Consider the following 115,343-nt stretch of genomic DNA (forward strand, 5'->3'; position numbering starts at 1 on the left):
CGCACAAACGACTGAACGTACATCCGCTTCAACACAAATCCTTGCTGATCGACGACACCATTAATGCGAACCCACAATCCATGCGGGCCGCTATTGATGTGTTGTCTGAGCTGGGCAAGGGCCGGCAGCGCATTGCAGTGCTGGGAACCATGCTGGAGCTTGGCAATTATACCGCCCAAGGACACCGGGAGGTGGGTCGGTACGCAGCGCAACAACAACTTGATTTCCTGTACACGTACGGCGAGGAGGCCCGCTGGATTGGCGAAGGCGCGATCGAAGCCGGGTATCCCGCATCACGGATCAAGCACTTCACTGACCGCAGCAAGCTGCACTTCGCCCTCAGGGATTGCTTTTCCACAAGCAAAGTCGTTCTCGTCAAAGGCTCCTCTCATACAAAGATGGACGATACAGCAGCCTTCCTCCTAAAAAAACAATCGTTGCGAAGCATGAATCGGATCCTCATCAGCCAGTCCACGCTGGCCCGTCATCGTCTAACTTCCGGGAAAATTACGCTTCATTACGGAGCGTTCACCAAGGCTTATCCGGTTGAAATCAACAATGATTTGCCACCGGGTCGGGTGATCTATCCACGTCAGGTGAGCAATCGGCTGACAATCCCTGATGTCCCCTTGCAGCATTACTGGGAGGGTCAACATCTGCACATCGGACCCGTAATCGGGATGCATATCAAGCAAACCTATGCGTTGTCACCCAGCAAGCAGCTGCCGCGATTTACCCGGTACGATGCTTTGAAAGGCGTTATCTATCTGTTCAAGCGCAGTGACATTGATGTATCTAATCGTACAATCAAAGGCTTGTATTACGACCCGGCAACGAAAAGCTTCAAGCAAGGCGTCTTCCCATATCCCTCGTCCATTTTTAATCGGGCATTGATGCAGCCAGAGATATACCGTGAACTTCGGAGTGTGATTGGCGACCGGATCTTCAATTACCCGTATGGAAATGTAAACAAGTGGGATCAATGGCACTTGCTATCCACCCATCCTTCTCTCGAACGCCATATGCCGCATACCAGAAAGTATACAGCCGCTGACCTCCATGACATGCTGAGGGAGTACAAATCCCTGTATATTAAACCGACATCGCTTGCAGGCGGAAAAGGTATGATGTATGTAACAGCCAAGGACGAGGGCATTGAGTTGACCGACTACGAAGGAAATCGTTACATCCGTAGTCCCGAGAAAATCACCAAGCTCATCTTGCGCAAGCAAGTCGCCGGTCAGCTCTATCTGCTTCAGCAAGCCATCCCCTTCACTAACCGGCATCGTAACAAGGTAGACTTCCGAGTCTATTTCCAACGGAACAAGCATCGTGCGTGGATGTGCACAGGGATGGAGGCGAAAATTGCCAAAGAGGGCAGCATTATCTCCAATAGCAAAAATCGCAAGCGCATCATGAGCGGCGATCACGCGCTTCGCAAAATATATCACCTTAATGACGAGCAGATTCAGGCCAGATTGTCCAAAATTAACAAGGTGTGCATGATGATGCTTGACCGTCTTCAAGATAAGTGGCAGCACTTGGGCGACGCTGCCGTAGACCTCGTTATCGATGGTGGCGGTAAAGTATGGATACTGGAAATTCAAATCGATTATGCAGCAGAAATCAAGTGCGGACGGACAGAAGACGAGCAGCGGGTGTTGCCGTCCATCCTGCCTACTCCATTCGAATATGCCAAAGCATTGACTGGGTTTCCGATGCCGTAATGCATCCGATCACCTAAAGAAATGGCTGTCTCGGGGTCGCAAGACCGCTCGGGACAGCCATTTATCGTCCTTCCATAGTTATGACTCTTCAATCAATCGCTGGGCCATCCTGGCCGCACGCTCCAGCCGCTGCTGAATCTGCGGCCAATTGTGGCGGCTTGCCCGGTGGATCACCATGTCATAGGCCTGCCCCCGGATCGTCAGCCCGCCCTGGTCTATTCTGAGACGCTCCAATCCACACCGCTCATGGAAGGATACGACGCGTCCGTTATCCTGTACCGTATTCGAGTAGATATTGGTCAGCCCCAATCGCTCGAACGCGATTTGAAACGCCAGCCAGACACTGGCAGGCGCAGCCGGGACAGTCGGGAGAATGATCCAGCGGCCCCAGTGGCCCTCTCCCTTGGCGATATCATAAATGGCAATCGTACCCACCGGCTTGCCATCCAGCCGTTCAATGACAAAGTAATAATCGTCTTCCCGATTCAGATGATCAGCCATCCAGGCCTGATGAGCATCATAGTCGCTCCCGATGTCACCGATGTAGCGAGCGAGCTCCGGCATCCGGCGAATGTGGTAAATAAATGCCGCATCCGCCAGGGCAACCGGCCGCAGCCGGATGCCGAAGCGTTCGACGGTGATGGCTTGCTTCATAGCTTCACCTCGATGATCCGCACGAGATCTTCCAGCGACTCCACGCTGGCCACTTCATCGCTGGTAAATCGGATACCGAAGGTTTCCTCCAGCGACAGAATCAGCTCCATATGCTTCAGCGAGTCCCAGCTGTCCAAGCTGTGCCGCTGCGGATTGCTGTCTTGCGATAGCGGCACCTCCAGCACCTCAGCCAGCAGCTCCAGCAGCTGTTGCCGCAATTCCCGGCTCATTACACCACCTCCACCTTCGCAGGATGATTCCCCAGTTGCTTCTTAAGCGTGCCTATCAGCCTGCGGACGGAGTACCTTCCGCCTGTCTCTGGCCCCAGCCGCTCCGCCCATTCCCGTGCAGGCGCGTTGCGCGAACCTTCCGCCCTGTCCATACGGAGCCACTTCACGCCACGCTGAGTTAGAAGCTCCAGCAGCGAAGCCAGAATAAGTGATTCAATCCCCCTACCAAAAGCGCGACAGCTGAGGAGAGCCTCTATCAGCCTAGCTTCCTTGCCCTCAACCCGGCAGACAAACGCACCAATAATGCCGCTATCGGACAGCTGATCCGAGAGCGCAGCCGTTACAGTCACATACTGCCCGGGGTCCATCATGAGCTGCGCCTCCTGCAGGGACATCCGCCGCAGCGCAAGGTTAAACTGATTCGTCTTGTGGCTCATATCATGAAGCCGCTGGACATGGTCTGCCTCGTTCAGATGCAGACGCAGGACCATCTGCAAGCTCGCCAGATACGACAACGGATCGGAAGCCTCGCTCCGCAGCCGCTCTCGTTGCCGGTTCGCCTGAACATCCCTTGTCCGGGAGCTCGCCTCCGCATCGGGACGCAGTTGGTACAAGCCAGGAAAGTGCGCGAGCTTCTCCACTGTTCGCGACGCGTCGGCTTCCGCTCTCAGAATATGCACCGAAGGCTGTTCAGCTGCCATACGGAGCAGTTCCGCAGGATTATCATCCAGGAACAGCATGGCTGAGGGGTCAATATTAAGCTCGGCGGCCAATCGGACCAGATTATCCGGCTTGCTCTGCCAATTCGCAGCCACCGCGGCGAAGTCCAGCCAGCGCAGCGGGAAATCTTCCCGCTTCTCGAAGAGCTCCCTAACATCCTGCTCCTCGTTGCGGCTGCAGATCGTCAGCAACATGCCGGACGCCTTCAGCCGCGCCAGGAGTCGTTGCAAATCCGCATGCCCGTCGGTCAGAGCCACTCCGTCAATGCCGTCCTCGCCCAATACACCGCGATAGAGCGTATCGTCCAAATCGAGAGCCAGTGCCTTCAGACGAGGCCCCATGGCTGCCGGCAGCAGATGCACACCCATGTGCCGAGCAATGGCAAGCGTTGCCTCTCCCGAGAACGGATAATGGCTGGCCGCATCATTGCGCGGATCCCAGAGGTCCTCACCTGTCCGCGCAAGTGCATTCAGATCGATACACTCACAGGCCGTCTGCTCCGCCAGTGTTTCGCTGAGCCAGTAGTTCAGCTGACGGGAACGCTCGGAGTCACGGGTCCGAAAACTGAACAGCCGTTCATCCACAAGGGAAGCCTCCGGCCAGTTGTTAACCCAGATGGTACGGTCGGTAGACTGCCGTAACTGCTGCAGGCGCTCGGCGAGCCAGCCCACGGCTTCCCGGGCCGACATGGATGATGCATAGATTCGCCAATCCAGCCAAACGACATAACCGTCATAGGCTGACGAACCGCCAATTCCATGCAAAGCGGCATCGTAGTCGGAGTAGTCGCAGGTTACCTTGGCCCCCCACAATCCGCAAAAGGCAGGCAGCCACCGGGCAACAAACTCGAATGGCATCGTGCGGTCGATTCGCAGCGTAAAATCCCGGCTCGTCTGAAGCTTTGGGGCCCGGAGCAGTGCCGATCTGGACAGCTCCGGCCCCAGCAGGATATCCGCCGCATCCAGTGGATCATGACCCGTACTCACAAGCACCCCCCTCTCCCGTCGTAAGTGTTCAATTACGAATACAGCCCCAGTTCCTTGCCCCATTCCTTAATTTTGACCAGATACGTATCCAGCAGAAACGCCGGTTTCTGGCCCTCGACAGCCCAATGCAGCTGCAAATAAAGACTCCGTTCCAGCACTCGCTGCAAATAGGCCATCTTGTACAGACGCGCCGGCTCTTCCGCAAACGTAATGCCGTGACGCTGCATCTCCTCAGCATACAAGCGGGAGCAGCGCTCAATGACCGCATCCTCATCCTTGCGCCAATCCTTGCGGTACGCAAAGAATACCCCTGCCAGATTAAACAGGTCGAACCAGCATGGCGCAAAACGCGCCCCTTCCCAATCAATAAACTTAATGGTCCATTGCTCTTCGGCTACATTCGCGCATCCCATATTAGGCGTCTGGAGGTCATTATGAATAATGCTCTGACCCGCCTGCAGCAGCTGCGGAAAGTAATCGGGCCCCTTGACGAGAACCTTTTGGAGCATCGCATAACTATCCTTCAGCCGCTCCTTGAGCTCCGGACGCTCCATAGCTTTATCCAGATATGTCAGGGTGTCCGTGTTTGTTTTTTGACGCTCCATCGCAACTTTGGCGGATTGGTAAATCGGCAGCCATTCCGAGAAGACATCCCACTGCTCATAAAACCGATCGTTATAGGTTTTGGCATGTAGACGGGCCAACGACGGGATAATCTTGTCGAAGTGATCGGGTGTAAATACGACCTGCCCCTTTAACTGCGGCACATATTCCATGAAGACCCAGACATCGCCTGTCACCGGGTGGGGCAGAATCAGGTAGATATCCGGCATGACTTCTGATAGCAGACTGGCAGCGTGCCGATACAGATTGAGTTCATTCAGGTCCTGACCGGCTACAGGCGCCTTGAAGATTTTCAGAATCAGCGGCTGTGGCTCGCCAGCCCGCTTCATCTCCAGCTTCCAGATGGCGCTTTTCACCGTTTCCTTCAGACATTCCATTACCGCATCATTGAGGACGACCTGGACTCCAAGATGGGCGCCGATCCGCTCGGCACAGCCGGCTTCGCGCCACCGGATACTAATCTCGCCCAGCGGCTGCGGCGCCTCGGCAGCTTGTTTGGCCGCCTCAAACCCTTGCCGGTAACCGTCCTCCTTGCCTTTCTGAAATCCGGCTGCGCGGCCATGCTCATAGCCGACCGGATCATATGCATTCGTCATAGGCTTGCATCCCTCACTCTACTGTACTTCTCCCATCTTATGTGGTGAGGCAGCGGAGTGCTACAAGGCTTACAACCGATGGTGCAACCGTATGTTATAATGGGTAAAAAGATGTCGAAGGAGGTGCTTGCCTTGAGCAAACGGAGATTCATGATTGGAGGATGGCTATTGGTGCTGCTATGCGTGGCTGCCTGCAGCGGCAACAGCAATGAACCCATGAAGCTGCCACCGGAGCCGACGCCGGAAGAAGTACTGCACGATCTTCAAACCGATACCAGCAGTTTGCTTGGACTTCCCGTAGGCGCCCAGAGAGGCGAACAATTCCCGTTGTTGGAGCTGGTCGTCGAGGATGAGGAAATGAACTTCACTACATCCGAGAATAGCGTGACCGCTGAAGTGACCGCTTACGTCGGGGATCGGGAATGGAAAAGCGTCGACAAGAAAACAATTAGCGTCGTTTACGCATTGAACGATCTCGGGACGTGGCAGTATAGCGGGTTGAACATCGGCGACAGTATCGTCGCTGTCGCCGCTCGCCAGGCTTTATTCTCATCCGAGCTGCCTACGCCCTGATATAGCATGACTACAGCTTTAAGAGCTTGCTGAGCACCCAGATCTTCTCCAGATAAACCCGCAGCAGCTTGGCTTCTTTCTTCCCGGTTACCGCCCAGTTCAGCTGCAGGTACAACCCGCGCTCCAGTACGCGCTGGAGATAGGCCTTCCGGTAGAGCACGAGCGGCGCTTCCTCAAAGACGACGCCGTGCTTTTGCATTTCCCGCGCGTAGAGGTCCACTGCCGCCCGGGTAATTTGATCTTCTTCGTTTTTCCACTCCCGTCGATAAGCAAGGAAAACACCGATCAGGTTGACAATATCGTACCAGCAAGGCGCGATCTTCGCTCCTTCCCAGTCAATCAGCCTGACCTGCCAATCCTCCTCCTTCACACGATGACTCGCCATATTGGCCGTATGCAAGTCGCCATGAACCACACACAAACCCGATTTGGTCACTTCCGGGCAGTACTCCGGTCCCTTCTCCAACAGACGGCGAAGCACACGCTCGTACGGGCTCACGATAATTTTCAATGCCGGCCTTTTCATCGCTTCTCCCAAATAGTGCAGCGTATCGCGTCTTGTCTGCTCACGCTGTTCTTGCATCGCCTTGCTGTCGTACCTCGGCATCCAGTCCCCGAACATCGCCTTATAGGCCACAAGCCGTTTTCCATAGGTCGCGGCATGCATACGGGCCAGCGACGGAATAATCCGGGCAAAATGGTCCGGAGTGTAGACGATCTGGCCTTTGACCGGCTCAACATATTCCATAAAGGTCCACAAATCCCCGCGGTCATGAACATTACGCTTACTCATATAAATATGCGGCATGAAGGGCTGCAGGACTTTTCGCGCCCGACGGTAGATATTCTTCTCTACCGTGCTCTCCGGTCTGGACTTGCGCAGCGGCTTATGAACCTTCAGAATAACGGCTTTCTTTTTTCCACCTGTCTGAAGCGTCAGCTTCCAGATACTGCTCTTATAGGAGTCCTTCAAGCATGTCATATCTTTGTCTTGCAGAACTGCTGCTTCCCCATGCTGTGTCTTCCAGGCATCCTCCATCCCCAGGCTTCGCCAGTATCGCCGAATCCTTCGTTCCGTCACTTCATACTTTTTCTTTTTGCGCCTGTCTCCCACCTACATCCCTCCCTCGTGCTCTGCCCTACATTGTATGTCTCAGCCAAGGCTCGGGTAAGTCTTCTCGCCCTGCACGGGCAAAGATGGGTATTTGCGGTCACCATCCGTCTATACCTGCAAGCCATGGCGATCATAAGGTATGGCAGAGACATCTAAGACCGGAGAGGAAGAGGCGAATGCAGCTGCCCTATGTAGGCATTCTACTGGACCCGAAACTGTACTGGGGCATCCCCACCGCAAGAACCGGCAAGGAGCAGATCCGCTTCTACGAGGATGCGGCACGGCTTTATGAAGTTGCTCTATGCTTTTTTCGACTGGGAGATCTGCGTTCAGACGGGTCAGTGCTTGCCTTTATCAAGCATGAAGGGAACTACAAGCGCGTGCGGATACCCCTGCCGGAGGTTATCCACAACCGGACAATCCAACAGACGACGGCAGCCAGACGCCAAATGGCAGAGCTGCAGAGTTACGGCAGCTACATCTTCAACAGCTGGAATCGATATAGCAAACTCTATCTTCATCAACTGCTGATGAAGGATACGCAGCTGCGCCCCCACTTGCCTGGGACAATGACCGCCACAGCCAAGACGGTGCGCGAGATGAAGATCTATTATGATTCACTCATTGTCAAACCAGATAACAGCAGTATCGGGCGCGGGGTTATGAAGCTAGACCGGATCGATAGTGGCTGGCAGCTCACCTATCCCCATCGTGGCGGTGGCTGGCGGACCCGGTCCTTCACCAAGGGGCTACCCCTTCAGCTGCGAAGGCAACTAAGAGCCAGACGTTACATGGTTCAGCAACGCTTGCCGTTAGCCACGTATCAAGGCTCTCCGTTCGATCTGAGAGTATCGGTGCAACGCTGCGGCAGTGGCGAGTGGGCGGTCACAGGCATTGCAGCCAAGGTGGCGGCACCCGGCAGCCCCGTGACCAATGTTGCGCGGGGTGGCAGCGTCTACCGGCTTGAGACCGTGCTTTCCCATTTGCCGGAGGTTGAAATCACCCGAATCCGGAGCGGCATTGCCGACTTCTGTCTGCATGCCGCCGGCACATTGAGCGCGCATTTGCCGAACCTCGCGGATCTCGGCTTTGATATTGGTCTGACCGGTGCGGGTTTTCCCATGTTTATCGAATGCAATGGCCGTGATTTGCGTTACAGCTTCCAGAAGGCCGGTATGCTGGAGGAGTGGCGGCGAACCTATGCCAGTCCCATTGGCTATGCACGTCATTTGCTGGATCAGCGGCGGACCAAGGAGCGATAACCCGCTCCAGGCGGCGTGACAGCCGCCCGTCCACTCTCCATTCTGGATACCAGGCTTGTCCCCCGCAGCCGAAGACGCCGCTCCGGTCAAGCATGCTTGTTCCCTTGGACAAGCACACCGAACACCGGCTCGGCCTCAAGAGCCAGCTTGCCATCCCTTAGCCATAGCCGCCCGGGCTTGCCCCTCTGAACCTTGCTTATCCGCAGCGGCACGATGCTCGATGCAATCGCCTGCTGCAGGCGGGTCATGGTGCGAAGCTCTTGTTGGAGCGCCCGCGCCGAGTCGGACGAGCAGGCCGTCACATCGGCCACGCTCTCCAAAATGCGGGCCATCGCCCGTTGGCTGCGGGCGAGGGAGGACAGCAGCTCCAGCTTGACCTCCCGCTCTCGGCTCAACAGATCCATCCTACTTGTCACCTGCCTCCATATCGAACCCGTCACCGAACAGTCCACCCATGCCATCCATGCCGTCGCCGCTCTCTACATCATGACGCAGCACAACCTTCAGCATGCTGCACATGCCCTGGCCCAGCTTCGAGAGCCCTTCGATGACCTCGATCATCTGGTCATGAATATCCATCGTTTCCTTGACCAGCAGCTGCTGGCTTGTGAAGGCGTCGCTGCGGACATGGTTGCAGATCCAGTTGCGGACTTTCTCTGCCTCGACCGCTTTGGCTTCCAGTATCAGAGCCATATTGGACTGGAGATTGGCAGACGAATCCAGTACGCGCAAAAACGCTTGCTCACGACTCATCGCATTCGCTCTCCTTTACCTGCTTATTCATCACTCGCGCCGTCCAGCTCTTTCATGACATGAGACAACTGGTCAGCAAGTGTTTCTTCCAACTCGGCCAGACTGTTCAGATAACCCACCACACTTTTGGTGATCAGCTGCGCGTTCTCGATAAGCCCAGGTACGCCTTCGAATGCCGGATCGTGATCGGGCAGGGCCGAGACCACCTCGCCCATCCGGACAGCGACATGGCGCTCCGCGTCCAGAATACGCGCCAGGTGCCGATGCGTGGTGGACAGATGCTCGATGACGTTGTCGACGATATGCTCCATCTTCTTACAGCTCCTCCCTGCATCATGGCTCTTACATAGCATATGCGCCGTTGTGTCGGGTGCCACTGATGTCATGCGATTCCTTTGAGGCTCCAGTACATGTAGGCGATTAGCAGAGGAGGGTTTTGGATTAAAATATGGTATAATGGAAGATACAGCATGCCTTACGGAGAACGGGGATGACACAAATGACGAACCAGTCCAATCACGATACCGAAACGTCAGTTCAAGAATCGTTGCACAAGCTTTGTGTCTCCTGCGGGCAGAGCAAGCCTGTCGGGGAATTCTTGCGCCGCACGGGCAAGCGCTCCCGCCAAGGTGCGAGGCGGGGAACCTGCCGGGAGTGCCGCAAAACCCAGGGCGACCTGCAAGTCTCAGGGGACGAACCGATTTGGGAACCGGCAGGTCCCACCGACACAGATCCTTCCGAATCTGTGGATACCGGCATCGAGCAGTCGCCTCGCAAGCCCCGCAAGCGGAAGCGAAAGCGCCGTTCGAAAGCCTCTCCGCCTGCTCCTGCCGTTGTCGAAGTCGCCCGCGTCAAACCGGTGACCAGCAAGAAAAAACTGCCACAGCACGCTTCCTTGATGCAGGTAGAAACCCCTGACGTCTCCGGCTTGCGGACAACAAGGCGTGGTATTGTCTGGATGCGGGGGCGGACTGAGAAGGGGCGGCGCTGGCACCAGGAGACGGATCTGGAAACAGCACAGACGCTGGTCAGGGAGCATGCCGCCGTCATTCTGAATCCCTATACCGTTCAACGCCTATATAGCAATAAGACCTTTCGCAGCTATATTTTGAACAGAGACCATTACACCTGCTATTTCTGCGGGGAATACGGCGATACGATTGACCATCTGCTGCCGCGTGCCAAGGGCGGTCATACCACACCGCTTAACTGCGTCTGTGCCTGCAATCTGTGCAATCAGAGCAAAGCCGACCGCGACATGGACGAGTTCATCCAGAACTACGTGCCGCCAGTCAGTGAGTCGGAATGACCTTTATTCCACATTGAAGAAGCCGACCTTTGTGTGCCGTTATGGGCAACAAGGGTCGGCTTTTTTCATGTCGCTTCTGATGAAGGAGTTGCTAGAAGGTCGTACCTACCGCAATCCAGTTAAGCACGCCCTGCGGCTGTGGACTGATGCGGGTACGGATGATGGTAACTACCGCGCCGGCTACGGACTTGGATTTGATAATCGCATAACAAGCCGGGTGATCCGTCATGGCAGTAAGTGCATACGCATGGCTGTTAAACGGGGTTCGGAAGGTCAGATAGATATCCACCTGCTCTTCCTGCTCGGAGAAGCGATACTCCGTCAGCCCGTAATGCTGGACCACACTACCCTGAGGCGAGCTGCTGATGACCGGCGAGAATGCGAGCTTCGGCAGCGTGATCGTCCCGTTCTGTACGTGTCGATCCTGGATAGCTTCCGGTTCCAGGTGCTCCGAACCGACGGCTCCCTCCACTAGTTGAGCACTCCCCACCGCACCTGCAGCCAGTTTCTCGGCGGTCACTGAACCATCTGCCAGCTTGTCGCCAGCCACGCATTGATCTGTGAGATGCTCTGTCCGAATGCTGCCCGGGGCAGCTTGGGACGACTTCAACAAGCCGGGAGCCAGCTTGTCGGCCGTTACCGCTCCGTCCTCCAGCTTCTCCGTCGTGACGGCGTTGGCTGCGAGCTTGTCGCCGAATATTGCCCCGTCAGCAAGCTTGCTGTTATCGACAGCACCGGCTGCCAGCTTGCTGCTGATAATTACGCCTTCGCTGAGCTTTGCCGTTGTGACGGCACCATCTGCCAGTTTGGCTGTAACCACGGAATGGTCACACAACTTGCTGCTGTTGACTGCGCGCTGTGCCAGTTTGTCGGCTGTCACTGCCTCATTCGCCAGCACACTCGTGTCTACGGCTCCCTCCGCCAGCTCAGGCGTTGTGATCGGATGCCGCTCCATCCCTGCTAACGTATCAAACTCACGCAACGTCACATACCGCTCGGCGAGATGCTCGTCGCTGATCGATCCTGGTGCAACATGCAGCCCTGTGACAGAGCCAGCGGCCAGCTTGCTGCTGTCGACTGTGCCATCGCTGAGCTTGCTGCCATCCACGGAACTCGGGGTCAGCTTGCTGCCATCTACCGAGCCCTCCGCCAGCTTGGCGCCAGTAACCGATCCATCGCTCAGCTTATCAGTCGTTACTGCTTCATCCGCCAGCTTCTCGCTTGTGACAGCGCTATTCGCCAGCTTGGAGTTGATGACCGACGCATCGCTGAGTCGGCTGCTGTCTACTCCGCCGGGTACCAGCTTAGTACTATCCACCGATTCTGGAGCCAGCTTGCTGCTGGTGACCGATTCATTCGCCAGCACAGTTGTGCCTACTGCCCCTTCGGCAATATCCAGCGTGGTGATTGGATCGCGCTCCATGCTGGAGAACGCATCGAATTCCTGCAGGGTGACGTATCGCTCCAACAGATGCTCGCTGCTGATTGCTCCTGCTGCAATCTGCTGCCCCGTAATCGACTCCGCGGCCAGCTTGGCGCCAGTGACTGCCCCATCGCACAGCTTTTCTGTCGTCACCGACTCATCGGCCAGCTTCTCGCTGGTGACAGCGCTGTTCGCCAGCTTGGAGGCGACGACCGATGCCTCACCTAACCGAGTACTATCCACCGATTCCAAGGCTAGCTTGCTGCGGGTGACTGCCCCCTCTGCCAGCACACTCGTGTCCACTGCCCCTTCAGCGATATCCAGCGTTGTGATTGGATCGCGCTCCGTATTGGAGAATGCGTCAAACTCCAGAAGGGTGACATAGCGCTCCAACAGATGCTCGCTGCGGATCGCTCCAGGCGCTATCTGTTGCCCCGTGACCGACTCCGCGGCCAGCTTGCTGCCATCTACCGAACCTTCCGCCAGCTTGGCGCCAGTGACCGCCCCATCGCTCAGCTTCTCCGTCGTCACCGATTCATCCGCCAGCTTCTCGCTGGTGACAGCGCTATTCGCCAGTTTGGAGGCGACGACCGACGCATCACCTAACCGCGTGCTGTCCACCGATTCCAGAGCTAGCTTGCTGCGGGTGACTGCCTCCTCTGCCAGAACACTCGTGTCGATGGCGCCCGCGGCGATGTCCAGTGTAGTAATAGGCTCGCGCTCTTGGTTGGCCAGCGCATCAAATTCCAGCAATGTAACGTACTGCTCCGCCAAATGCTCCCTGCGAATTGCTCCCGCAGCAATATGAGTTTCCGTGACCGACTCTGCAGCCAGCTTGGTGCTGTCCACTGAGCCATCGCACAGCTTGCTGCCCTCTACAGAGCCGTCTGCGAGCTTGGCGGCAGTGACTGCCCCATCGCTCAGTTTCTCTGTACTCACCGCTTCGTCTGCCAGAATCGTCGCATCGACTGCACCTTTAGCCAGATCACGGGATGTTACCGGCTCTCGTTCCATACTCGCCAGGGCATCGAACTCCCGCAGCGTCACATACCGTTCCGCCAGATGCTCGTCGTTGATCGCTGCAGGAGCAATCTGCCATCCTGTAACTGCTCCTGCTGCCAGCTTGGTGCTCGTTACCGCACCGTCGCTCAGCTTCTCCGTCGATACCGCTTCATCTGCCAGCTTCTCGCTTGTGATGCAGCCGTCCGCCAGACCTTCTGCCGTAATAACCCGCGGCTCCAGCTCAGGACGCAGGGCATATTCCTGCTGAGTGACGTACCGTTCTGCCAGATGCTCTTCCCCAATAACTGCCGGGGCAATATGTCGGGCCTCGATCGCGCCTGCTGCCAGTTTGTCGGATGTGACTGCACCCGTCATCAGATGCACAGCCTCAACCGCCCCCACGGCAAGCTCTTCCTCGCCTACACTTGCAGGAGCCAGCTGCTGCCTGCCTACGCTTCCTGGAGCCAGCTTGCTGCCCCGAATGACCCCATCCTTAACCTTCTCCAGCGTGAAAATCTCATCAGAGAGATGCTGGGCCTGCACGGTGCCTTTCTTCAAGTGAAAGCCTTGAATCGTTTCGGCGCGGACATGCTTGCCCGTCACAGATTCCAGGGCCAGCTGCTCGCTCTGTACGGCATGGACCGCCAGCTTCTCCGAAGTCACTGCTCCAGCGGCCAGCCCCCCCGAATCAACAGCGCCAGCCGACAAATGCTCAGCACCGATAGATCCTGCCTGGATATGTGCGCTGTTGACTGAACCGGCTGACAGATGCCTGCTCTCCACTGCGCCGGCAGCTAGAGCCTCTCGGGTGACGGCATCCGACCGAAGCGCTTCGGAGCCAATCGCGCCTTCCGCCAGATGACGCCCCGTCACGCTGCCAGGACCAAGCTTGCTGCTGCTGACTGCTTCATCGGTCAGATGGGTTTCACGGATACTTGCGTCAGCCAGATGAATGCCCAATATGGCGCCTGATGCCAGGTGGCGGCCCGACACAGCTTCCTCTGCCAGCTCCTCTGGTCCTACACTTGCAGCTGTCAGATGCGTGGAATCAATACTGTCTGGCTGCAAGTGTCTGGCGTGTACCGCCCCATTCAATAGTTGCTCTGCTCCAACGGCTCCTGCTTGCAATTGTCTGGTGCCGACTGCTTCTGCAGCGATGTGTTCTTTTTGTACAGCTTCGTCTCCCAAATGGCTGCGGTCCACAGCTTGCGGAGCCAGCTTGCTGCCTGTCACACTGCCTTCGCCCAGCTTGGCTGTCGTCACTGCCGCATCCGCGAGCTTGTCGGTTGCGACGCTCTCAGGCGACAGCTTCAACGCGTTGACCACGTGGTCCGCCAAATGATGCGAGAACACCGTGCCCCGGCCGATATGGCGTTCGGTTACACTGGACTCCGCCAGCTTCGCCGCTGTAACGGCGCCGTCCTGAATGGTGACTGTACCCACAGATTCAATCGTCAAATGCGTGTTCTCGACGCTGTCTGGCTGCAGATGTCTGGCGGAGACGCTGCCTCCTGCCAATGCTTCGCCCTCTACCGCTCCCTTGGCTAGATGGTAGGATCGAATAGCAGCAGGAGCCACCTTGTCAAACGTCACAGCATCATCAGACAAATGATGCGACTGCACAGCATGGCGCGCCAGAGCCTCTGCACGAACGCTCTCATCGGCCAGCTGGTCGCTGCCAACAGAGCCTTCCGCCAGCTGGGTCATACCTACTGCACCAATGCCAATATGCTCTTCCCTGACCGCCTGTGGGGCAATCGTATCGGCGTGCACGCTGCCATCCTCCAGATGATGGTAGCCGACCGTACGAGGCAATATATGCTCGCCATCAATAATGCCTGTTGTCAGGTGATGACTGCCGACCGATCCTGCAGCCAGCTTATCGGCCGTCACACTTGACCGACCAAGATGCCTTCCCTGCACCGCTTCGTCACTGATTTTTTGGGGACCGACACTGTGATCTGCAATTTTAGAAGTCGTTATGGCTTGATCGGCGACTTTGATTGTTGTGACGGCCTGATCAGCCAGTTTGCTGGAGGTCAGACTCTGATCTGTAATATGCGTTGTGCCGATCTCACCGGGAGCGAGATGTTCGCTTCGTACGGCGTTTGGCCGCAGATGTTCCTCTGCTATGAGTCTGGGCACGATTTTGTCCGGCGTTACGCTCCCTGCTTGCAGCTCCCGACTTCCGACGGCGCCCTCCTCGAGATGGCTTGCCGCTACGGCGCCCGGAGCCAGATGCTTTCCCCCGACAGCCCCCGTCGCGATATGGTCTGAGAGCAGCACACCTTTTTTGATGTGTGCCGCATCAATCGCTTCTTTCTCAATTTTGTCGCTCGTGACAGCGCTATTCCTCAGTTTGGATGACGTAACCGCATCCTCCGCCAGCTTGGAGGTATCGATGGCTTCGTTGACCAGATGCCTGGCCTCCACCGAGCCCGTTTGCAATTTGGAGGCATGAATGGAGCTATCCTCCAGTTGCTCACCACTAAGACTGCCCACAGCCAGATGCTTGGCTTCAATGGATCGTTCAGCCAATTTGTCCCCGTGGATTGCCCGGTCAGCGAGCTTCTCGCTCGTGATACTGCCGTCTTTCAGCTTCTCGCTCGTCACCGAACGATCGCGAATTTTACTGCCTGAGATCGCGTTGCGGGCCAGATGCTCGCTGGTGATGCTCTCGGGAGCCAGCTTGGAGGCTGTGACCGCACGATCGGCAATTTTAATGCTTTCGACCGCAAAATCAGCGATGGTCTGGGTGAGGATACTGCTCTTGCGCAGCTTGGAGCTGTCGATGCTCTGGGCCCCCAGCTTCTCTCCTGTCACAGCACCGTCTGCAAGATCGTCGGTATAGATAATAGGTCCTTGGCGGCGGGGGGTGCGCCGTTCCTCCACTCTGGCTGTCCGCTCCTCTGCACTTGCCGCGTTCGGCTCAGACAGTCGTTCCTCCTCCGGTTCCTCCTTTGGCGCTGCCGCCTCTTGGGTAATCTGGCGTGAAGACTCTTCTTGCAACAGCAGTTCATCAGCTTCCGGGGCCTCATCAGATACCGCTTCATACTTTGCTTCAGGTTTTTCTTCTGTAACCGTATGATTGATGGTCACCGGTTTTCGTTTACTTGCGTTTGATTTGACCGACGGACTGCCGCTTGCAGCCGGCGCGGCTTGCTGCTTCTTGGCAAGGTCATCAAGCCATTTCAGCTCGGAGCTGTTGGGATTATCCACATAGAACAGCGGCTTGCGACCCTTCGTGCTTTTCCCTCTCCTGTTTTTAGCCATAGTCCACTCCTTCTTCCCACCTTAGTTACCCCCAGCATATGCATTCACCTATGGGCAGGTCACACAAATTCATGCAGGAAATGGCAATTAATCAAGTGGAAAGATGGTGCGGTTGGTATCAGCTATAGATTCCACCACCCGAGCGGAAAGCCTCCGAGCGCTCCTGCATCCCTTTCTCAATGGCTGCCTCCTCTGTTGGCAGTCCCTGGGCAGCAGCATAGGCACGGATGTCCTGAGTGATCCGCATACTGCAAAATTTAGGACCACACATGGAACAGAAATGCGCTGTCTTGGCCGCCTCCGCAGGCAGAGACTCATCGTGAAAAGCAAGGGCCCGCTCCGGATCAAGCGATAAATGGAACTGGTCCCGCCAGCGGAACTCGAATCTCGCCTTGGACAATGCATCATCACGCAGCTTGGCGCGGGGATGACCCTTGGCGAGGTCCGCGGCGTGCGCAGCTATTTTATACGTGATGACGCCTTCCTTCACATCCTCTTTGTTCGGCAGTCCCAGATGCTCTTTTGGCGTGACGTAACATAGCATGGCCGTGCCGAACCAGCCAATCATCGCAGCGCCGATCGCGGAGGTAATATGATCATAGCCTGGTGCAATATCAGTGGTCAGTGGACCCAGTGTATAGAAGGGTGCCTCTTGGCATACCTCCAGCTGACGGTCCATGTTCTCACGGATCTGATGCATCGGTACATGCCCTGGTCCTTCGATCATCACCTGCACGTCATGCTTCCAGGCGATCTTGGTCAGCTCGCCCAGCGTCTCCAGCTCAGCAAACTGTGCGGCATCATTGGCATCGGCGATCGAGCCAGGGCGCAAGCCGTCCCCCAGAGAGAACGAGACGTCATATGCCTTCATAATCTCGCAGATTTCTTCGAAGTGGGTATAGAGAAAATTTTCCTGATGATGCGCCAGGCACCAGGATGCCATAATGGAACCGCCGCGAGAGACAATGCCGGTCAATCGCTCCGCCGTGAGGGGAATATACCGCAGCAGTACCCCGGCATGAATGGTAAAATAGTCCACGCCCTGCTCCGCCTGCTCAATCAGCGTATCCCGGTAGATCTCCCAAGTCAGGTCAGCCTCCACGCCATTCACTTTTTCCAACGCCTGATAGATCGGCACTGTACCTACTGGTACCGGAGCGTTTCGGATAATCCACTCTCGTGTTGTATGAATGTTCTTGCCTGTGGACAAATCCATGATCGTATCCGCCCCCCAGCGGGTAGCCCATGTCATCTTCTCCACCTCGTCCGCGGCTGAGGAGCGCACGGCTGAATTGCCGATGTTGGCATTGATCTTGACGTGAAAGGCACGGCCAATCACCATGGGCTCCAGCTCCGTGTGATTAATATTGGCTGGGAGTATAGCGCGGCCAGCCGCGATCTCCGCACGGACAAAGTCAGGCTTCATCCCTTCCCGGATCGCCGCATACTCCATCTCCGGCGTCACAATACCTGCCCTTGCGTAATGAAGCTGTGTCACATTGCGGCCAGCGGTGGCCCGGCGCGGCTGTCGGCTGGCTGCACCAGGGAACACTTCCGCCCCCCGCTCTCGAACACCCGACTCCGAAGCGTAACCGTTATCCTGCGGCAATACAGAGCGTCCCACGTACATTTCGGTATCCTCCCGCTCGCCAACCCAGCCACTACGCACATCCGGCAGCCCGACTCTAACATCCACTTCATGCTCCGGATCGGTGTAGGGTCCGCTGGCGTCATAGACGAGCAGTGGCGCATTCGGAATCTCCTCATCATCGCGCTGGGTCGGCGACAGTTCAATCTCCCGGACCGGAACCCGCAGATCGTCCCTGGAGCCCTGAACATACCTTTTGCGGCTTCCCGGCAATGGCTGGCTTGCAATCGTGTAGGCTGTTGTATTCAATTCATATTCCTCCCATAACAGTTGTTGGAATCCCCTGAAGAGCCCAAACCAACCTGCACCGGACAGCAAAAAGCCGCCCCGGCGAAGGAGCGGCAGAATAAGAACCCGGATGCACGAAAAGCAGGACAAGCAAGCCCGACTTCGGCCCATGTCTGTTTTCATTTATGTACAGTGCCAACGGGCACAATTCGAGTACGTATTCCCACTTTCCTACGCTGGTATAACCCAGATCAGGTTCAAAGGGATCAAGGCTCGATTGCCTTATCTCAGCCCGTTTCGGGCACCCCTAGTGGATTCTGCTATGACTATACAAGGAAGATAATGGAACTGTCAACCATTTTTCTTCCTGTCCTACTAATAATCTCAGACATAACCGCCCTCTTGAAGCAGCTCCAGCCACCGGGCTGCCGACTGTTCCCAGGTGAACAGCTGCTCCACCCTCTCCCGTGCCCGCTGGCCGAGAAATGCTCTTAAATCATCATTATGCATCAGCCAGATCAGCCGTTCTTTTAACTCTGCCTGAGGATGATCGGGATCGACGAGAAATCCGGTTACACCCTCCTCAATCACTTCCTTCATTCCCCCTGCCCGGGTACCGACCACCGGGAGACCACAAGCCATCGCTTCCACATTGACCAGGCCAAAAGCCTCCCTTCGATCCGAAGGAACAACTGCCAGATCAGCCGCTACAAACCAGCTGGGCACTTCCGAATACGGGACATACGGGACAAACTTGACGTGAGCCGGGAACTTGTTGCCAAGCCGATGCAACTGGCGTGTGTAGGGGGTCATGCGATGAGATCCATAAAAGGCACTCCCTACCACAACCAGTAGGATATCCGGGTGCGCCTCCACCAGATCCGGCAAAATCCGCAGCAGGTGATGTACACCCTTGCGTGGAATCAATCGTCCCATGAACAGCAGGACCTTGCGTCCATGCCAGCCCCGTACCGTACGGAGCTGCTCCCGCATCTGGGAGCCAGCCAGAGAATATTGGGAAGGGAAGCGGTCGCTCTCCACACCCAGATGCACCACTCTCAGCTTGCTGCCAGCTTCCGGCACCAGGCGGGCCGCCACATCCCGGAGATACTCGCTATTGACGATGATGCGTTCAGCCTGCCGAAAGCTCTCTCTCAGCGAAGATGGACTGATGCGAGAGGGCGAAAGAAACGTCGAGGAATGGAGATTGAGCCAAATCCGCGCATGAGGACGCCGCTTGCGCAAACGCAGGACATAGAGCGGCCGGTTCTCCACCACGACCAGCTGTGGTCCGTAGGCTCTCAGAGCCGTACCCACCTCGCGGATATAAGCTTGCTTACTGACAGCGGGGTATCGGTGGCAGGCGACGCCGCGATAGACGCCGCGCCGTGGCAGATGCTTTGCCGTCCTGCCATAAATACGCGGCTCGATATGCGGTGTCAGCAGCGGTACGATATTCTCTACCACACGTTCAACAGAACTGCTGCCGGGCGATGGCAGCGGATAGGAGCCCGGTGTAACGAATGCGACTCGATTCGGTGACATCAGTTCAAGACCGCCCCTTTCATGACTCGTAACGTCTGCAGGATTCGCATGTTACTAATGTACACAACGGATGTCCCACATGGCACGGCATCCTCCCATACGCTTGGCCTAAGTTGCGTCGGCGCTCCGCCTGCATTTAGAGTGCGCGCACTTGGGCTCTGCTATTGATTTGTCCTATCCGATATGGCACACTAGGTCGATAGAGAGCAAGATTACAGGAGGAAAGGACGTGGCTCCTACTTCATGAACAGATGGCTGATGCGATCCATGACCGAGCTCACCTCTCGCAAATGGATATCCCGCATAACAGGCAGACTCGCGCAGTCTGCAGTCAGTCGGCGATTTATTCCGTCGTTCGCCCGCATGTATGGCATTCAGGTCCACGAGGCGGAGAAGCCGATCGGCGAATATGGCACCTTAAACGAGTTTTTCACGCGCCGGCTCAAGGACGGGGCACGTGTCATTGACGCAGATCCCGCTACCCTCGTCAGCCCTGTGGATGCCTTGATTACGGGAGCCGGGCCAGTGAAATCGGGTACAATTTTTAACATTAAAGGTCAAGACTATACGATTGAAGAGCTGTTGAACCGCTCTCCCCGAACCGCCAGCTATGTTGGTGGCTTCTGCCTCGTCTTGTACTTGAGTCCTACGGACTACCACCGCATTCATACGCCTGTCAGCGGCACGGTCGTTGAGCGTGAGCATATCCCGGGGAAGGTGTACCCGGTCAATGATTTTGGCCTCCGTCACATGAAGCGGGTGCTCAGCCGCAACGAACGATTGACGACCTATATCCGCCACGGGGGCGGGGAGGTCGCAGTCGTCAAGGTTGGCGCCATGAACGTAAGCAGCATCAAATACGTCGAACCGCTGACTCAACAGGTGGAGAAGGGCCAGGAGCTGGCTTATTTCGAATTCGGCTCCACCGTCGTGCTGCTGACCGAGGATCATACGTTTACGCTCCGCAATGATCTGATGCCAGGGAAGAAGGTCCGGATGGGCGAGTCTCTGGGGACGCTCCGTCTGCCCAAAGCCTGAGACAAGCCGATGAACGGCAATACAAGGTGAACGGCTGTGCCTCACGTGGAACAAACACTGGAGGCTGGGGCACGGGTGATCGGGTGGGGTGCTCTGGGCTTGGGCGATCAGGTGGGCTGTTGGCGGGCTATGGCGGGCCCCGTCCGTCCTCCCGTCCCCTCGGTAGTTCCTCCCGCCGCTCTAACGGCCACCAGCGCAGTTATTCCAGCCTTTTTGCCTGGTTTGCAACTCTAACGGCCACCCACGCACTTATTCCAGGGAAATCAGGCTGCAACAGGCCTCCGCAAGGCAAATAGGTGCTTATATGTCCGTTAGAATTTCAAACGATCGATTTCGAGTACAATAGCGGTCATGGTGGCCGTTAGAGTTCAATCTTCATAGTGTCCAAACCACTCTATACCGCCAGGCGTCTTCGTCTTCTGGCGACGATGTACGGTTCCGGCGATGTTCGGTTCATTTGGTTGATTTAAAATAAAAAAGCGATGCACTCGGGCAATTGTGCCCGGCATCGCTTTTTTTGGTTCATGCTTGACCTGCGCAACTCCAATTACCGGATCTCCGAAGGGCTCTTGCCGGTGTATTGCTTGAACTGACGGCTGAAGAAGAAAATATCCCGGTAGCCCAGTGCGTCCGCTACCTCGGTGACATTCATGCCGGCGTGCATCAGCAGATGCTGGGCCCGGTCGATCCGGGTCTGAATCAGATACGATTGCACCGACATGCCAATCAGCTGCTTGAACCGGGTCGAGAAATAACGCGGCGACAGCTGGGCACGCATCGCCAGATCTTCGATGCGGTGCGGGACCCCCGGGTTCTGCCGGATGTAATTGGCGATTTCGTGAATGGCCTCGGTCAGCTGATTGCTCACATTTTTCTCTACCGGTCCCTCGACATCCTGACGCAACAGAATAATCAGCAATTGCTTAAGGATAAGCTTCGCTTCTTCTTCTGCCGCAAAGGTCTTCACGAGAAACAAACGGACATATCGGGAGAGCAAATGCTCGACATCGACCGTTTCCTGGAGCACCCGATAAGGCTGCGGCACTTCGTTCACTGGCGAGTCCACATCGAAATGTATGTAAGTCAGGACCAGCGGCTTTTGCGGCTCATGCGTCGCGCTCGTATGGTCCCCTGGGCGAAACAGAAAACAGCTGCCTTTGCTCACCTGATAAGGACGGTCGTTCAGAATGACCTCGCCCTCGCCGCTCCATACGTAGAACAGATCATAGTTGGCCAGCGGCTTTTCCCGCTTCTGCCATCTCCACCCCGGTTCGCACACGATTTTGGCAAAAGCGGGCTTTAAAATTAACGTCGAAGGCTCTGCATGCAACATTCCCCACTTCCGCTCCCTCCACTTTTTACTTCGCACCTTGGGACCCTCGGACGGGTCCCGCTTCTGTTGTCATCATACAATACTTCAAAAAGTGCGCGCAACTCGCAAAAATGTGATGGATGTTGTGTCGTTTGCAATTAATTAATGTTATAATAGCACCCGGAAGGTACTGAATGAGCTGGAAGGATGGAAGATAATTCATGAACTTACTTGCCAAGCAGTTGAATGAGACGCTTCAATCGGAAAATTCGCATATTTTTGACATGCTGTCGGGAATAGGCAAAGCCATCTATTTTCCTAAGGTAGGTATCTTGAGTCAATCGGCCGAGGCCAGCGCCAAAGCCAAGAAGTACAATGCAACGATCGGCATCGCCACCGAGGGCGGGCAACCGATGCACTTAAAGGCCATCCAAGAAACATTGTCCGCTTACGAGCCCAAGGACATTTATCCATATGCACCACCCGCAGGCAAGCCGGAACTGCGGAAGATTTGGCGCGAGAAGATGCTGCAGGAAAACCCGTCGCTGACGGGCAAATCCTTCGGCCAGCCCATCGTCACCAACGCGCTGACGCATGGTCTTAGCATTGTCGCTGATCTGTTCGCCGACAGCGGTGACGCCGTCATCATCCCGGACAAGAATTGGGAAAACTACGAGCTCACGTTCAGTATTCGCCGCGGCGCGGAGATGATCGAGTACCCGCTGTACAATGAGGACAACCGGTTTAATAGCGCTGGTCTGCGCGAGAAGCTGTTGGCTCAAGGCGACAAGGGCAAAGCCATCGTCATTCTTAATTTCCCTAACAACCCGACCGGCTACACGCCGACCCGTCAAGAAGGTGCCGAGATCGTGTCGGCGATTCAAGAAGCCGCCGAGGCTGGCATCAATGTCGTTGTCGTCACTGATGATGCTTATTTTGGTCTGTTCTTCGAAGACTCTCTGCACGAATCGCTCTACGGCCAACTCGCCGACCTGCATCCGCGTGTCCTGGCTATCAAAGTCGACGGTGCCACCAAAGAAGAATATGTATGGGGCTTCCGTGTCGGCTTTATTACGTACGCTTCGCCATCCGAGGAAGTGCTCAAAGCACTGGAGGCGAAAACCATGGGTATCATCCGTGCGACGATCTCCAGCGGACCTCATCCGTCCCAGACCTTCATCCTCCGTGCCCTGCAAGCGCCTGACTTCGAGGAGCAGCGCCGGGCCAAGTTCGATGTGATGAAGCGCCGGGCCAATCGTGTCAAGGATCTGCTCGATAGCGGACGCTTCGGTGATGTCTGGGAGTATTACCCCTTCAACTCCGGTTACTTCATGTGCCTGAAGCTGAAGAACGTAACGGCCGAAGCGGTGCGCACACGGCTTCTGGACGAGTACGGTGTAGGTACGATTGCACTGGGAGAAACAGATCTGCGCGTCGCCTTCTCCTGCATCGAGGAGCTGCATCTGGAAGAGCTGTTTGATACGATCTACCAAGCGGTGAAGGATGTTTCACAAGCGTAATTGTGGCATTATGCTGCTCTTAAATTCATCATAATGTACGAACAGTAGGGCCTCCCGCGATGGGAGGCCCTTGTTGTATTGCTTGGTGTTTGCTTGGGTCTACTTGGGTCTACTCCACTCTAACTCTCGCTCTAACGGCCACCACAGCCGCTATTTCACCCTAAATTTATGTTTTGGAAATGTAACGGCCATATAAGCAGCTATTGAGCGTGATGAGGGGCCTTTCTATCGGTTTTCATCAAAATAGCCGCTCCTATGGCCGTTAGGATGAGAACCTCCCAAAAAAGCTAAAATAACTGCTCCTGTGGCCGTTAGAGCGTTCTCCAGACTTCAGACTCCGACCTCCAGACCCTCGACTCCCCGACTCCCGACTGGCGCCATGCTTTCGGTCCATGTGCACTGGGAGCGCGGCGGCAAGAAAAGGGGGAGTGTTGCATAAGAAAGAGCCACCAGGCCTCGAAGCAAACAGCGTCAACCATCCCGCTCAATGTTCCCCAGTGTCCGCTAATGGCGCAAGTTATGGCGCGGAAGCAAGACGAGTACGTACACCACCCACTCAATCTTCCTCAGCGTCTGCCAACCGGCGCTTGGTGCGGCGCGGCAAGCAAGACGAGTACGTACACCACCGCTCAATCTTCCTCAGCATCTGCCAACCGACGCATGGTGCGGCGCGGAAGCTAGACGAGTACATACAACGCCTCTTAATCTTCCTCAGCGTCTGCCAACCGGCGCTTGGTGCGGCGCGGCAGCAAGACGAGTACATATAACGCCGCCAGGAGAGCGACTACCGCCGCGACGAGGTAGTAGCCGTCCAGAATCAAGGCTGCGGCAAGCGGCAGCCACATAAGAACCCCACAGAGCGCCGTGGTCGCCTGCACGACGGACACGACGGACGCTTGATGGCGTTTCTCCGGCAGGGGATAAATGTGCCGCCATACCGAATAGCGATGGACCATCGTGACCGACCGTGCCTGTACACTGATGATGAACAGGAACAGCAGATACACTGCTGCCGCCCCCCAGCCCTCCAGTAAAGCTCCCTCACCGGTCAAATAACCGACCAGTCCACCCAAAAGGGTCAATCTCACCAAAATGCCACCTATCTCGGCCCTGACCATCGTATGGCTGAACAGGTAACGGTAGGTATTACTCTCCCTGTAAGGGACGCGAGCAGCGAGCCAAGCCAGATAGCCGCGGCGATGGGCGCGTTGGGGAAGGACCGGCACGTCAATAAATGCCCCCAAGAAACGGTAATAGCGACGCCGGGTTGCTTGCTCCTCTTCAATCAGCCGTTCCCATGGCAGCGCATGCTGCTTGGGTATCCTTAGCAAGAGCAGATAGGCTAGGCAAATCACAGTGATAATCAGCAGCGCTATTCCCATCGACACGTCACTATCGAGCAATATCGCAATCATCACCGCATGCAGCAGCCATCGTACGAAGCGAGACACCCACCGGGCACCCGGCCAGGCCATCCGCCGCTCACGCCAAGCATGGTGCATGTTGAACAGCTTCAAGATGATCAGAACGAGCGCGATGACCGGAAGTGCATAATCATGATCCACCGTGCGGTTGTAGAGCGGCCAGAACAGCAGCAGGCCTCCCAGCATCAACAGGACGGTAAAACTGCCATTATATAGCCATGACCGTCTCAAGTAACCAGGCATCTCTTGTTCTCTTGGCATAAGAAAAACAACATCTGCAGGATGGAGCCAAGTCCGCATTGGGCTCCAGCTCACTAACGGGGTCAACAGCAGCACGCCTACCAGTAAGGTGGGAAAACCGGCTGGCGGCTCGCGCAGCACCGTCCCATAACCAATCATAAAGAGTATGATCATCAGCACGACGAACCCGGGGAAACCGCTCTGAACCATAAATCGCAAATAAGGGAAAATCTCTAGCCGAAACGCACGAGCACGCTGCTGCCATAACGCATCAAGAGACTGGCGCATCGCCGTCACCTGCCATTACAAAGCGGTAGAACGCTTCTTCCAGCGAGATCCCTGGCGCCCCAGCCTGCTCTCGGATCTCGTCAAGTGTCCCTTGCGCGGCCATTTTACCTTGATGAACGACAAGGAACCGGTCGCAATACGCTTCAACCGTGGCTAGAATGTGAGAACTCATCAGGATCGCTGCGCCGCTCTCCTTGACCCGCACCAGGCGCTCCAACAACGAGCGGATACCGAGCGGATCGAGACCAAGAAACGGTTCATCGATAATGTAGAGCGCGGGCTCCGGGAGCAGCGCGTTCATAATCATGACCTTTTGCTTCATGCCTTTGGAGAGATGATTGGAGAAGGCGTCTTTTTTGGCATTCATATGGAATTCGTCCAGCAGATGCTTGCTCCGTTCTTTGTATCGGGCTTCCTCCACGCCGTAAGCCATGCCTGTCAGTCTCATATGCTCCTGAACCGTCAGCTCATCGAACAACACCGGGTTTTCAGGAACATAGGCAAATGCGGAGCGATACTGCTCCGGCGAAGTTTCAAGCGTCGTACCCTTGATCAAAACCTCACCTTTGTGAGGCTTCATGAGCCCCAGAATATGCTTGATGGTTGTACTCTTGCCCGCTCCGTTCAGACCAATCATGCCGACCATTTCTCCCGGCTTGATCTCGAAGTTCAGATCATGCAGCACCGGCCTGCGCGGACTGTATCCGCCTGTGAGCCCTTTTACTTGTAGAATGCTATCCATCGTCCATCCCTCCGTCCGACTTAAGACTCCTGCCGAGGCTCCTGGCCGGCTTCATCACGCTTGGCCTTCAGCCAGCGGGGAGCTCCTTTATCCTTGGAATTCTCCTTTTTGCGAGGCTTCTTCTTGCTGACTTCAGCTGCTACTGGTCCGCCGCTGCGGGCTTCGTTACGACCAGCCGAAGCAGGCCGCACACTGCTAGTGGAGGCTTGCGGTTGCTGCGGCTTCCGGTTAACGGCTCGCTTGCTGCTGTCACCACCAGCTCCGTCAGATTTGCGGGCGGCCATGCCAGAAGATCCACCCTTACTGGTCTGATCGGCATCCTGCAGCGTCCCTTTGTACATCTCCTTGCGCGCAATTCGGATGCGCAGCTGTTTTTCGAACTTGTTCATAATGAACACTTCATGTGGTGCCACAATCGAAACTACCGTACCCGAACGCCCCATCCGGCCCGTCCGACCGGCACGGTGCACATAATGATCGCTGTCCGGCGGCGGGTCCAGGTTGATGACAAGCGGGAGCTCGGCGATGTCCAGCCCCCGGGCTGCAATATCTGTCGCCAGCAAGAGCTGACACCGACCATCGCGGAAACGGGCCAGCGTGCCTGCCCGTTGCAGCTTGTCCGCGTCTCCGTACAAGGCTTCTACCGTAAAGCCCGCATAGCTTAATTTGGACTGCAGATTAGCAATTTGATCGGTATCATTCAGGAACAACAACGCCGAAGTGGGCTCAAGGAGCCGGATCAACCGGCGTGCCGTATCCACTTTGTCGCGAGACTCGCACACCAGATACAAATTTTCAACCGTCGAGACGACCCGTTGATCGGGACGGACGGCAACCTCCACATGCTCCTTCATCCAGCGCTGGGTCAGTCGCAGCATCAGTTCTGGATAGGTCGCTGAGAAGAAACCGATCTGCCGCTCAGGATGGGTATTGAAAAGTATGGTCTCGACTTCGGTAGTGGAACTGAGGCCAAATACTTGATCCACCTCATCGACAATAATCATTCGCACCTCATGCAGCTTTAACTTGCGGTTCTTATAGAGTTCATGGATCCGTCCAGGCGTACCTACGACCAGTTGGGGGTGCAGCTTCAGCTTCTCGACCTGCCGTTTCATGGCGGCACCGCCAATCAGCGCTTGCGTCCGCAGTCCCAGAAGCTCTCCATAATGCTGCGCAACATTGAAAATCTGCATAGCAAGCTCCTGCGTTGGTGCCAGCACCATAGCTTGCAGATCCTTGCGATTCGTATCGATACGCTGCAGCAGCGGCAGCAGATAGGCTAACGTTTTGCCGGATCCCGTCTGCGAGCGCGCCGATACGTGCTGCCCCGAGAGCAGAGCCGGTATCGTCTCACTCTGCACCTGTGTCGGCGTGTGGAGCCCCTTCTCTTCGAGTGCAGCGCCCAAGGCTGCTCCAACACCTAATTTTCCCCATGCTTCGTTCATTGCAAAATTGCCTCCAAAACCATTATTTTTTATTCAGCCACGGTCCCGCAATCCGATCCGCCAGTCCCGGGAATAGCTGATACAGCAGCATCCCGCCGGCAGCCATGAAAGGAAGATTCGCTTCGCGTTTGCGGTGCTCGATGACTTTGATAATCGCCCGCACTACGCGTTCAGGCTTCATCATCATCCAGCGTACATTGTTCACATAGTGACCCTCGGGGTCAGCCGTATCAAAAAAAGGCGTTTCTACCGGTCCAGGGTTAACAGCCGAAACCGTAATCCCCTTGCCGGCCAGCTCCAGCCGCAGCGCATTGGTAAAGCCCAAAACCGCATGCTTGGTAGCCGAATAAGCTGTCGATTTGGGCGTGCCCAGCTTGCCGGCGAGGGAAGCAATATTGACAATCTGGCCACTGCCTTGCTGGATCATGGATGGCAGCACCGCTTTGGTACAGCGTACCGTTCCCATATAGTTGGTCTCCATCATATCGGAGAAGCTCTCAATCTCTGCATCCGCCAGCGTCTCAAACCGGGCATATCCGGCGTTGTTGATCAATACATCAATTCTGTCATAGTCCGTCAGAATCCGAGGAATGACTTCATTTACCTGCTCATCGTTGGTCACATCCATCAGATAACTGCCGTGCTCACCCTGGAGCAGATTATAGGCATCCGTCAGCTTGCTCTCGCTGCGTCCGGTAATAATCGGCAGCGCGCCGCGGTCGATCAGCATTTGTGCTGTCAGAAGACCGATTCCGCTGGTCGCTCCTGTGATGAGGATCTTTTTTCCCTGTATCATGTTAGCATCACCTGTTTCAATATTACTGTACATTCACCCCAAGAAGCAAAATTAACCCGCTTATAATAGCAAAAAAAGCTCCCGCGGGAGCCTTGAACATGATACTATGCAATCAGGACCTGAATGTCCAATTCGCCAATTCCGTCCATAATCAGCGGAATGGTCAGGGCTTTCTTTGTCTCGAACCCGTCGGTATGTGTTGAACGTACGACCTTTGGCGGGGTGATATCGACCTTGACCCCTTGGTTATAGAGCAAGGTGCTCGCATTACCACTAATCATGTTGCCCAGCTCGGAAATTGCGCTGCTGCCGATTTCATCAATCTCGTGTACGGTGAATCCGCCCATCATCGCAGAAATGATCTTAAGCGCAACATCTTCCGTCAGGCCGAAAACAATGTCACCGCTCATCTGCCCGGTCATCCCGATCTGGATCCAGATGTAGTCCTCCACGAACGCGACATCCTTGACCCCAAGCTGTCCGGTCGCCGGCCGAATCATGACCACCTGCTCAATGACGATTCTCGCCGATTCAAGAAACGGATTAATATATTCTGCCTTCATAGTAAGGTTACGCTCCTTTTCGACATACTTGGACAATCTACTTCCTCTATTATACTCAATTTACTAGGACAAGTATACTATCTTTTGCCAAAGTCAAGCAAAAACCGCCCCGAAGGGCGGTGCGAAAGAACCAAACCATCTATAACTTTAGGAGGGGTGCCAGTTGCCTAACACCTGGACGCATCTGATTTTCGGGCAGCATGCACTCGGCGAAACAGGCCAGAAAGAGCGGATCTCCGATCCTGCGTTGACCAAGCTGTTCAACTTTGGCTGCCAGGGTCCGGATTTCCTTTTCTATCACAACTATCTGCCCTGGAAAAAAGATAAAACCATGAATCAGCTGGGCAGTTCCATGCATAATCTGCATTGCGGCCCCGTTCTTATGGACATGCTCGACCGGGTGGCTGCGCTCCCGGAGGTCGGCTCTGAACGCGAGCAAGCCTTGGTCTATACGCTCGGATTTGTCCTCCATCATATTCTGGATCGCAATATGCACCCGTATGTCTTTAGTCGCTCTGGTTTCCGTAAATGGGACCATCAACGCTTCGAGGTGATGATGGACACGCTGATCGTCCAGCAGCTCATGGGTCTGGAGACATGGAGAACCCAGGTCTGGCGCGAGCTAGATTACGGAAGCCAGCTGCCTGCCAGCATTGTCGATACCTTCGAGGACGTCGCTGCCTGCCATTATCCTGAGCTGGCCGCCACCATCGAGGCGGAGGATTGGCAGAACGCAGCTCGTGATATGGTGCAAGCACAAAGGCTGTTCTACGATCCTACTGGCATTCGCAGACTATTGACCTTTGGACAGTTCGAGGCCCTGGTCTATAAGAAGTCCGTCCCGCCGCTCGATATCCTCAACGAACAGCGACTGCCCTGGATTGATCCAACCAATGCCGCAATCCGGCATGACGAGAGCGTATGGATGCTCTGGGATCAAGCCATGGCCGAAGCCAAAGTCATCATCCCCGCCATTATGGACTGGCTAGCGGCTTACCAGGACCCGTCGGATTCCCTTGGTGCGGAGACCCGCCGCAGCCATGTAGCGGCACTGATTGCCAATCGATCCTATGAGACGGGGCTCGATTGCGAGAGTGGACCTCCGATTCGTTTTGCCCAATCCATCTGGCCGGACGGCGGGGTTAACCTCAATGACCAGGCCCCTCTGCCTAGCGCTAAATCGCTTGCTGGGAGGCATCCTTCCCGCGCCGATAACGCAGACGGATCAATCGCAGACGGTCGTAGAGCTGGTCCACCTGCCTGCTCTTCAGCTCATCCTCGTCATATGCATGACTGAGCACCGGCTTGAGATAGCGGTCCCCTACAGCAGCCAGCGCTGCCCAGATCCGCTCCTGCTCCGCCTCAGGCACAGAGGAGAGCTCCTGGCCGATCAGCGGTTCCATATCATAGCCCTCCTTCTCCAACTGCTCTACCCGCTCCAGCAGCTCCCTTCTAGGCAGCTCCAGCAGCTTCTGCAGCTCTTCCAACGTTTGCCCTTCCTGAACGCCGCTCAAGATCAGGCGTTTTTCCTGTTGGCGGTCAAGCTCCAGCTTGAACTTGTTTTCTTTTTGCTTGTACAACCATTGCGTATACACTTGATCATCGAGGGCATCCATGACCCAGTGGAGCGGAAACGGCTTGGATTGCTCATGCAGCCTGGTGATCGCCAGAACTTCCTCTGCGTAGGCAATGTTCTTGGTCTCGCCCCACCCAGGAATCTGTATCAGCTCCGCCGCCTGGTGCGGAACAAAGGCACTAATCATCCAGAGCATGCGGTTGGTGGCGACGACATAGGCCGCCTTTTTGAGCTCGATCGCTTTCCCGCGTCGCCATTCACGAAGTGCTTCGAATAGATCTTGCTGGGCATGCATTTCCCCATAGCATTGAATAAACGAGATAAGGCCGCCAGCCCCTCTGGCTGTCCGATCGTCAAGCATACCATCGAGCACCGGACTATAGCCTTCTCCCATCTTAATGGCGATACCGTGGCGGAAGGTCGTAATCATCTCCTCCCAGGAAGCACCTTCAAACCAGCAATCTGCCCCCCTGTCCGCACTTTCCTCCTGCCACATGACGTGCCAGATCCCCTGTTTTTCACTAATAGACACTTGGCCGCTCGATACCCGCCCGTCATTCATTTCCTTCTCTAGCGTATTCATGAACACTACCTGCATTTCGTATGGCCTCCCTAACGTGGATTGATCGAAAAACTGCCGCCCAAAAAGCAAGCGACACTACCCCGGCTATCACTGAGAAGCACAAAAAAAGCACCCCCTCAGCGTAATGCCGAAGAGGTGCTTCCTCTTTCCGAACAAATTTTCGATTGATTGCATCGTACCATATTCGGGAAAGACTGACAAGTGTTTTCTAGTTTAATGGTGTATAATAGGGGCCATGTCAGCTCGTTGAAAAAGTGCCGAATAGGTACGGATCGATTCTGGAGAAGCGAAGCGCTCGCCTTTGTCCCCGGATTTCACCCATCAAAGGGTCAAATTATATGAAATCTGGGGACAACAGCGATCGGAAGAACGATCCGGTTCCTTATGGCCTTATTTTCAACAGTTTACATCTAACTTTGGAGGCTATATGATGCTGAATGAATATGATTTTTTATCGGATATGACCGAAGAAACCTCTACCCGCTTCGTTACCTTTATTACGCCTGGCCTGCAACGTTATGACCTGGCGATTACATCTACCGCCCGCTTCTATGGCAAAAAGCTGATTACCGATCTGCAAGCCGGCCGGACCGCCATTGTGGGCCCTGACGACCTGGAGGAGCCGGGTTATGTCGAAGCAACCTTTCGGGTGAGCGAAGAAGATGCAGAAGAATTGAAGCAATTTTTGACCCTTGTGGTCGGCGTGGTGAATTTTACCGATTGATCTGTGGCACTACTAAGAACGGCATTGATCCAGACCACAGGAGGTTCTACCATGAGCGAGCCGTTCATTCCCGAAGACAAGCGCAAATACACCGACCTGTCGACCGTCGAGTCGCAACGCAATGATCTGACAGCCGAGGAGTTCCCCGAGGGGCCTTACGGGGCCGACCTGCTCACGGAATCGCTGGGCAAAAGCTCGCCTTGGCGGGCAGACCAGCGTCCGACCAACCGGTTCGACTATGAAAACCGTCAGCTGCATAAAGGCCTCTCTCGCCATTATGAGGGGGATAGCGGCGAAGGCAATGCCGATCTCGATCTCGTTGAAGACTAATGCAAGCTGCCGTCCGGTTACGTCAAACAACCCTTGGGTCATCATCTGAGTGACCCAAGGGTTATTCTCGTTATGAGCGGCCGCGGCCGTAGCGTTCTACGCGACTGAGTGTCGGCTCGGTCCTTGTTGGCGGCGGAGCCGGTGGCCGTGGGGCGGGCTTGCTGGGAGGCGCCGGGCGCTGCCCCGGTTGCTGGGTCTGCGGACTTACGGACTGCAAGCGCAGCTCCCTAACTTGTCCCTCCAGCAGCTCTACTCGCGCATGCAGCGCGTGCACGGCCTGAAGCAAACGTTGCACCACTGGCGAATCCTCATCTACGTCGCCGAATGAATCCACTTCATGCCGATTTGCTGCCTGTTCCTCATGTTCATCTTCGTTCACACGTAATTCAGCTGCGGAAGCCTCTTCTGCTCTATTGTTCGTATTCATAGGTGTTATCACTTCCCCGCCCAGCAACGCATCCAACTCTTCCTTGGACAAACGTACGTTATCCGCCATGACAGGCTCCTTACCCTAGAGAATGGTCTCTCTATTGTTGAGCTTTTGGACATTCTTGTCAATGCCCAATGGGCCGAGCTATCCCGTCACCGAATATGCACCGTGATGCGTCGGACCAATCCCGCCGCCGATCGCCAGTGCCTGGCCGATTGCTGCATCGATGAAAGCCTTGGCTGTAGCAAAAGCTTGCTGGACCGAGCGCCCCTTGGCCAGTTCGGCTGTCAGCGCCGCAGACAGCGTGCAACCCGTGCCGTGGGTATGCCGGGTAGCGATACGCGGCGATGCGAGTCTCAGCATCTCATGTCCGTCATACAGCAAATCAACCGCATCGCCGCCACCCAGATGCCCCCCCTTCAACAGGACATAACGGGGACCGAGCGCATGGAGCGCGCGGGCTACATCTTCCATGTCTTCGGCCCGGTCTGTCAGCGGCAGCCCCGCAAGTCTGCAAGCCTCCGGCAGATTAGGCATAATGACAGTTGCGAGCGGCAGCAGCAAGCTGCGCAGCGCATCCACCGCTTCCTCCTGAAGAAGGGGTGTACCGCCTTTGGCGATCATCACAGGATCGATGACCAGCTGGCGGACTCCGGTTTCCCGGAGATAATTCGCAACGCAGGAGATAATCTCGGCCGAATACAGCATGCCCGTCTTGACCGCATCCGCGCCGATGTCCGACAGCACCGAACGCAGCTGCTGCTCAATACACTCCTTCGTCTGCGGATATACTCCTTGGACGCCCAGTGTATTCTGCGCGGTCAATACCGTGATGACGCTCATGCCATATACCTGCAGCTGATGAAAGGTTTTGAGATCCGCCTGGATGCCCGCGCCCCCTCCCGAGTCAGAGCCCGCGATCGTCAACGCTCTTGGTATCATTTTGTTTGTTCCCCTCCCTTGATCTAACCACTGAAGTGCGCTCATCGGCGATGAGGGCACCCGGGTGTACTCGATTTTTCGCATATATTCCGGCTATTGGTGCGTCATTGCACCCAATAAGCTCGAAATTTCGCGTTCATCTACCTCCAAGCTGCAATTCGCACCGATTGTATTCGGTTTTTCGCATACATTCGGGCCGTTCCTCATCATGTGAGCCAATAAGCTCGATTTTTCGCATATATTCCGGCTATTGGTGTCTCATTACACCCAATAAGCTCGAAAATTCGAACATATCCGTATCTAGCATCCAAGCTGCCATTCGCACCCATTGTATTCGTTTTTTCGCATACATTCGTTACGCTTAATAAGTTCCATTTCGAGTTGATTGAGCTTACCAGTGCTGGGCTACGACTCCCCGTCAGGACGCTGGCCAGCCCCCGGATAGGCTAACGAACCGGCTGCCTCGTAAAGCGTTCCAGCGCGAAGCGTGCCAGCGACACCTGGGGCGTCCGGTCATCGATCAGGTCAGCAACGGCTTGCCCGGTAACCGGGCTGAGCAGAATGCCGTTGCGGTAGTGACCGGCTGCCATAAGAATCGCAGGCTGCTGGCTGAGCCGGCCCAGCAATGGGTAGCCGTCCTGGGTGGCGGGTCTCAGCCCGGCCCAACGATGGTACGGCTCCAGCTCCTCCAGGAACGGATAGAGCCGGTGGTTCCAGTTGAGCAGGCGCTGAATCCCCCGCTCGGTCACAGCTGTATCGAAGCCCGCCACATCCTCGGATGCCCCGCACACTAGTGTCCCATTCGCCTTCGGTACGACATAGCCCTGGCTGCCGAAGACCATGTGCCGCACAGATCCAGGCGCAGGCAGCTCATAGGCGCAGATTTGTCCACGGATCGGGTACACCGGTATTTGCAGGCCAAGCGCTTCCTGCAACTCGCCAGCCCAGGCGCCGTTGCACACGACAAGACAGTCGCCCTCATAGGTGACGCCTTTCTTGTCTACTGCACAAGCTCTGTGGTCCGGACTTGCGATGACACGCACGCTGCCGAGATGATCGACAATCTGAACGCCGCTCTTCCGGCAGGCCTCCTCCAGGGCCAGCACATAATCCGGCGCATAGATATGGCTCTCATCCGGGTGATAGAGCGCAGCATGAACGGCAGGTGAGAGGGCTGGCTCCAGCCTGTGCAAATCTGCCCCCTCAACAATCTGAGGCTGTGCTCCGAACCGTTCTTGCCAAGCTGCTCTGCCCGCCAGTGCCAGCCGGTCGGACTCATGGTAGACCACATTCAGTGAGCCGGTGTGGCTATATTCAAAGGTCCGGCCGGATACCTCCTTGACCGTTTGCTGCCACGCCGGATAGAGCTGGAGACTGGCCAGACATAGACGAAAAAAGTCATCCGGCCCCTCGCCATTTTCCGAAAATGGCGCCAGCATGCCTGCCGCCGCCCCCGAAGCCTGACCCCCGCAGCGGCCTTGCTCCAGCACGGTCACACGATGGCCGCGCTGCGCGCAAGCAAAGGCAGTGGATAGTCCGATCACGCCGCCGCCCAGTATCAGAATATGCTTGCCCATTACTTCACCTTCAATGCTTCGTATTCGCTGCTGGCCGTCGCATACCGCTTCTTCGGGATGCGCCCGGACAGATAAGACAGCCTCCCGGCCTCAATAGCCAGCTTCATGGCTTGGGCCATCCGAACGGGATCGACGGCTTTGGCAACCGGCGTATTCATCAGCACGCCATCTACACCCAGCTCCATCGCCTGAACCACATCGGCTGCGCTTCCGAGCCCTGCATCAATGATAATAGGCACGCCTGCCTCCTCGACGATCAGGCCAATGTTATACGGGTTAAGAATCCCCAGCCCCGTGCCGATTGGCGCACCGCCCGGCATGACAGCCGCTGCGCCCGCTTCCTCCAGTCGTTTGCAAAGTATCGGATCATCCGAGGTGTACGGGAGAACGGTAAAGCCCTCTGCCGCCAGCACTTCAGTTGCCTTCAACGTTTCCAGCGGGTCGGGCAGCAGCGTACGCTCATTGGCACTGATTTCAACCTTGATCCAGTCGCTAAGTCCCGATGCTCTGGCCATCCGGGCAATGCGAATGGCTTCATCCGCATTTGAAGCACCTGACGTGTTAGGCAGATAAGTGAAGGGCTTGAAGGACAGATGATGGAGAATCGCATCATCTTCAGGCTCCTCCAGATTAATCCGCCGAATGGCAAAGGTTAGCACCTCTGCCTCTGACACCCGAATCGCTTCATTCTGAACATACGGATTGGGGTAACGCCCGGTACCGAGAAAAAAGCGCGAGCTTAACGTCTTGCCGCCAATGATTAGCGGATCGCCCGCTTGCTGTTGTGATGTTGTCACCCTCAGCCACCTCCTACAAAATGCACCAGCTCGATACGCATACCCTCAGTCAGTCCGATCTGCTCCCAAGCAGATTTGTCAATAATGTTGCCGTCAATCTCTGCGACAACCATCTTTCCTTCCAGCTCATAGTGGCGCAGCACATCGCCCAGGACGGCCGCCTCTACCTCTGCCGATTTGCCGTTCACTGTCAGTTTCATAACCGTCCCGCCTCTCGGCCGCCAGCCTTGGCGATGGCCAGACGGAAGGCTTCACAGGTCCCGCGCACATCGTCGCTGCCGACAATTTCGCTGATCGCACAGATACGTCTCGCACCGGCTTGCAGCACCTCGCCCACATTATGCAGCTTGATGCCACCGATCGCCACCCAAGGAATGGTAATCTCAGCAGCTACCTGTCGCACGTATTCTGTCGTTACAGGGTCGACCACGTCCACTTTGCTCTTGGTGGCAAATACGGGACCCACACCGATATAATCCGCTCCGCCGCGCTGCGCCTCACGTGCTTCCTCGATCGCATGGGTCGAGATCCCGATGATTTTGCCCCCCATAATACTTCTGGCTGCTTCCAGCGGCAGGTCATCCTGGCCCAGATGGATGCCATCGGCATCGACAGCCAAAGCGACATCAATATGGTCATTCACAATAAAGGTGACGCCATATCGGCGCGTTAGCTCGCGCAGAGCCTCTGCTTTGCGCAGCACTTCGCGCTTGGGACTCGTCTTGTCCCGCAGCTGGATGATATCGCTGCCGCCCTGAATGGCCTGCTCGATGACCTCCACTAATGATCTTCCGGAATGAAACTGCTCGCCTGTAATCGTATATAACGTAAAGTCTTTCATCGTTTTGTCTCCTCCTTGATGCGGACTTGTGTGCATAACTACTTTAGCGTTCCTTACATTCCGATATACCTGGCATAGAGTGTCTTGGCTCTAATCGGATCCTCCGTCCCCTGCACGAGCACTCGGCCGTCCGGGAACAAGACAAGCCGTTCGCCCTCAATCAGCTGCACACGGAGCAGATACGGATTGGCGCTTACCTCGCCTGCGTCCTGCAGCTTCAGCTTCCACAGCTCCAAATCCAGTGGACGTTTGCCTTGAATCTGCACGGTATCCCTACCGCACATCATAGCTACATCGGAGCCGCCCTCCTGCAATGCGGGGAACTCCCGGCGGCCGCAGGAAGGACATTCCGGCCGTGGAGCAGGCAGCTTCATCTCATACGTGTGATAATCCCAGATTTCCCAGGACAGCAGGCTGCGTCGGACGCGCTCCAGATCACCGACCAGGATTTTGAGTCCCTCTACCACTTGAAAAGAAGCCACGATATCAATGATGGGTGAGATAACTCCGATCATATCGCAGGTCTGACCATCTCCATCGCCAGCCGACTCCGGCAGCAGGCAGCGCAGGCAGCAGGTGTCGCCCGGGAGAAAAGGCGCGCTCATCCCCCGTGAGCTGACCGCGCCCCCGTATACAAAAGGGATCCCTTTCTGAAAGCAGGCATCATTTAGCAGATAACGGGTCTGAAAATTGTCCGTGCCATCCAGCACAAGCGTTACGCCGTCCATCAGCTCGCCGATATTCCCCGGCGTGACATCGCTGACATGTGCATCAATACGGCAGCCTGAATAAATACGCTCCAGCTTGTGCTTGGCGGCAATCGCTTTGGGCAGCGAATGGCGGGCATCCTCTTCGTCATAGAGCATTTGACGCTGTAGATTGCTCCATTCAACAAAATCGCGGTCCACGATACGAAGATTTCCTACACCTGCCCGCACCATGTGGTTAGCCAGCACGGTACCCAGTGCACCCATGCCAACAATTAGTACGCTCGCTTCCGACAGCTTGATCTGGCCACCCTCGCCAATCGGCGCAAACAGCTGCTGCCGGGAGAACCGATGATGTTCATCTCTCATTACAAGTGACTCCCTTCTCTCATGGTCAGGCCGCCGTCGACGACCAGAGTTTGCCCCGTCATGAACCGTCCGCCCTCTGTGGCCAGAAAAACGACGGGACCGGCAACATCCTCCGGAACTGCCAGCCGCCGCAGCGGTGTCTGTGCCCGAATCTGCGCTCTGACATCTTCCCGGGTGGTTTGACTCGCATCCGTCGGATAGACCAAGCCGGGGGCGACACAGTTGACGGTAATGCCATACGGCCCCAGATCAGCCGCTAGATTACGACTGAACGCGGCCAACGCCGCTTTGGCGGTTGTATAATCGTGGTAAGGAACAACCGGCGTGTAGAGCAGGTTGCTGATCATATTAATAATCCGCCCTTGCCCGCGCTGTCTCATGACGGGAATGACAGAACGGCACATTTCAAAGCTCGCTCGCAGCGAACCGTCCAGTTGGGTCTGATAGTCCTCCCATTGCAGCTCCCATGCCATCTTGCGCTGCTCCGGATCAAATGAGTACGCCGGAAAGGCATTATTAACCAGCACATCAATGCCGCCCGTTTCTTCGCTAACGGTCGCGATCATTTGGCTAACCTGCTCCGGGCGGGTGATATCGGCCTTTATCGCCCAGCCGCTGCCGCCCGCCGCCCCGCATTCGGACTCAACCGCCAGAGCGGCTGCTTCATTGCGCACATAATTTACGATCACAAGGGCGCCTTCCGCTGCAAAAGCACGCGCAATCGCGGCACCGATGCCCCGGCTCCCTCCTGTAACAAGCACGGTTTTGCCTTCACATCGTTTCATGGGATCCTCCCTTTACTATCGCTTTGGCAGCAGATCCTCGCGTACGACTGTAGACAGGTCCAGCGGGTTCGAAATCAATCCAAGCTCCAGATACATATCGGCTGCCTCCTGAAGCACCTCCACCTCCAAGGCGCCCAGTCCTTCCTGGTCTGTTAACGGAGCTACGGAGGAGGCATTTCTGGCTTCGATAATTGCCCGGTTCCGGGCTTTGTCCTGCCCATCGATCGCATACGTGACCGCGAGTTCGGCTGCTTCCTCGGGATGCTCCAGCATCCAGGCTGCGCTTGCCTGATAGGCCTGCAAAAAGCTGCGCAGCATCGGTTGCTTGTCCCGGTACACCTCTTCGGTAACGACGAAGATATCGCTTGGCATATTCAGATAGTCCTTGACCTCCATCACGTTCACCTGGCCCAGTCCTTTCTCCAACCCAACCAGCAATCCGGTATCGGTGGCCGCCGTCGCATCAACCTGGCCTTGGAGCAGGGGGAGGAAGTTCGAAATGCCCGTCTCAATGATGGTCACTTCATCCTCGCCAATCCCTGCCGCGCTGAGCAGCATCAACAGGTTGTGTCTCGTACCGCTTGCCAGGCTGTATACGCCAATCGTTTTACCGCGCAGGTCCTCGGCTTCTTGAATTCCGCTCTCTTGCAGCGAGACCACGTTAAACACATTTTGGGGATAGATGTTATAAATAACGACCAGCTTCTCTCCCTTGTCCAGTGCAAAGAAGAGCGAACCGGGATCAGTAAAAGCAATATCAGCCTGGCCGCTCAGCAGATGCTTGATGGCATCGCCGCCCCCGGCACCCGGTATAAATTCCAGATCAATACCCGCCTCGGCAAACCAGCCATGCTCCGGTTCGGCCAAGAGATGCGTCTGCTCGGAAATCGGCTGACTCCAGCTTGCCATCCGGACCTTCTCTGTCCCGGTGCCTGCGGTTGTGGAAGAACCGCAACCGGCAATCACGAGACAACCGGCCAGTGCGAGCATAACCAGCCTCATGCTGCCGCGGTGCAACAGGCCCCGACTTACGTTGCTTCTCATCGTTCTGTTTAACTCCTTTTTTTCAACTTGTAGCGATGCCGCAGCAAATACCGTTCGGCCAGAATGACGGCATAATACAGCGTCAGTCCAATCAGCGTCAGCAGCACCAGCACAGCAAACATCAGCGCGGTATCCATCATTCCCTGGGACGCAATAATGAGAGCCCCTAATCCTTGGGAAGCGCCAATAAATTCCCCCACAACCGCTCCAACAACCGCCAGCACAACGGCCACTCTGACACCGCTCATCAGCTCCGGCAGACCGCCGGGAAGCTTGCATCGCAGCAGGATCGTCCATCTTCTCGCCCCCAGGGAACGAAACAGCTCTAACTTAGCCTTGTCGGCATAAGTAACAAAGGTAAGTGTGCTCTCCATAATGGGAAAGAAACAGATCAGTGCCGTTATGACCACCTTGGACGTCATCCCGAAGCCGAACCAAATCGCAAATAGCGGAGCCAGCGCCAGCTTGGGAATTGCCTGGCTTGCAATGACATAGGGCGAGAGCAGCTGGCGCACGAGCGCAGACTCCCCCATAACTACGCCTGCCGCGAAGCCGCACAGGCCGCCTAATGCAAATCCCAGACCAATTTCGCTCAACGTCACGCCCAGATGAGGCAGCAAATACCCGCTTCGCAGCCCCTGCCACAACGAGCTCCAAATGCTGGATGGCGCAGGCAGGATCAGCTCAGAGAGCTCACGAGCGTTGACCAGCCATTCCCATAGTACGAGAAGACCAACCAACATCAGCAGCGGGAGCAGCCGAATGACCAGCTTGTTCATTCTCACCGTTCCCCTTCCAACGCGGCTCTGGCTCTGGCCATCATCTCTAGCTGTTGTTCCCCGTAACGCGCACGCGTTGAACGGTCTCCCGCATCGCTCCGTTTGAGTTCCTGTGCCACAGCGCCGTCCTGCAAAATTAGAATTCGGTCGGCCAAGAAGACCGCTTCGCTAATATCGTGGGTGACGAACAGCGCGGTCATGCCCCGCTGGGCAACCAGTTCAGCAAGCTGCACCTGCAGATCCTCCCGCGTCAGCGCATCCAGCGCCGCAAACGGCTCATCAAGCAGCAACAGACGGGGAGAACGGATGAGGGCTCTCACCAGCGATACGCGGCTCTGTTGACCTCCTGAGAGCTGTTGGGGATAGCTGTCGGCATACGCCTCCAGTCCCACCTGTGCCAACAGCTCGCGGGCGTATGCATGCTGCGTCGCGTTAGGCTTATGCCGCACACTTACGGGCAGCAGGACATTATCGAGGACATTCAGCCACTCCAGAAGTACAGGCGACTGGAATACCATCCCGATATCAGCTCCCGCACGTACGGGCGTGCCCGACAGCAAAACCTCCCCTTGCACCGGGGCGAGCAAGCCGGCGGCTAGTTTCAGCAACGTCGATTTGCCGCAGCCGCTGCGCCCGAGAAGCGTACAGAATTCACCTTGCTCCAGATCGAGGGTGACGCCACTGACGATTGAACGCTCCTTGTCATAGCCAAAGCTTACATCCTTGAATGTTAAAAAACGCATGCCTAATCTCCTAATCGCGGTAATCGGCCGCCTGCTCCGCTGCCAGCTCGGCTGAACGGTCGAGATCGACCATCCGCAACAGGTCCAACAGGTGGAAGCGTCCGTCATGATGCCAGCCAGGCTCCGGAGCCGTCATTTCTCCCAGCGCGCAGATTCTAGTAATCCCTGCCGCGCCTAGCAGAGAACCAAGTGCGAAGAGCCGTTCTGGAGCAGCAGACAGCCCACAGCTCTGCAGCCAGGGCCGAAGCGGCTTCAGCAGACGCGGGACCTCTTCCAGCCTGTCCACCGCCGTAATCGTCACATTTCGGTTCAACCCGCCGGGACGCAGCTCGGCTGACTCACTGTAGACGACCGACCATCCACCAGCCGGGCCGCGCCACACCGTATTTTCCACCTCTCCGGACCACTCTGCCGCAGTCCGGTAATTTGCTGCCGCACCCGCCTCAGCAAGCGACAGCTCATGCGGAGGATGCGTCAATTGCAGATTGGTTAACTCATGGGCCACCGCCTCTGCGAACGAGAACGGATCCATGCGGCCACCTCGCTCTACAAATATCTGCTGGGGCGAATAACAGCCCTGTTGATCATAGCTGGCCATATCTCTTGCTGCCGCTGCCGCGATCAGAGCGGTCTGCCGCACTTGCAGCGTCTCTGCGCCGACGAGCCCAATGCTGATGCGATGGCCAAAACCGAGGCAAGTTGCACCTGCTGGGATCCGCCCGCGCACGCTGTTAATCACTTCGTCGGAGCCGTAGACAACAACCGCATCAGATGCACCAAACGCCTTTTCTTCTGCTCTCTCATCACCGCCCTGCCACCAGACGACCGCCATGCATTCCGCAAGCTCCTTGGAGCCCTCTCCCACGCCGGACGCCAGCCAGCCCGCACTATAGGGTTCACTGCTGGCGCACTTGCCCAGGACGGCTGACTTGACGAGCAAAGCGCCTGTCAGACTCCATGCAGACAAGCCCGGCACATTGCCGGACCAGATATGCGTCGATAGCTCCGGACCGTAAGCCCTTGTCCAGCCGCCGGAAGGCTGCGGCACAAAGCCGTCCAGAATGGCCGGATTGTGCAGATCCTGCGCCAGGAAACGCTGCAGCTGCGGCGGCCGGAACGACTGCAGCGTGCGGATCAGGCCAAGGCGCACCGTCTCCCGGGCATAACCGGTAATGGCACTAAGGCACCGGGCGGCTTCCTCCCGCTCCTCACGTTGCTCCAGCATCCTGACGACAGCTTGACCGATTCGCTCCACCACCGTCTGAACCGGCATGTGCGCTAGCAGCTCCTGCTGACGCTCTCTCAGATAAGCTGCGAGTTGGGACAATTGGACCGCATTCGGAGCAGGCACCGTAACCTCGATCCGCTCTCCCCGTTGTTCAAACGTCAAGGTATGCAACGGAATGTCAGCGGCCTGAGGGAAGCCTGGCGGCAGGTAACCGCCGCGGATCTTCATCTTGCCGTTCCCGCAGCAGCCCGAAAGGACTCTGCAGCCAGCGAACAGCCTCTCGCTTCGCTTCCCTCTGCGCGGCCCAGCAATTGAAAATGCCGTCCGTCCTCTGCCAGAATGGCCACATCCTCGGTAAGAATGGTCGTTACAGCATTCCAATTAGCCAAATCACAATGAACAAGAATACCTCTCTGACCTGGAGGGACATCTGCTCCAGTTAACGGATCGATTGTTCTGGGGCGAATCCAGTGAGGACCTGACTTCCAGGCTGGCGTCTGGGCATTGCCCGCATCGTAGTACTGGGTACTGAGCTCGGTCATGCCATACATATTGAGGCAGCGGCTGCGATCAACGGCAAATCGCTCTTGAAGCGACGTATAGAACACATCCGGGTCCAGATCGCGCGACCGTCCCTTGATGCCTCCGGTATCCAGCAATAGACTGCCTGCCGGCAGCCGCCAATCCGAGTCGCCCGCTGCATCCAGCGCATGAATGAAGCTGAACGTCGCTCCGAGCAGCATAACCGGCTCCCCTGCCCCCCGAGCCTCGGAGATCCACTCCTGCAGCGCACTAAGATCAATGACGCCGTCCCGGATCAAATACTGGCTGCTCTCGCTGCCAAAATCTCGGGCTGCAAGCGACAGATAATGCGCCAACGAAGAATTCGGAAGCTCGTCCGGACGCGGGAACAGAATCCCCATCCGGATCCGGGAACGTTCTTGCATGACATACTGGCGAAAGGCGGTACTCATGGACAGGTCGTACACGGCAAGCGAGGGATGATAGTGCTTCCCTCTGGCCTGCGGATCCGTGGTGCCGCTGGTCATGAAAATGGCCTCTGCCTGATCCGGGTTATTGGTGCTGAGTGTACTGTGCTTGAAAGCCTGGATTGGGACTGCCGGGATATCCCGCCAGGACCCAGCCATTCTTGGCGACTTGCCCTGCCGGCGGCAATAGGCACGAAACGGTGCATTGCCCTCATATTGATACCGGTACAGCTCCAGCGCCAAGCGATTGAATTCCTCTTCCCCCGCCTGTTCAGGCGAAGCTGTCATATAGGAGACAAGCTCCTGCTGCAGGCGCTTGTGTACTTCAATGGTCATACGCATGTTCCTTCCCTGCACCTGGAACCTGCCTCTGCATGCCTGCCGGCGGCGAAGCATCGCCGGCGAAACAAGAAAAGGACACCCTGCGCACGCAAAGTGTCCTGACGGTGATCCACCGACTTTGTCCCTACGCTGGCATTACCCAAACAGGTTCCTATGGTCCCGCACCGGATAAGGTGCGATCTCAGCCTGCTTCCGCAAGCACCCACTGCATATAGTATTCTCTTAATTATAGAAGAAGCCGTTGTTTTATACAAGACTTCGACCCTTTCATGATGTACAATAGCAATCGAGGGGGCTTGTGCATGCACATTTACAAGAGCTTTTTTATCAACCTGAGCATACTCGTAACTTGCTCTTATTTATTCAATCTTGCCTACAAGCAATTGTTTGCTCATGCAAGCTGGCGCCTCCGTCAAATTGCTATGGTCGTCATCTTCATCCTTGCCGGCTGGCTGTCCATGATCTTCGGAGTACGGGCTGCCGAATTTGCCGTATTCGATCTGCGTGCCGTGCCGATTATATTCGGCGTGCTGGTGTTTCGCGATCCGCGATTGCTCATTGTAATCGGGATTGGCATTGCCGCCTCGCGATATACCATCACCGGAATGACCTCAACTGCCATTACAGGCTCTATTAATATACTAATATTGGGCATCACGGGCGCGCTGCTCGTCTCGCTCTTTAATCGCAAAGACTGGAACTACCGCTGTAAAGCAGGGCTAGCCATTGTCATTATTAATACGATGCAGGTGGCTTGTATCGCCCTATTTGGTGCTGTTCCGACAGATCTGTATTTAAGAGAAATTGCTCCGTTCACCTACCCAACGGGCTTACTGGTCAATGCGTTTTTTGTTTTTATTATGAGGGACTTTTATAAGGAACAGATGCGGGGAGAGGAAATCTTTCGCAAACATACGATTCTTCAAAAACAAGCGGAAGAACTTCAACAGGCAAAAGAAGATCTGGAACAAAAAGCGGTTCAGCTCCAGCAATCGTCCCGTTACAAGTCAGAGTTTATTGCCAACATGTCGCATGAGCTGAAGACTCCACTTAACAGTATCCTCTTGATGTCCGAATTGATCAAGGATGCCGAGGAAGAGGAATGTGCCGTCAATGCCAAGGCTGCTACCCAAATTCACGATGCAGGGACAGAGCTGCTGCGAATTATTGAGGATATTCTTGATTTGTCCAGGCTTGAAGCCGGGAAAATGGAGCTCTCCATGGAGCCTGCTTCGCTGCGGGAGCTGGGTCAGCTCTCCTATTATCAGCATCAAGAGCTTCTGGAGGAAAAAGGGCTAGATTTTCATATGCAAATCCATCCAGATGTGCCTGACACCCTTACAACCGATATCTTCCGCTTAAACCAGCTGATTCGGATTCTGTTGTTACATGCGTGCAAGCATATGTCAGAGGGCTCCATTACCTTCAACATCCAGCCTGATTCCCGGACAGGCTGGATTGTTCTCCGCTTGGAGGATACGGGGGTCGGCTTGCCGCCAGAGCAGCAGGTGCTGCTGCAGCAAGCCCTGCGGGACAATGATCCGGCCCTGCTCCAAGCTATCGGCAGCGGCGGCTTGAGCTTGTCTGTCTCTCAGCAGTTGACCAGGCTGCTCGGAGGTGTGCTCAGCTATTCCAGCCAAGAGGGAGCTGGCAGTACATTTGCCATTCACCTCCCCATTGAGCCCACCGCCCCTGAACCTTTGATAACCTGAGCTGACAGACAATTAGCCGATCATTTTTAACAGGCTCTTGAACTCCAGCTCCTCGAACTTGGCAGCCACCCGGTGCCGGTCGATCGCCCAGCAGCAGCCATCCAGCTGCAGCTCGATCGGCACTTCACAATTGATACGGGCCAGTTGCCTGGACAAGTGCAGCATCTCCAGGTCGCTTTCAATTTTCGTACGAATCGATGCAGGCAGCTCATCCATCCGTTCCAGGATGCCATCGATGCTGCCATACTCCAGTACGAGCTTGAGCGCCGTCTTCTCGCCAATGCCTTTTACACCTGGATAATTGTCGCTCGTATCGCCCATTAAGCCCTTCAGATCAATGATCTGCTGTGGGGTGAGACTTCGTTCTTCCATCAAATAATCTGGCGTATATAGCATATAATTGCCGTAACCTTTTTTCATAATGACCACTGTAACCGACTCATTCACGAGTTGGAGCAAATCATGGTCTCCCGTTAATACATAGACCTCTGTATCATTGCTGTGGAGCCTGGCCAGTGTACCAATGCAATCATCTGCCTCGTAGCCGGCCAAGCCGACATTGGGCACGCCAAAGCTCTCGACGACCTCCTTGACCAGATCAAATTGCGGGATAAGATCAAGCGGGGCCTCCGGGCGGTTGGCCTTGTAGGCTCCGAACTGCTCGCTGCGAAACGTCTTACTCCCCATATCCCAGCAACAGATAATATGAGAGGGCTCAAACCGCTGCACGGCATCCCAGAAATAACGAACAAAACCATGAACGGCATTGACCGGCAGACCTGAGCTGGTGCGCCGTATGGCTCCGGTGAACGATGTGGCGAAATAAGCCCGGAATAAAATAGCCATGCCATCGATTAACAAAAGACGTTGTGGACTCCCGTCCTTCTTCGCTTCATTCAAAGCTCCGTCAAAATTCATTTCAATTTGCATGTGGTGCCTCCTCTTGCCCTACTTGAGACGTCAGCCCGTGCGTCCGCAAAAACCGACCGATCCGCCTAGCAGCCTCAACCAGTCGTTCTTCTTGCTCTACGATTGCGATACGAACATAGCCTTCGCCTTCCTTGCCAAAAGCATCACCTGGTATTACTGCAACCCCAGCCTGCATAATCATTTCCCGGGAAATTTGTCGGGAGGTCCACCTGGTTCCGCCGTCCAAGACTGGAATCTTCACCCACAAGAACATGGTGGCGCGAGGCAAAGTTATTTCCCATCCTTCCTCACGTAGCGCTGCTGCAAAGCGATCCCGCCGGGCTTGATAGAGCGCGCCTACTGGCGGTTGACTCCCGCGCTCCATATCCGCCTTGAGCGCAGCAATGGCTGTATGCTGCACCGCTTCGAACACGCCATAATCAATATTGGCCTTCAGATCGGCCAGGGCGCCTACTGCCTCCCGGTTACCTGCCAGGAAGCCGATGCGGCAGCCTGCCAGATTGAAGCTCTTGGATAATGAATGAAACTCAACTGCGATATCGGAAGCGCCTGTGATCTGCAGAATACTTGGCGGCTGCCATCCGTCAAAGGCCATCTCCGAATAGGCCAGATCGTGTACAATCAGAACATTGTACTTGCGGGCTGTGGCTAGCAGACGCTCAAAGAAAGGTAAATCCGCGACAGCAGAAACCGGATTTCCCGGAATATTCACAATCATATAGGCTGCTTCGCGCCACTGCTCTTCGGTAATGCCGTCAAGATCCGGCAGGAAATCCGTTTGTTCGCGCAAGGGATAATAGATCGGCTCTACTCCGGCCAGGGCGGCCCCGGCCGCGTAGATCGGGTATCCCGGATCAGGCAGTAGGACTTTGTCACCGGGATTGGTAATAGCGAGCGCCAGATGCGCCAAGCCATCCTGTGATCCCATTAGTGCAAGCAACTCATGCTCCGGATCCATTGCAATGCCGAACCGGTGAGCAAGCCAATCGGAAGCCTGCTGGAGAAACGCCGTATTTCCTCTGGAGGTAGGGTAACCATATCGATCCACTCGCAGCGCCTGCCTGCTGAGCTCCTCCCGCAGCAGCTCTGCTGGCGGCAGGTCCGGGCTGCCAATGCCCAGATCGATCACATCGATTCCGGCAGCGCGTGCTTCTGCTTTCCAGCGTCCGACCTCTGCGAATATCGCAGAGCCCAGATGCTTAAGACGCTCCGAACGCCATCTAGTTGTACTCACTGTCTATCTGCTCCTTTAATAGGGCCTTGGAAGACCCATATTATGAATGCTCCAGATCATCCCGATCAAGAACACTGCCAGTCCTGCGTAGGTTGCGCCATAGCGCCATCTTGTTGCCTTGGGCACATCATAATAACGGTCATCCACGAGCTCTGCGTAATCGACGCGAATCGTCACCCGCAGCATTTCCCGATCGTCCTTCATGACCCGCTCGTTACCCGTCAATTCTACAGTATGGACGATGCTTCCGGCCGGGACTTCCAGCTCGCCTTGAAAGTTCAGCATCCCCCAATGAAAACGCACCATCTGCTCTCCCGTCAAGCGGCAAAATGTGGTGAAGGCAAGCGGTCCCCGATGCTGATCGCTGAAGGCATACCAGGACGGGAGCTCCGATTGCAAACGCTGCAGATCGACTTCATACACCCCTTGCAGCTTTTGAGGCTTGCCTTTACCCCGGTATTTCACATACTTCTGATATAGATCCCAAGCGAATAACGCCCAGATGATGAACAGCAGCCAGCTCTTCAAATAAATGATGACGGCAGCCCCTCCAATCAGACCCACCACCCAAAGCCAGCGGCTGACAGCCGTTGAAATTCTGCCGCCGTCCAGTGGGTGAATCGGAATCAGATTGAACAAATTGATCAGAAAGCCGACATTGGCCAAGACGAGCAGAAACGGATTGTTTAAGGCATATCCGACACCATACACGACCAGGGCACCAGCGGTGCCAACCACAGGCCCACCCATGGCGATGTAGGCCTCTGTGACAGCATCCTTGGGATGCTTTTTCATCATGATCAGCGCCCCAATAAACGGGATGAATAGCGGCAGGCTGACTGGCAGCCCTTTGCGCTTGGCGGCCAGAACATGCCCAATCTCATGGACGAGAATTAGCAGTACTAGCCCCAAGGCAAACCAAATCGGACTGATCAGGGCGTATGCCCCAACCGTAACTGCCATACTGATTATAGGACCGCTGAATTTGCTAAGCGCCAGCAGCAAGCTCTTGCCCTTCGACAGCAGGAACAAGGCGACAGCTCCCAACAGCAGCCAGGGATTGCGGCTATCCTGCTTCCTCTCAGCTTTCACGTGTCATCACACCTTGGCTCCGGGCCATACCCGGCTGAATTCTTCTTCTTTGAAACCAACGGTAGCAGTCTTGCCATCCGTTACAACCGGTCGCTTGACCAGTCTGCCGTTGGAGGCAAGCAGCTCGATTTGCTCTTCATCCGACAAGGTCGGCAGCTTGTCCTTAAGCTTCAACTCCTTGTAGACTTCCCCTGAGGTGTTGAAGAACTTCTTGACGGGCAGGCCGCTCAGGCTAACCCACTCTGCCACCGTATCCTTATCCGGAGACTGCTCGAACAGGTCATGCAGGTCCAGCTCATACCCGTTTTCCTGCAGCCATTTCAATGCCTTGCGGCATGTTCCGCATTTGGGATAATAATACACGGTCAATTTAGGCTTACTCATATCTCTAACAACTCCTTAAATTAACTACTGTTGCAAGTGAGACCGCTGCGAGGAGAGGGGGCTTCCAACCGCTGTTGTTCCCAGATTTCTTTAATCTAACCGTTATGCGGTTGAAATCCGGGAACTAAACGCTTTCTGGAAGAAAGCGACTTCGGAAGCATTAGTTTCACTTCTCCAGCCTCCCTCTCCTCTCCGCTATTGCGATGTTTCCTGCCAGCAACGCTTGCTCCAGCTGCTGGAGGTCTTCGGGGAGGGGAGCGACGAAGGTCATGGGTTCGCCGGTCCATGGGTGGCGGAACGCCAGCCGCTCGGCATGAAGGGCCTGTCTGCCCACTTCCTGTCCTGCAGGATGAACACCGACGCTTGCTTCTGCCGAAGCATCCCCATACATGGGATCACCAATCAACGAGCAGCCGATATGCTGCATATGCACACGAATCTGATGCGTTCTGCCGGTCTCCAAGCGCAGGCTGATTCGTGCCGCTCCGCTATTGTAGGTGCAGACGGTTTCGTAATGAGTAACGGACGGATAGCCGGTATCCATTACGATGCGAACATGGGGCTGCTCAGGATCACGGTCAATGGGTGCATCTACGGTGCCTTGATCCGGCTGAGGCGCCTTCACGACAAAGGCACAATACTGCTTCTCAACCTCTCCTCGCTGCATTTGCTCGGACAACTGCTGATGCACGTAAGGATTCTTGGCGATGGCGACAACGCCCGATGTATCCTGATCCAGCCGGTGGACGGGACGAAAGCGTACCCGTTCTCCCCGTTCCAGCCAATGATGAACCACACCATTGGCCAGCGTCCCCGTATAATGGCCGTGGGTCGGATGAACAATCATGCCGGCCCGTTTGTTAATGAGGAGGAGATGCTCATCCTCATACAGAATATCCAGCGGCATGGCTTGCGGCAAAATATCGTCCGATGTCTCCTGCTCCATTGCACAGGAAATGACATCGCCTGGTTTGACTTTTATGGACGTGTAGACCCGCTCGCCATTCAGTTGGATACCCTGCTCAGTAAGCTTCAGACGCGACATCAGCTTGCGCGAGATTCCCAGACGCCGTTCCAGAACCGTACCGACCTTCATGCCCTCATCTTCCGAGGCCACGGTATAGGATAACGGCGGATAATACTGCTCGGTCATCGGGTCTTCCGGAACACATCAGCGCTGCGTTCATAGGCTACATCCTCAACCTGCAGCATAGCGTTGGCTGCCCGGGCTGCCGCAAAAAAGTAATCCGACAACCGGTTCACATAGGCGATCACATCACTGTTGACTGGATGACCAGCCCCGGCCAGGGTTACGATGCGCCGTTCAGCCCGGCGGCAGACGGTCCGACAGACATGGAGCAACGCGGCGACTTCGCTCCCGCCTGGCAGAATAAACCGTGTAATCTCGGGGGCCAGCTGATCCAACTCGTCAATCCAGCCCTCCAATCGCAGCGTCGGTTGGCCCGTCATCTTGTAAACCGGCTGCTTCTCATCGGCAAAGGCAAGATCAGATCCACAATCGAACAGCTCCTGCATAATTTCTTGCAGCTGCAACTCTAGACTTGCGAGCTCTTCAGACTTCCTCGCTACTGCAGCCGCATGACCGACGAACGCATTCAACTCATCAAGCGTACCGTAGGCTTCAACTCTTGCATCATCCTTGCTCACACGTCCGCCAATTAGCGAGGTCTGACCTTTATCGCCTGAACGGGTATAGATTTTCATCGGAATCCAATTCCTTTCTTATCGGCTCTTATTCTTCTATCATATCAAAAAAGGATCCCTCTCGCGAGGAACCCTGCTCGGATGAACCCATCCATTCAGCTAGTCAGCTGACGGCGGCGTTTCATATATTCGTTAATCTTCTGATCCAGCCTGCGGCTTATTTCGATGACAATCTCAGCATTGAAGGACGCTTCCTGAAGATAGGTCTGTTCCATCTTGTCGCGCAGCTGCTGAATCTCGTCCTCCAGCTTCTGTATGGGAGATGGACAGGCACAGCTATTCGTGGCATGCCTCTTGCTGTCGCATTGCAATACTTCTTGTTCTGCGTAAGCCATGTCCATCCCTCCGACCTAATTAATTAATATATTGTTAAATTATATCAAATAAAGTCGGTCCTATACAACTCCTTATCCTTTTTTCAAACGATGGACAAAATCCCCAATTCGATCGAGCGCCTCGGTGATCTGCTGGACGGAAGTCGCATACGAACAACGGATAAAGCCTTCACCGCCCTTGCCGAATACATTGCCGGGAACTGCCGCAACCCTACCCTCGGTCAACAGCCGTTCCGCAAACGTCTCGGAGTCGAGACCTGTCGAGGCAATCGAAGGGAAAGCGTAGAATGCGCCCTTAGGCTCATGACAGTCTAGGCCGATTTCCCGGAAGCCATGAACGACCAGCCGTCGCCGCTGATTGTAAGACTCCACCATCCGATCCTTCTCTTCCATGCCGTTGGTCAACGCCTCCAGGGCGGCTACCTGGCCCATTACCGGCGCACACATGACCGTGTATTGATGAATCTTCAGCATCGCCGAAATCAAGTCGGAATGCCCGCATGCATACCCCATCCGCCAGCCCGTCATGGCAAAAGCCTTGGAGAAGCCGCTCACGAGGATTGTGCGGTCCTTCATGCCCGGCAGTGAGGCAAAGCTCACATGATTGCCATTATAGGAAAGCTCGGCATAAATCTCGTCAGAGATGACAATCAGATCATGCTCCTCGACGACCTTGGCAATAGGCAGCCAGTCCTCGTAGCTCATAATCGCGCCGGTTGGATTGCTAGGGTAACATAGAATGAGCAGCTTGGACTGGGGCGTAATGGATGCCCGCAGCGCCTCTGCCGTCAGTTTGAAATCATCCTTCGCAAATGTCTCGATCCCTACTGCTACGCCGCCGCTCAGCGCCGTAATCGGAGAATACGAGATATAGCAGGGCTCCGGGATGAGGATCTCATCTCCGGGCGTTATGAGTGCCCGCAGCGCCAAGTCAATCGCTTCACTGCCGCCTACCGTAACCAGAATTTCATTCTCCGGCTGGTATGTGGTGTCGAACCGATCATCCAGATAATGCGCGATTGCCTCGCGCAGCTCCGGGATCCCGGCATTGGAGGTGTATTGCGTGCGTCCAGTCTCAAGTGAATACACGCAAGCCTCCCGAACATGCCAAGGCGTTACAAAATCCGGTTCGCCGACCCCGAGTGTAATGACGTCGCGGTTGGCACTGACCAGATCGAAGAAACGACGGATGCCCGAGGGCTTGATCGCCTGCGCTTGCGGTGAGAGGTACTCCCGCATCGACGCCCTGCGGGGCTGGAGCTTCGTTTCATTGACTTCTTCATCTTTGATCATAATCAGCCAACCTGCCTTTACGGTGAGATCAACAGACGGTGATCATCCTCATGTTCTTCAAAGATGATTCCGTCCTGTTTATATTTTTTAAGAATGAAAAACGTCTTGGTCGACAATACGGCATCAATCGGCGATAGCTTGTTGGACACAAAAGAGGCCACTTCTTTCAGTGTTGGTCCTTCGATTTCTACCAGCAAATCATAGGCGCCCGACATCAAATAAACCGACTTGACCTCCGGGTAGAGATAGATGCGTTCCGCAATGCCTTCGAAACCCCGTCCACGCTCCGGTGTAATTTGCACCTCAATCAATGCTGTTACTTTCTCATCACTGACTTTACTCCAGTTGACCACAGTCGCGTACTTGACGATGACGTGATCCTTCTCCAGCTCTTCTATGGCCTGCTTGACGTCGGCTTCCGCCGCGTCCAGCATGGTTGCAATAATCGCTGGCGTGTGCCGCGCATCCTGCTTCAGTAGTTCCAATACGTTGAGCTTTAACTCTTCCATGACTGAATCCCTCCTGCACACCGTCTGAAATTCATAATGTATATATTACAACTATTCATTGCGCCAAACAAGGACGTGGAGCAGCTTTATTCCTCATAAATGAAATAACCGCCCGCATGGCGGACGGTTTGGGACTTACAAGTCTGTAAGCAGAAGCGCCTCAAGCGGCGGTTCGCCCTCGGTCAAGCCGAGGGCTACAACTGTCGTGACTGAATCCGCAGCCAACTCCCGCTCTGGCAAAGCCAGTATGATCTGTTCGGTACCGGAGACGAGCGACTGCAGATCTACCGTCCCTGGAGGAATTGTGGCATAGGCGGTAGATTGCCCGAATGCGACATTGCCGAACAAAATCGTTCCCGCCCCTGTGCGGACATCCACGGCCTCTGCAGCTGGCGATAAGTGGAACACACGCAGCCGGGCTTGCCCGGCAGTTGGAGCAGGATCGTCCAAGTAGGCATACAACTGCAGCTCGCTCGGAATGTTGCCCGCTGCCAGAGTGTAGGATTGGCCGGACTGAACGTTCAATGTGCGGGATAGAAGCGGCTCCCCCGTCTTCCCCGCAGGATAAACCTCAATCAGATAATTGCCGGCCTGTACGTTCAAATAAGGTACCACATCTTTATAAGACACGTCTGCCGCTGCCAGCTTCTGATTGAGGAAGACATCTACAGGAGGACCCGCAGGTGAAGCATGAACGATCCGCAATCTGCTGCTCATTGGCTCCATCCGGATGGGCAGCGAGCCGGATGGCCATTGAAGAGTGGAGTTACCCTGCAGACCAAATGGAGCAGGTTGACCATAAAAGCCTGCTGGACGTCCCCCATGAGCTGACGAAGCCTGCTGTCCGAAGCCGGGATAGGCTTGCGCGTTATATCCGCTGTCCGCTGCAGGTGCTCCGGGAGAGCCATAACCTGGAGAGGACAGTCCTGGATAGAGCGATCCTTGATAAGGCTGGCGGATACCCGGTGGTGGCGGTACAGAATTACTGGCAAGAGGCTGATTATAAATGGGGGCCTGAGCTCCATAAGACACCTGCTCACGATGCTGGTCACGCTCGTCCCATGCGGTACCTTGCAACTCGACTTGTTCTGCCAGCCGATCCATCCATTCTCGATGCAAACGGCCATAGTAGGCCGATTTTTCCAAAGACGAATACCTGTACCCGTCGCTTAACATGCCATATAGACTGGCTTTTTCCCAACATTGCCTGATCCTTTCCTGTGAGCTCATGTCTTTCCATTCCTCCCTTGGCAATCCTGCATTGTCACATAAATATGCCAGGGGAGTCCTACTTTAGAAGTTAAGCATCAAAGAAAAGCGGACTCTTCGGGAGTCCGCTCTCATACTTACATATAATATGGATTTTGCTGTGGCTGGGTCGGTGCCTGATGTGTCTGCTGAGGCATCACGTGCTGGACGAATTGACCACCGGTTTGTGTCGTTTGCTGCAGGAATTGCTCCGTTTTTTGCTTGGTTTGCTGATTTTGCTTCAACTGCTTGTCGATCTCCTGACGAAGCGCAGGGGAAGCGGTACTATACATATTGGCCTGCTGCATCGTCTGGTACAAATCGCCTTGCATCTTGAGCGTGCTGTTCAACAGATTGGTGAACAGGCTGCGGATGCTTGGGCATGATGATTCGGTAGCCGCCGTTGCGTACTCTCTGGTTACGCGCTTCAGATCGGAAAGTACGGTATACGCCATATCTTCTTGTGGCATCATTGTCTGATTGTGCTGGTACAAAGGAAGTCCCTCCTTATTTATGGTTGCCTCGCCAGGCTTCTGATTTATTGCTGCGGCTGCGTAGGTGCCATCTGCTGATGCTGCTGAAGCGCATGAAGCAGCGCATCATAATGTTGCTGATGCATATGCTGTAACTGCAAACATTGCTGACGGAGCGCCTCATTGCTTGCAGTAGCCGCTGTAACGGCACATTGCTTCATCAGAAGATCCTCGTTGGACATGGAGTCTACCAGATACTCCAGCTCCTTGGCTGTGATTGGTTGCATCATCGCTAATTTCCTCCTCTGTTCAGTCCATGGTAATGCTGGAAAGCCAACTATATTATGAACATTACACTTCAAAAATATGTAGGGGACCGCCTTGCGGAAGAAAAAACCGCAAGACGGTCCCAGACGCTTCTTATCTTTTGGCTGAACGACGCTTCAGGGGCCGTACGGCACGGCTGACCCCAGCCTTGCGGCTATAAGTCGTTACCGGACCGACTCCTGGTGTCCGGCCGATACCACCCGTCATTTGTCCGCCTACTCCCGTCGTTCTGTTTCTGCACGGGGCAGCGAATTCACCGCCGACCCGGCTGCCGCCGCTGCGGTGACCGCATGAACGGTGGCCGCCTGTCCGATGACCACCAGTGTGATGACCACCAGTCCGATGGCCGCCGGAGCGGTGTCCACGGCTTTGGCAGACAGGGCTGATTGCGCGAATCTGATGAATCGGGATTTGTGTCAATTGATTGTCGTCCACAATCAGCACTTGGTTAGGGCCCACTTCGCTGATGAAGCCTTTGACTTTATCCGCCCGTCCCAGATCAATCTTCACAAATTGCAGGCGCAATTCGCGAATGACGCCGTGGAAATTATGAGCACGGATGAATTTGACATGTCCAACACTCCGATGGCTGCAACGGAGCTCGGTTATGCTTCTCACTTGCCGTGCATTGACATACACAATATGATGGTGGCGTGTTTTGAGTACCAGATAATCGCCACAAATGGCTACCAGCCTGCCCACGAGACAATCGCCGCCTCCAAATCTGATCTCTACCTCGCTCCCAACAAATTGACCAGGATGCCGTCTCTCCTGCCCGCCGACGTGTGAGCCACAGCACTTGATTTTCATACTCGATCCCTCCAGATCCAGATTGTTGGCAGCTTGTATCCCCTGGATGCCTGTCCTCGCCTGGCCAAACGTACGTATCCACTCTACGCAAGCTGCCATAACCGTCTTAGGAACGTACGAGCCATACTCTATGTATATGAAACAGGATGGATAGAGGGAACGGGGTGTCCATCCAATTCTATTAAAAACAAACTTCGCTTCAGCCATTTACTAGAGTGACAACTATTGACCAAAGCGGAGGTGACCATAGTCAGTCGCCCGGAATAAGGTATAGCATTACGCTACGCCAGGGAGATGGTAAGCATGTCGACAGGAGGATTACCCGCCAGACGTCTGATGATTGCCACAGAAGAGCTGAAAAAACTCCAGGCCATGGATCCCTGGAGCACTGAATTTATTGAGGTATCGCTGGAGCTCGACAACCGGTGGATGCGGGGCAAGCTGCGACATCGCGGTGGGCATACAAGGACGTACCCCAAAAAATCGTATGAAATTCATCTGGAGGATGGATCCATTCGGCATTGGAATGCAGAATATGATGATCCTTCGATGATTCGAAATGCGCTTTCCTTTGAATTTTTTAACCGCATCGGGGTACTCGCGCCTAAGACCAAGCATTGCTGGATTGAATGGAACGGCCAGCCCATCGGCGTTTATTTAGAAATTGAATCGGTCGATCGCCATTTTTTCCGTAAACGCCGGGTCGCCTGCCGCTCCATCTTTTATGCGGTCAATGACAATGCCAATTTTGGTCTATCTGATCCCGAGACAGGCAAAAAAAAATCATCGTTGTGGGAAGGCTACGAGTTAATGCTGGGGACCCGTGCTTCGCAGCAGCGGCTTGTCGGCTTCATCCGTGGCCTGCATCGGCTGTCAGGCGGCGCATTGCGCAAGCATCTGACCGAACGGCTGGATATCCCGATCTATCTGCGCTGGCTGGCTGGCGCTGTACTGACAGGAAATTATGATGGATTTGAGCAAAACTACACCTTGTATGAGGGAAGCTCGCGAAGTATTTACCGAATGATGCCGTGGGATTATGAAGGCACTTGGGGACGGAATTGTTATGGGAGGCCATGTGAAACCGATCTGGTACGCATCCAGGGGTACAATCATCTCACCCGCAAGCTGCTGGCTATCCCGACTTACCGGAAGCAGTATCGTCAAATCTTGAAAAAATTGCTGGAGAGTGATTTCACTGAACAAGCGCTGATGCCAGTGGTAGAGGCGATGCATCATAGCATCGCCACGGCCATCACAATGGACGCCACTCGCAAATGGGACTACGGTGTATTCTCCGCTGAACCGGAGTTTATCCGCGCATACATTCGCGAGCGTCGTCTGATTGTGCAAGAGGAGCTGGAACGCTGGAGCGTAAGCGGAGTTAAAAAAACTCAAAAAATCCCCATACTCAAGTAACGCTCCCCCGTGTCGGGAGCAATACACAGTACGCGCTTGCCGGAACCCAGGCGGCTGGCTAGCTGAATCGCAGTCCAGACGGCAGCACCAGACGAGGGGCCGAGCAGCAGCCCTTCCTTGCGTGCCAGGTCCCGCATCGTGGTAAGAGCATCCTCGTCGGATACTTGTACGATTTCATCATAGACTGAGGTGTTCAGAATGGCCGGAACAAAGCCGGGACTCGTGCCTACCAGCTTGTGGGGACCCGGCTTGCCACCCGAGAGCACCGGTGATCCCTGCGGCTCTACAACAGCAATATGCAGATCGGGAATAGAAGCCTTCAACACCTCGCCGGTTCCTGTTACCGTGCCTCCCGTCCCCGCAGTCGCTACAAAGGCATCAAGACGGCCTTCGGTCTGACGGAGAATCTCCGGTGCAGTTGTCACCCGGTGAATATCCGGGTTTGCCTGGTTTTCAAATTGATTGGGAATAAAACTGCCGGGATGCTCGTGCTGCAGCTCCAGCGCCTTGCGAATCGCGCCCGGCATCCGTTCTGCAGCAGGCGACAGCTCAACGGTCGCGCCATACGCCTGAAGCAGACGGATCCGTTCCTGTGTCATATTATCAGGCATGACCAGGATCAGTTTGTAGCCCTTGGCTGCAGCATTCATCGCCAAGCCGATTCCTGTATTGCCGCTGGTAGGCTCGATGATAACAGAGCCCGGCTGCAATAGTCCTCGCTTCTCCGCTTCCGCAATCAGTGCATAGGCCGCACGGTCTTTGACACTGCCACTGGGATTGAACCGCTCCAGCTTAACCAATACCTCTGCATAATCCTCCGGCACCAAGCGGCTCAGCCGAATGACCGGCGTCTCGCCGATGAGTTCCGTAATATTTTGAACGATTCGCATGATGTCCCGTTCCTCTCTCTCCATGTTAAACCTTAAGCAAGCTGCCGCCGCAAATAACTGCGAATGCAGAACCATCCTACGACCGGCATCACGCCGACGCCGAGCAGCAGCCAGATGAAGGCCTGCGGCTGACTGGTTCGCGATACCAGGATCAGATAGGCAGCCAAGCCAAGTAATCTCCCCAAAACCAATCCCAGCTCCCGCAGTACGATATATTCCTCACGATGACTTGCTGCCTCCGCCGTAGCGCCAATCCGGTCGAATACAGAGGATGTCATCGGGATGGAATACAACGGCAAGAACAGGGCCGTACCGATGCCGAACACCAGCAGCGTGGTATAATCCAGACGCCACAGCAGCGGCACAATGACCAGCGTTAACATAATGACACCTATCAGCATCGCGGTACTGCGTCTTCTCATTGTCAGTAGACGACCCACCAGCAAGAAGGCAACCAGTCCAACAAGCGATGTCCAAAGTGAAAAGCTGCCAAGCATCCGTTCATCCCTGCTGACCAGATAGACAAGCAGGCCAATCAAGAACATAAAGACCCCTTCTCTTACTCCCTGAGCCATCAGCGATAGAAACACGGCGCGCCACCCCGGATCAGAACCACCAATCTGACGGAAGCCGTAGAGCCAGCTGTATTTGCCTTCCGTTTTGCGTTTTTTCAACCAGAAGCTAAGGATTGCGGCAACACCAAAAATGGTCAGTGAAATCGTGAAAATGATCCGGTAGCCCGCTCCACCCGCATAAGCTACAATCAGCATCCCTGAAATCCATGGCGCGAAGATGCCTGCTCCCGAACCGAGCAAGCCGGCCCAGCCGTTGAACTTATCCCGATTATCCGGTTCGGTGATCTCGAAATACACAATGTTGTAGGCAAGCCAAAAAAAGCCGGATGCCAAGCCGCTCAAAGCCCCGAGCAAGGCAATATAGCGTACCGCTGCAGCACCCAGCAGCAAAATGGAACAATAAAAGATGCCCGAAAGGACAATGCCCAGACGCAAGCTGTTCATCTTGTTCCGTTCTTTGACCCACTTGCCTGCAAGCCAAAACGTCAGTCCCGATACAGCATATTGAAACAAAGTGAACCAGCCGATTAGCATAAAGGACTGGCTCGTCTTCCAGAGATAGACGGGCACGAACGTGCCGGAAAGCGCCGTGGCTGCAGCATACATTCCCTGTACGGTTAATAGCAGGATGGCCTGCCCGTCCAAGGCGCCTTGATGTCTTCCGGACGTTCTCGCAGCATCGTCTGACTGACTCGCTGACTTGGTGCTTCGAATCCAGTCATACAATCTGGAAGCAATGGTGGTCTTCCCTTGCTCCATCAAGCATTCCCTCCTCTTTCTCGGTACCTTAGCTAAGGTACCCAAAAGCAGGAGGGGTCATGCTGCTAATCTCGGTCTGCGGCTTCGCTCAGCTGCCGGATCAGCAGCTCACGATTAGCAATCGCTACGCGATGCTGCACCTGAAAACAAGTCGGACAGACATATTCCACAGCTACATATGGCCTTGGCAGCAGAGCCAGATCAGAACCGGGAACAGTTGCAGGCTCATAGCCCTCGCTCGCTTGCACCGTCTGTCTGCCGGTCTCCAGCATGTATTCACGGCAAGACGAACATTCCGGTACTTCCTCCTGCTTCTCCAGCAACCGCTCCACAGTAGCCTGGTATGCTAGCAGCGTGCGGTTTGTCCGGCGGAATCCTGTATCCTCTGATGAAGATGAACCATCTTCCTCTTGCAGCATTTCTTCATCATGGAGCTCATCCGATACCAGACCGTCATCCAGCGACAGCTCGTCGTCCGCCTCTTCCTCGCCACCTAGTTGAATCGTACGATAGCCTTTCAGTTCATTCTCACAGTGCGGACAGTATTCCTCGGGTCCCAATTCCTCGTCCCACGTAATTTCCGTGTGACACCACGGACACACAACGGCTTCTTCCATATTCAAAATAGCCTCCTCGCTACGCTAAATAGATCACACCAAGCGCGATAAATACCATGGCCGCGCACAGCAATATTCCCCATAGATATTTCATGATGCCACTCCTTTTTACTGCATCCCTGAAGCCAGTACAGACGCTCCGATAATATAGGAGAGGGAGACCGAAATTAACATCGCAATCAGGCCTACGGCCCGGTTGTCTTTCTTGATCTCCTCATCAATTCGGAACACCGGTGTCAGGAACTCAAACAAAAAATATCCTGCAAGCAGAATAGCAAACCCGAAGCCTGCCCAGATCATGCTCTGGTACACTGTCTCATTGGCTTCAATCGAAAATCGAAATACGTTGCATATCCCGAAAATCTTGCCTCCGGTTGCCATCGCTACAGCGAGATTGCCTTCCTTGATTTCCTTCCAGCAGTTGTAGCGGGCTACAATTTCAAAAAGGAACAGGCACACAATCAACGCTACTACAGCGACCGACACATCGGCCAGCGATGCAATGTAGGGATTGTTCAACAGCCAATCAACCTCCTCCAGCATGCCCTTCCCTCCCTATTTGAGTTCTGCAACGGTGACCCCGTTCCCGCCTTCACCATAGTTCCCGAGTCGGTAGCTCTTCACATGACGGTGTTTGCGTAAATAATCGGAAATGCCGGTTCGCAGCACACCGGTTCCCTTGCCGTGGATAATATAGATTTGACCTATATTGGCCAAGAAAGCTTCATCCATGAATCGATCTACCTCAATCAGCGCTTCATCCAAATTAGCCCCCCGCAGGTCCAGCTCGGAACGAACCTGGTCATCACGTGTACGTTTCAGAGTTGCTGCTTGCTGCGGTTGCTGGGTTTTGGACTGTTTGCGGTGAACAAGCTCCAAATCGTCCAGGCTGACCTTCATCTTCATAATGCCGAGTTGAACCAATGCTTCCTTACCGCTCATCTCGACCACATGGCCTTTTTGATTGAAGCTGTGAACAACCACTTCATCCCCGGCCTCGATCTTCTGTGGTGCAGGAATACTGGCCGGACGTTTGCGGGCTTGCTGCTTCGGCGCAGCTTCGTCCAGCTTGCGTTTTGCCTCAATCAGTTTGTGCTCCTTGACCGAAGCTCCTTCGGCCATCGCCAGCTTGCGAAGATCAGCAATGATCTCCTCGGCTTCGCGAGTCGCTTTGGCTACGGCTTGACGGCCTTCCTCGCCTGCTTTCTCCAACAGCTTCTCCCGCTGCTCGTCAAAGCGCCGCTGCTGCTCCTCCAGCTTGGAACGCTGGGCTTCGATTTCCCTGCGCAGCTGCTCGGCGGCCTTGCGGTCGCGCTCTGCCTGGATACGATCAGCTTCCAGCGAAGCGATCATGTGCTCGACTCTCATGTCTTCGTCACTGACCTCGCCGCGCGCGTGATCGATAATGTCCTTGGACAGGCCAAGCCGCTCAGCGATGGCAAAGGCGTTGCTTCGACCTGGTACCCCAACAAGCAGCCTGTAGGTCGGACTAAGCGTCTGAACATCAAACTCCATGCTGGCATTAATAACGCCTGCCCGATTATAGGCATACGCTTTGAGCTCGCTATAATGCGTCGTAGCAACCATCCGGCAGCCGGTGCGGTGAATATGCTCCAGCATAGCGACAGCCAGCGCAGAGCCCTCGGCAGGGTCTGTACCGGCGCCCAGCTCATCGAGCAGAACAAGACTCTTGGGCGTCATGGAGGTCAGAATACGGATAATGTTGGTCAGATGGCTAGAGAAGGTACTGAGGCTCTGCTCAATGCTCTGCTCATCTCCAATATCGGCATAAATGGCATCAAACACACAGAGCTGGCTGCCATCTTCGGCCGGAACAAACAAGCCGGACATCGCCATCAGACTCAGCAGGCCAATCGTCTTAAGCGATACCGTCTTACCGCCGGTGTTGGGACCCGTCACGATGATCGTTGTGTAATTATTGCCCAATTCCACGTCCAGCGGCACAACGGCTTCCGGGGCGATTAGCGGATGTCTGCCGCGCTTGATCTTCAGGAAGCCCCGGTCATTCATCCGTGGCAGGGTGCCTTTGAGCTCATGCCCCAGTCTGGCCTTGGCAAAAGCAAAATCCAGTTGACCCAACAAATCAAGATCGACAAGCAGCTCGTCCTCATACTCTGCTACCTTGCTAGTCAGGATCTGGAGGATCTTCTCGATCTCCCGCTGCTCTCCGGCCCGCAGCTCACGAAGCTTGTTGTTCATCGTCACCATCGCTTCCGGCTCAATGAACAGCGTCGCACCAGAACCTGACTGATCATGGACAATGCCGCCGAAGTGAGAGCGGTACTCCTGCTTCACAGGTATGACATAACGGTCGTTGCGCTGAGTAATAATCGCATCCTGCAGCATTTTCTGGACCGAGCTCGAACGAATCATTTGCTCCAGCTTCTCGCGGATCCGTCCTTCGCCTTGACGTAGCTCACGGCGGATCGCAGCCAATGCCGCGCTTGCGCTGTCCATTACTTCGGCATGCTCATTGATACAGTCCATAATCTCGTCCTCCAGCGACTTGGATTCGGAGATTTGGCCAGCAAGAGCAGCCAGGAGCGGAATTGCGTCATCCTCATGCAGCTGAATGACATGACGTTTGACGCGGCGCGCGCCGCGCACGGTTGTGGCGATATCCAGCAGCTCCGCGCTGTTGAGCATCCCTCCAATGCGGGCCCGGTGCAGCGAGGCCGCAATATTGACCACGCCGCCGAACGGGGCGCTGCCCTTCAGCCGGTCAGCCTTATAGGCTTCATCCGTTGCCTGGAGCCGCTGTTTCACTTCTTCCAGCTCTGTTGCTGGACGCAGCGCTTCCACTCTTTCTTGTCCGAGAGAAGTAGCTGCGTGCTGCAGCAATCTATTTATAATTTTGGGATATTCTAATGTAGCCAAAATTTTATTGTCCAACCCCGATACAACCCCTTTCCGTCTTCTATTATAGCCGATGATACCAGCCGATGCCATGACCCAATGATTCCGATAGCATGGAGCGCATGGTTCTTCCGCGAATGGGGAAAACTGAGGGAGCAACCGCTATACACCACGAATAAGGAGGACTGTCACCTATGCGTTTTCTCGGACATGTGATCCGTTTCATCGTAGCCGCTCTCGTCCTGATGGTCGTCGGCTGGATCGTACCGGGCTTCAGCATCGGCGGGTTCTGGAGCGCCTTGCTGCTTGCGCTCGTTATCGCCGCGCTCGGTTGGATCATAGAAGGCATTTTCGGCAAGCGTGTCAATCCTTTTGGCCGGGGAATCGTCGGATTCCTCGTCAGCGCGCTTGTCATCTGGCTCGCTCAGTTTATCGTCGGCAACTTTGAAGTCACGATCCTCGGCGCCATCCTGGCTGCCTTGCTGATCGGCATCATCGACCTGTTCATTCCGGTTTCCACACCGTATGATGCAGGCCGCAGCCGTCGCAGCTGACGCTCGCCCCCCACACGCCTCTGCTCCCGAAGGAGCAGGGGTTGTTTTTTGGCCAAGAAGTGACATCGTGTGTAAAGTTCATGATTTGTTCATATTACCTTCATCAGTTTGACACCGACATTGACGAATTTGTAAACTATAATAGAACTGTTAGTACAACCTATATGGAGGGGAATCCACGTATGAAAAAACAATTATCGGTAGCTGTAACTGCGTTTGCACTGGCCATCATGCTGGCTGCTTGTGGCGGAGGCAACGGTGCAGACACCAACAATACACCAGCCAACACACCGGCTAATTCTGAAACAGGTGCCAGCAACGACGCTGCTGCTCAAGAAGTGGTCATTGAAGCCACCAACTGGGAATTCGACCAGTCGGAATACCGCGTGAAACAAGGCGAGCCTGTCAACATTACGCTGAAAAGTACGCAAGGCAACCATGGCATCTCGATCAACAATACTGATGTCAAACTGAAAAAAGACGAGTCCATGAACTACACGTTCGACGCTCCGGGCGAGTATCAAATCGTCTGCAACATCCCTTGCGGCACCGGCCATACCAAAATGGTCAGCACACTGATCGTAGAATAGTATAGATTCAGGCTACCAGCCGTAGAGTAAGAACCCTCCATTGCGAGGGTTCTTTTTTGATGGCTTGGCAGCTATAGGCAGTCGGCTGGGAGTCGAGTGCCCATCCACCCTATGCCAGCTTAGCCAGAACCTTTGCGGGGGCCCCGATAATAAAAAAGGGTGTCCAGAAGTCAGCATTCTCTGACCTTCCGGACAATCCCTTGTTAAACGGCTTGCGCTAGCTTAGCTCTGCTCAATAAGTTCGATCCATTCATTGTACTCCGTCTGCAACTTATTGTATTCGGTCCGCAGCTTCATATGCTGCTCACGCAGATCCTGGAAATCATCCTCTATGGAGGTAGCGGTCATCTCCGCCGTCTTCATCCCTTCCAGCGTTTCGTTCAATCGGGTCAGCTCATCACGAGCCTGCTCTACCTGCTGATACAGCTCACGTTTCTCTTCCTGAAGCTCCAACTCTGCTTCACGCCAATGCATCTCGGCTTCGATGTAACGCTCAGCCGTTTGCTCGGCTAGTTCGGCACGTGAACGCAGCATCGCAATTTCTTCCGTCAGGGCCGCCATTTGAGCTGTGCTCTCTCCACTTGAAGCGCGGGTCAGCTCCAGCTCCTGCCGCAGCTCATCAACCGTGAGCTCCTGTGCCTGCAGTCGCTCATTGACTTGTTCCAACTGCTGGCGCTCCTGCTCTAGGCTGTCATACGTTTCGGATAGCTGCTGTTCAGCCGACTCCAGCTTCGCTTGCAACAGAGCCTCCCGCTGTTCGCGAGCTGCAGCTGACGCTTGGTCGGCTGCCCGCTCCTCCTGTACTTCGGAGAGTCTGCGCTGCAAGCGCTCCAGCTCGGCAGCCAGCTCGCGATCCCGAACAGTGCGCTCTTGGTCTTGCTGCTCATATACCTCCAGCAGCTCCTTCAGCTCTTGAAGCTCCCCATCCCGCTGCGATAATCTCGAGGCGAGCTGTTGATGCTCTTCTCCAGCCGCCTGAGCCAGCCGCTGGGCTTCCAGCACAGCCAGTTGTCCCACCGTACGTTGCTCGCGCAGCTCGGACAGTTCCAACTCTACGGCTGCCGCCGCTGCCACCTGCTCCTCGGCCTTTTCCAGCTGAGCTTGCAGGGTCGCAGCCGCTTCGCTCTGTGCCGTCAGCAATTCCTCCGCTGCCAAGCTGCGACGCTCGGACTCCTCCAGTTGTCCCAGCTGTTTCTCCAATTTCAGAGCCAACTCGGCCTCCCGGGCTGCTTGTTCCTGTTCCGACTGCTCATAAGCGGCGAGCAATTCGTTGAGCTCTGCCGCCTCCTGCTCACGGTCCGCAGTCCGTTCTCTCAGAGCTGCCGTTTCCTGACGACTGCTGCTCAACTCGTCTTGCAGCTCTGCAGCAGCCCGCTCACTGGCATCAAGTCTCGCCACCGTCTGATCGAGGAGCGCTTGTTTGTTTTCGATCTCACTCTGGAGGGCATGCTGCTTCTCTTGTTCCTCCAAATAACGAGCACGGAGCTCATCTGTAACACCTCTGGCCTCCGCCAGTTCCGTTTGCAGCGAGCCAGTGCTGTGATCGCGTTCGGACAGTTCTCGTTGCAGTTGCTCCACAGCTTGACTGCGCTCCGACAGCTCCGCTCGCAACTGCTCCGTCGCCTGACTGCGTTCCGATAGCTCGGCTTGTAGTTGCTCAGTTGCTACGCTGCGTTCTGATAGTTCCGCTTGCAACTGCTCGACAGCTTGCCCACGCTCCGACAACTCAGCCTGCAACTGCTCCGTGGCTTGACTGCGTTCTGAGAGTTCTGCCTGCAGCGCCTCGACAGCTTGACTACGCTCAGCCAATTCCGACCGCAGAGCTTCCTCGGCCTGCTGACTGTCGGCCAAGCGAGATTGCAGGGCAGTTGCCGCCTGCTCACTAACCTCTAGCTGGGTCTGCAGATTTGCCGAAGCACTCCGTGCCTCTTCTAGCTCCGTCCGCAGAAGCTCTTCCTTACCCCGCAGCTCATCCAGCTCAGCCTGCACCACTTCCGTAAGACGCCGGCTCTCAGACAGCTCGGTTTCCAGCTGCTGGAGGTGATGCTGGCTGCTTGTCTGCTGTTCCTGCAAGGACTCAATTTCGATCAGATATTCCATCGCCTGTTCTTCGGCTGCCTGGATCTGCTCCTGCTGCTTGGTCTGCTCGGCACGAGCTTGTCCTAGCTCCTCAGCCAGCTGTTGTCCTCTCGTGGTCAACTTGCCGGCTTGCTGTTCCAGCTCTTCGATACGCGTATGCAATCGACCCGAGGCTTGCTGATGCTCTGCGGATTCCCGCTCTGCTGCTGCTTCTTGCTCGGTCAGCCGCTCGCGCAAGGCCGAGATTTCCTGTTCCATCGAGGAGCGATCTGTTTCCAACTGACGGACCAGCACTTCTGAAGCCTCTGCCCGTTGCTCGGTAGCGAGCCGTTCGGATTCCATACCCTCCAGCGTGGACCGGAGCACTTCCTCCTGCTCCATCGCCTGCATCATGCCAGCTTCCGCTGCATCAATTCGCTCTTGCAGGGCAGCCGCAGCCTGCTCATGTTCCCGTTTGGCAGCTGCCAACTGCTCTTGCCATTTCGTTTCCATCTGCTGACGCCGTTGCTCGGCCTGCTTCCCGGCCTGCTCCAGCTCGCCAAGCTTCTGCTGATGTCCTTGCTCCATCCGCTTGCGTTCCTGCTGATGGGTCTGATGCAGCTCCTCCAGACGCTGTCGATGCCGGATCTCCAGTTCCTTGCGGGCCTGACGTTCAGCTTCCAGCTCCTGCGCATACCGTGCTTCCAACTGCTGCGCCTCCTGGCGCTGCTGCTCCAGCTGCTGTTGCACTTCCTCGAGCTGTCTGGCCTGTTCGGCGGCCGCTTCACGGTGGGTCTGCGAGACATGACGATGCGTTTCTTTGAGCCGCTCCACTTCACCTGCGTGCTGTACCTGCAGCTGTTCAATTTCCTGCAGCCGCTCTTGCTCCGCCTGCGCATTAGCCGCTTTCAGCCGCTCGTTCCAACGGGCTTCCAGCTCATCAGCCGCTGCTTGTTGCGCCTGCTCCAGTTCGGAACGCTCCTGCAGCCATTTTTGCTCTTTGTCTCGAAGCAGGTTGCTCCAATAGGATTCCCGGCTCTCGTATTTATCTCGCCATTCGGAGCTGCGGTTCTCCTCTTCCTCAATCAGTCTCTGTAACTCGGTACGTTCCCGCTTCCAGACGGAGGATGACTCGTCGAACAGATTCTGCCAAATGCCTTCTCGACGCGCCAGTTCCTCCTCTTGCTCACTTTTCAATTGCTCCAGCAGCGCCTCACGCTCCGTAGCCGCCTCTTCCTGCAACCGTTCCAGAGCCGCAGCCTTGGCCGCTTCGGCTTCCATCAGCTCCTGTGCCTGCTTTTGCTTCAACGCCTCCAGGTGCTGCGCCTGCTCGGTTTTAAGCTTCTCGACCTGCTGCCGCTGCTGCTCCTCCAACTTCTTGCGCGTCTCTTCCGCTGCAGAAGATTGCGCTTGCAGTTGCTTCTTGAATGAGGATTCCTGCTCTGCCAATTCCCGTGTCAATTGGGCACGCGTCTGCTCCAGCTGCTGTTTGTGTGCCGACTGCTCACGGCGCAAGGTTTCCTCCGCCTGCGATACAGCCGCAGCGAGCTCCTCGCGTGTCGACTGAAACTGGGCCTGCTCACGTTCCAGTTGCTCGGCAAGTGCCTGGTTATCCGCTTCACGCTGGCTCAGTTGCTCACTGTCCAGCCGCAGACGAAACACTTCGTCGGCCATATGTACTGCTGCCAGTACAGCGATCCTCGGCAAGTCGAGACGGGGATAGCCTTTGGCCACTTTATTCATATTATCGTCAACCATCGCAGCGACACGCTTCATCTCATCGATGCTCGAATCCCCTGCCAGCTTGTATTGATGCCCATATATATCAACCGTAACACGCGTACGCTGATTACTCATTTTGGCTGTTACCTCCTATTCGCCAGCGTGGAAAAAGTCACATCGCTGTTCACTTGGAACTACTTCGATGTGACTTTGTGTTTTCCTGCCTATTTTCTCAATTCGGCACCAAAAGATTCTTCCAATTGGGCCACGACCTTGCCATGTAGTTCCGTTACTTCTTCATCCGTCAGCGTGCGCTCGGAATGACGATAGATCAAGGAGAGTGCAACGCTCTTCTTCTCAGCGCCAAGCTTCTCACCGGTATAGATATCAAACACCTCTACCGATTCCAGCAGCTCGCCGGCGGTCTCGGCAATGGCAGCCGTGAGCGCCCCGGCTTGTACCGTGCGATCAACAACGACTGCAATATCTCTACCGCTCGCCGGGAAGCGCGGCAACGCCTTATAGACGATTGCTGCATCCGCTGCATCATACAGCTGTCCCAGCTCCAGCTCAAAGAGGTACGTATCCTGCAAATCCAAGTCGCGTTGCTGCTCCGGATGAAGCTGACCTACAAAGCCGATCCGCTCATAGCCGCGTCCTGTCTCGAGCAGTACCGCAGCCGTCCGGCCCGGGTGATAATGGGTAGGCGCTGCTGCTTCGTAGCGGATGCTGTTCTGCACGCCGAGCAGTCGGAAGATCTCCTCCAGCAAGCCCTTGGCATCGTAGAAGTCAACTGCCTCAGCCTTAACATTCCACTGGCTCTGGCGTCTGCTGCCGGTCAGAAGTCCAGCCAGACGATGCTTCTCATGAGGCAGGCGGGTGAGTGTCTCTTCATCCGTGTGGAACACACTGCCAATCTCGAATACCGTCACATTGTCATTCTTGCGATTGCGGTTATAAGCTGCGATCTCCAATAGCTGTGGCAGCAAGCTGGTCCGCAACACACTGCGGTCCTCGCTCATGGGCATTGCCAGCCGTACTGGCCGCACTTGCTCCGCCAGATCCGGGAACAGATCGGTCTGTGCAGGCGATGTGAACGAATAGCTGATCGCCTCATGCAGGCCGGCATTCGTCAGCCGCTTGCGGAGCTCACGGCGAATGGCTTGGGGAACGGTCAGCGAGCCTGGTGTTGATGCACCTTCAATTGGAGTCGTTGGAATATTATCGTATCCGTACAGACGGGCAACCTCTTCTATTAAATCCACATCGCGAGTAATGTCTCCCCGTCTTGTAGGTACACTCACTTCAAAAACATCGTCTGCCGCGACCTCAAAAGCGAACCCAAGGCGACCGAAGATCGTCTTCACTTCCAGCCCGGAGAGTGTGGTGCCCAGGTAACGGTTGATTTTGGCTAACGCAACCGATACGACAGCCGGCTCTGCGCCCACTTCACCTGCCTGTACAACCCCCTCCGCCACAAGACCGCCAGCCAACTGGGCCATCAGTCCGGCAGCGCGATCCAGCGCCAAGAGCACGCGCTCGGGGTCCACGCCTTTCTCAAATCGTGCGCTTGACTCGGACCGCAGACCCAACTGACGGGACGTCTTGCGAACGGTACCGCCGTCGAAGCGAGCAGATTCGAGCAAAATATTGACGGTATCCGCCGACACTTCACTGCTTGCACCGCCCATGACGCCTGCCAGCGCGATCGGCTGTTCACCGTCCGTAATAACCAGCATGGAAGAGTCCAGCTTGCGCTCCTGATCATCCAGGGTCTGCAGGATCTCGCCGTCATGCGCCATCCGCACAACGATTCGTCCACCTGACACCAGATCCGCGTCAAACGCATGCAGTGGCTGTCCATACTCCAGCATCACATAGTTCGTGATGTCCACAATATTGTTGATCGGACGCACGCCAGCAGCGACTAGCCTGTTCTGCAGCCACAGCGGCGATGGAGCAATCTTCACGCCTTTGATGTACCTGGCCGAATAATGGTGGCACTGCTCTTCTGCCTCGATAGCTACAGACACATAATCCGATGCCTGCTCTGCCGTATCGATAATCCGGCTCTCTGGCAGCTTGACGTCCAACCCAGTCAGTGCCGCTACTTCATAGGCCGCACCCAGCATACTCAGACAGTCCGAACGATTCGGCGTCAGATCGAGCTCCAGAATCGCATCTTCCAGTCCAAGAACCTCAGTGATGGGGGTTCCCAGCTTCAGGTCGGCAGGCAATACCAATATGCCCTCTTGCTGCTCACGCGGCAGCAGCTTGTCAGGCAGCCCCAGCTCCTTGGCCGAGCAGATCATACCTTGCGATTCTACCCCGCGCAGCTTGGCGCGCTTAATGTTCATTCCACCCGGCAGCTTGGCACCTACCACGGCGACGGGCACATGCTGGCCACTGTCTACATTGGCTGCACCGCAGACGATCTGCAGCTCCTCGTCAGTCCCGACGTCGACTTTACACACATTCAGCTTGTCAGCGTCTGGATGCTTTTCCTTACTCTTGACATAACCGACGACCACGCCGGTTACCCCTTGATTACGCGACTCGACGCGGTCAATTTCGATACCGCCGCGCGTCATCCGCTCCGCAATCTCCTCGGGACTCAGCCCGCTGAGATCAACATATTCGTTTAGCCATTTATAGGATACGTTCATTATCTGTTCATCCTTCCCCTTCTAGAGGTTGCAAATATATTCAGGCTTCACATTCTGGCGAATTGGTTCAGGAACCGGAGGTCGTTGGCGTAGAAATGACGGATGTCATCAATGCCGTATTTCAGAAGGGCGATTCGTTCCACACCCATGCCGAAGGCAAAGCCGCTGACTTCCTCGGGATCATATCCGCCCATCTCAAGCACGCGCGGATGCACCATCCCGCAGCCGAGAATCTCCAGCCAGCCCGTCTGCTTACACATCCGGCAGCCATGGCCTTGGCATTGGACGCAGGTCACGTCTACTTCCGCACTTGGTTCGGTGAACGGGAAGAAGCTTGGACGAAGACGGATCTGGGCCTGCTGGCCGAACATCTGCTGCACGAATTGGAGCAGTGTCCCCTTCAAATCACTCATCCGAATATTTTTATCAATGACCAGACCTTCAATCTGGTTGAATTGGAACGAATGTGTCGCATCATCATCATCGCGGCGGTATACTTTGCCCGGGCAGATGACCTTGACGGGCTTGCCGTTCATTTGTTTCATCGTCCGCACTTGAACCGGAGACGTATGTGTGCGCATCAGAATCTCATCCGTAATATAGAACGAGTCCTGCATATCGCGTGCCGGGTGGTTCTTGGGCAGGTTAAGCGCTTCGAAATTGTAGTAATCCTCTTCCACTTCCGGCCCTTCAGCGATGGTGTAGCCCATGCCGATAAAGACGTCCTCCAGCTCCTGTGCCACTTTGTTCAAGGGATGAACCGCACCGCTCAGCGGGGCTTTGCCCGGCAGCGTCACGTCGATGGTTTCCGCGCGCAGTCTGGACTCGGTTTCCTCACGTTGGAAACGTTCTTGCAGCTCGTCAATCGCTGCTTCAATCGCACCTCGAACCTCGTTACCCACTTGACCGATGACCGGCCGTTCCTCTGCGCTTAGTCCACCCATGCCGCGCAAGATTTCGGTCAGTCCGCCTTTTTTGCCCAAATACTTGATCCGCAGCTCGTTCAGAGCACCCGGATCGGTTACCTGCTGCAGCGCCTCTAGCGCTTCTGTGCGCAGGGCTTCCAGTCTTTCTTTCATAGCTGATTCGCCTCCTGATTCCAAATAAAATATCCCCACAAACTGGAGCCTTCTCTTCGAAGCTTAGTCAGATACTTTGCGGGGCCCCGAAAACTTACAGATTCTAAAACAAATAAAAAAGGCCCTTTCTCCCCGCAAGGGACGAAAGAACCGTGGTACCACCCTAATTCGGACTGCCAGGCATACGAAAACGCCCTTGCAATCCCTTAGCCAAATAACGGTCTGGTGCCGGCACCTCCTACAGGTGCATGACGCGGGGCGCCAGCCGTTCAGAGGGCTGCTCCGGAGTGAACTTCGGCAGCCTGATTCTGTGAAGACACTCTCAATCGCGGCGTCCTCTCCCTGTTCAGTAGCACTGCGTACTCTTCTCCATCACTGCATTTATTATCCTCATATTATAGCGTAAGAGAGTGGAGTGACGCAAGCTCGGCGTGACGGATATACGGGAATAACCTGCTCCTTATTTACCGCTGATCCACTCACGCAGATCCGATTCCAGGAAAATCCCCGAATCCAGTGCAACCAGCGGCCCTGTAGCCTGAGAAGGTTCCGGCGCAGGCGACCCTGAGAACCAGAACACGAGGCCGATTGCGAGACAGGCCGTTACCAGAGCACCAGGAACATGAATGCGAATTTCACGCTGCCACCAGGGGATCGGCCGATCCAGTCTATTTATCACCTGATCCGCCATCTCTGTTGTAAATGCTATATCCATCGTTTCGGTCTGCAGTTGCTCCTGCACTTGCGTCTTGCGCTTCTTCGGCATATTCATTCCTCCTCCTGCAGCTTGTTTCTCAGCATGGCTCGAGCTCTGGCCAGCTTGCTCTTGACCGTGCCTGTCTTCTCCCGCAGTTGCTCACTAATCGACTCTACGGTGAGATCGTGATAATAGTACAGGACAACAACCTCTCGATATTTGTAAGGTAAGGTCTGGATGTCCGCTGCCAGCGACATAGCCTCTGCCGACTCCTCCGGCCCAGGGGTTACCCCCAATTGATCATCCCATCCCTTGTCGCGAAAAATCAGCCGTTTCCAGGCCGCCCGCCGCATCCGCTGTCTGCATTCATTCATGGCAATTCGCACCAGCCAGGGCTTAAGTGAGCCGCTATCTTGCAGTTGACTGATCCCGCGGTACGCCGTGATGAATACCTCTTGACTGACATCTTCAGCCCAGTGCCGATCACGCAACAGCAGAAAAGCGGTACGGACGATCATGCCGCCATAACGCTCCATAACCAGACGCAGTGCCTCCTGATCACCGGCTTTCATCCGTTCGGCCAGCACACGGTCGGGGTGCGCTGGTGCCAAATGGTCTTGTGTTTCCCCGCTCACCTTGGCTGCCCCTCCCGCTCCAAGCTGGCCAGAATCTGCTGGTCGAACGGGGTCGGATCTGTCAGCTGGTTTAGATAGCTCTTGGCCAGTTCAACATCCTTGCCTTTCTCTCGCATATCTGTACCGAAGGCATAGATCAGTCCAAGTGCACGGATCGCCTCCTGGCGATGCTCTTCTTGCTTGTATGCGGCAATGGCCGCTTCATAGTCGCGAGCCAATACATATCGGTCCCCTGCTAGCTGGCCTTCCACTGACAGGGAAAATAACGGCAACTGGTTCGTATAGGCCGCATAATACGAACTACTGCTGCTCAGCTTGCGTCCTTGCGCATCATAAGCATCCACTGACCAGCTGAAATGCCCACCTGGGTAAACGATCCCAAGGATAGACTGGGGAGCCGGCCCTTCAGTGTCATAGTGAACGCCCCCCTCGTATCCTCTCAGCTCAGCAATCTCATAGACTGCTTCTGTGTCCGTCCAGCTCTCCTGCAAGCCGATGGCGCCTCTCCCCTTCAACTGTCCGTTCTCGTCTGGTACGAGCGATTGAATGTTGATTCTGTACGAGACAGCCTCGGGATAAGGCTCCCATTCAAATCTAATTTGGTCCGTTTCGATCTCAGTCCCGTTTGTGGGAGCAATCGTCTCCAGTTTGGGAACGAACCGGACATCGAAGGTCTTGGAAGATCCGGCCTCCAAGACAAGTGGCTCCTCCGTCGCATTCGTTCGTACCAGACCTTCCAACTGCTCTGGCAGGATGGCGACGCCCACTTCATAGCTACCGGGAAGTGCGTCATAAAACCGATAGATTCCATCCTGGTCGGTCATGACGGTTGGATAGCTCAGATACCCTGGGCTATACCAGCTATTAGCATCCGTCGGCCGCAGATAGACGAGCGCATCCGCTTGCGGCTCGCCATCCATCAGCACTCTGCCGCTTAGCGACAGCTGAGCGGTATCGGGATCTGGCCGCTCAAGGATTGAGATCCATCTGCCGGCCTCCTCGTTCCAGTGCGAATCGGCTTTCTTGAACCAGCTCAGCGCCTCGTCGCGATGGCCGGTTTTCAGATACAGTTGACCCAATGTATAAGCCGAGTTCGCTTGTGTCCACATGTGGTCGGGATACTCCTCGACCATCTCCAGAGCATAAGCAAGCGCCTGCTCATATGAAACCTTCTGCTCGGTCGGGTGGGTGTACGCATAGCCGTTGGAGGTAATGTCGATGCGATCCTCGCTCATCGGGTTCGCTTCCAATATCTGCTGGACCAGCCGGTCCGCTTTCCCTTGATTCCATAACGTATAAGCGATTCCCGCGCACAAGGCCACCACGAGGAGGCAGGCGACGAGCGTACCGGCTTTGATTCTTATGTACATGAATTTCTCTCCCTCTTGTCATCTCTATACTACTAAGATGCATCGAGACAGGCAATCGGTTGCAATGCAGAAAAAAAACTGGACGGCATAGCGCCGTCCAGTTGTGTAATCCATTATTCGCGTCCAAGCAAAATTCGCGTATACGGCGAATCCACCGGCAGCATGATGATTGTCTCGTCCTGGATGGTGGTCACATAGCTCTCCAGGGTACGGTACAGCTGATAGAAATTCGCGTCCTTGCCGTACGCTTCATTATAAATACGTGCCGCTTCTTCCTCACCCTCGGCGATAATCATCTTGGCGTCAGATTCCGCCTTCGCGATTAGCTCGCGAGCCTGACGGTCGGCGGCAGCCGTAATCTTGCGGGACTCCTCGTCACCTTCCGAGAGGTAACCGGCAGCAATCGACTGACGGTCAGAGATCATCCGCTCGTACACACTGTCCTTGTTCTCCTCTGGCAGATCCGTACGCTTAATACGGACATCGACGATTTGAATACCATAATTCTGACGATCGGCGGTCTCAGCCACCTCGCGGGTAATCTCCGCATTCAAGTCGCCACGGGCGGTATTCTCGCTAATAATATCCCCGTACTCAATTTCCGACAGCTTTCGGCGAACGGTACTGTACACATTGTCCCCAATCCGGCTCTCCGCAGAGCTGATCGTTCTCAAAGTGCGCAAGAATTGCTGTGGGCTTGTAATCTTCCATACCGTATAGTTATCCACGATAATCGGTTTTTTGTCCTTGGTCAGAATCTCGGTCGGCTTGTTGTCATCGTACACCATCTGGTACCGCGGAAGTGAAGTGGTGGTCTCAATAAATGGAACCTTAAACTTCATGCCGGGTTCTGAGTGAATTTTGACAGCTTCACTGAAGCGCAGCACGACCCTGTATTCGCCTTCTTTAACAACAAATACGGATGAAAGCAGCAGGATAAGAGCTACAACAACGACAACGAGTGCTCCGATACGTTTTACCATTATTGTGTCCCTCCTTGTGCTGCTGGCTCATCGGCGGTTTCCGGCTCTGCAGGTGGCGGCGGTGGGGTAGGTGCAGGAGCCGGTGTAGGCGTCGTTGTGCCTGTTGATGTGTTGGAGCTGCTCGATTTCAGCAGTTCATTCAGCGGCAGATACTTGACCGTGTCGCCTCCACCATCCGAAATAATGACCTTCGCGCCTGGCAGCACCTTCTCAAACGTTTCGAGAATCAGTCGGTTGCTGGTGACATTCGGATTTTTAACAAACTCGTTGTACACCGCATTAAACTTGGCCACGTCACCTTGCGCATTGACGATCCGCGAGTGCTTCTCCGATTCTGCTTGCTCCAGCAAGGCCTGCGCTTCACCGCGAGCTTTCGGGAGAATATCATTCACATATCTTTGCGCCTGGTTGATCTTGGTGCTGCGCTGCTCTCTGGCATTCGTAACGTCCTTGAACGCTTCCTGCACTTTACCAATCGGCGGCTCGATATCCTGGAACTTCACATCGATGATTTGAATTCCTGTCTCATATTGCTCTTGCAGCTCAATTAATTTGGCTCTCACATCAGACTGGATTGCCGTCTTACCGTCGGTGATGGCAAAATCCAGCTTGTTGGAGCCGATGACGGAGCGAATTGCCGAGATGGCGGAGTTGCGCAGGAACGTCTCTGAATCCGAGATATTGTACAAATACTGCTTCAGATCAGCGACCTTCCACTCGACGACTGCATCGGCCGAAACAATATTCTCATCCCCCGTAATCATAAGCGCTTCAGAGTCGACCGAGACGATTTCGCCTCCACGCTCAGTATAGCCGATGTGAATCCGCTGCTCCAGATTAGCCGGCACGATGACCGCTTCCTGAATAGGATAAGGCCATTTAAAGTGAAGACCCGGACTTGAAGTCGTCGAGCCATATGACCCAAATGTAAGGATCGCCGCCTGCTCCTGTTCCTCTACTGTGTAGAATGAGGTTGAGCCGATAATAATGACAATCAATACGATGACACCGATAATGATGTTGCGAAACAGACCCTTGGGCACATTCGGCATACGGGCCGGTTCGGTGCCTTTTCCCCCTGTGTGTACTTCCATGCTTGTTCTCCTCTCGTTGGTAAATGCTCATAGCTATGCAAACCTGACACCATGTAGTACGCAGCTAGCAAGCTGTACGTTTCATTTTCATGAGAAAAGGTTAATAGTTTAGTTTCACAAGGTGAAACGGCTGAGCCGTCCTTTGGCGGCGAGACAAGTTTTATTCCGGAGAATTATAAGCTGATCTATATGTGAAACATATAAATTCTTATAATTACAAAAAACCCACGATCAAAATCGTGGGCTTGTAGGGCTCGATGCTTATTGCGATGCCTTACGCTTTGCGGCCGCGCGTCAATACAATGAACAGCGCCAGGGCCGAGAGTACAACAGCTACAATGGCAATCCACAGCGTTGCTGTGCTCACACCGGAAGCTGCCGGTGCGGCGGCTTCATCGGTGGATGGGGCCTGAGCAGTGGGATCCTCTGAAGCTGGCTGACCAGCGTCCGTCGTTGCATCGCTGCCGCCATGACTGTGCCCATGACCATCGTCCTGTGCTTCACCCTCAATGACTGTAGTCAGAGAGGCTGGCATCGGAGAATCGGTGTTGGGGGCGCCAATCCACTCGGCAACACTGTCGTCAGCATAGGTCTGATAAGCACGCCAGACGAGCTCTGTCGCATCTTCTGCCACTCGGCCCTGCATCCGGAATTCCGTAAATTCGGTGTCGGCGAGGCCTTCGCCTTCAGCCCGCCAAGTCACACTGACGATCCGGTTATCTGTGCGCTCCAGCTCGGTAATCCAACCGGCCTTGGGCTCGGTACGGGTAATGTTGACGCCTTCGGGAACAGCTACCCGGACCTCAATCGTATGGGTATCTTTGGTCTCGCTCGGCACACGAACGGTGAATACCTCGAACGAGCCTTTGGCCACCTCGGCCGGACTTACAGTGACATGAGCACTGGCTACACTGGCCACGAGCATCACCAATAGTCCCAGCAGCACACTTAATCGCAATGTTTTACTTACCATATCTCTCCAACCACCCATTCTATAGTTATCATCTATTAAGAGTATAGTTTGTACAGCTAACCTGCACATGACTCGTTCGGGCTATACGAGGTGACAGCTTTGTGACCTCATGTACAGCTCATCGTGGACGGTTCATGAGCCCCTGTTCATAGGCATAACGGGTTAACTGCACGCGGTTGGCAAGATGGAGCTTCTGGAGAATATGCTTCAGATGATTCTTGACCGTATGCTCCGAGATCCCGAACGCCTCTGCCACCTCGCGGTTGGATTCGCCCTGGGCAACCCGCTCCAGCACCTCCTGCTCGCGTGGCGTAAGCGGTGTCGTCCCTTGATCTGCATGCGGTGGCGGATTTGTCGGTTGCGCCACAGGTGCCCCATCGCTCGAAGCAAACTCCTGCAGCAGACGAAAAGCCAATTCCTTGGACATGGGGGCCTCATCCACAGCGATGGCTCGGAGGTACTCCAGCCAGGAGGAAGGCATCAGATTTTTCAGCAAATAGCCTTGTGCCCCCCGCTTCAGCGCTTCGAAGAGGTGGGTAATATCGTCGGATACGGTGACCATGACAATTTTGACCTCCGGACTGTGGGACTTGATACGTCTTGTCGCCTCCAGTCCGCCCATCCCCGGCATACTGATATCCATCAGGATCATGTTCGGGACGAGCTGCTCATTCATCTCGATCGCCTCTTCGCCGCTGACGGCTTCTCCCACAATCCGGAAGAGGGGGTCGCCTTCGAGAATGCTCCGCATCCCTTCGCGACCATGGGGATGATCATCGACGAGCAAGACATCAACCTGACGCTCCCGTGCTTCTGTCACATCATCGGTCATTTGGACACGCTCCCTTTCCGTTCGATCTCCACCACTGTTCCCCCGTCAGCGTGAATATGCAGCTGCCATCCCATCGCCTCCGCCCGACTCTCCATCATCCGCAAGCCGTAACATCCGCTTGCCCTCCGCCTGGACTCAGGGAGTCCGATACCATTGTCACGAATCTGGCAGCTGAAGCCTTCGGCAGCCGTACTACCGAGACTTCGGCAGCGCACAGACGCGTGAGTTGCCCCTGCATGCTTCTGGACATTGAGCAACGCCTCCCGGATGATCGACAGCAGCTCCACCTTTTCCTTGGGCGAGAGAATGGCGTCGGAGAGCCGCCAGTCCAGCTCGATCTGGACGCCGCTGCCGCTCTGGATCTCGGCCGCCAGCGTCTTCACGGACTGGGTCCACGGCTGATCTGTAATGACTGGTGCCTCCTTAAGTGCAGCAAGCGATTGGCGCACATCCTCGTACACATGTCTGACCGTGCTGCGAATCTGACGCGTCTGCTCCTGGGTTTCTTCCTTGCTGTCCGAATGCTCCAGCTTATCCAGCTTAACAGACAACAGAAACAACGACTGCGAGATGCCGTCATGCAGCTCGCGGGCCAATTGCTCCCGTTCCTCCAGTGCCGCCTTCAGCGACTGTTCCCGCCGCAAGGTTTCTTGCGTAGCCTCCATCTTGGTGAATAGCGTCCGCAGCAGTGTCACTGTGATGGCAAACACAATAAACGGCGAGAGCAGATTGCCCAGCTCCATCGACAGATAAGGAAGCAGCACCGTGTGCCGGAGATACTCCCAGACCCCGATCGTCAGTGTCGGGATCCAGAGAATCAGCCATTTAATCTGTTTATAGGACATGCGGCACGCCTCCTTTGTTGCTGCATCAAGCTTAGACACACGTACTTAATAGTTGCGGAACCGCTCCTCATGCACCCGTTCGATATCATTCACATCACGGATACGAAGCTGGGCCAACCAGTTGCCGGCGAACGGAATATACCGTCCGGTGGCCTGGAAGGTAGCCTTGGTGAAGCCGGTAAAGGTGTCGACCTCCTCGTCATCATAAGGCTGAATCGGAATTTCGATCGCTCCCAGCTCCGGTTGATCCTCCGAGCGCAGGGTCAACGTGACGGATTTGGGTTCCCCCACCTCATCAGGCAGCCATACTTTGGTGATAATGTGATTGTCCGCACCCGGTACATTAGGTGTAATCCGAAGCGTAATATGCATTTCTTGTCCCATTAAATGCTCGGATACCGGCTCATTGGCAGGCAGCGGGCTAATGTAGGTGAAAATCCCGACGATCGCAATAATCAATGCCATGAGCACCGCATCCGCCTTGAGCAGCTGCCCTGCTGGCAGATTGCCGCGTTTGATCCGCAGCCGCAGCAGGAAGCCGACGATGACAACCAACAACACCAGACCCGTCTTGATTAGAAGCAGCGTACCCCAGGCTGTATAGAAGAGATATTCCATGCTCGGAATGAACAACAGGGTCGATAACACGCCGGTTACTGTAAGCACCAGGATTGAAATCCAGGCGGCCGTCGTAAAGGTCGCTGCAAAGCGACCCGCATCCTTGCGTTCCTCAAACCATAACGCCAGCAGCAAGAATAGCCCCCCTGCCCAGACTGCAGAAGCTGCGATATGAATGATATTCAGACCCAGTGAGTACACGAGCGGCTCATAGGCGGAGGCATGACCGCTCCAGCCCTCCAGACCCAGCGCCGCCAGCGCCCATATCGCCCGTGGCAGCCGGCCTGCCTTCAAGACCAGGAAGCCCAGTAGCGCAACCACGACAATTGCGGCCCATGTCAGGCCGATCTCTGTTCGTGTGAACAGCACCAACCAGTCCTCTGTGGGCTGCCCTTGCATGAGCTCCCGCGAATGAACGAATACATAGAGTAACGAACCGACCAGATAGGCCCGCATCAGCCACAATCCCCATGAGCGGAAGGCCCCAAGCACAACCTCGCTCTTATTACGCAGCATTGCGTGCCACAGCATCAAGCCCGCCGCGATCAACAAGGAGAGATAATACAATATTCTCGCGCCGTAGAGCGCCAGCTCCGCCGTTGTGAGCTGCGTCGCGACAGCATGTCCGGTATGCCCCAACTGCTCATGCAGATTAAACGAAGAGGCATCGCGCCCACCCGGGGGATCCCCGACGACGAAGATATACGAACCATTCACCGGATGACCATCAGCAGAGATTATATTAAAGGAGACGGTGTAGACCCCTTCGGAGAGTTCCGGCAGACCCAGCCGGATTGTGGTTCGGTCATCCGATACGCCCGCTCGTTCATCGGTTACCGGATTAGACTGCGAATCCAACACCCGTAGCGAGCCGACCTGGGCTTCGATTTGTTCATTGAACTGTATGGCCACCTCTGGCGGGCTCTCCTCCATTTGGGCCCCCGGCTCTGGCGTGAACGACTCTGCAGTTGCATGCGCGGCAGCCGTCTGCGGCTGGATCAGCCAGCCCGCCGACAGAACGGCGATGAGCACCAGAGCCAATATATATCGTTGCGCGCGGTAACGCGGCAGCCTTGCAGATGAATACAAGGGAACACTTCCTCTCTTTACCTTATCCAATGCTAGTTTACTAAATCTAGCATCAATATACCAACGTCAAAACATTGAACAAATCCACCGTATCAGGTACAATGAGAGCTTGTCGGGACTTCGCGTCCTTTCCTTGACAGCACTATATGTAGGGTGTAAATTTATCTAAGCAACAAGATCTTGTATATTCAGTTCTTTTTATTAGAACTTACATAAGGAGTGACACTAGCAATTGGATATTATTAAACGCAATGGCCAGAAGGAAGAGCTCATTTTCTCCAAGTTGAAAAAGGTCATCGATTTTGCATGCGTCGATTTTGAGGGCTGTGACCCGCTGGAGCTGGAGACTGCCTTGCTCCCTTACTTCCGCAACAACATCACGACCAAGGAAGTTCAACGCACCCTGATTCAGGTTGCTGTAGAAAAGACCAGCATTGAGCAGCCTAATTGGCAGTATGTCGCCGCCAAGCTGCTTGTATACGATCTGTACAAAGAATCGCAAATTAACCGCAAGTACGGCTACTTCGGCTATGGCGATTTCTATTCACTGTTGACGTACTTGACCGACAAGAAGCTCTATGGCACTTATATTCTTGAGCATTATACCCGCGAGGAAATTCAGGAGCTGGGCAACTACATTGAGCCAGAACGCGATTATCTCTTCAACTATATTGGTCTGAAGACGCTGGCTGACCGCTATCTGATCAAAGGCTACAACGGCGACATCCTGGAGCTGCCGCAGGAAATGTTCATGGGCGTTGCCATGCATCTGGCGATGAAAGAGCAGGACAAGCTCCACTGGGCCAAGAAATTCTATGACGTGCTGAGCCGCCTGCAAATGACTGTAGCCACGCCGACACTGGCAAATGCGCGCAAGCCGTTCCATCAGCTCTCCAGCTGCTTCATCGATACCGTGCCTGATAACCTGTGGGGCATTTACAATGTCGATTCCAGCTTTGCACAAGTCTCCAAATTTGGCGGCGGCATGGGTATCTACATCGGTAAAGTCCGCAGCCGCGGCTCCAACATCCGGGGCTACAAAGGCGTGGCCGGCGGCGTCGTGCCGTGGATTAAAAACTACAATAATACAGCTATCGCCGTCGATCAGCTCGGCGTCCGTTCCGGCGCTGTAGCGATTTACCTGGACGTGTGGCACAAGGATATCTTTGACTTCCTGAACCTCAAGACCAACAACGGTGACGACCGCATGAAGGCACATGATATCTTCCCTGGCGTCTGTATTCCGGACCTGTTCATGCGCAAAGTAGAGAACCGCGAGTCGTGGTACCTGTTTGATCCGCTTGAGGTGCGTGAGTACATGGGCTGGTCGCTCGAGGACTCCTATGGCGAAGAGTGGGAAGCGCGCTACGAGGCTTGTGTGAACCATGAGTCGCTGAGCCGTGAGGAAGTACCGGCAATTGAAATTATGAAGAAAATTTTGACGAGCTCCTTCGAGACAGGTACGCCGTTTGTCTTCTACCGTGATACCGTCAACCGGGCCAACCCGAACAAGCACAAAGGGATCGTCTACTGCTCCAATCTGTGCACCGAGATCTGCCAGAACATGAGCCCGACCGAGTTCATCCAGACCACACACGAGGACGGAATCATTACGACCAAAATCAAGAGCGGCGATTATGTCGTATGCAACCTCTCCTCCCTCAACCTGGGGCGCACGCGCACCAAGCAAGAGATCGAGGAAGTCGTCACCTGCCAGATGCGGATGATGGACAATGTCATCGATTTGAACCACTATCCGATCCCGCAAGCGGAAATCACTAACAAGAAGTACCGCGCGGTCGGCCTTGGTACAAGCGGCTATCACCAGTGGCTGGCATTGAACAGTATCGCTTGGGAAAGTGACGAGCATCTGGAACGGGCAGACGAGCTGTACGAATGGATTAACTATTATGCCATCAAGGCTTCGATGAATATTGCCAAGGAAAAAGGGGCGTATCCCGTATTCGAGGGCAGCGAATGGCACACCGGCGTTTACTTCGAGCAGCGCGGCTATGAGAGTGCGGAGTGGCAGGAGCTGAAGGCTCAGGTTGCCGAGCATGGCGTCCGGAACGCCTGGATGTTCGCCATCGCGCCTACGGCTTCGACCTCGCTAATCGCGGGTTCAACGGCAGGCATCGACCCGATCTTCAACAAATTCTTTGTCGAAGAGAAGAAAAATGCAGTCATCCCGCAAACCGCGCCGAATCTGAACGAGGATACCTTCTGGTTCTACAAGGAAGCGCACCATATCGATCAGCACTGGAGCATCAAAGCCGCCGGCAAGCGCCAGCGCCATATCGACCAAGCGCAATCCTTCAACTTGTATATAACGCCGAACTACTCGGCCAAGGAATTCCTGGATCTCTACATGGCGGCCTGGAAAAACGGACTCAAAACCGTCTACTACGTCCGTAACAAGAGTCTGGAAGTTGAAGACTGCGAAAGCTGCAGCTCCTAAGCCTTTGCAAGCTGAGTAACGCGTCATGGTGGCCGCTGCAGCTTATCTCTAACGGCCACCATGGCGCTTATCTTGCGAAATATACGTAGGCCACTTGTCTAACGGCCACCAGCGCAGCTATTTCCTCGTAAACGCGTCATAACCAACCCTAATTACGAGAATAACTGCGCTCACGTCCGTTAGAATCTCAAAAGCACGATTCGAGGCACAATAGCTGCCGTGGTGGCCGTTACAAATTGAAAACAAAGCACACGCTTCCGAAGTGAGTTTTCCTTCGGAAAACTAAGCACATGCTTCCGAAGTGAGTTTTCCTTCGGAAAACTAAAAACAGGATTAACATGGAACTGCAGCCCAAGAAGCTGTTCAATGAGGACGGCGATCGCGACTGGGGCAAGCGCCGGATCATTGGAGGCAACACCACCAACCTGATTGAGCTTAATAACGTAAAATACGACTGGGCCACCAAGATGTACCGGACGATGATGAACAACTTCTGGATTCCTGAGGAGATTCCTCTGGCCCAGGACGCCAAAGACTATAAGAATTTGTCGCTCTCCGAGCGCAACAGCTACGATAAAATCATCAGCTTCCTGATCTTTCTGGATTCCCTGCAGACTGCTAACCTGCCCAACATTAACGAGTATATTACTGCCCCTGAGGTCAATCTGACCCTGACGGTTCAAACGTTCCAGGAAGCGGTGCACAGCCAGAGCTACTCGTACATTCTGGACAGTGTCTGCTCGGCTGAGGTGAGGGACCAAATCTACAACCTGTGGCGGGAAGATAAAAACCTGCTCAAACGCAACCGGTTCATCACGGATCTGTATGAGAATTTCATCGCCAACCCGTCTTCGCAAAATCTCGTCAAGACGATCATGGCCAACTATATTCTCGAAGGCATCTACTTCTACAGTGGCTTCAGCTTCTTCTATGCGCTTGGACGCCAGGGCAAAATGCTCGGCACTGTCTCCGAGATCAAGTACATCCAGCGGGATGAGCTGACGCATCTGGCTTTGTTCCAGGGCATCTTCCGTGAGGTCCGCAAGGAAAACCCAGAGCTATTCACGCCAGTTTTCGTTGAAGAACTGCGCCACATGATGAAGACTGCCGTCGAGCATGAAATTGAATGGGGTCAATACATCACCAACAACCAGATTGCCGGTCTTACGAACGATATCATTGACCAATATATCAAGTTCCTCTCCAACGAACGTCTGCGCAAGCTGGGCCTGGAGATTCTGTATCCTGAAGTGGTCGAGCATCCGATGCGCTGGGTTGAGAGCTTCAGTAACATGAACGGCATGAAAACCGACTTCTTCGAGCAGAAGGTCACGAACTACAGCAAGTCCTCCAATCTCAACTGGGGCGATCTGTAGAACCGTAGAACCGTCCTTAGCGATACACAATATAATGAGAATCAACAAAAAAAGCCTATGCGGACCCGCATAGGCTTTTTTCTTTTCCAGATGTTTGTGGATATGGCCCCACTCAATAGACATGCACGTTCATAATTCAGGCGGCTCCCAGGACTGCCTCCTGATCTGGGTAGGCTGCAGGCCAGTCTGTTGCTTGACAAGCCTTGCAAAGTGAAACGAGGTCTTGAAGCCGCAACGGTACGCAATTTCTGTTATCGTCAGTCCCGTGAAACGCAGCATTTCCACAGCCCGCAGCACGCGGTACTGCCAGACATATTTGATCGGTGTCGTGCCTTCGAATTTCTTGAACAGCCGGACGAGATGCTCCGTCGACACGCCGGCCCGGTCCGCTAGCGATTCAAGGGTAATCTCTTCATCGAAATGCCCATGAATCCAATCCTTGGCGCTGCGCATGGACGGGTGCAGCGCTACGTCCTCTGTACTTCCGTGCATATCCGCATACAGCTGAATTGCGGCATGCCCCATGCTGCGCATGATCGCACTGCTCTCCGCATGCTTGGTCCGAAGGGCAAGGACAAGGTCCGTAAGCCGGTTCAGTTCCTCCGTCAAGGGCACACAGAACGGCAATCCGCCAAGCAGATCCAGCAGCTCTGGCTCAGGAGCGTCCAGATGGATGGCCACCCAACGATGCCACGTCTCCTGCTTGTCTGCGAAGTGGAACTGCTCCTGATGCCCCGGCAGCAGAATGACCGCGTGACCGGGCTGTACGGTGTGGCTAGTCTGATCAATCGTCACGGTCATGGCTCCGGTGTGCAGTAGCACGAGCTGCACATCCTGCTGAATTCTCGGTCCGAACGCCCCGCCAGGCGGATAGACGATCGAGCCTGCCGTGGTCGTGGCAACCCTATCATAGGGTAGAACGGTTTCAGTTCCCGTCTTCATGGCCCGTTCCCTTGTCAGCTTCCGTTACTGCTTGTCCCCACTCCTGCTCTGCTAGCTGCTTGAACAGCAGCGCCTGCTGCCAGCGGTCGGAGATTTCTACGGCTTCACCGCCCGGAGTCATCGTGGTTATGGCATAATAGCCGGGCGGTCCCAGCTCGGTTACGAAGGGCAGGATCTGCCCCGCCGCTGCACCTGCCAGCCAGCGAGACATCCCCTTGCGCCACCATCTGGTGAAATGCGGAACCATAGGATGATCGCCCTCCGGGCCAATATCTACCTGAACCTGCTCACCATTGGAGATGCGAGCATGAATACCTGCCGTTCGATCCAATAGGGCCTCGAAGTGCTGTTCAGCGGCAGCAGATGTACCATTCATCTCTCCTGCCACGACATAGTGAGACAAGTCGATGATGAGTTTTAACTGGGGCACCTGTCTTACATAATTCACAGTCCGAATCAAGTCTTGCGTCACCGTGCCACGATGCGTTTCGACGAAGGTCGGCATCCGCTCCCCTTCTGCGGTACGCAGCAGGGCGTCCAACAGCCGCTCTGCCTCATGATCGACAACGAAGGCATCCATGACCTGGAGGTTCATGTACTGCACCCTTCCAAACGAACTCGCCGCCTGCAGTGCCTCCTTCAGACTGCGAGGCGATGTAGGAAAGGCAATTCCGCTGAAGGACAGGCCATAACGATCCAGCAGCGTGTGCCAGAGGTCTTGCTCTGCGGGGGCAGGGATCACAGCAGATATGCCCTGATAGCCCGCTTCGGCCACCTTTTCGAACTTCTGCTCCATCGTCCATTCCTTGCCGCCTTCGCCCAGCCCTCCCATCGCCCACCATGACTGTTCGATGGAGAGCCGCGGCGGTCCGGGCTTGCCGGATTGAATGCTGTTCCAGTCGCTCATAGCTCCTCCTCTTTGTATGCTTTAGTCCAGCGGATACTTCTCACGCAGATCCTCGCGGAAGGTGACGTTGGCATCTTCCCGGATGTAATGACATACATAGGAGCGGCGCCAACGGTCTTTGCTGCGGTTGCGGTTGGACGAGTGGATGAGCAGCTCATGAAAGAACAGGATATCGCCTTTCTCCATGATGACCGGGATCTGCTTGGTCGTATCGACACCTTCTGTCTCTTCCGTCCATGGCTCATGCTCATCATGATTTCTTACTGCACCATGCGACAACAGCCCAAGCTTGTGCGTACCGGGCATGACCCACAGACAGCCGTTCTCCTCGTCAACTTTTTCTTCCAGCGCGATCCACGCGGCAATCATCGTCATGGGATCGTTTTTGATGTAGTAATAATCCTGATGAGATGCCTGCCCCGGCGAACCGGGCTCTTTGTAGAAGTACATGCTTTGCACGCATACCGCCTTCTGTCCCATCAGCTGCGCCAGTCCGTCACGCACCAGCGGCAGCTTCATCATCTGCCTTGAGAAGCTGTCATGCTTGTGCGGATTAAACAAGCGGAGTGTATACTTTTTGGTCGCGTCACATGCTGCCCATTGCGGCATCGGGTCCTGGTTGCGAACATCGTAAATATGTCCATTAAATGCATTAATCAGATCGTCACTGCAGCCCTTCTTGATTAGAACATACCCGTTTTCTTGAAAAAATATCCGTTGCTCCTCGGTTAGCGGACTGGCTTTTGCCGTTTTTGCCTGTACCATAGGTGAGGCTCCCCCTTCATTGGTAAGCGTTATTTCTTAGCTTAAGCATACGCTATCCAAATTGCCTCGACCATGGCTGAACCTTGCACATTTGTGTCTGTGAATGTCATTTTCAAGCCCCAACCTCTTCAGGCAACCGCAGCCAATCCTCCACCTCCCCCGGCAGGATCGGTTTGGCAAAGTAGTAGCCTTGCGCCTCCTGGCACTGCTGCTCCTTGAGAAAGTTCAACTGATCGCTGTTCTCCACTCCCTCAGCCGTTACTCTCAGATTCAAATGCCGGGCCATCAAGGCAATCGTAGTTACAATCGCCGCATCACTGCTATCCACTGTAAGATCGGTAACGAAGGAGCGGTCGATCTTGAGCTTGTCGATGGGGAATTTTTTGAGATAGAGCAGCGAGCTGTACCCGGTGCCGAAGTCATCAATGCTGATCTTGACGCCAAGCGCCTTCAGCTCGGTTAATGTCCCGATTGCATAATCGACATCGGAGGTCATACTCTCGGTAATTTCCAGCTCCAGATATTGCGGCTCCAGGCCCGTTTCCGCCAGGATGCTCTGAACGCGCGCTACGAGATCGGTCTGGGCGAACTGCCTCATGGATAAATTCACGGATACGGTGATCGGCGAAAAGCCTTGTTCCTGCCACCGCTTGTTCTGCCTGCATGCCTCATGCAGCACCCATTCCCCGATCTGGAGAATGAGGCCGTTCTCCTCGGCAATCGGGATGAATGCTACGGGAGAGAGCAGCCCACGGTGTGGATGCTGCCAGCGAATCAGCGCCTCCACGCCTACGGTACGTGAGCTCATCAGGTCCAATTGGGGCTGGTACAACAGGAAGAACTGTCCTTGCTCCAGAGCCCGGCGCATATCATTCTCCAGCGACAGCCGTTCGTCGGCTGTGCTATTCATCCCTGGGGTAAACAGCCGATATTCATTGCGCAGCGTTTTGGCGCTGTACATGGCAATATCTGCGTTTTTGATCAAGTCATCAACGTTGTCTGCCTCGTCCGGATAGAAGGATACGCCTACACTGACGGTGATATGATATTCGCTATGCTCCATCGGAATCGGTGCGGTAAACGACTGAATGATCCGCTTTGCTGTCGCTTCCGCCTCTTCTCTTGCAGCCAGATCGGTGAGCAGAATGGTGAATTCGTCACCGCCCATGCGAAACACATGCTCCCGATTATCCACGACCGCAAGCAGCCGTTCGGTCACTGAGCGGAGGATGCGGTCGCCTACCGTATGGCCCAGGGAATCATTGATCGTCTTGAAGCGATCGACATCCAGCAGCAGAACCGCCATAATGGAACCATTCTCATGTGCACGGGTCAGCTCCCGGCTCAGTCGCTCCGACAGCAGGCGACGATTAGGCAGTCCAGTCAGTTCATCATGGTACGCCAAATAATTGATACGCTCCTCCGAGAACTTGCGCTGGCGATAAGGCTCCTCAATCGATACCTGATAAATTCCCTTGATTAAATAACAGTATCCAATCAACTTGTACACATGCCCTGCCACCATATAATAGTCTGTCGCCGTAGATGCAAAAGCGAACGCCGTCGTGGCTGCCGCCAGCCACGTCAATGCTTGAACAATCGTCAGGAGCGGTTGGGGACGCTCGGCTCGATTACGGTACATAATGGTAAAGGCGGTCATGCACAGCCCTGAAAAAACAATCGTCACCGCCACCGTGCGCATGCCCAGCAACCAGGCCCCGCTTAGCAGATGCTCTCCCCATTGCACGATCCCCCCGTGCAGGAAGGCGATAATCAGTAAACCCAGCACCGCTGAAAACACAAGCACCGGCAGCCGCCGCTTGGCAGGCATCACGCGGTCGGGCATCCGAAATATCGCAAACATGCCGACCACGCTGATAACCTGTACGGCTGCTGAATACACAAGACTGGAGGACGTATCCCCGATGCCCATGTAATAAGGCATGGCTTCATGCGTCCAGATGTGCATGAACTCCAACATGCCGACAACCAGGTACAGCGCCGCCAGATACAAACGATGCGCGGTGAGCGTATGCAGAAAAAAAAGACTGCCCAGCATCAGCATGGCAAAGCAGATGCCGTAATTAATAAACTCAATGCCGGTATGTATGAGAAGGTACGTCTGTACCTCGAAGTCCGTATAGATCCAGCCTCGCAGCGCCAACACCAGCGCAAAGCTGAGAACCGCCGCAATTGCCGTCCATATGGTCTTCTTCTCCGCCCTGTTGATGGACATGATTTCCTCCTATAAATGCGAAACCTATCATGCTTTTGAATCAAGGTGAAACGGCTGCGCCAGGCGTACAGGCTGTTGCACGGTTCATTCTAAGGTAGCCGACCCTGCAATCCGACCGCAGCATGCCGGATGGACAGCTCCGCAAGCCGGTCCAGCTCCTGCGCTTCAGCCAGCGTAACGGGCTGAAAGCGGATATAGTCACCCGGCTTAGCCTGCGCCAGCAGCGGCAGATCGCTTGATGCAACATGCGCGATGCACGGATAGCCTCCGGTCGTCTGACAGTCTGCCGTCAGCACGATCGGCTGGCCGCCCGGCGGCACCTGCACGACGCCGGGCGCAACCCCGTGCGAGCGCAGCTCCGCACGGGTCTCGCGTTCCAGCATGGGGCCGCTTAGCCGGCACCCCATGCGGTCCGAAGCGGGAGCCACCCGGTACGGCTCCCGGTACAACACTGAGCGGGCAGCTTCGCTGAACTGCCCGCTCTCCCGCCCCGGCATCGCGCGCAGCACGATGCCGCCGGGCGCATCGCCGCCGCCGTAGGCTGCCGGCGGCACCCACCAGGGCGGGGCGGCCCAGCTGCGCCCCGCCGTGCGGGCTTGCGCGGCAAGCGCAGCCGCCCACGCGCTCGCCCAGGGCGAGCCCGCGACACCGCCGCAGGGCAAGGTGTCGCCGGAGGCAAGGGCGCGGCCGGCGATGCCGCCGATGGCCGCGCGCACATCGGTACCGCGGCCGCCCAGCGCCGGCGGTACGGTAATGCCGCCGGCTACCGCCAGGTAGCCGCGGCAGCCAATGGTCGCGCGGCCGAGGCGCAGCCGGGCTCCGCGGGCCAGCCAGAGCGGCCGCCAGGTCGGCACCTCTTCGCCGTCCACCTGCGGCGACATATAGGCGCCGCAGACAGCGACCAGCACCGCTTCCTCGGCTATGAACTCAGCTCCGGTAAGCGTCATCTCCAGTCCGGCCGCTCCCTCGCTATTACCAGTGAGCAGATTGGCGATCCGCAGCGCATACGCGTCCATCGCCCCGCCAGCTGACAGACCCGTGTGACGCAGGCCCGGCCGTCCAAGATCCTGCACGGTCGTGAATAATCCCGGTGCAACGATTCGCAAGGTCATGCCTTATCGCCTCCTTCTGCCGGAGGAAGCGGAGGCGCAGTCGCAACGAAGCGAACACGGTCGCCCGCTCGCAGCAGCACTGGCTCCGCACGTCCCGGCTCAAATAGCTGCAGCGGTGTGCGCCCGATAATCTGCCAGCCTCCGGGTACTGCTAGCGGATAAATGCCGGTGTGCTCGCCGGCAATGCCTACCGACCCGGCAGGGACGCTGGCTCTCGGCATGCTCTTACGAGGCTGGGCGAGCTCACCCGGAAGCCCCGTCAGGTAAGGAAAACCTGGCATAAAGCCGATCATTGCCACCACATGCTCCGCTTCCTGGTGCATGCGGACGAAGCGTTCCGGGTCCATGCCCGCTCTTTCGCTGGCTTCCTCCAGATCCGGTCCATACCTGCCGCCATACCAGACCGGGACTTCGATCACCCGGGCCGCCTCCTGGCTCTGCTCCCTCCCGGTCCTCGTAAACAGCGCTTGCAAAGCTTCACACACCAATTCGAAGGGCGTACCCTTGCGCCCCTTCTGCATCGCCTCGCGCCGCACCTGCACCGCATCGTAGAATACCGTCACCCGGTCATACGCGGGGACGGTATCGATGAGCCAGGCCGGCCGGAGTTCATGGAGCCTGGCGGCCATCGCCGCGCCTTGGCTTGTTATGGTATCGTTGGAAGCACTTACGGTTACAGCTCGGTCACCCAGCGGTTCAATCCTTAACTTATATGTATAGGGGGATTCCTGACTTGTATTCACATGTTTCATGCTGTTCCTCTCCTCTGAACCAAAAGCATTCATTCTTATATTGAAGCAAAGCAGTATCGCTTGTCCAGCATTTCTTCCCTCTGCTAGCAATTCCAACCTATTCAAATTTGACAAATCGACGCGTCCTCTATATTGTTTGGTGAAGGTAACGAACACAGGAAGGAAAGGAGAGCTGTGAGTGGAGCAGTTTGAATTAGCGGAGATTCAGATGACATCGCAGTCGGACAAGCATCAGCTGATGTTTGCTTCTGCGCAGCTCGTCGTTGTGACCGAGATGGGCTCAAGGCTATGGTATGTAGATGTTAACGGCATTGCGGACGAGGCCTTGCTGCAGTATTACTATACCGCCGAGGACATCCAAATTGAGCTGGAGCTGATTACGGCAGGTGGGAAACGTGTGAACGGCAGCGGCTTTTTCCATGCGAATCCCAAGCACCAGGCAGCCGCGATTCGTGGCGATGGGGAATTAAGCGGTCTATAAGTGATCATCCATAGGCGTAACAAAGCCTCCATCCCAACGCCACAAGCGGGGTGGAGGCTTCTTCATGGATTCAGGTATGGAGACAATACTGAAGAAGTGCTCTCATTTCCAAAAACTGCAGCTGCTCCAATGCTTCACGGGCACGCTCATCCTCCTGCCGCTCGTACTGCAGTCGCTCGACAGCATCAACGAACGGGTAGGGGTTCCAGGCGTCGGCGTCCCGCAGCTGCTGCAGTGCACTTCTTACCTCCCCTTGCGGCAGATCCTCCACTTGCACTTGCTCCCGCAGCCAACGGCTTGCTTCCTGGTGCAGCTCTGTCATTGCCGGATGGCCAGCTGCCTGTCTCATCCAGTACTTGGCATTGCTGAAATCGCCCTCCATCCGGTGCATGATGCCATGCCAATAGCTGCCCGTCGGATGATGCATATCCTGTGATAACGTATGCGAGCGGTCCAGGCTGTCATTCCATAGATGCAGGCCAGATTGGATGGCGAGCACCTTATCGGCATTGCCTGTCTGCGCATTTGTATCATGAATCCGAAGCTCGGCAATCTGCTTGTCGAGCTCCTCATCCCAGATCCGTCTTGGCTGCAGGGACTGTAGCGGCCTTCTCTCCTCAAGCAGCACCATAATCGATTCGATTTTTGTAGGTTGTTCTGTCATATGTATCTCCCTCCCGAATATTATCCCGATAATCATTCCGTGCCTATTGTACCATTACCCTACACGGTCTGTCGTGTCACAGGTTACCCTTTTCTTCTATAAAAAAAGGCCATCTCCTCGGTCATTTCACCGAGAAAACAGCCTTCAGCATCGTATTATTTTATAATCACCGCATGCACCTTGCCAGGGCCGTGAATACCAATCGTCAGGTCATTCTCGATATCGGCACTCCGACTCGGACCTGTGATCAGATTCAGCGATGCTGGCATGTCAGCAGCATCAGGATACTGCCGCTTGAAGTGCTCGAAGGCCTCGCCAATTCGCATGACCAGCTGATCCGCATGGAATACCGCCAGCAGCGCATCCGTCAGCAGACTCACGGAGCGTCCCTTGCCGCCGCTGCTGAAGAGCGCCAGCGAGCTGGTCGAGGAGACGGCGTAATCCGGCCATACGATGCCAAGGCGGCAGGTCTCTGCAGCCCGTAGCAGCCGTTCACGCTGCTGCCATAATCCCGTCTCGCCGCTAGGCGACAGACCCGGATCGATGGCGTCCGCCCCATCTTCGCGCCATGGAACAATCTCAATTCCCGCCGCCCGTACTGGCTCGTCGAAGCCAAGCGCAATTAACTGCTCATGCTCCCAACGCGTAATGCGGGTGATGCCATGCTCCTCGCAAATCTGCCGGATATAAGCAGCCACCGCCGCAGGTGCCTCTGCTTCTTCAACAATCAGCACTTTGCCGCTGAGCGCCGTCCAGTTGGCCATGAATTGCTCGATATGCTCTTCACGCGTCATGGTACGCTCCCGATAGAAGTCCGGCACCCCCTTGAAGGGGCGCTCAGGCGGGGTCTGACTTGGCGTACGGCGGCCCAGCCGCGAGGCAATATTGTTCATAAAGGCATCCCGTCCGGTCATAGTACCGTGCGCCCGTTTGTCTGATGAACCGCTCATGCCTTGCCCCCCTCCTTTCGCTTGCGTGCCAGTTCCTGCTGCAGCGCGCCCCATTTGTCGCGGAACGACTGCTTGGGCAGCATCGGCATGAATCGGGACTGGGTCCAGCCGGAGAGTGGCGGCGGTCCCGACTTGATCATGCCTTCCCGAACCAGCGGCTTCTGCATATAGTAGGCCGACTTGGTAGCCAGCTTGTAGAGCGTAATATTGCCAAATATCGTCTGATACGATTTGAAGGCCACCCGCTCCGGCAGCGCAGTCAGCTTCATCTTGACCTTGCGGTGCCGCAGATGAACGAGCATATCATGCAGCGGAATCTTCACGGGACAAGCCTCGTAGCAGGCACCACACAGACTGGAGGCGTATGCCAGAGTACCCGCTTCCTTCATATCCTGCTGCAGGAGAGGCGTCAATACGGCCCCGATCGGTCCGCTGTAGACTGAACCGTACGTATGACCGCCGACATGGCGATATACCGGACAGACATTCAGACAAGCCGCGCAGCGAATGCAATTGAGAACCTCCTGGAAGATCGGGTCGCCGAGCTGCTCCGATCGGCCATTGTCGAGAATAATGACATGCAATTCTTCCGGGCCGTCCAGATCGCCGCTTGCCTTGGGACCGGTCAGAATGGAGGTATAGGTAGTCAGCTTTTGGCCTGTGGCGCTACGTGCCAGCAGGTTCAGCACCACCTCCAGATCTTCGAATGTCGGCACCAGCCGCTCCATCCCCATCACAACGACATGTACCTTGGGTAGTGTGGATACCATACGGCCATTGCCTTCATTGGAGACAAGGGTAATCGACCCCGACTCCGCAACGCCGAAGTTGCAGCCCGTAAGTCCGATGTCCGCCTCCAGGAAATAGTTGCGCAGCTTCTTACGTGCGTATTCTGCCAGCACCTTGGTCTCCGGCTCGAAGTGCTCGCCCGAGGCATCGGTGAACAGCTTGGCAATCTGCTGCTTGTTCTTGTGGATCGCCGGAATGATCAGATGCGAGGGCGTCTCACGAGCCAATTGCAGAATGTACTCTCCCAAATCGGTCTCAATGGCATCGATCCCCTTTTTCTCCAGCTCCTGATTGAGATGGATCTCCTCTGACACCATGGATTTTCCCTTGGCAACCAGCTTCGCCTTATTCCGCTCGGCAATATCCATGAATGTCCGTACCGCATCCTTGCCCTCCTTGGCAAAATAGACATGACCTCCGCCCTTCACCACATTGTCGGCAAACTGGCCCAGGTAGTAGTCCAGGTTGTCGATGGTATGCGAACGAATGGCTTTGCCGCGCTCCCGCCAGGCCTCCCAATCGCCGAAGGTGTCCATCGCCTGCAGGCGACCACTTTTCAACTTGTCCGTCGTAAATGCAACGGCCTTGCGCAGAAATTCATCGGAGAGCGCATGTCGGGTCCGCGACTTGAGTCCCGTGCCAATCCGCTCGTCTACCGCTGTATTGCCGTGTCCGCTCATCGCTTCGTTCTCCCTTCCTCCAGCAGCTGGGCCAGATGCATCACACGCACTGGCTTGCCTTCTTTATTAAGCCTGCCTCCGATATTCATCAGACAGCCCATGTCTGTTCCAACCAGCACCTCTGCCCCGGTCTGGCACACATTGCCCGCTTTCTCGCACACCATGGCCTCCGACATATCCGCCATCTTGATGGCGAAGGTTCCGCCAAAGCCGCAGCAATCTTCGCGCTTGGGCAGCTCGACATAAGACATATCCGCCACGGAGGACAGCAGCTTCATCGGCTCCTCCTTGACGCCCAGCAGACGCATGGCGTGGCAAGAAGGATGATACGTCACCTTATGCGGGAAGGAAGCCCCCAGATCGCTCACGCCGAGCACGCCAACCAGGAATTGCGAGAATTCGTACATCTTGCCGACCAGCGCCTCCGCCTTGGCTGCCCATTCCGGCTCATCACGGAACAGGTACGGGTAGAAATGATGAACCATGCCCGTGCAGGAACCGGACGGCGAAACCACATAATCGCTATGCTCAAATGCCCGAATCAGCTGTCGCGAGACCTCCCTGGCTTCATCCTGATAACCACTGTTGAAGGCCGGCTGCCCGCAGCAGGTCTGCGCCTCCGGGAAATCTACCTCACAGCCGTAGTCGGTTAGAATCCGGGCAACGCTTTCAACAACCTCCGGATACAGATTATCGGCCAGACATGTGATGAATAACGATACTTTCATGAGTTTGCACCTCTGCGCTCAGATTGAAAACGATATGTTATCAGGTTATCAGACATCTGACAAAAAGAAAAGGGGGAAGCCACAATTTTCTTGTGTCTTCACCCTTTAATGTAGGCGCGCAGCACTTGCTCGACATGGTCGAGATGGGTGCGCATCGCTTGCTCCGCTCCCTGTGCGTCCCGCTTGGCGACTGCATTGTAGATCGCCTGATGCTCGTCCCATAGTCGATGCGATACCTCGGCGTTGCTGTAGAGCTGCAACCGCCGCGTCTCGCGGATCGCGGTCTCCATCTGTGAAGAGATGGAGTCCAGCAGCCGCACCATGATGCTGTTATGTGTCGCTTCCGCGAGCAGCTTGTGGAATCGGATATCTGCAGCTTCGCCCTCGGCTTCATCGCCCAGATGAGCCTTCATGCTGGATAGCAGCTCCTCGAACGCTCGCAGATCCGCTTCCGTATGCTTGACGGCCGCAATGGCACTGTTAGCAATCTCCAGCGCCTTGCGCGCCTCCAGCAGCTCCAGGACAGACTCTCGACCCGGGAGCAGCAAGCCCGGGAGCTCCAGCTCCTGTGGCGTCAGCTCCCGGACGAAGCAGCCTTCGCCCTGACGGATCTCGATGAGTCCCTTGGCCTTGAGTGCGCTCAAGGCCTCGCGCATCGTCGAGCGGCCGACCTGGAACTGCTCGGAGAGCTCTTTGGTTGAGGGCAGCTTGTCACCGCTGCGCCAGCCGCCCTGCTCGATACGCTCCTGCAGCCGGTCAGCGATTTGCTCGTAGATTTTTTGCGTTTTGATTCTGGCGAATTCTTGCATGGCTCGTTCCTCCGTGAGGATGGATCCGCCGATTACGCCTGTCCTGGCGATACCTCCGGCGTTGTCAGCTTATCGTAGAAGTCAACGACCTTGTCCTTGTCTTCTGAGCCGCGCAGCGCCATCGCCGAACGCGGATGCTCGTCGAACATACCGGTAATCATGTAAGGGATAATGTAGCCCCATTCTTCTTTTTCGCGCAATGGCAGCATGTATTGCTCGATCATGTCCAGTACCGGACGGACATTATATCTCGGGTTCTTCAGATGGGCGACTAGCAGCTCCGTTGGGCAGTTGCCGGCAGCGCGACCCATGCCATAGACGGAAGCATCCAGCAGTTCTACGCCCTTATCGACGGATACGAGCGTGTTGGCAAATGCCAGCTGCATGTTGTTGTGCGTGTGCACACCCAAGCGTTTTTTCGGCAGATATTTCTTGAACTTCTCCACCAGCAGGTTGAAGTCGCTTGGCGCCAGACTGCCATACGAATCGACAATGTAGACCACGTCTACGACGCTGTCATTGATCTGCTCGAACGCTTCGAGCAGCTGATGCTCCATGACATTGGACAGTGCCATAATGTTCAGCGTCGTCTCATAACCACGGTCGTGGAACAATTGAACAAGCTCGAGCGCCTTGTCCACGTCTTGAATGTAGGTGGCGACACGGATCAAGTCCAGCAGACTTTCTTCGCGCGGCAAAATGTCACTCTCGTCTACACGGCCGATATCAACCAGCGCGGACAGCTTGGTATCCAGCTTCTGCGGGATGACTTTGCGCAGGAAATCGTCGTCCAGGAAACGCCATGGACCCGCTGCGTCAGCACCCTTCAATAGCTTTGGTGAGTTTTTGTAGCCAATCTCCATATATTCCACACCAGCCTCGTTCAGGCTGTTGTACAGATGCTGAACAAATTCGATGCTGAAGTCCCAGTTGTTGACAAGCCCGCCGTCACGGATCGTGCAGTCGACGATTTTGTAGTTAGTTGCTGCTTTTGCATTCATCGCTTCGTTGCCCCTTTACCTATAAAAATTTCATCATTCTTTTCATCATACTGTAAAGTGGGCGCGAACGCAAAGAGAAGTTGCCCGCCAGACCCCTACAAAATCTCCCCACAAAGTGAAGTCTTTTCTTCGAAGCTTAGCCAGATACTTTGCGGGGGCCCCGAAAACTTATAAATTCTTTCTAAGAACAAAATCATCCTGCGGATGATTCTAAGAGACTCATCCCCTTGCTCTAACGACCGACAAGCGGGTTGCCGAGCAAATAGAGGAACAAAGGTGCGTTACAGCGACCGACCAGCGGGTTGCCAGTCAAATAGAGGAACAAAGATGCGTTACAGCGACCGATCAGCGGGTTGCCAGATCAAATAGAGGAACAAAGGTGCGTTACAGCGGCCGACCAGTGGGTTGCCAGTCAAATAGAGGAACAAAGGTGCGTTACAGCGACCGACCAGCAGGTTGCCAGTCAAATAGAGGAACAAAGGTGCGTTACAGCGACCGACCAGCGGGTTGCCAGTCAAATAGAGGAACAAAGGTGCGTTACAGCGACCGACCAGCGGGTTGCCAGACAAATAGAGGAACAAAGGTGCGTTACAGCGGCCGACCAGCGGGTTGCCGAGCAAATAGAGGAACAAAGGTGCGTTACAGCGGCCGATCAATTGGTTGGCGGACACATCTTATCCACAACATACAAAAATCATAGTTTCCTATCTAACAAAAAATCCGCGCCGCAGCCCGGTAGAGGCTGTGGCGCGGATCGGCAACCGTGGATCGCTTATTATGAATTGTCCTTGGCCAGCATCTCGCGCACCCGCGGTGCCACCTCGGTACCTAGCAGCTCGATCGCACGCAGGACTTGCTCATGCGGCATCGTACCTAGCGGCATATGGATCAGGAAGCGCGTTACGCCGACATTGCGGTGCAGGTCGACGATCTTGGACGCCACTGTCTCAGGATTCCCAACATACAGCGCGCCTTCTCTGCTGCGGGCCGCATCGTACGCTTCACGTGTATACGGAGGCCATCCCCGCTCCCGGCCAATCTGGTTCATGACCGCCTGCGTCGACGGGAAGAACCGCTCAACCGCCTCCTCGTTCGTATCTGCGAGGAAGCCGTGGGAGTGGGAAGCAACTGACAGCGACGCCGGATCATGTCCCGCACGCTCGGCTGCCCGCTTGTACAGCTTCACGAGCGGTGCAAATTGGGCCGGTTGGCCGCCGATAATTGCCAATGCCAGTGGCAGACCCAGCTGTCCAGCGCGCACGACGGACTCTGGCGTGCCGCCTGAGGCGATCCAGACCGGCAGCGGGCTTTGGACCGGACGCGGATAGACGCCAAGGTTATGGATGGCTGGCCGGTGCTTGCTGCCGGGCCAGGTCACCTTCTCCGATTCGCGAAGCCGCAGCAGCAGCTCCAGCTTTTCCTCGAACAGTTCATGATAGTCATTCAGATCATAACCGAACAACGGAAACGACTCGATGAACGAACCGCGGCCCGCCATAATCTCCGCCCGTCCCTCCGACAGACCGTCGACAGTCGCAAACGCCTGGAACACGCGCACCGGATCGTCCGAGGAGAGCACCGTTACCGCGCTGCTGAGCCGGATCCGCTTCGTCCGAGTAGCGGCAGCCGCTAATACAAGCGCAGGGTTGGAGGCTGCATAATCCTCCCGGTGATGCTCACCTACCGCATACACATCCAGTCCCACTTGATCTGCCAGGACAATCTCCTCAACAACCTCCCTCAGCCGCTGGGCGTGACTCATGACCTCGCCCGTCTGCGGATCAGGTGACGTTTCTACAAAAGTGCTAATACCGATCTCCACTGAAGTTCCCCCTTACACTTACTTTGATTAAGTAGCTATACTCTGTGTATCATTATACAGATTATGAGGAAGGTTTGCCAAGTCTGTGTCGATCAACTGTGAGTTAAAGTATCAACCACATAAACCACGCTACCGGAACTTACGAGAGCGTCGATTAATTAGCTGGCTCCAAGGGAGAATGTGCTAACGGCCACCAGAGCGCTTAATCGTAAAGAAAATGGACGGTTGCAAAGCTAACGGCCACAGACGCACTTATTTGCTCTAAAACTAGACATTTCGGCTGAAAACGCGTCAATAACTGCGCTCCTGTCCGTTAGAATTGCAAATGGCATGTTTAAGGCCTAATAGGTGCTGTGGTGTCCGTTACAGCAAAAAATGAATCCTGAGTGATGCGCGATAACCGATACAGTATATTAATCGACCCTCTCGTGGCAATCGTTAGGAAGAGGCGGAACACCTCACAGATGCAGCTTCATCCCTTACATAACCAGCATGTCCCGCCAACGCAACCGTGATGCGCCCCGACACAGTAAAAAGGACGGTCTACTGACCACCCATCCTTCTACTATACCTACTAACCTATCCCACCGACCGAGACTAGCTTACAAACGTTACAGCCACCAGTTGGCGGGATGGGCAGCCCAGCTCACATACGCAAAAACTTAACGTAAAACAGCGTCGCCGTCAAAAGACGGCGACGCTAGGTTCACTCTGTTACATTGCAGCTGTCACTACATTAAGAAATCTCAGCCTGCTGAGCCATCAGGTTGTCGAACTCCTTCTCCAGGTTGTCCCGGTACGACTTCACCTCGGGTACCTCGGTCGGTTCCTCGAAGGTGCCTGTGAAGATCTGGCCTTCCGTTTCCACCAGCACATCCAGAAAGCCCTGTACGAGCTGCCCGGTTACGCTGTCGGGATGTTCAGACGCGGTCGCTTCATAGCTGGCTTTGGCTTCAGCGGTGACCTGCATCGTCTCAAAATCATAGTTTGGCGTGTTGTTAAGACCATACATATATTTGGGCAAGTAATCGTTCAAATAGATGTCCCGCACTTCATCGGCCTCAGGGCTGCCAGCGTAGAGCTTCAGATAGTCCTCAGCCGTCAATAAGCGGCGGGCCAGCTCATCCCAGCCGACAATCAGTCCGCCGTCGCTTGCGGAGATTTCGTCCGATTCCATGGCCTTCAGGTTGATGTACGCCACCAGGTCATAGCTGAGTGTATCTTCATATGCCTGAAACGCGCCATAGTCCACAATCGGGAAAAATGACCCCTCGGTGGTAATGAATGTATAGTTGCCTTTCAGCTTGCTGAGAATGAGTTCGCGCACGGTCTCATCAGGCACCTCTGACACATTGTCCTCGGTAACCGGCAGCTGAACATTAATCAGCACGGGCTGGAGATCCTGACTGAAAAACTGTTCCTGGGAGTAACTTAAATCCTGTTCATAGAAAGCAAACACATCCCGAACCATGGCATCTGCCTGCTCTTGCTCGGCCTCAGACAGACGCGCGTCGAGGAAGGCGATTAGTTCGGCAGCCTCCGTGGCCTCCTCTTTCAGCGCTTCCCACTCCTGGGCGAGCTTCTCCTCCGGCGTCTCCTCATCAACCGGATCTTCCGGCGGCTGCTCGACAACGCCTGGATCTTCGCCGCCTACCGGATCCGTCGTTTCTCCGGCGTCATTGCAGCCCGCAATCGCCACCGAAGCGGCTAGCAGACCGGTCAACATCAGCTTGGACCATCGCCATGGCATCATCCGTTCTCAGCTCCTCTCCCGCAAAGGCTTCTCTGCATTATTTACCCTTTAGACGGTTTGAATAACGCCAAAGTTGCAAATGGGGAGGCCAGGCGTAGTGAGCAACACAAAATCAGTGCGAGTTATTAAGCCGCCTTGCGGGACCCGAACCGGCTGTCCAAAGCAGCCATCCGGCTGCCGGCTACAAGCAAGTGAGCCGCCATAATCCCCAGCGCCAGGTGCAGTTCATTGCCGGAGAATCCGCCACCCCAGGACACGGTGAACGTCGCGACGATCAAAATAATAATAAAGGCAATGCTCAGCACGCGCGTGCCCAATCCCAGAATCATGCTAATACCGCCCAGCAGCTCGACCAGAGCAACCACATAGGCCATAAAGCCCGGGATACCCAGGCTCTCAAAAAAGCCGACTGTACCATCAATACCACCTTGGAACTTTTGCAATCCATGCATAAAAAAGATAAATCCCAAACCAATTCGTACAATTAAACTACCCATTTCTACATTGGAAGCTTTCATTCTTCATATCCTCCGTTCACACTACAAAACGTAGTGCATTTAATTAATCGGAGCCTGACCGGCTGTAACTCACCGGTCGGTCCGTTGATCGTTACACAACCGCCCAGAAAAGCATCCCCATCAGCAGCAACAGCATCCCCGACGATCCTGCCAGAGTGGTCCACGGCAGCTCGGGCGACACATCCTGAACCGGGTTTAGAATCTTGCGAATCCGGTAGTTCACCGCATGTTCAGCAAATGACACGTGCGCAAACGGTTGAGCCCCTGATTGTCCAGATCTCAGCAGCTTGAGCAGTGCGCTGCCAATAAAAGCCTCGCTGCCTTGCTCACGAGAAGCATAGCCATCCGCCAGAATTTCTCGAGCCAGATGATAATTGTCGGCCAGCCAACGGAGAACAGGAATATACCAGAATACAGAAGCGAACAGCGTTGTCATAAAGGTTTTCAGCGGGTCATGATGCCGCAAATGATGCATCTCATGCAGAATGACCGCCCGTTCTTCTTCCTTATCCAGCAGCTCCAGCAATCCTGTTGACAGAATGATCCGACGGTTGATAAACCCCATTGTAAATGCCAGGGGAGCAGCGGATGAAATGACCAGCAGCCTCTCTCCCGTAATCTGGCCGTACTTCATGGCCATCAAGGCCGTCGCGCGGCTGTCGCGGCTTCGCTCCAGCTTGTGCTCCGCGCGTCTGATGAGCCACAACTGGCGTAAGATGTTGACAACCAAAGAAGCAAGAGTCGTAAGCACGATAGCATCAAGCACATAAGCAAATGAAAAAATGCCCATGGAGCGCATCCACATATTACAGAGATGAAACAAATTCGTCTTCAAATTCCATCCAAAAAACAAATGGCAGGCGTAGAGCAGCATTTGAGCCACGACAATGCCCGAGATGAGCATGGAGGTAACAAACGCAGAACGCGAACGATTATTCCACATCAGGATCGGTCCTTTTTAAGTTGTTGGATCCGCTTCTCCAGTTGATCCAGCAGATCGGGGTCGGCTTCATCGAGCGCATCCACCATATGGTTGACAATCAGCGGCCCGAATTCGTCCAGCAGCTCGCCCGTGAGCTCCTTGGACTGCGCCTCCAAGAATGCCTCCCGCGAACGGGTCGGCCGGTATAGCGACGCCTTGCGGCCTGGTAGCTTGTCCAGAAATCCCTTCTCCGTCAAACGGTTCATGACGGTCATCACTGTATTGAAGCTGAGGGGCTTCTCCTGATGCAGCTGCAGCTGATGCTGCACATCCTTGATGGTCAGCTCCGTATTATCCCACAGAATCGTCATCACCCGTGCCTCCAAGGGGCCAAAAAACCGATTCATCCCCCTTTCATGGTATTTGAAGTTCTCTATCTTCATAACTTCCCCACCTCACACTACGTATTGTAGTGCAACTGTTCATCGGTTGTCAACGTTCCCCCGGTAAGGGGGAGCAACCACCCCCACAGAACGGAAGTTTCTACTCCGAGAGAATGATAGCTAATGGAAATCCAACAATTAAATACAATAACACGGTCGCTCCTATCCCGCTGCGAATGATGGTGCGCCGATCATACCGGCCAACAATCAGTGCAATCCAGGCGATCAGGATGATGCCCAGTGTAATGAACTGCCAAGGCGATACCAACGTCTCCGCACGAATCATTGTGGCACCTCCCTTCGCTCAAATGTCTGAATCTGCTGCAGAAGATAAGCATGGTTGTGCTGAAGTGCTTCGTCATAACTGTAAGGCATGACATCCTCTGATTCAGTCAGCACCATGGCTCTGCCTGCTTCGTCCGTCGTGTTGAACATACGCATGTAGACATCGAGCGGCACATTCTGCTCCTGCAGATGCAGTAGCCAAGGCTGCATATCCTGATACTCATAAAATGGAATTTCGACCGCCCGTAGACCTGACGACGTGTTGTGTACGAAACACAGGCTGGGCAGGACATGCGCGAGCGGCTGCCGCTCCCGCCATTTCGATTCTTTGTACGCATAATGATTGATTGCTACATGATGGGCGATACTGGCTTTTACGATCTCCGAGAGCTGAACCGTTTGTTCGGTCCGGCTGCGGTTCGTTTTGTCGTAGCGTATCAGCTCCAAACGATCTCTGAATAAGTGATAGCTGCTCAGATGCGTATTCTCCCAGACGAACTTATCCAGCAGCTTGTAGCCCTTCCATGCAAGCCAGAGACCCGCAGCAACAAGAGGCAACAGCAAGAGAGCCCAGCCGCCAAGAGCCCTTGCGCCATATCCAGACCACCCGGCCATCGCCAGGCCGAAGATAATCAGCAGTGTAAAGCATTCAAAGGAGAGGATCCAGTAAAAGGGCTGCATCTTCCGGTCGCAGCGGGCATGAATAAGGTTCGGCTTTGTTTCCATCATATGCACGTCCTTCCGGCCAATATATTCCTATCTACTACGCGCCACAAGGTGAAACGATTCAAAAAAGAAAGAAGAACCCGGCAGGCGGGTCACGCCTGACAGGCTCTGTTGTTCGGGCTTTCACTATTTTGAAGCAATCTGCACGTGCACGTTCAGCTCACGCAGGCTTTTATAAAACGCCTCATCAATCTGGTCATCTGTAATGATCGTATGGACCTTGGACAGATCGGCTACATGCGCGAACGTCTTGAGTCCAAACTTGCTGTGGTCGGCCAAAAGAAATACCTGCTCGGCCATACCGATCATCCGGCTCTTGATAATCGCTTGCTGTTCATTCGTCTCGCTGATCCCGCGCTCCAGATGGATGCCCTTGCAGGAGATGAATGCCTTATCGACATGGTAAGATTCCAGGGAACGCTCCGCGAGCGGACCGACATAGGAGAGCGATCGGGGTGCCAGGGTACCGCCAGTGGAAATCACCTCCACGCGCTCCTTGGTACTCAGCGCAATCGCTACCTGAATCGAGTTGGTCAGCACCGTGAGAGGTATGTCCGGCAGAATGGAAGCCATATACCAAGCCGTCGTACTGGCATCCAGAATGATTCGTTCCCTCGGTCCGATATGCTGCACCGCTTCTGCAGCGATGCGCTTCTTTTCCTCGATGTAGGCAATCTCCCGCTCCGTATGAGGGACTTCCGTCTGCTGTTCTTTCACGCTGACAGCCCCGCCGTGACTCCGCTTCAGCCGTCCCGCTTGCTCCAGCCGGTCGAGATCGCGGCGGATTGTCTCTTCCGTGACGCTGCATAGCTCGCTCAGCTCCGACACCCGGATGCTGCCCCGTTCATTGACCAGCTGCACGATTTTCTCATACCGCTCCATTACGAGCATCCCATTCACTTCCCGACGTCTTATTGTAAACCCGTCACTTGCACAAATTCAGCGTATGCCTTATCCCAGACTTCCGGCTCCTGCGGCTCATAAAGAGCAGCAGGGAACGAATCACGGACAATGCTGCGTGCATCACGAATCGATTGAATTTCACCCAATGCCATGTATTGTACCAGAATATTGCCGATTGCGCTCGCTTCTACAGGACCCGCCCATACCGGCTTGCCGATGGCCTCCGCTGTCAATTGGCATAACAACTCATTCTGAATCCCGCCGCCCACCATATGCAGGCCTGCGAACTCAACTCCCGAGAGCTCCGCAGTCAGTCCCAGAATGTAGCGATACTTGAGTGCCAGACTGTCCATGATGCAGCGGGTGATCTGCCCGGGCGTTTCAGGGACGGTCTGATTCGTGGTGCGGCAGTAAGCCTGAATTGCCGATGGCATATGCGACGGATTGAAGAAGGACTCGTGATCCGGATCAATGAAGCTGATGCAGGCTGACTCCTGACGGGCCAATTGGGCGAGTCCGGCGAAGGATACGTCCTGGCCTTCCTGCTCCCAGATCCGCTTGCATTCCTGAATGATCCAGAGGCCCATAATATTCTTGAGCAGACGGAAGGTCCCGCCTACACCACCTTCATTAGTGAAGTTCAACTCACGTGCGCGCTCGGTCAGCACGGGAGCATCCACCTCTGTTCCCATCAGCGACCATGTACCACAGCTCAAGTATGCAAACGGCCCTTCCCCTGCGGGTACCGCAGCAACAGCGGAACCGGTGTCATGCTCAGCTACGGCTATGACCGGACAAGCCGGCACATCCAGCTCTGCCGCGAGCTCTGGCCGCAGCTGCCCAACAACCGTGCCTGGCAAGACAACAGGGGCAAACAAATGGGCTGGCAAACCAAGCCGCTCGATCAGTTCCCGGTCCCAATCCTGTTCCAGCGGATGATATAGCTGGGTGGTTGAAGCATTGGAGAACTCACTCTTGCGCTCCCCCGTCAGGAAGTAACGAAGCAGATCAGGGATCATCAGCAGCTGATCCGCTTGCTGAAGCGCCACGGCCTGCCGTTCCTTCAGCGCATATAGCTGAAAGATTGTATTAAACTGCAGAAACTGAATGCCGTTGCGCCCGAACAGCTCACGCTCGGGAATCTGCTCGAATACCTGGGCCATCACCCCATCGGTCTGATGGTCGCGATAGTGATAAGGATTACCCAGCAGCTCGCCGTTTTTATCCAGCAGGCCATAATCAACGGCCCACGAGTCAATGGCGATACTGCGGAACGCCAGCCCTTGCTGCCTGGCCTTGATGATGCCTTGCTTCATCTCATGGTACAGCCGCAAAATATCCCAGTGCAAATGCTTGCCCGTGTGTACCGGATCATTGGCAAAACGGTGGACTTCCCGAACCGTCAGCTTGCCATTCTCCAGGGTGCCGAGAAGCGCTCTGCCGCTGCTTGCGCCAAGGTCGAAGGCGAGGACACTCACCAGCTGGCACCACCCTTGCCGCGCGGCGCGATACTCTCCTCATAGCCGCTCGCCAGATAAGCTGCCATCGGATCAACCGGCACGCCTTGCTCTTCGCGGACCGCTTGAAGAAGCGGCGTCACGTCGAACTCCGAGGCTTTGCGCACCGCATCCTCTGCCGCCAGCACATCGCCGGCTTCCTGAGCCGCGAGAACCTCCTCATGGTTAATCAGTAGCGCCTTGGCATACTGGGTCTGTACATTCAGCACAGAGCGAATCATGGCCGGGATCTTGCGCTCAATATTATGAGACTGGTCGATCATATAAGCAATGTTATTCACCGTATCACGGACTGCGCCGTTCTCGTCCAGCGACGCTTCAAGAATCTGATAGAAAATCAGGAACAATTCATAGGGATTCATGGTGCCTACAATTAGATCATCGTCCGCATACTTACGGCTATTGAAGTGGAAACCGCCGAGCTTCTGCTCGTCAATGAGGTACGCAACGATATGCTCCACATTAATGCCTTGGGCATGATGCCCCGTGTCCACCAGTACCTGTGCTTGCGGGCCCAGCTTATTAGCCATATTGAAGGACATGCCCCAGTCCGCGAGATCGGTATGATAGAAGGCCGGTTCAAAGGTCTTGTATTCAATCAGCATGCGCATCTCCGGCGTCAGCGCGCCGTACATTTCGGAGAGTGCTTCATGCATCCAGGCTTTGCGCTTGCGGATATTGCCCTGCCCCGGATAGTTGGTACCATCGGCAAACCACAGGCTGATGTCGCGCGAGCCTGTCGCCTTGGCAATATCGACGCATTCCAGCAGATGATCGGTCGCCTTGCGGCGCACAGCGGCATCCGCATGGCAGACGCTGCCCAGCATGTAGTCTTCTTCCTGAAACAGGTTAGGGTTGACTGCACCGATCGTCAAGCCCAGGCTCTCGGCATGACTGCGCAGCTTGCTATAGTCATCTACCTTGTCCCAAGGAATATGAATGGCGACCGACTTGCAAGCTCCCGTATATTTGTGAACCTGTGCCGCGTCATCGAACTTCTCGAACGCGTTGCGGGGTACACCGGTTTTCTGGAACACCTTGAAGCGTGTGCCGGAATCGCCGTAGCCCCAGGAAGGCGTCTCGATTTGAAGCGATTTCAAGGTTTCTTTGACCTTGCCGATATCAATGCCCCGTGCTTGTTGCTGCTCCTCGAAGAGCTGATATGCGCGATCTGTCATCGTGGAAGTCTCCCTTATCTATCATATTTGTCGTTTAGGCTAACGGATAAGCCATTGTTGTCATGAGCGCATTCTCCGGTTGGGTAGAATCCAGACGGCTGTACTGAATAATCACGGGTACGTCGCTCGTCACTTCTACGGCATACGGTACGCCCACCGGGATGGATTCTTCATCCTTCTTGAGCGAGCTTGTGCGGACGTGCTTGGTCCGTTTCCCTGCTACGTAGACCTTGATGCCCTCGATGGGGTCACGATCTTCAAAGAAGACCGTGACGCTCAGAAGCGCATCCTCCGGGTTAATATTGAGCACACAGATCGACTCGTGGCTCTCCAGCGACCCGGAGCTGTCAGCAGGGATGTAACAATCGGGAATAATCCAGTGCAATTCCCCTTTAGTTCGCATCCTGCCTCTCCTCCTATCTGGTGAATGCTGCCGGCACGCCGCCATCAATGGTCAGCATGCAGCCGGTCGTCTTCTCCGACTTGGACGATGCGAAGAAGGCAATGCCTTCGGCAATATCGCGCGGATAAATGTTGACAAGTAGCGTCGTTCTCTTGCGGTAATGCTCTTCCAATTGGTCCGGCTCGATTCCGTAAGCAGCCGCCCGCTCATTGCGCCAGTTGGAGTTCCAAATCGCCGAGCCCTGCAGAATCGCATCAGGCAGCACCGTATTCACCCGGATGCCGAATTCGCCGCCTTCGCTGGCGATACAGCGGGCCAGGTGAGCTTCCAGCGCTTTTGCTGCACTGTAAGCCGAAGCATTCTTACCGGCGTAGATCGAGTTCTTCGAACCGATGAAGACCATGTTTCCGCCGATTTTTTGCGCCTTCATCTGCTTGAAGGCCTCGCGTGCCACCAGGAAGTATCCGGTTCCCAGCACGTTGATGTTCAGATTCCATTCCTTGAGCGACGTCTCATCGAACGGGCTGGAGGTGGCCAGTCCGGCGTTGTTGACCAGAATGTCGATGCCGCCATATGCAATCGCGCTCTCTGCAAATGCTGCCAGCACTTCGTCTTCCTTGGTGACATCCATTTTGACCGCGATGGCCCGGCCTTCGCCATAGGTGCTATTGATCTCTTCCGCTACCTTCTGGGCGCCTTCCAGGTTAAGGTCAGCGAGCACGACATGCGCGCCCTCGGATACGAGACGACGAGCCGTTTCGCTGCCGATACCGCCAGCTCCCCCGGTAATAAAAGCAATTTTGCGGGAGAATTCCGTCTCAGCCGGAGCCAGCGACAGCTTGTAGAGCTCAAGCGGCCAGTACTCGACGTTATAGGATTCATTCTCGCTGAGCGACACGAATTGCCCAAGGCTGGTTGCGCCCCGCATGACAGCGATAGCCCGGTGATAGAGCGCGCCGCTGACCTGAGACATCGCCCAGCTCTTGCCGGTGTTGATCATGCCGATGCCCGGGATCAGAATGACCCGCGGTGCCGCTTCGAACATTTTGTCGCCGATGTGTTTGTTTTGCTCAAAATATTTCACGTATTTGCTTTCGAACTCCCGAATGCCTTCCAGCACAGCCTGCTTCAGACTTGCTGCATCTCCAGCAGACGGGTCCCACGCAACGTACAGCGGCACCATCTTCGTATGCACGAGATGATCCGGACAAGCAGCGCCTACCTGGGACAAGCTGCCCGCATCTCGGCTGTTGACAAACTGCAGCACGTCGTCGCCATCATCGTAGCTCAGGATCATCTTCTGTCCCTGGCTCACTGCGCCACGAATGACCGGCATGATCTCACCCAGCAATTCGCGGCGCTTGTTCTCTGGCAGCGTCTCATATTGCGAGCCGCCGAACAGCTTCTCTTCCTGTACGCGCGCTTCGATATAGGCTTCCGCTTCGCTGATAATTTTGATGGTCTGCGCATAAGACTCTTCCGATGTCTCTCCCCATGTCACTAGACCATGCTTCTCCATAAGTACAAGCTCTGCATTCGGATTGTTGCGGACACCTTCAGCGATCATCTTGGATAGTGTAAAGCCCGGTCGTACATAAGGCACCCACACATAACGGTCGCCGAAGATTTCCTTGGCCAACTCTTGCCCGTTGTCAGCGCAGCACAGACTAATGATTGCATCAGGATGGGTATGATCGACATGCTTGAATGGAAGAAACGCATGAAGCAGGGTTTCAATTGAAGCGCGTGGATGCTTGCTGTCAATCATACAATGCGCCAAATACGCCACCATCTCCTCGTCCGGCATCTCATCACGCTCGATCAGGGGACGGATGTCTTCCATCCGCAGCCCGGTAAAGTTAGCCGCTTTCATGGAGGCCAAGTCGGAACCGCTGCCTTTGACGTACATGACTTCCACATCGCGTCCACGGAAATCCTGCACAATGGTCTTCGTCGACGTGTTGCCGCCGCCCCAGTTGCACACCCGGCGATCCGCACCAATCAGGTTGGAGCGATAGACGAGCTGATCCAGCCCGGTTTCCTGCTGCGATGCCTTCTGGTTGTCCCACAAGCTTTGTACCATATTGAACATTCCTCCGTTTTTGTTTTATCTTTGTTTTCTTCTGTTTGTGCCATTATATCATCTGTATTAACGTTTGAATACAGTTTTTTATGTCCGTTATACTTCTGTAAGCGTCATCAACGAAACATATTTTCTTCCTCTGCGTATGGAAAGTAATTAGAACTCATTCCGTAATCTCGTTTGGAGGCCAAATGATGAATAGATATGCTTGTCTACGTCTGTGCATAGTCGCATTAATTTTCAGCCTGCTGCTCCCCCTCCACGGTCTTGCAGCACAACCTTCAGATGCTCCGCCCTGGCTGGTGGATCGAGCTGAAATGCTTCCCGATGGTGCGGCTGAGCGACTGTCAGCTATCAGAGCAGATGGAACACTCCCCTTCTATGTGCTAACCCTTCCCTACCTCGGTAGCAACCAAACGCCCGCCAGACTGGCAACGCATCATTATAATGAGCTGAAGCTTGGGCAGAACGATGTTCTCCTTGTCATCTTTGAGTCGAAGCGAGTGGTTGAACTAACCTTCGTCGACCCTGAGCTGCAGATGGCTCTGGATCAGTGGGCGGCTTCTCAGTCTTCTGGCAGCAGCGACGTCTCCAGCAGCTCGGCCTTTCTGGATCGGCACTTCGTAACGCTTGCCCGAGACGGCCAGTTGGAGGAAGCACTGGGCAATCTTATGCTTGAGATGGAAGCACTGGTCTCGGGTACTGCCCCAACGGCAGCAGGAACATCGGCGACTGTAACTGTTATCTCTCCTTCACAGAACGCTGTCACCAACCCGAATGGCTTGGCCATTCTCGGAGTTTCAGCAGGATTGCTGCTTTTTTTTGGCGCATTATGGTTGTGGACCTCACAGCTCAAGCTCCGCCAACTGCAGGCGCAGGAGGCTCGAATTCCTGAGCTAATGGCTGCCACAGAGCGCTGCCGTGATCAAATGCGGCCTTTCGCAGGCTTTGTCCAGGGACAGACCGAGCAGCATGTCGATCAGATTGACCGTTCCTTATCCGAGCTTCTGTTAGCCTTGGACAGTCTGCGCAACCGTGCCGGAGAACGCCAAACCTCCTTGCTGCGCAAGTCGCGAACAGATAGGTTGATTATTGAGCTGCAGGAAATACTGGACCAATCTTCTGTTCTGCTGGAGCGAATCGGACAGCAGATTGCCGAGCTGGCTGATACCGACAAGCGTATCCGCACGAAGACCGACAAGCTGGGTTCGCGGGTTGACGTGCTCAGGGAGAAGCTGGAACAGCTTAAATCGACGACTGGATATCCCCTGACTGTACTCGCAGCCGAGTTGGAACGCCTCAACGCTTCCTTGGCAGCGGCTGATCAACTGGAAGTTTTCGACCCGGTGGCTGCCAGCCGTGAGGCTGCTGCCACGCGGGAGGCTGCAGATCACTTGGAGGAACAGTTATCCAAGATCAGTGTGTATGACAACAAGCTAAGTGACTATGCCAAGGCTGCCGCCGCTGCGGCAGGAACTATCGAAAGCCTAAGCAACGAGCACAACATCCAGGTTGCCGTAGCGCGGCTCCAGCTCCAATCCCTGCCCGATCAGTCAAGTTTCATTGTGGAACACCTGGAGGAGCAACTGCGTCAAGGCAATGTCGATGAGGTAGCGCGTCTGGATGAGGAGGTAGAGCGTCTGTTAACCGAGGCAGTTGAGAGGGTTCGATTGCTCGGCAAATTAAAGCAGCAGAATCTGCAGGATCTGGACTATCTGGCGCGTAAATGCGAGCGCCTTGCTGACATGGAAGTGGAGTTGAATGCAGGCTTCGAGGAACTGCAAGGCGTATACCATGAATCATTATGGCAGCCGCTGCAGCGTGAGTTCCAGGCGCATTGTTCCGAGCTGCAGCGAATGAGGCAGGCGATGGATGAGGTCCGCCTGCTGACTGGCGAGGAGGAACAGGCGTATGAGCAGGCACATGAACGACTCGCCCGTTGGCTGGAAACGGCGCAGGCAGCGGACAGATCAGTGAATGCATGCCGCACACTGCTTCATGAGCTGGACCAACGGGTGGAGCGCGCACGCCTAATCCATGCCGGGCTTGAGCAGCAGCTGCGGGATTTGCATCACCTGATCAGCACAGAGCAATTAACCGTTCTGCCTGCCTGGGATGAAGCCTTCGCCGATATTCGTCGTTCCTACACCGATGTAACCGAACGATTGCAGCGGATGCCCTATCCCCTCGACCGAATTGAGAAAGAGCTGGCCTATTGCGCTGGAGAACTGCGTTTAGTGGAGAATCAGATCAATACGCAGCTGGCACACAAGCGGGAGGCTGAGCGTCTGCTGCATGTGGCGCATGGCTACTATGACCGTTTTGCCAATCATGCGTATGCCAGCCGCTTTCATGCGATTCATACGCAGTCTCATCAGCTCTTCATGCAAGGCAGATATGAGGAATCCGTGTTGCATATGCGACATGCCGACCAACTGATTCGTGAAATGCTGGGGCATGAACCACCTGCCCAGAGCTTTCCCCCTCCACCTCCCCTGCGATAGACGCAACAAAAAACCAGCGCTGCGGTTCACCGTCAGTGCTGGTTTTTTGTTGCTTTATAACGATTAGATAAAGTCCGCCATCGAACGTACAACCAGCTCACCCGGGGATGCCGTCACGAAGGGTTGCTCTTCGTCGCTGCGCGCTTCGAAGGATACCGTGACCGGCTGACCAGGCAGGAGGTCAAAATAATTGTCGGAGAATACGCCCTCTGTCTCGGATGAGAGCCAGACCTGCTTGGCCAGCACATCCGTAGACAATGTGAAGCTCGTACCGCCGCTCCCCGTCACCTCTTGGACATCAATCTTCGCTGGCTGCAGCGCAAGCTCCTTGCCTGGCACAAAGTAGTGCTCTCTGCGGTCAGTCAGTACCATTCCCTGCCAGAGCTCGGCAATCAGCACAGTCCGTGAAGCTGCGGCACCAGCCAAGAGCTCCTCTACCGTCTTGGAGACGATAAGCGCCGAGCTGTTGCTGTCTACCGTAGCAGACAGGATTTCTTCCTTCAATTGAGTGCCGTCAAAATCATACAACCTCAATTTCAACGAACCCTCTACCGGCGACAGCGCATCGGTCATCAGATGGATATCGACCTGGCCTTCATTACTGCCATCAATGGACAGCATGACATCCTGGAAGCTTCGCTTGGCGTAATACTGGAGTGCCTTCCAGCGGCCATAGTAGTCCATGCCAGCCCAGGAAGCAACAGGCCAACAGTCATTCATCTGCCAATAGAGCGAGCCCATGCAGAATGGCTTGCGACGGCGATGCGCCTCAATGGCCGTCTTCATGGCTTCCGCCTGCAGCACCTGGCTCATGTAGAGGAAGGATGGGAAGTCTTTGGGCTGCGGGAGGTACATGTCCATGTATTCCTTGATCAGCCGGTTCCCCGCGCCATTGCGCTGATGAGCCAGCATGACCTCGGACTCCAGCTCCAGATCGGACTCCTCGGCATAGGTGCGTACCGATTTGTACTCAGGGAACGACTGGAACCCATATTCACTCATGAAGCGGCCTACGTGTACATTGTATTTGTCAAAAGGCTCCGTTTTATGCCAAACGCCCCAATAATGAATATCTCCTACCGTGTTCGAGTCAGTCGCATGCTGATTCTCGTCCCGTGTCAAATCGCACATCGGTGAGGAAGGCCAGTAGTCAATACCATGGGAATACGCGGAAACCGCTTCTGGAAGGATCTCGTGGAAGATGGTTTCATAATCCGCCCAGATCTTCTCGCGCTGCTCCGGCGTGAACTCCTTCTTCCATCCCCAACCGGCACCTGCCTCCTTATAATGGGACCAAGCCGTATCAATCTCATTATTACCGCACCAGAGGGCCAGGGATGGATGATTGCGCAGCCGCTTGACGTTCTGCTCAGCCTCTGCACGAATACTATCCTGGAATGAAGGATGGCCGGGATACATGCTGCAGGCAAACATGAAGTCCTGCCAGACCAAAATGCCGTACTCGTCACAGAGCTCATAAAAGTCCTTCTGCTCGTATATGCCGCCGCCCCATACGCGCAGCATATTCATATTGGAGGCCGCAGCCGCAGCGATTTCATGACGGTAGCGCTCGCGGGTCATTTCGGTCACGAAGCTGTCGCCAGGAATATGATTAGCACCCTTGGCGAAGACCGGTACGCCGTTCAGCTCAATGTAGAACGTAGCGCCTTGCTCGTCCTTTTCTCTTACCAGACGGACGGTCCGCAGGCCGGTTTGTACCGATTGCTCCGCAGCTCCGTCTGTGCCTGCAACACGGACATTGAATGTATAGAGATTGGCCTCTCCCAATCCACGGCTCCACCACAAGCGGGGCTGCTCAATGTTCAATGCCAGCTCCACCGTCTGTTCCCCTTGCTCCAGTTGGACCTTGCCCCTCCAGCTCGTACCATCCGACTCCACGGTAAGCTCTGCTTCTCCTGCTTGCTCAGATACGACGCTTACGACCGCCGTGAGCGCTGCCGCTTCGCTGCTGACCTGCTCCTGTCTAATGTAGACGTCGCTCAGACGAACACCACTCCAGCCCTCCAGCCGCACCTCTCGCCAGATTCCGCTTGTTACCAGACGCGGACCCCAATCCCAGCCGTAGTGATAGGGTGCTTTGCGCGCGAAGATGCTGACTCGCTGTCCCTCCAGACCGCCCAGCTCAGACTGGTCGTTGGATGCCGGCAGCTGGTAACCGAGCTCCTTCAGCTTGGGCAGATCCTCCTGAATCGGCGATCGGAACAGGATATGCAGCGTATTGCTGCCTTGCTGCAGATAGGGCTTCACATCGACCCGCCAGGACAGGAACATGTTGTCCGCGGACAGGATGCGCTGACCGTTAAGCGTGACATCAGCATAGGTATCCAAACCGTCAAATACCAATTCTACATTGGACTGCTCCAGTACATGCTGCGGCACCTCAAAAACGGACTGATATTCCCAGTCCTTCTTGTCAATCCATTGCAGACGATGTTCATTTGTGCCATAGAACGGATCTTCGATCTTATCGTTTCTGTACAGATCTGTATGCACGCACCCCGGTACTTGCGCGGGCAGCCACGTTTCCTCTTCGCTTGCCTTGAAGCTCCAGTCCCCGATGGTCCACTTTACTTCGCCCATGCTCCAGCCTCCAATTAAACGTTAGTATGTTTTTGTGGGTTATTAGATATAATTACACAAAAAATACTAACATTTATAACAAAACCGGTCAATGACCGGCGGGCTCAAAGTTTAAAAAAGAATGATGCCTGCAAGCCCCGCCGAAACGATCACCGGGAGCGGATGAACCCGGTATTTGGCCATGGCCACAAAACTGCCTG

At 55.2% G+C, this 115,343-nt stretch carries 104 protein-coding genes, 1 pseudogene, 2 riboswitches and 1 other annotated feature (2 of these 108 cut by a window edge); of the genes and pseudogenes, 17 read left to right on the top strand and 88 right to left on the bottom strand.

The genetic code is table 11. From position 1 onward, the window contains the following. Window positions 1-1,727, top strand: the 3' portion of a protein-coding gene (locus F556_RS36285) for a YheC/YheD family protein (protein WP_020617532.1). The gene continues 658 nt to the left of window position 1, outside the view; the window shows 1,727 of its 2,385 coding nt (coding positions 659-2,385); the start codon falls outside the window, past its left edge; the stop codon is at window positions 1,725-1,727. Window positions 1,728-1,805: 78 nt separating this feature from the next. Here F556_RS36285 and F556_RS0113685 read toward each other — a convergent pair whose 3' ends face one another. From F556_RS0113685 to F556_RS0113700, 4 genes are read right to left on the bottom strand one after another with little or no spacing between them, the layout of a single operon-like run. Further along, window positions 1,806-2,381, bottom strand: coding sequence for a GNAT family N-acetyltransferase (locus F556_RS0113685; RefSeq protein ID WP_020617533.1), 576 nt, complete (start codon window positions 2,379-2,381; stop codon window positions 1,806-1,808). After that, window positions 2,378-2,611 carry an acyl carrier protein gene (locus F556_RS0113690; RefSeq protein ID WP_020617534.1) on the bottom strand — a complete coding sequence of 78 codons (234 nt, stop codon included), beginning with the start codon at window positions 2,609-2,611 and terminating at the stop codon, window positions 2,378-2,380. The genes F556_RS0113685 and F556_RS0113690 overlap by 4 nt, the downstream gene beginning before the upstream one ends. Further along, window positions 2,611-4,317 (bottom strand): HAD-IIIC family phosphatase, encoded by a 1,707-nt coding sequence (locus F556_RS0113695; RefSeq protein WP_020617535.1) that lies wholly within the window; start codon window positions 4,315-4,317, stop codon window positions 2,611-2,613. The genes F556_RS0113690 and F556_RS0113695 overlap by 1 nt, the downstream gene beginning before the upstream one ends. A 32-nt stretch (window positions 4,318-4,349) precedes the next feature. Beyond that, entirely contained in the window at window positions 4,350-5,537 is a 1,188-nt protein-coding gene (locus tag F556_RS0113700; protein ID WP_020617536.1) for an aminoglycoside phosphotransferase family protein, read from the bottom strand. A 132-nt stretch (window positions 5,538-5,669) separates the two neighbouring features. Here F556_RS0113700 and F556_RS0113705 point away from each other — a divergent pair, with 132 nt between their 5' ends. Continuing rightward, window positions 5,670-6,110, top strand: coding sequence for a hypothetical protein (locus tag F556_RS0113705; RefSeq protein ID WP_020617537.1), 441 nt, complete (start codon window positions 5,670-5,672; stop codon window positions 6,108-6,110). 10 nt (window positions 6,111-6,120) lie between these two features. Here F556_RS0113705 and F556_RS0113710 read toward each other — a convergent pair whose 3' ends face one another. After that, window positions 6,121-7,224, bottom strand: a complete 1,104-nt coding sequence (locus tag F556_RS0113710; RefSeq protein WP_020617538.1) for a phosphotransferase — start codon at window positions 7,222-7,224, stop codon at window positions 6,121-6,123. A 176-nt stretch (window positions 7,225-7,400) separates the two neighbouring features. Here F556_RS0113710 and F556_RS0113715 point away from each other — a divergent pair, with 176 nt between their 5' ends. Next, the gene (locus F556_RS0113715; RefSeq protein WP_020617539.1) at window positions 7,401-8,486 is read left to right on the top strand and encodes a YheC/YheD family endospore coat-associated protein; all 1,086 of its coding nucleotides are present in this window, start codon (window positions 7,401-7,403) and stop codon (window positions 8,484-8,486) included. Between the two features lie 86 nt (window positions 8,487-8,572). Here the strand turns inward: F556_RS0113715 and F556_RS34015 are convergent, their stop codons facing one another. Genes F556_RS34015 through F556_RS0113730 form a run of 3 tightly spaced genes read right to left on the bottom strand, consistent with a single transcriptional unit; the run spans window position 8,573 to window position 9,625 of the window. Next, a complete protein-coding gene (locus tag F556_RS34015; RefSeq protein WP_020617540.1) occupies window positions 8,573-8,890 on the bottom strand; it encodes a hypothetical protein in 318 nt (105 codons plus the stop codon). 1 nt (window position 8,891) lies between these two features. Next, a complete protein-coding gene (locus F556_RS0113725; protein WP_020617541.1) occupies window positions 8,892-9,239 on the bottom strand; it encodes an alpha-helical endospore appendage domain-containing protein in 348 nt (115 codons plus the stop codon). Window positions 9,240-9,262: 23 nt separating this feature from the next. Then, window positions 9,263-9,625, bottom strand: a complete 363-nt coding sequence (locus tag F556_RS0113730) for a nucleoside-diphosphate sugar epimerase (protein WP_342663308.1) — start codon at window positions 9,623-9,625, stop codon at window positions 9,263-9,265. Between the two features lie 104 nt (window positions 9,626-9,729). Here F556_RS0113730 and F556_RS0113735 point away from each other — a divergent pair, with 104 nt between their 5' ends. Continuing rightward, window positions 9,730-10,548 carry an HNH endonuclease gene (locus F556_RS0113735; RefSeq protein ID WP_020617543.1) on the top strand — a complete coding sequence of 273 codons (819 nt, stop codon included), beginning with the start codon at window positions 9,730-9,732 and terminating at the stop codon, window positions 10,546-10,548. Between the two features lie 91 nt (window positions 10,549-10,639). On the opposite strand, the gene F556_RS34020 is transcribed toward F556_RS0113735, so the two are convergent. The 3 genes from F556_RS34020 to F556_RS0113755 all read right to left on the bottom strand — a co-directional run bounded on the left by F556_RS34020 (window position 10,640) and on the right by F556_RS0113755 (window position 19,667). Beyond that, window positions 10,640-16,246: a WIAG-tail domain gene (locus F556_RS34020; RefSeq protein WP_040716571.1), complete on the bottom strand. Its 5,607-nt coding sequence runs from the start codon at window positions 16,244-16,246 to the stop codon at window positions 10,640-10,642. 118 nt (window positions 16,247-16,364) lie between these two features. After that, window positions 16,365-18,143 carry a phosphomethylpyrimidine synthase ThiC gene (gene thiC, locus F556_RS0113745; protein ID WP_020617544.1) on the bottom strand — a complete coding sequence of 593 codons (1,779 nt, stop codon included), beginning with the start codon at window positions 18,141-18,143 and terminating at the stop codon, window positions 16,365-16,367. A gap of 190 nt (window positions 18,144-18,333) precedes the next feature. Further along, a riboswitch (TPP riboswitch) is annotated at window positions 18,334-18,441 on the bottom strand. Between the two features lie 65 nt (window positions 18,442-18,506). Then, window positions 18,507-19,667: a glycosyltransferase family 4 protein gene (locus F556_RS0113755; protein WP_020617546.1), complete on the bottom strand. Its 1,161-nt coding sequence runs from the start codon at window positions 19,665-19,667 to the stop codon at window positions 18,507-18,509. A 243-nt stretch (window positions 19,668-19,910) separates the two neighbouring features. On the opposite strand from F556_RS0113755, the gene asd reads away from it, so the two are divergent. Continuing rightward, complete coding sequence (gene asd / locus F556_RS0113760) at window positions 19,911-20,705, top strand: archaetidylserine decarboxylase (RefSeq protein WP_020617547.1); 795 nt, start codon at window positions 19,911-19,913, stop codon at window positions 20,703-20,705. Between the two features lie 547 nt (window positions 20,706-21,252). Here asd and F556_RS0113765 read toward each other — a convergent pair. Beyond that, window positions 21,253-22,038: an AraC family transcriptional regulator gene (locus F556_RS0113765; protein ID WP_020617548.1), complete on the bottom strand. Its 786-nt coding sequence runs from the start codon at window positions 22,036-22,038 to the stop codon at window positions 21,253-21,255. A 200-nt stretch (window positions 22,039-22,238) separates the two neighbouring features. Between F556_RS0113765 and F556_RS0113770 the strand changes: the two genes are divergently transcribed. Then, entirely contained in the window at window positions 22,239-23,537 is a 1,299-nt protein-coding gene (locus tag F556_RS0113770; protein ID WP_020617549.1) for an aminotransferase class I/II-fold pyridoxal phosphate-dependent enzyme, read from the top strand. A 701-nt stretch (window positions 23,538-24,238) separates the two neighbouring features. Here F556_RS0113770 and F556_RS0113775 read toward each other — a convergent pair. From F556_RS0113775 to F556_RS0113795, 5 genes are all read right to left on the bottom strand, one after another. Next, the gene (locus F556_RS0113775) at window positions 24,239-25,489 is read right to left on the bottom strand and encodes an ABC transporter permease (RefSeq protein WP_020617550.1); all 1,251 of its coding nucleotides are present in this window, start codon (window positions 25,487-25,489) and stop codon (window positions 24,239-24,241) included. After that, window positions 25,473-26,231, bottom strand: coding sequence for an ABC transporter ATP-binding protein (locus F556_RS0113780; RefSeq protein ID WP_020617551.1), 759 nt, complete (start codon window positions 26,229-26,231; stop codon window positions 25,473-25,475). Before F556_RS0113780 ends, F556_RS0113775 begins: the two co-directional genes overlap by 17 nt. Window positions 26,232-26,251: 20 nt before the next feature. Next, window positions 26,252-27,676: a DEAD/DEAH box helicase gene (locus tag F556_RS0113785; RefSeq protein WP_020617552.1), complete on the bottom strand. Its 1,425-nt coding sequence runs from the start codon at window positions 27,674-27,676 to the stop codon at window positions 26,252-26,254. A 22-nt stretch (window positions 27,677-27,698) separates the two neighbouring features. Next, window positions 27,699-28,472, bottom strand: a complete 774-nt coding sequence (locus tag F556_RS0113790) for an SDR family NAD(P)-dependent oxidoreductase (RefSeq protein WP_020617553.1) — start codon at window positions 28,470-28,472, stop codon at window positions 27,699-27,701. A 104-nt stretch (window positions 28,473-28,576) separates the two neighbouring features. Continuing rightward, window positions 28,577-29,035, bottom strand: coding sequence for a chemotaxis protein CheX (locus F556_RS0113795; protein ID WP_020617554.1), 459 nt, complete (start codon window positions 29,033-29,035; stop codon window positions 28,577-28,579). A gap of 163 nt (window positions 29,036-29,198) precedes the next feature. On the opposite strand from F556_RS0113795, the pseudogene F556_RS38785 reads away from it, so the two are divergent. After that, window positions 29,199-29,636, top strand: a pseudogene (locus F556_RS38785) (zinc dependent phospholipase C family protein); the annotation flags it as partial. A gap of 574 nt (window positions 29,637-30,210) precedes the next feature. Here the strand turns inward: F556_RS38785 and F556_RS38790 are convergent. Beyond that, window positions 30,211-31,209: an HRDC domain-containing protein gene (locus F556_RS38790; RefSeq protein WP_020617556.1), complete on the bottom strand. Its 999-nt coding sequence runs from the start codon at window positions 31,207-31,209 to the stop codon at window positions 30,211-30,213. 412 nt (window positions 31,210-31,621) lie between these two features. Here F556_RS38790 and F556_RS0113810 point away from each other — a divergent pair, with 412 nt between their 5' ends. Both F556_RS0113810 and F556_RS0113815 read left to right on the top strand, forming a co-directional pair. Further along, on the top strand, window positions 31,622-31,918 hold the full coding sequence (locus tag F556_RS0113810) for a DUF3055 domain-containing protein (RefSeq protein ID WP_211222586.1): 297 nt from the start codon (window positions 31,622-31,624) through the stop codon (window positions 31,916-31,918). Between the two features lie 51 nt (window positions 31,919-31,969). Continuing rightward, the gene (locus F556_RS0113815) at window positions 31,970-32,248 is read left to right on the top strand and encodes a hypothetical protein (RefSeq protein ID WP_020617558.1); all 279 of its coding nucleotides are present in this window, start codon (window positions 31,970-31,972) and stop codon (window positions 32,246-32,248) included. A 70-nt stretch (window positions 32,249-32,318) separates the two neighbouring features. Here F556_RS0113815 and F556_RS0113820 read toward each other — a convergent pair whose 3' ends face one another. The 13 genes from F556_RS0113820 to F556_RS0113885 form a co-directional block, all read right to left on the bottom strand. Further along, window positions 32,319-32,744 (bottom strand): hypothetical protein, encoded by a 426-nt coding sequence (locus tag F556_RS0113820; RefSeq protein ID WP_020617559.1) that lies wholly within the window; start codon window positions 32,742-32,744, stop codon window positions 32,319-32,321. Window positions 32,745-32,822: 78 nt separating this feature from the next. Next, window positions 32,823-33,620, bottom strand: coding sequence for a bifunctional hydroxymethylpyrimidine kinase/phosphomethylpyrimidine kinase (gene thiD / locus F556_RS0113825; RefSeq protein WP_020617560.1), 798 nt, complete (start codon window positions 33,618-33,620; stop codon window positions 32,823-32,825). 446 nt (window positions 33,621-34,066) lie between these two features. Then, window positions 34,067-35,197 carry a glycine oxidase ThiO gene (gene thiO / locus F556_RS0113835; RefSeq protein ID WP_020617562.1) on the bottom strand — a complete coding sequence of 377 codons (1,131 nt, stop codon included), beginning with the start codon at window positions 35,195-35,197 and terminating at the stop codon, window positions 34,067-34,069. Then, entirely contained in the window at window positions 35,197-35,994 is a 798-nt protein-coding gene (locus tag F556_RS0113840) for a thiazole synthase (protein ID WP_020617563.1), read from the bottom strand. Before F556_RS0113840 ends, thiO begins: the two co-directional genes overlap by 1 nt. A gap of 2 nt (window positions 35,995-35,996) precedes the next feature. Beyond that, on the bottom strand, window positions 35,997-36,194 hold the full coding sequence (gene thiS / locus F556_RS0113845; protein WP_020617564.1) for a sulfur carrier protein ThiS: 198 nt from the start codon (window positions 36,192-36,194) through the stop codon (window positions 35,997-35,999). Next, complete coding sequence (gene thiE, locus F556_RS0113850) at window positions 36,191-36,835, bottom strand: thiamine phosphate synthase (RefSeq protein WP_020617565.1); 645 nt, start codon at window positions 36,833-36,835, stop codon at window positions 36,191-36,193. Before thiE ends, thiS begins: the two co-directional genes overlap by 4 nt. 53 nt (window positions 36,836-36,888) lie before the next feature. Then, a complete protein-coding gene (locus F556_RS0113855; protein WP_020617566.1) occupies window positions 36,889-37,911 on the bottom strand; it encodes a ThiF family adenylyltransferase in 1,023 nt (340 codons plus the stop codon). After that, window positions 37,911-38,696, bottom strand: a complete 786-nt coding sequence (locus F556_RS0113860; protein ID WP_020617567.1) for a 3-oxoacyl-ACP reductase — start codon at window positions 38,694-38,696, stop codon at window positions 37,911-37,913. The genes F556_RS0113855 and F556_RS0113860 overlap by 1 nt, the downstream gene beginning before the upstream one ends. Window positions 38,697-38,711: 15 nt before the next feature. Next, a complete protein-coding gene (locus F556_RS0113865; RefSeq protein ID WP_020617568.1) occupies window positions 38,712-39,740 on the bottom strand; it encodes an ABC transporter substrate-binding protein in 1,029 nt (342 codons plus the stop codon). Window positions 39,741-39,748: 8 nt separating this feature from the next. Continuing rightward, a complete protein-coding gene (locus tag F556_RS0113870) occupies window positions 39,749-40,519 on the bottom strand; it encodes an ABC transporter permease (RefSeq protein ID WP_020617569.1) in 771 nt (256 codons plus the stop codon). Window positions 40,520-40,521: 2 nt separating this feature from the next. After that, the gene (locus F556_RS0113875; protein WP_020617570.1) at window positions 40,522-41,262 is read right to left on the bottom strand and encodes an ABC transporter ATP-binding protein; all 741 of its coding nucleotides are present in this window, start codon (window positions 41,260-41,262) and stop codon (window positions 40,522-40,524) included. Between the two features lie 10 nt (window positions 41,263-41,272). Continuing rightward, window positions 41,273-42,718, bottom strand: coding sequence for an acyl-CoA reductase (locus tag F556_RS0113880; RefSeq protein WP_020617571.1), 1,446 nt, complete (start codon window positions 42,716-42,718; stop codon window positions 41,273-41,275). Then, window positions 42,715-43,821: a LuxE/PaaK family acyltransferase gene (locus F556_RS0113885; protein ID WP_157272757.1), complete on the bottom strand. Its 1,107-nt coding sequence runs from the start codon at window positions 43,819-43,821 to the stop codon at window positions 42,715-42,717. Before F556_RS0113885 ends, F556_RS0113880 begins: the two co-directional genes overlap by 4 nt. A 103-nt stretch (window positions 43,822-43,924) precedes the next feature. Then, a riboswitch (TPP riboswitch) is annotated at window positions 43,925-44,037 on the bottom strand. 86 nt (window positions 44,038-44,123) lie between these two features. Here F556_RS0113885 and F556_RS0113890 point away from each other — a divergent pair. Beyond that, window positions 44,124-45,533, top strand: coding sequence for a histidine kinase dimerization/phospho-acceptor domain-containing protein (locus F556_RS0113890; RefSeq protein WP_020617573.1), 1,410 nt, complete (start codon window positions 44,124-44,126; stop codon window positions 45,531-45,533). Between the two features lie 12 nt (window positions 45,534-45,545). Here F556_RS0113890 and F556_RS0113895 read toward each other — a convergent pair whose 3' ends face one another. The 13 genes from F556_RS0113895 to F556_RS37770 all read right to left on the bottom strand — a co-directional run bounded on the left by F556_RS0113895 (window position 45,546) and on the right by F556_RS37770 (window position 55,992). Beyond that, entirely contained in the window at window positions 45,546-46,463 is a 918-nt protein-coding gene (locus F556_RS0113895) for a 5'-3' exonuclease (protein WP_020617574.1), read from the bottom strand. After that, the gene (locus F556_RS0113900) at window positions 46,453-47,697 is read right to left on the bottom strand and encodes an aminotransferase class I/II-fold pyridoxal phosphate-dependent enzyme (RefSeq protein ID WP_020617575.1); all 1,245 of its coding nucleotides are present in this window, start codon (window positions 47,695-47,697) and stop codon (window positions 46,453-46,455) included. The genes F556_RS0113895 and F556_RS0113900 overlap by 11 nt, the downstream gene beginning before the upstream one ends. Window positions 47,698-47,712: 15 nt before the next feature. Then, window positions 47,713-48,789, bottom strand: coding sequence for a site-2 protease family protein (locus F556_RS0113905; protein WP_020617576.1), 1,077 nt, complete (start codon window positions 48,787-48,789; stop codon window positions 47,713-47,715). Window positions 48,790-48,795: 6 nt separating this feature from the next. Continuing rightward, window positions 48,796-49,173 carry an arsenate reductase family protein gene (locus F556_RS0113910; protein WP_020617577.1) on the bottom strand — a complete coding sequence of 126 codons (378 nt, stop codon included), beginning with the start codon at window positions 49,171-49,173 and terminating at the stop codon, window positions 48,796-48,798. A 166-nt stretch (window positions 49,174-49,339) separates the two neighbouring features. Beyond that, entirely contained in the window at window positions 49,340-50,326 is a 987-nt protein-coding gene (locus tag F556_RS0113915; protein ID WP_020617578.1) for an RluA family pseudouridine synthase, read from the bottom strand. Beyond that, window positions 50,323-50,898 (bottom strand): cob(I)yrinic acid a,c-diamide adenosyltransferase, encoded by a 576-nt coding sequence (locus tag F556_RS0113920; protein ID WP_020617579.1) that lies wholly within the window; start codon window positions 50,896-50,898, stop codon window positions 50,323-50,325. The genes F556_RS0113915 and F556_RS0113920 overlap by 4 nt, the downstream gene beginning before the upstream one ends. A gap of 95 nt (window positions 50,899-50,993) precedes the next feature. Next, complete coding sequence (locus F556_RS34025) at window positions 50,994-51,233, bottom strand: aspartyl-phosphate phosphatase Spo0E family protein (RefSeq protein ID WP_020617580.1); 240 nt, start codon at window positions 51,231-51,233, stop codon at window positions 50,994-50,996. 72 nt (window positions 51,234-51,305) lie between these two features. Beyond that, a complete protein-coding gene (locus F556_RS0113930) occupies window positions 51,306-52,526 on the bottom strand; it encodes an aminotransferase class I/II-fold pyridoxal phosphate-dependent enzyme (RefSeq protein WP_020617581.1) in 1,221 nt (406 codons plus the stop codon). Between the two features lie 17 nt (window positions 52,527-52,543). Further along, the gene (locus F556_RS0113935) at window positions 52,544-53,035 is read right to left on the bottom strand and encodes an Lrp/AsnC family transcriptional regulator (protein WP_020617582.1); all 492 of its coding nucleotides are present in this window, start codon (window positions 53,033-53,035) and stop codon (window positions 52,544-52,546) included. Window positions 53,036-53,170: 135 nt separating this feature from the next. Continuing rightward, window positions 53,171-54,139, bottom strand: a complete 969-nt coding sequence (locus tag F556_RS36290) for a DUF4397 domain-containing protein (protein WP_211222588.1) — start codon at window positions 54,137-54,139, stop codon at window positions 53,171-53,173. Between the two features lie 242 nt (window positions 54,140-54,381). Continuing rightward, complete coding sequence (locus F556_RS0113945) at window positions 54,382-54,777, bottom strand: spore coat protein (protein WP_020617584.1); 396 nt, start codon at window positions 54,775-54,777, stop codon at window positions 54,382-54,384. A 44-nt stretch (window positions 54,778-54,821) separates the two neighbouring features. Continuing rightward, window positions 54,822-55,046 (bottom strand): hypothetical protein, encoded by a 225-nt coding sequence (locus F556_RS0113950; RefSeq protein ID WP_020617585.1) that lies wholly within the window; start codon window positions 55,044-55,046, stop codon window positions 54,822-54,824. A 130-nt stretch (window positions 55,047-55,176) separates the two neighbouring features. Next, a complete protein-coding gene (locus F556_RS37770; protein ID WP_157272759.1) occupies window positions 55,177-55,992 on the bottom strand; it encodes a hypothetical protein in 816 nt (271 codons plus the stop codon). 204 nt (window positions 55,993-56,196) lie between these two features. Between F556_RS37770 and F556_RS34035 the strand changes: the two genes are divergently transcribed. Then, window positions 56,197-57,312: a CotH kinase family protein gene (locus tag F556_RS34035; protein WP_051108717.1), complete on the top strand. Its 1,116-nt coding sequence runs from the start codon at window positions 56,197-56,199 to the stop codon at window positions 57,310-57,312. Here the strand turns inward: F556_RS34035 and cysK are convergent. From cysK to F556_RS0113985, 5 genes are all read right to left on the bottom strand, one after another. After that, on the bottom strand, window positions 57,288-58,202 hold the full coding sequence (gene cysK / locus F556_RS0113965; RefSeq protein WP_020617588.1) for a cysteine synthase A: 915 nt from the start codon (window positions 58,200-58,202) through the stop codon (window positions 57,288-57,290). The two genes, F556_RS34035 and cysK, sit on opposite strands and share 25 nt — an antisense overlap. Window positions 58,203-58,234: 32 nt before the next feature. Next, window positions 58,235-59,536: an MFS transporter gene (locus F556_RS0113970; protein ID WP_020617589.1), complete on the bottom strand. Its 1,302-nt coding sequence runs from the start codon at window positions 59,534-59,536 to the stop codon at window positions 58,235-58,237. A gap of 65 nt (window positions 59,537-59,601) precedes the next feature. Then, window positions 59,602-60,153 carry a hypothetical protein gene (locus F556_RS0113975; RefSeq protein WP_020617590.1) on the bottom strand — a complete coding sequence of 184 codons (552 nt, stop codon included), beginning with the start codon at window positions 60,151-60,153 and terminating at the stop codon, window positions 59,602-59,604. A gap of 108 nt (window positions 60,154-60,261) precedes the next feature. Then, on the bottom strand, window positions 60,262-60,696 hold the full coding sequence (locus F556_RS0113980) for a DUF350 domain-containing protein (protein WP_020617591.1): 435 nt from the start codon (window positions 60,694-60,696) through the stop codon (window positions 60,262-60,264). Between the two features lie 12 nt (window positions 60,697-60,708). Further along, window positions 60,709-63,066 carry an endonuclease MutS2 gene (locus tag F556_RS0113985; RefSeq protein ID WP_026297290.1) on the bottom strand — a complete coding sequence of 786 codons (2,358 nt, stop codon included), beginning with the start codon at window positions 63,064-63,066 and terminating at the stop codon, window positions 60,709-60,711. Window positions 63,067-63,224: 158 nt separating this feature from the next. Here F556_RS0113985 and F556_RS0113990 point away from each other — a divergent pair, with 158 nt between their 5' ends. Next, window positions 63,225-63,584, top strand: a complete 360-nt coding sequence (locus F556_RS0113990; RefSeq protein WP_020617593.1) for a phage holin family protein — start codon at window positions 63,225-63,227, stop codon at window positions 63,582-63,584. A 182-nt stretch (window positions 63,585-63,766) separates the two neighbouring features. Further along, window positions 63,767-64,174, top strand: coding sequence for a cupredoxin domain-containing protein (locus tag F556_RS0113995; protein ID WP_020617594.1), 408 nt, complete (start codon window positions 63,767-63,769; stop codon window positions 64,172-64,174). A 222-nt stretch (window positions 64,175-64,396) separates the two neighbouring features. Here the strand turns inward: F556_RS0113995 and zapA are convergent, their stop codons facing one another. The 12 genes from zapA to F556_RS0114055 all read right to left on the bottom strand — a co-directional run bounded on the left by zapA (window position 64,397) and on the right by F556_RS0114055 (window position 80,835). Then, a complete protein-coding gene (gene zapA / locus F556_RS0114000; protein ID WP_020617595.1) occupies window positions 64,397-68,089 on the bottom strand; it encodes a cell division protein ZapA in 3,693 nt (1,230 codons plus the stop codon). An 89-nt stretch (window positions 68,090-68,178) separates the two neighbouring features. Then, window positions 68,179-70,620, bottom strand: a complete 2,442-nt coding sequence (gene pheT / locus F556_RS0114005) for a phenylalanine--tRNA ligase subunit beta (protein ID WP_020617596.1) — start codon at window positions 70,618-70,620, stop codon at window positions 68,179-68,181. Between the two features lie 47 nt (window positions 70,621-70,667). Beyond that, the gene (pheS, locus tag F556_RS0114010) at window positions 70,668-71,699 is read right to left on the bottom strand and encodes a phenylalanine--tRNA ligase subunit alpha (RefSeq protein ID WP_020617597.1); all 1,032 of its coding nucleotides are present in this window, start codon (window positions 71,697-71,699) and stop codon (window positions 70,668-70,670) included. A 134-nt stretch (window positions 71,700-71,833) separates the two neighbouring features. Continuing rightward, window positions 71,834-72,084, bottom strand: a binding site (T-box leader). 75 nt (window positions 72,085-72,159) lie between these two features. Next, window positions 72,160-72,465: a hypothetical protein gene (locus F556_RS0114015; protein WP_020617598.1), complete on the bottom strand. Its 306-nt coding sequence runs from the start codon at window positions 72,463-72,465 to the stop codon at window positions 72,160-72,162. A gap of 2 nt (window positions 72,466-72,467) precedes the next feature. Next, on the bottom strand, window positions 72,468-73,031 hold the full coding sequence (locus F556_RS34040; RefSeq protein ID WP_020617599.1) for an RNA polymerase sigma factor: 564 nt from the start codon (window positions 73,029-73,031) through the stop codon (window positions 72,468-72,470). Then, window positions 73,028-74,401: a hypothetical protein gene (locus F556_RS0114025; protein ID WP_020617600.1), complete on the bottom strand. Its 1,374-nt coding sequence runs from the start codon at window positions 74,399-74,401 to the stop codon at window positions 73,028-73,030. Before F556_RS0114025 ends, F556_RS34040 begins: the two co-directional genes overlap by 4 nt. Before the next feature lie 113 nt (window positions 74,402-74,514). Beyond that, window positions 74,515-75,384 carry a protease modulator HflC gene (gene hflC / locus F556_RS0114030; protein WP_020617601.1) on the bottom strand — a complete coding sequence of 290 codons (870 nt, stop codon included), beginning with the start codon at window positions 75,382-75,384 and terminating at the stop codon, window positions 74,515-74,517. Further along, window positions 75,384-76,478, bottom strand: coding sequence for an FtsH protease activity modulator HflK (gene hflK, locus F556_RS0114035; protein WP_020617602.1), 1,095 nt, complete (start codon window positions 76,476-76,478; stop codon window positions 75,384-75,386). Before hflK ends, hflC begins: the two co-directional genes overlap by 1 nt. 274 nt (window positions 76,479-76,752) lie before the next feature. After that, window positions 76,753-77,451, bottom strand: coding sequence for a YcnI family protein (locus tag F556_RS0114040; RefSeq protein WP_040716572.1), 699 nt, complete (start codon window positions 77,449-77,451; stop codon window positions 76,753-76,755). A 118-nt stretch (window positions 77,452-77,569) separates the two neighbouring features. Next, window positions 77,570-78,283 carry a response regulator gene (locus F556_RS0114045; protein WP_020617604.1) on the bottom strand — a complete coding sequence of 238 codons (714 nt, stop codon included), beginning with the start codon at window positions 78,281-78,283 and terminating at the stop codon, window positions 77,570-77,572. After that, the gene (locus tag F556_RS0114050) at window positions 78,280-79,128 is read right to left on the bottom strand and encodes a sensor histidine kinase (RefSeq protein WP_020617605.1); all 849 of its coding nucleotides are present in this window, start codon (window positions 79,126-79,128) and stop codon (window positions 78,280-78,282) included. The genes F556_RS0114045 and F556_RS0114050 overlap by 4 nt, the downstream gene beginning before the upstream one ends. A 45-nt stretch (window positions 79,129-79,173) precedes the next feature. Then, window positions 79,174-80,835, bottom strand: a complete 1,662-nt coding sequence (locus F556_RS0114055; RefSeq protein ID WP_020617606.1) for a copper resistance CopC/CopD family protein — start codon at window positions 80,833-80,835, stop codon at window positions 79,174-79,176. A 232-nt stretch (window positions 80,836-81,067) separates the two neighbouring features. On the opposite strand from F556_RS0114055, the gene F556_RS0114060 reads away from it, so the two are divergent. Next, complete coding sequence (locus tag F556_RS0114060; RefSeq protein WP_020617607.1) at window positions 81,068-83,293, top strand: ribonucleoside-diphosphate reductase subunit alpha; 2,226 nt, start codon at window positions 81,068-81,070, stop codon at window positions 83,291-83,293. A 338-nt stretch (window positions 83,294-83,631) separates the two neighbouring features. Continuing rightward, window positions 83,632-84,669 carry a ribonucleotide-diphosphate reductase subunit beta gene (locus F556_RS0114065; protein ID WP_020617608.1) on the top strand — a complete coding sequence of 346 codons (1,038 nt, stop codon included), beginning with the start codon at window positions 83,632-83,634 and terminating at the stop codon, window positions 84,667-84,669. Window positions 84,670-84,798: 129 nt separating this feature from the next. On the opposite strand, the gene F556_RS0114070 is transcribed toward F556_RS0114065, so the two are convergent. The 6 genes from F556_RS0114070 to pxpB form a co-directional block, all read right to left on the bottom strand. Continuing rightward, complete coding sequence (locus tag F556_RS0114070; RefSeq protein WP_020617609.1) at window positions 84,799-85,611, bottom strand: AraC family transcriptional regulator; 813 nt, start codon at window positions 85,609-85,611, stop codon at window positions 84,799-84,801. Then, window positions 85,595-86,518 carry a sugar phosphate isomerase/epimerase family protein gene (locus tag F556_RS0114075; RefSeq protein WP_020617610.1) on the bottom strand — a complete coding sequence of 308 codons (924 nt, stop codon included), beginning with the start codon at window positions 86,516-86,518 and terminating at the stop codon, window positions 85,595-85,597. The genes F556_RS0114070 and F556_RS0114075 overlap by 17 nt, the downstream gene beginning before the upstream one ends. Before the next feature lie 21 nt (window positions 86,519-86,539). Further along, window positions 86,540-87,283, bottom strand: coding sequence for a phytanoyl-CoA dioxygenase family protein (locus tag F556_RS0114080; RefSeq protein WP_020617611.1), 744 nt, complete (start codon window positions 87,281-87,283; stop codon window positions 86,540-86,542). Window positions 87,284-87,395: 112 nt separating this feature from the next. Next, the gene (locus tag F556_RS0114085) at window positions 87,396-89,519 is read right to left on the bottom strand and encodes a putative bifunctional diguanylate cyclase/phosphodiesterase (protein ID WP_020617612.1); all 2,124 of its coding nucleotides are present in this window, start codon (window positions 89,517-89,519) and stop codon (window positions 87,396-87,398) included. A gap of 89 nt (window positions 89,520-89,608) precedes the next feature. Next, window positions 89,609-90,631, bottom strand: a complete 1,023-nt coding sequence (locus F556_RS0114090) for a 5-oxoprolinase subunit C family protein (RefSeq protein WP_020617613.1) — start codon at window positions 90,629-90,631, stop codon at window positions 89,609-89,611. After that, a complete protein-coding gene (gene pxpB, locus F556_RS34045) occupies window positions 90,628-91,383 on the bottom strand; it encodes a 5-oxoprolinase subunit PxpB (RefSeq protein ID WP_020617614.1) in 756 nt (251 codons plus the stop codon). The genes F556_RS0114090 and pxpB overlap by 4 nt, the downstream gene beginning before the upstream one ends. 178 nt (window positions 91,384-91,561) lie before the next feature. Here pxpB and F556_RS0114100 point away from each other — a divergent pair, with 178 nt between their 5' ends. After that, complete coding sequence (locus F556_RS0114100) at window positions 91,562-91,864, top strand: hypothetical protein (RefSeq protein WP_020617615.1); 303 nt, start codon at window positions 91,562-91,564, stop codon at window positions 91,862-91,864. A 70-nt stretch (window positions 91,865-91,934) separates the two neighbouring features. Here F556_RS0114100 and F556_RS0114105 read toward each other — a convergent pair whose 3' ends face one another. From F556_RS0114105 to F556_RS0114195, 19 genes are all read right to left on the bottom strand, one after another. Next, a complete protein-coding gene (locus F556_RS0114105) occupies window positions 91,935-92,528 on the bottom strand; it encodes a hypothetical protein (protein WP_020617616.1) in 594 nt (197 codons plus the stop codon). A 155-nt stretch (window positions 92,529-92,683) separates the two neighbouring features. Then, complete coding sequence (locus F556_RS0114110) at window positions 92,684-93,478, bottom strand: LutC/YkgG family protein (protein ID WP_020617617.1); 795 nt, start codon at window positions 93,476-93,478, stop codon at window positions 92,684-92,686. Then, on the bottom strand, window positions 93,475-94,947 hold the full coding sequence (locus F556_RS0114115; protein ID WP_020617618.1) for a LutB/LldF family L-lactate oxidation iron-sulfur protein: 1,473 nt from the start codon (window positions 94,945-94,947) through the stop codon (window positions 93,475-93,477). Before F556_RS0114115 ends, F556_RS0114110 begins: the two co-directional genes overlap by 4 nt. After that, window positions 94,944-95,675 carry a (Fe-S)-binding protein gene (locus F556_RS0114120; RefSeq protein WP_020617619.1) on the bottom strand — a complete coding sequence of 244 codons (732 nt, stop codon included), beginning with the start codon at window positions 95,673-95,675 and terminating at the stop codon, window positions 94,944-94,946. The genes F556_RS0114115 and F556_RS0114120 overlap by 4 nt, the downstream gene beginning before the upstream one ends. Window positions 95,676-95,773: 98 nt before the next feature. Further along, entirely contained in the window at window positions 95,774-96,484 is a 711-nt protein-coding gene (locus F556_RS0114125) for a FadR/GntR family transcriptional regulator (protein ID WP_020617620.1), read from the bottom strand. Window positions 96,485-96,516: 32 nt separating this feature from the next. Further along, window positions 96,517-97,485: an aldolase catalytic domain-containing protein gene (locus F556_RS0114130; protein ID WP_020617621.1), complete on the bottom strand. Its 969-nt coding sequence runs from the start codon at window positions 97,483-97,485 to the stop codon at window positions 96,517-96,519. Between the two features lie 332 nt (window positions 97,486-97,817). After that, window positions 97,818-98,156: a hypothetical protein gene (locus tag F556_RS0114135; protein WP_020617622.1), complete on the bottom strand. Its 339-nt coding sequence runs from the start codon at window positions 98,154-98,156 to the stop codon at window positions 97,818-97,820. A gap of 104 nt (window positions 98,157-98,260) precedes the next feature. Further along, window positions 98,261-99,307: an LLM class flavin-dependent oxidoreductase gene (locus F556_RS0114140; protein WP_020617623.1), complete on the bottom strand. Its 1,047-nt coding sequence runs from the start codon at window positions 99,305-99,307 to the stop codon at window positions 98,261-98,263. Between the two features lie 736 nt (window positions 99,308-100,043). After that, window positions 100,044-101,060, bottom strand: coding sequence for a hypothetical protein (locus F556_RS0114145; RefSeq protein ID WP_020617624.1), 1,017 nt, complete (start codon window positions 101,058-101,060; stop codon window positions 100,044-100,046). Window positions 101,061-101,185: 125 nt separating this feature from the next. Continuing rightward, the gene (locus F556_RS0114150) at window positions 101,186-101,578 is read right to left on the bottom strand and encodes a DoxX family protein (protein ID WP_020617625.1); all 393 of its coding nucleotides are present in this window, start codon (window positions 101,576-101,578) and stop codon (window positions 101,186-101,188) included. Window positions 101,579-101,669: 91 nt separating this feature from the next. After that, window positions 101,670-102,521 carry a M56 family metallopeptidase gene (locus F556_RS0114155; RefSeq protein ID WP_020617626.1) on the bottom strand — a complete coding sequence of 284 codons (852 nt, stop codon included), beginning with the start codon at window positions 102,519-102,521 and terminating at the stop codon, window positions 101,670-101,672. Beyond that, window positions 102,521-102,943: a BlaI/MecI/CopY family transcriptional regulator gene (locus tag F556_RS0114160; RefSeq protein WP_026297293.1), complete on the bottom strand. Its 423-nt coding sequence runs from the start codon at window positions 102,941-102,943 to the stop codon at window positions 102,521-102,523. The genes F556_RS0114155 and F556_RS0114160 overlap by 1 nt, the downstream gene beginning before the upstream one ends. 100 nt (window positions 102,944-103,043) lie before the next feature. Then, window positions 103,044-103,229 carry a hypothetical protein gene (locus F556_RS0114165; RefSeq protein WP_020617628.1) on the bottom strand — a complete coding sequence of 62 codons (186 nt, stop codon included), beginning with the start codon at window positions 103,227-103,229 and terminating at the stop codon, window positions 103,044-103,046. Continuing rightward, window positions 103,226-103,957 carry a hypothetical protein gene (locus F556_RS0114170; RefSeq protein ID WP_020617629.1) on the bottom strand — a complete coding sequence of 244 codons (732 nt, stop codon included), beginning with the start codon at window positions 103,955-103,957 and terminating at the stop codon, window positions 103,226-103,228. Before F556_RS0114170 ends, F556_RS0114165 begins: the two co-directional genes overlap by 4 nt. 123 nt (window positions 103,958-104,080) lie before the next feature. Beyond that, the gene (locus F556_RS0114175) at window positions 104,081-104,845 is read right to left on the bottom strand and encodes a DeoR/GlpR family DNA-binding transcription regulator (protein WP_020617630.1); all 765 of its coding nucleotides are present in this window, start codon (window positions 104,843-104,845) and stop codon (window positions 104,081-104,083) included. A gap of 20 nt (window positions 104,846-104,865) precedes the next feature. Further along, window positions 104,866-106,335 (bottom strand): rhamnulokinase, encoded by a 1,470-nt coding sequence (gene rhaB, locus F556_RS0114180; RefSeq protein ID WP_020617631.1) that lies wholly within the window; start codon window positions 106,333-106,335, stop codon window positions 104,866-104,868. Further along, the gene (rhaI, locus tag F556_RS0114185) at window positions 106,332-107,552 is read right to left on the bottom strand and encodes an L-rhamnose isomerase (RefSeq protein ID WP_020617632.1); all 1,221 of its coding nucleotides are present in this window, start codon (window positions 107,550-107,552) and stop codon (window positions 106,332-106,334) included. The genes rhaB and rhaI overlap by 4 nt, the downstream gene beginning before the upstream one ends. A 34-nt stretch (window positions 107,553-107,586) precedes the next feature. Further along, window positions 107,587-107,955, bottom strand: a complete 369-nt coding sequence (locus F556_RS0114190; protein ID WP_020617633.1) for a sensory rhodopsin transducer — start codon at window positions 107,953-107,955, stop codon at window positions 107,587-107,589. Between the two features lie 13 nt (window positions 107,956-107,968). Beyond that, the gene (locus F556_RS0114195) at window positions 107,969-110,038 is read right to left on the bottom strand and encodes a bifunctional rhamnulose-1-phosphate aldolase/short-chain dehydrogenase (RefSeq protein ID WP_020617634.1); all 2,070 of its coding nucleotides are present in this window, start codon (window positions 110,036-110,038) and stop codon (window positions 107,969-107,971) included. A gap of 302 nt (window positions 110,039-110,340) precedes the next feature. Here F556_RS0114195 and F556_RS0114200 point away from each other — a divergent pair, with 302 nt between their 5' ends. Beyond that, complete coding sequence (locus F556_RS0114200) at window positions 110,341-112,542, top strand: septation ring formation regulator EzrA (RefSeq protein WP_169447588.1); 2,202 nt, start codon at window positions 110,341-110,343, stop codon at window positions 112,540-112,542. Between the two features lie 63 nt (window positions 112,543-112,605). On the opposite strand, the gene F556_RS0114205 is transcribed toward F556_RS0114200, so the two are convergent. Beyond that, window positions 112,606-115,143, bottom strand: coding sequence for a beta-mannosidase (locus F556_RS0114205; protein WP_020617636.1), 2,538 nt, complete (start codon window positions 115,141-115,143; stop codon window positions 112,606-112,608). 111 nt (window positions 115,144-115,254) lie between these two features. Then, window positions 115,255-115,343: the 3' portion of a chromate transporter gene (locus tag F556_RS0114210; protein ID WP_020617637.1), read on the bottom strand. 442 nt of this gene lie beyond the right edge of the window; the window shows 89 of its 531 coding nt (coding positions 443-531); the start codon falls outside the window, past its right edge — the gene reads right to left on this strand; it ends in the stop codon at window positions 115,255-115,257.

The organism is Paenibacillus daejeonensis DSM 15491 (genome assembly GCF_000378385.1).
Lineage (GTDB): Bacteria > Bacillota > Bacilli > Paenibacillales > Paenibacillaceae > Paenibacillus_D > Paenibacillus_D daejeonensis.

Excerpts from the sequence above, each read along its gene's own strand:
- F556_RS0113685 (WP_020617533.1), bottom strand. The coding sequence starts at position 2,381 with ATGAAGCAAGCCATCACCGTCGAACGCTTCGGCATCCGGCTGCGGCCG.
- F556_RS0113690 (WP_020617534.1), bottom strand. The coding sequence starts at position 2,611 with ATGAGCCGGGAATTGCGGCAACAGCTGCTGGAGCTGCTGGCTGAGGTG.
- F556_RS0113700 (WP_020617536.1), bottom strand. The coding sequence starts at position 5,537 with ATGACGAATGCATATGATCCGGTCGGCTATGAGCATGGCCGCGCAGCC.
- F556_RS0113715 (WP_020617539.1), top strand. The coding sequence starts at position 7,401 with ATGCAGCTGCCCTATGTAGGCATTCTACTGGACCCGAAACTGTACTGG.
- F556_RS34015 (WP_020617540.1), bottom strand. The coding sequence starts at position 8,890 with ATGGATCTGTTGAGCCGAGAGCGGGAGGTCAAGCTGGAGCTGCTGTCC.
- F556_RS0113725 (WP_020617541.1), bottom strand. The coding sequence starts at position 9,239 with ATGAGTCGTGAGCAAGCGTTTTTGCGCGTACTGGATTCGTCTGCCAAT.
- F556_RS0113730 (WP_342663308.1), bottom strand. The coding sequence starts at position 9,625 with ATGACATCAGTGGCACCCGACACAACGGCGCATATGCTATGTAAGAGC.
- F556_RS0113735 (WP_020617543.1), top strand. The coding sequence starts at position 9,730 with ATGACACAAATGACGAACCAGTCCAATCACGATACCGAAACGTCAGTT.
- F556_RS34020 (WP_040716571.1), bottom strand. The coding sequence starts at position 16,246 with ATGGCTAAAAACAGGAGAGGGAAAAGCACGAAGGGTCGCAAGCCGCTG.
- F556_RS0113755 (WP_020617546.1), bottom strand. The coding sequence starts at position 19,667 with ATGTCACCGAATCGAGTCGCATTCGTTACACCGGGCTCCTATCCGCTG.
- asd (WP_020617547.1), top strand. The coding sequence starts at position 19,911 with ATGAACAGATGGCTGATGCGATCCATGACCGAGCTCACCTCTCGCAAA.
- F556_RS0113765 (WP_020617548.1), bottom strand. The coding sequence starts at position 22,038 with ATGTTGCATGCAGAGCCTTCGACGTTAATTTTAAAGCCCGCTTTTGCC.
- F556_RS0113770 (WP_020617549.1), top strand. The coding sequence starts at position 22,239 with ATGAACTTACTTGCCAAGCAGTTGAATGAGACGCTTCAATCGGAAAAT.
- F556_RS0113775 (WP_020617550.1), bottom strand. The coding sequence starts at position 25,489 with ATGCGCCAGTCTCTTGATGCGTTATGGCAGCAGCGTGCTCGTGCGTTT.
- F556_RS0113780 (WP_020617551.1), bottom strand. The coding sequence starts at position 26,231 with ATGGATAGCATTCTACAAGTAAAAGGGCTCACAGGCGGATACAGTCCG.
- F556_RS0113785 (WP_020617552.1), bottom strand. The coding sequence starts at position 27,676 with ATGAACGAAGCATGGGGAAAATTAGGTGTTGGAGCAGCCTTGGGCGCT.
- F556_RS0113790 (WP_020617553.1), bottom strand. The coding sequence starts at position 28,472 with ATGATACAGGGAAAAAAGATCCTCATCACAGGAGCGACCAGCGGAATC.
- F556_RS0113795 (WP_020617554.1), bottom strand. The coding sequence starts at position 29,035 with ATGAAGGCAGAATATATTAATCCGTTTCTTGAATCGGCGAGAATCGTC.
- F556_RS38790 (WP_020617556.1), bottom strand. The coding sequence starts at position 31,209 with ATGCAGGTAGTGTTCATGAATACGCTAGAGAAGGAAATGAATGACGGG.
- F556_RS0113810 (WP_211222586.1), top strand. The coding sequence starts at position 31,622 with ATGATGCTGAATGAATATGATTTTTTATCGGATATGACCGAAGAAACC.
- F556_RS0113815 (WP_020617558.1), top strand. The coding sequence starts at position 31,970 with ATGAGCGAGCCGTTCATTCCCGAAGACAAGCGCAAATACACCGACCTG.
- F556_RS0113820 (WP_020617559.1), bottom strand. The coding sequence starts at position 32,744 with ATGGCGGATAACGTACGTTTGTCCAAGGAAGAGTTGGATGCGTTGCTG.
- thiD (WP_020617560.1), bottom strand. The coding sequence starts at position 33,620 with ATGATACCAAGAGCGTTGACGATCGCGGGCTCTGACTCGGGAGGGGGC.
- thiO (WP_020617562.1), bottom strand. The coding sequence starts at position 35,197 with ATGGGCAAGCATATTCTGATACTGGGCGGCGGCGTGATCGGACTATCC.
- thiS (WP_020617564.1), bottom strand. The coding sequence starts at position 36,194 with ATGAAACTGACAGTGAACGGCAAATCGGCAGAGGTAGAGGCGGCCGTC.
- thiE (WP_020617565.1), bottom strand. The coding sequence starts at position 36,835 with ATGAAAGACTTTACGTTATATACGATTACAGGCGAGCAGTTTCATTCC.
- F556_RS0113855 (WP_020617566.1), bottom strand. The coding sequence starts at position 37,911 with ATGAGAGATGAACATCATCGGTTCTCCCGGCAGCAGCTGTTTGCGCCG.
- F556_RS0113860 (WP_020617567.1), bottom strand. The coding sequence starts at position 38,696 with ATGAAACGATGTGAAGGCAAAACCGTGCTTGTTACAGGAGGGAGCCGG.
- F556_RS0113865 (WP_020617568.1), bottom strand. The coding sequence starts at position 39,740 with ATGAGAAGCAACGTAAGTCGGGGCCTGTTGCACCGCGGCAGCATGAGG.
- F556_RS0113870 (WP_020617569.1), bottom strand. The coding sequence starts at position 40,519 with ATGAACAAGCTGGTCATTCGGCTGCTCCCGCTGCTGATGTTGGTTGGT.
- F556_RS0113875 (WP_020617570.1), bottom strand. The coding sequence starts at position 41,262 with ATGCGTTTTTTAACATTCAAGGATGTAAGCTTTGGCTATGACAAGGAG.
- F556_RS0113880 (WP_020617571.1), bottom strand. The coding sequence starts at position 42,718 with ATGAAGATCCGCGGCGGTTACCTGCCGCCAGGCTTCCCTCAGGCCGCT.
- F556_RS0113885 (WP_157272757.1), bottom strand. The coding sequence starts at position 43,821 with ATGCGTATGACCATTGAAGTACACAAGCGCCTGCAGCAGGAGCTTGTC.
- F556_RS0113890 (WP_020617573.1), top strand. The coding sequence starts at position 44,124 with ATGCACATTTACAAGAGCTTTTTTATCAACCTGAGCATACTCGTAACT.
- F556_RS0113895 (WP_020617574.1), bottom strand. The coding sequence starts at position 46,463 with ATGCAAATTGAAATGAATTTTGACGGAGCTTTGAATGAAGCGAAGAAG.
- F556_RS0113910 (WP_020617577.1), bottom strand. The coding sequence starts at position 49,173 with ATGAGTAAGCCTAAATTGACCGTGTATTATTATCCCAAATGCGGAACA.
- F556_RS0113915 (WP_020617578.1), bottom strand. The coding sequence starts at position 50,326 with ATGACCGAGCAGTATTATCCGCCGTTATCCTATACCGTGGCCTCGGAA.
- F556_RS0113920 (WP_020617579.1), bottom strand. The coding sequence starts at position 50,898 with ATGAAAATCTATACCCGTTCAGGCGATAAAGGTCAGACCTCGCTAATT.
- F556_RS34025 (WP_020617580.1), bottom strand. The coding sequence starts at position 51,233 with ATGGCTTACGCAGAACAAGAAGTATTGCAATGCGACAGCAAGAGGCAT.
- F556_RS0113930 (WP_020617581.1), bottom strand. The coding sequence starts at position 52,526 with ATGATCAAAGATGAAGAAGTCAATGAAACGAAGCTCCAGCCCCGCAGG.
- F556_RS0113935 (WP_020617582.1), bottom strand. The coding sequence starts at position 53,035 with ATGGAAGAGTTAAAGCTCAACGTATTGGAACTACTGAAGCAGGATGCG.
- F556_RS36290 (WP_211222588.1), bottom strand. The coding sequence starts at position 54,139 with ATGGATCGGCTGGCAGAACAAGTCGAGTTGCAAGGTACCGCATGGGAC.
- F556_RS0113950 (WP_020617585.1), bottom strand. The coding sequence starts at position 55,046 with ATGATGCAACCAATCACAGCCAAGGAGCTGGAGTATCTGGTAGACTCC.
- F556_RS37770 (WP_157272759.1), bottom strand. The coding sequence starts at position 55,992 with ATGGCAGCTTGCGTAGAGTGGATACGTACGTTTGGCCAGGCGAGGACA.
- F556_RS34035 (WP_051108717.1), top strand. The coding sequence starts at position 56,197 with ATGTCGACAGGAGGATTACCCGCCAGACGTCTGATGATTGCCACAGAA.
- cysK (WP_020617588.1), bottom strand. The coding sequence starts at position 58,202 with ATGCGAATCGTTCAAAATATTACGGAACTCATCGGCGAGACGCCGGTC.
- F556_RS0113970 (WP_020617589.1), bottom strand. The coding sequence starts at position 59,536 with ATGGAGCAAGGGAAGACCACCATTGCTTCCAGATTGTATGACTGGATT.
- F556_RS0113975 (WP_020617590.1), bottom strand. The coding sequence starts at position 60,153 with ATGGAAGAAGCCGTTGTGTGTCCGTGGTGTCACACGGAAATTACGTGG.
- F556_RS0113980 (WP_020617591.1), bottom strand. The coding sequence starts at position 60,696 with ATGCTGGAGGAGGTTGATTGGCTGTTGAACAATCCCTACATTGCATCG.
- F556_RS0113990 (WP_020617593.1), top strand. The coding sequence starts at position 63,225 with ATGCGTTTTCTCGGACATGTGATCCGTTTCATCGTAGCCGCTCTCGTC.
- F556_RS0113995 (WP_020617594.1), top strand. The coding sequence starts at position 63,767 with ATGAAAAAACAATTATCGGTAGCTGTAACTGCGTTTGCACTGGCCATC.
- zapA (WP_020617595.1), bottom strand. The coding sequence starts at position 68,089 with ATGAGTAATCAGCGTACGCGTGTTACGGTTGATATATATGGGCATCAA.
- pheT (WP_020617596.1), bottom strand. The coding sequence starts at position 70,620 with ATGAACGTATCCTATAAATGGCTAAACGAATATGTTGATCTCAGCGGG.
- pheS (WP_020617597.1), bottom strand. The coding sequence starts at position 71,699 with ATGAAAGAAAGACTGGAAGCCCTGCGCACAGAAGCGCTAGAGGCGCTG.
- F556_RS0114015 (WP_020617598.1), bottom strand. The coding sequence starts at position 72,465 with ATGCCGAAGAAGCGCAAGACGCAAGTGCAGGAGCAACTGCAGACCGAA.
- F556_RS0114025 (WP_020617600.1), bottom strand. The coding sequence starts at position 74,401 with ATGTACATAAGAATCAAAGCCGGTACGCTCGTCGCCTGCCTCCTCGTG.
- hflC (WP_020617601.1), bottom strand. The coding sequence starts at position 75,384 with ATGGTAAAACGTATCGGAGCACTCGTTGTCGTTGTTGTAGCTCTTATC.
- hflK (WP_020617602.1), bottom strand. The coding sequence starts at position 76,478 with ATGGAAGTACACACAGGGGGAAAAGGCACCGAACCGGCCCGTATGCCG.
- F556_RS0114040 (WP_040716572.1), bottom strand. The coding sequence starts at position 77,451 with ATGGTAAGTAAAACATTGCGATTAAGTGTGCTGCTGGGACTATTGGTG.
- F556_RS0114045 (WP_020617604.1), bottom strand. The coding sequence starts at position 78,283 with ATGACCGATGATGTGACAGAAGCACGGGAGCGTCAGGTTGATGTCTTG.
- F556_RS0114050 (WP_020617605.1), bottom strand. The coding sequence starts at position 79,128 with ATGTCCTATAAACAGATTAAATGGCTGATTCTCTGGATCCCGACACTG.
- F556_RS0114065 (WP_020617608.1), top strand. The coding sequence starts at position 83,632 with ATGGAACTGCAGCCCAAGAAGCTGTTCAATGAGGACGGCGATCGCGAC.
- F556_RS0114070 (WP_020617609.1), bottom strand. The coding sequence starts at position 85,611 with ATGAAGACGGGAACTGAAACCGTTCTACCCTATGATAGGGTTGCCACG.
- F556_RS0114075 (WP_020617610.1), bottom strand. The coding sequence starts at position 86,518 with ATGAGCGACTGGAACAGCATTCAATCCGGCAAGCCCGGACCGCCGCGG.
- F556_RS0114080 (WP_020617611.1), bottom strand. The coding sequence starts at position 87,283 with ATGGTACAGGCAAAAACGGCAAAAGCCAGTCCGCTAACCGAGGAGCAA.
- F556_RS0114085 (WP_020617612.1), bottom strand. The coding sequence starts at position 89,519 with ATGTCCATCAACAGGGCGGAGAAGAAGACCATATGGACGGCAATTGCG.
- F556_RS0114090 (WP_020617613.1), bottom strand. The coding sequence starts at position 90,631 with ATGACCTTGCGAATCGTTGCACCGGGATTATTCACGACCGTGCAGGAT.
- pxpB (WP_020617614.1), bottom strand. The coding sequence starts at position 91,383 with ATGAAACATGTGAATACAAGTCAGGAATCCCCCTATACATATAAGTTA.
- F556_RS0114105 (WP_020617616.1), bottom strand. The coding sequence starts at position 92,528 with ATGACAGAACAACCTACAAAAATCGAATCGATTATGGTGCTGCTTGAG.
- F556_RS0114110 (WP_020617617.1), bottom strand. The coding sequence starts at position 93,478 with ATGAGCGGTTCATCAGACAAACGGGCGCACGGTACTATGACCGGACGG.
- F556_RS0114115 (WP_020617618.1), bottom strand. The coding sequence starts at position 94,947 with ATGAGCGGACACGGCAATACAGCGGTAGACGAGCGGATTGGCACGGGA.
- F556_RS0114120 (WP_020617619.1), bottom strand. The coding sequence starts at position 95,675 with ATGAAAGTATCGTTATTCATCACATGTCTGGCCGATAATCTGTATCCG.
- F556_RS0114125 (WP_020617620.1), bottom strand. The coding sequence starts at position 96,484 with ATGCAAGAATTCGCCAGAATCAAAACGCAAAAAATCTACGAGCAAATC.
- F556_RS0114130 (WP_020617621.1), bottom strand. The coding sequence starts at position 97,485 with ATGAATGCAAAAGCAGCAACTAACTACAAAATCGTCGACTGCACGATC.
- F556_RS0114145 (WP_020617624.1), bottom strand. The coding sequence starts at position 101,060 with ATGATGCCATGGCGATGGTCCAAGCTGATGTTGACCGGTCTGCTAGCC.
- F556_RS0114150 (WP_020617625.1), bottom strand. The coding sequence starts at position 101,578 with ATGAAAGCTTCCAATGTAGAAATGGGTAGTTTAATTGTACGAATTGGT.
- F556_RS0114155 (WP_020617626.1), bottom strand. The coding sequence starts at position 102,521 with ATGTGGAATAATCGTTCGCGTTCTGCGTTTGTTACCTCCATGCTCATC.
- F556_RS0114160 (WP_026297293.1), bottom strand. The coding sequence starts at position 102,943 with ATGAAGATAGAGAACTTCAAATACCATGAAAGGGGGATGAATCGGTTT.
- F556_RS0114165 (WP_020617628.1), bottom strand. The coding sequence starts at position 103,229 with ATGATTCGTGCGGAGACGTTGGTATCGCCTTGGCAGTTCATTACACTG.
- F556_RS0114170 (WP_020617629.1), bottom strand. The coding sequence starts at position 103,957 with ATGATGGAAACAAAGCCGAACCTTATTCATGCCCGCTGCGACCGGAAG.
- F556_RS0114175 (WP_020617630.1), bottom strand. The coding sequence starts at position 104,845 with ATGCTCGTAATGGAGCGGTATGAGAAAATCGTGCAGCTGGTCAATGAA.
- rhaI (WP_020617632.1), bottom strand. The coding sequence starts at position 107,552 with ATGACAGATCGCGCATATCAGCTCTTCGAGGAGCAGCAACAAGCACGG.
- F556_RS0114190 (WP_020617633.1), bottom strand. The coding sequence starts at position 107,955 with ATGCGAACTAAAGGGGAATTGCACTGGATTATTCCCGATTGTTACATC.
- F556_RS0114195 (WP_020617634.1), bottom strand. The coding sequence starts at position 110,038 with ATGGTACAAAGCTTGTGGGACAACCAGAAGGCATCGCAGCAGGAAACC.
- F556_RS0114205 (WP_020617636.1), bottom strand. The coding sequence starts at position 115,143 with ATGGGCGAAGTAAAGTGGACCATCGGGGACTGGAGCTTCAAGGCAAGC.